The following is a 115343-nucleotide window of genomic DNA, read 5'->3' as shown; positions in this document are numbered from 1 at the left end:
ATACGTCCATATAGTGGCGGAATGATGGCACCACCAGAGATGGCCATAATCAATAATGCAGAGGCCGTTTTAGTATGCTTCCCTAAACCATCTAAGGTTAATGGCCAAATAGCTGGCCAAACCAATGCGTTTGCAATACCTAATGCTGCAACAAATAATACCGATGTAAACCCTGAGGTTGATAAAATTAGACCAGTGAAAATAATCCCTAATATCGCACTAACAACAAGTGCTGTTTTTTGCTTGATGTATTTGGGAATTAAAAACACGCCCAAAGCGTAGGTTCCTACCATAGCCATTAGCGTATAGGTTGTAAAGAATTTAGCTTCAGTAGCAGGAATCCCTAAGGATATGCCATAAGCAATAATTGTATCTCCAGCAATAACCTCGGCGCCAACATAGACAAACAATGCTAGGACCCCCAACCATAAATGTGGAAATTGAAATATGGTTTTCTTGGTCATTACCCCTCCTGCTATTTGCTCATCATGTGTTGCTTCAACATGAGGCAAAGGTGCTTTTCTAATAAAAAAAGCAAATATAAATAAGGTTATAGCCATGACAATATAAGGGGCATGCACGCTGTCAGCCATCGTATCTAAAAGCACCGTTTTCTCTTCAATAGAAACGCTTCCTAATTTTTCATTGACTTCATCGATCCCTGATAATAAAATGGCACCAAAAATTATAGAGCCCAAGGCTCCAGCTACCTTGTTTGCAATGCCCATCATCGCCATTCGTTTGGCACCACTTTCGATGGGCCCTAATATGGTAATGTAAGGGTTGGCCGCGGTTTGACAAATGGTCATTCCAATTCCTTGAATAAAAATGGCCACTAGAAATAGCCAGTAAGTACGGGCATCAGCTGCAGGAATAAATACCAACGCACCAACAGCCATAATACCCAAACCTAGTGATATTCCGTTTTTATATCCTATTTTATTTATGATGTATGACGCAGGCAATGCCATAACGACAAAAGATATGTATGAAGCTGTAGCTACAAAATAAGATTGGGCTTGCGTCAGTTCATTTATGGTTTTCATGAAGGGAATCAATGCTCCATTGATCCATGTGACAAAACCGAAAATAGCAAAGAGTCCTCCAATTATGGCAATTGGGACAAGATTGTTTTTGGATGTATTACTCATAAGGATAGGTTTTCGGTTAGTAATATTGATTATCGGCTATTGGTTATGTAAGCGCATCTTTTAATTCTTAATGACTGTAATTAGAGATTTGAAATATCCGAGACTAAACTCCCAATTTTTCACTCATACTCTGCAACAGTTTAAATTGGTTCTTGGCCCTATCTAAATTATGTTCGGGATATTTTGTTTTGTATTAGACATCCCCGTTTAGAAAATCAGTTAAAAATCGTAAACCGATGATAAAAATCATCGTTTTAGCTCCCAAAGGCAAATACTTAAGTTCTACCGGGCTCAATGACGTTTCCATTTTCTTTAAAAAACCTTTGGTAAAGGCATTGAAATAGTCAACATTGAACTCTACAAGATCTAAATTGGTATCGTCCTCAGCCGCTGTATTGCAAATCGTACGAATGGCATCTCCAAAATCATAATGCACAATTCCTGACATAACGGTATCTGTATCTATTAAACAAAGCCCTATATCGTGCTTGTGGAACAATACATTGGATATTTTAGTGTCGTTATGGGTGACGCGCACCTTAATATCTCCAGATTTCTTCAGATTTTGTAAAATATTCACCTCATCTCTTGCATTTTCTACAAATTCTATATGAGGCTTTGCGGTTTCAAGACATTCTTTGCTACCAAGTTTATTGGTGAAGATTCAAAAGCTTCTAAACCACATCCCAAAATATCAGAATCTTGTCCAATAACTAAGTCATTTTGCTTTTTTAATTCAAATAATTGCACCCCACGGCTTATCCATTTATTTTCATTGATAATTGCGGGTAAAACTAATCAAATCCCTCATGATAACTTATTCCAGAAAGCTCCCATCTCTTTTCGAGTTTTATAAGAGCTTGAATAAAATTTTCGTAATTCTTATTGGCTTTCATTGTCCAGCCTACCTCAGCATAAGCTGCTATTCTAGGATAAACTTGATTTTCCATTTGTTTTACCTCTGGAATCCATTCACTCCACATTTGACAGCCAAGTCCTAATATTTTATCATGATATTCGTCCTCCAAACCTTCTGGTATAGGATCAAAAGAGTACGATTTAGATAAGGGGATAGACTTGTAATCATAATCCAAATAGGTCATAGAGTGTAAAGAATTTACGACATCATGTCCATTTGTAACGGCTTTATTGATGAGATCGAGACTTCCTTTCCAAAAATGAATAATAGCTGTTTCAGATAATTTCTCAGTAACGTTCATATTGGAACCTTCGTCCCATTCATGAACTTGATCACCAAGTATTTCATTCCAGCCCATCATACGATGTCCATGAGATTCCATAAAATTGGATATTTGATTGGTAAAGAATATTTGGAGGTCGGCGGGAGATTTCAGTCCCTCCTTTTTGATTTTGTTTTGTATTTCTTTAGAGTTCTCCCAAGTTTCAAACCTTACTTCATCTCCGCCTATATGAACAATTTTACTTGGAAAGAGTTCAAATACTTCGGTGAGTACATCTTTGAGGAATTCATATACTTTATCATCTGCAATATTGAAAGAGTCGTCCAGTTTACCAAATGTCACAGAAACCTCTTTTGTTGTCCCTAAAACTCCAAGCCATGGATATGATGCAATTGCAGCTGTTGCATGACCTGGCATTTCAATTTCAGGTATAATTTGAATATGTCTTTCTTGAGCATATTGGATAATCTCCTTAATTTGCGCTTGTGTATAAAAGCCTTCGTGTGGCGCACCAATACGCTCTGGGCTATTTCTACTGGATTGGGTATCAGATCTATGACTTCCAACTTCAGTGAGTTTGGGATATTTTTTTATTTCTATTCGCCAACCTTGATCATCAGTGAGGTGCCAATGAAAGACATTCATTTTGATTAGCGCCATTTGATCCAATAGATCTTTAACGGCATCAACACCTTTAAAATGGCGTGATTCGTCAAGCATAAAAGCTCTCCAAGGAAAACGAGGTTTGTCTTTTAGTTCTACACCGCGAATCTCTACGGTTTTATTTGAATATGCTTTGGTTTCAAAATCACTCGGCAACAATTGTCTGAATGATTGAATCCCATAAAACAAACCCGTATCTGTAGCGGCTTCAATCAGGATGTTTGTAGCGACTGATTTTAATCGATAACCTTCTTTACCCAATTCTGTCTCCAAATCTGGATTTAATATTAATTCGATTCCTTGCCCTTTTTGTTTGAGTTTGGGTTTTGTATGAAACCCCTTTTCAAGAATAGACGACAGAAATTGTGCAGAATTTGCAGTGCTCTTATGAGATATTATGGCAGTTTTAGGGGTTAACGTAAAGGATTCGTTTCCCAAAGTTACCTCCATGGGTTGAGGTATAATTCTAATTTGTGCATGTAATGCAGTAACAAAAAAAATCAGTAATACAATCGTAAATTTTAGTTTTTAAATACTATTCATATTTTTAAATTTATTATATTTTTTTAACTTTTATTTTTCATCTGGAATGGAAAAAACTATTTTGCCATTCTTTATAGTTTTAATGATTTTCAAATTATCGTTTTCTCTTTCAAAAACCACAAGATCTGCTGGCTGGCCAACTTTCAGATCATTGGTCACTTTACCGAAAATTGCTTCCGTTGGTTTTATGGAAGCCATATTCCAAGCTTCAGGTAATGGTAAAATATTCTTTCTAATCAATTGGTTAACGCACCAAAGTAACGACTGAGCTGACCCAGCAAGCATACTAGGGCGTTCTTTCATAAACAATCTGCCTGTGGCATCCAATTCAACATTGCCACCAATGTGCCCTGAATAAGACCCAGTAGGCAGCTCTGCATACGATGTGGCATCACTAACCAAGAGACTTTTGTTTGGTTTGGTTCTCAAGAAGATCTTTAATAACGCATCTGGCAAATGAAAACCATCGGCAATAAGCGTTGACCAAAGATTATCGGAGGCTAATTGTTCCCATACATAGTTTGAATGGCGCGGGAGCATGGCATGCGAGGCATTCCCTAAATGCGTGGACATACTAGCGCCGGCAGCAATAGCTTGATTTATTTGTTCAGGATTTGCCGCTGTATGACCAATAGAAACAATAACCCCAGAATCTGTACAACGTTTTATAAAATCAATGGATTCTGGCCATTCTGGTGATAACGTGATAATTCGTAACCTGCCACCTGCTACTCTTTGCCATTTTGAGAATAAGTCCCAATCTGGTGCTTTTATAAATTCTCTAGGATGGGCGCCTCTAGGGCCGTCCTCGGGAGATAAAAAAGGGCCCTCAAGATGTATGCCACCGATGGCGGTATTTATTTCCGTATTGCTTTCGCATGCTGACGCTATCAATTTTATCAAAGATTCAGTAGCGGTGTCACTATTTGTAATAATAGTTGGAAAATAACTGGTAATTCCCTTTTCAAAAAGGATATGGGTTAATGCCTCCACATCAGAAACGCTCAATCCTTTGGTATTAAAATCAATGCCTTTAAAACCATTAATTTGCAGATCGACTAAGCCAGGTGCAATATAGGAGTTTGTGGGTAGTAGCTTTGGACATTCTGATATTTGAATTATGCTACCTTCAGCAATTTCAAGACGAATAGGTTGATCTGTTCTGTAATCTAAAGCTTCAAGTACCATGGTTTAATCATTAAATTTTTTCGATAAGTTTAAATGTAATTCGGTTACTTTTTCAGGCACCGGTTTCTTGTTGAACAATCCAATGACGATAAAAAGAATCAAGGACGCCATAATTGGAGCACCCATTTCAAAAGCGAGTGATTTTTGTTCAACCATTTTTAAGATCATAAAAACCACTAGACCTCCAATAATAGAGCCTATCGCCGCTATGCTTCCGCTCTTTTTGAATATAGGAAGAAGTCCAAGAATCATAGGAATTGAAATAGGCCCAAGCAAAGCAGCAAACCAAGTCACAATTAAACCAAAGATTCCTCCAAACTTGCTGGCATTTAAGCCGACAATAATAGTGACAAGTGTAAAGCAAAATGTTGTTATTCTCGCAAGTTTAAGTCCCTCCTTTTGTGTTAAATTACGGAACTTGGGGAATAGTTTAGGCAAAATATCTCGACAAATAACTGACGAAATGGTATTAGAATCCGATGCGGTCATGGAAAGGGTATTCGCAAACATGGACGCCAGAACGAGACCAAGCAGACCGGCGGGTAAAAATTTTCTAGCCATCATACCATAAGAAAGTGTGGGATCGGAGAGACTATCAAAAAAAAGAGGCGCAGCGAACATAGGAAAAAGTAGTATCAAAGGCCAAATTAGATATAGGATTGATGATAAAATACCTGCTTTTTTAGCTACTTTTGGAGAAGACGACGAAATAAACCGTGTGGCTAAATTCCATGTGCCACCACTATAGCTAAAGAAATTGATAACTAACATAGTGAACGCAAAAGCGATGGTATAGGGATCGTTAAAAAAACTAGAATTGCCCTCAGGGAGTTTGTCCCACATTGTAAATATGCCTTCAACCCCATCATCCATATTCATAATAATGATGACGAACATCGTTATCCCAGCGAGCAGTTGAACAATAAACTGCGCAAAATCATTCCAAACATCAGCCCACAAACCTCCAATGGTAATGTATACCAATGACACGATACCAGCCAATAGAATTCCAAAAGTAATAGAGGTGCCACTGAACACATTTAATAAAACCGCTATTGCAGCAAGCTTTCCTCCCGTATCAAATACCTTGATGATAGATCCAGACCATGCAATAAGTTGTTGCGTTTGTAGGTTGTATCTCACAAGTAGATATTCAGTAGGTGATTGAATGTTTGCAAATTTTCTTAACCGTGCCCATCTTGGCGCAATGTAAAATGCAGCCAATAACGTGGCAATAGATACCGTGAACGCCCACCAAACATATAATGTAAATCCATGAGTGTAAGCAATCCCGGCATAGGCAACAAAAACGGCACCACTATATCCAGAAACATGATGGGAAATTCCTGAGAGCCACCATGGCAACTTACCTCCAGCGGTGTAAAAGTCTGCTGAGTTTTTAACACGTGAATATGCCCATAAACCAATGGATAAAAGCATTATGAAATAAAGTGATAAAACTATCCAATCGAACAATTGCATTGAAATATAGGTTTTAAAATTATGGATTCTCTAAAAGTTTCAGATGATTTCTGACTAATAGAGTACAGAAAATGAATTCATATTTCTTTTACATACATCATACTCATAATTAAAAAAAATGGAATTAGAAAATCATGTGATATTAAATAATAAGCAATACGCCTGCTGGATTTCATAATGCTCTTAACAAATCTAATTTATTTTTATTTTCTATGCAAACGTTTGCATCCAACATTTCACAAGAATAGGCATATATTGCTATATTTTTTATAATTTCGCCATGTTATTTTTTTTCCCCTTCAAAAAAGTATACTTTAACAGCTACTGACGACAAAACTATAAGAATGCATTTATTAAAAACAGCATAGGTTTATGTGCCAACGTTTGTATTATTTCATATGAAAAATCGGAGAATTACATTAAAGGATTTAGCACAAGACTTAAATCTATCTGCTTCTACAATTTCAAGGGCATTAGATAACCATCCTGCCATTAGTGTATCTACTAAAAAAAATAGTTCAGAAAAAGGCAGAAGAGTTAGGATTTATTCCCAATTCCATCGCTTCCAGTTTTAGAACTAAAAAGAACAAAATCCCTAGGCATTATTGTTCCTAGGATTGATATTCACTTTCATTCCCTCGTTATTAGTGGTATTGAAGATTTTGCATATAAAAACGGGTATAATGTGACTATTTTTCAATCAAAAGACTCCCTAAAAAGAGAAAAAGAGATAGTCAAAATACTCCAAAACAGAATGGTAGACGGTATCATTGCCTGTTTGAGTATTGAAACCAAAAAGTGTGATCATTTTAAGAAATTTGAAAAATTGGGAGTTCCCTTAGTTTTTTATGATCGTGTGCCAACTGATTTTGATGCCAATAAAATAATTATCAATGATTTTGAATCTGCCTTTACAGCAACCGAACACCTTATCGCTTCAGGCTGTAAAAAGATAGGACATGTGGCAGGTAGCCAAGAAACAAATATATTCAAATTGCGTTTGGAAGGTTTTAAAGCAGCACTCGTGAAACACGATCTACCTATACAGGAGGATTTCATTTTACACACAAAAAACCTTGGTTATGACGAGGGTGTTAATTGCGCAAATAGGTTTTTGGAACTTCCAGAATTACCTGATGGTGTTTTTTGTGCTAATGACTATACCGCAGTGAGTCTTATCCAGGTTTTTAGAAAGGCCGATATAAAAATCCCACAGCAGGTAGCGATTGCGGGATTTAGTAATTATCCGATATCCAAGATTATTGAGCCTCATTTAACGACCATTAATGACTGTGCTTTCCAAATGGGAGAGTCATCCGCCAAACTGCTCATCCGTCAAATTGAAGATAAGGATGATTTTGTAAATTCAGAAACCATCACTATAAGAACTGAGCTCATAGTTCGAGAATCAACAAGAAGGGATTAACAGGTAAACTGTTTTTATTAGTTTATTTTAATTTTGCTAATCGATCGTGTAAAACACGTATTTGCTGTACTCTCAATTCATTTTGTTGGTTCAATTCAGAATCGTAAAGGAAACCCTTGTTAAGTTCAGAGAACCTTTCTCCCAATACCTTAGCATCTTCCAATATTGTAGTTAATTTGCTAAGTAACTCAGGTGTTCGTGACGTTGTAAAATCAACCGAATTATATTTTGATTCCACCTCCTTAAATTCTAAGTAATGCCTTCTTAAGTCGGCCATCAATTTAAAATGGTCAAATTCCTTTTTGTTTTTTGTTGGATTTACCAAAACTAATTGACTTCTAATCTTGCCGTAGTCATTTAGCATAGATTGTATACTGGGACTTTTAGTAGGTACACCATTTGAGATGAGTTCGGGTGGGGCATATAGAAATTCATACAAGGTATGAGCCTCATCGCTTTTTAATCCAAACCGTCTTTTACCATAGTCTAAAATAAAAGCTTTAGGATTTATAGGATCTTTGGAAGCCAAGGCCTCAGCGTAACTTGCAACTAAAATACGAAAGCCAGATAGTGGATAAGTATTTCTAATTTGTACCATATCAATGACATCATAGCCTACATCCCACATAAAACCGTACAAACCAGTGGTAGACCATGAGGTCATGACCATACCTTCATAATTGGCTTCGCGGGCATAAGGAATAAATTCCTTTTGATTTTTGAAATGCGTAGACCAGTCCGTAACATACCAGTTGTCTGGGTGACTTCTTATTGACGGTGCTCCCCAAAAAGAAAACCCCAATTCTTGAAGCTTAGAAACATCTCCAAAATGATTAACTTTCCAACCGTAGTTCCAATCTACAAAAATGGTTTCTTCAGGCAATTCTGCTGCTGCTTCTGGATATTTTAGAATGATGTCGGCCCACATGACAGGTTTCTTTCCTAAACCAATGACGATCTCAGCAATCATTTTCATGTGATCAACAAATAATTTTGATTTTCCTTCTTTCTCAACTTTCGCTTTACATTTCTCATCATGTCCTAATAAATAGGTTTCGTCACCTCCAATATGGATATAATTGGAATTGTGCATTGCCGCCAAATCCGTAAACAAATCAGTAAAAAGTGCCTTGTTTTCCAAAACCTCCATAGGACACAATTGTGATATATCTTTCCTGTCCTCTTTTAAATTACTATACCTGGGATTCCGCAAAATGTATTCTACATGACCCAAGGTTTGTTGAAGCGGAATGACTTTGATATCTAATTTTTCGCAGTGATCAATAAAATCTTTCACTTCTTCGCGAGAATAGGAGTATTTATTGGAAATCGTAGCGTGCTTTTCAAAAGGATAGGTTCCTTCCCATTCCATTACAAGAGTGTTCATTCCAAAACCTGCAAGCTCAGTAGCAAATGCTTTAAGAGCATTAGGAGTCATCACTTGGATCCGTAAATCCAAATGGAATCCTTTCACTTTAAAATCATGGTTCTCTGTATTTACTCGATTTTGCGCCGAAACATCATCAGTGTCAATGAGAACGAGACTTGCAAAAATTAAAAACTTAAAAATATATTTATAATCCATCTTATTGTTTCGTTCAAAACATGGCCATTAAAGATGCCAATTAAACTTTTTAATAATTATTAAATTGATGATGCCAACGGACCTTATACGTTTTCAAATCTCATAGCTTCTTTATAAGCATCTTTATCGAAAAAAAAGTTACAGTTGGGGTGTTTGGTCAGTATAGAGGCTGGACAAGCTGTGCTTATAGGCTCCAATAGTGCGTTCTTAACAGCATTGCTTTTTTTTATGCCAATCACGACACAAAACAAGTTTTTTCCTTTTAAAAGTGTTGGGATAGTCAATGTGATTGCTTTCTCAGGCACTTCCTTTATAGAATCGAAACATCCATCATTTACCTGTTGCAAGCGACACTCCTCGTCCAACTCGACCACTTTAATGATTTTTGGATCATTGAAATCTGCTACTGGTGGATCATTAAAAGCGATATGACCATTTTCCCCAATTCCTAAACATACAATATCTATGGGCTCATCCGTTAACAGCTTTGCATACCTTTCAATTTCAGTTGAAAGACCATTATCAACCCGGATTGTGTTTTTGTGTTTAATAGACACTTTCGAAAACAATGCATTCTCAAGATATGATGAAAACAACTCTGGAGCATTAGGTTTTAAACCTATATATTCATCCATATTAAATGCTATTATTCTATTCCAATCTATAAGAGTTGACTTCGTTAAATAATCGAGCATTGAATCTTGTGAAGGCGCTGCAGCAAAGATTATCCTTACAGTATCTTGAGTCTTTTGCAAATTTTCAATACAAGTTTCCACAGCTTTTCCTGCGGCAGTTCCAGTTGTTATTCTATCAGGAAAAACATTGATATTTCGGTTAAGATTTGGCATTATTTATAGTTTTTATATTTTTAAGCTTCTTTATTTGTTTCAATAGGAAATTTGGGAAATAATAAAATTTTACTATTTCACAAATTTCAAGTTCTAAATTATCTTTATGCTTTACAGTATTTCAACCCGCTCGATAATCATTTCTGCAGGCTGTGAATTCGTGGGACTTTGACCTCTAAATAACCATAAATTTATTTTTAGACGTTCATCGTTTAGTGGCGGAATATCACTCCCTGTATAAGTCCAAGAATTGATTATGGCATCATTCTCTGGATTTAAAGTATGACCTTCATAGCTTCCAAATTCAATTTCGTTGACTTTCCAATCAAAAAAATGAGTGGAAAGAGTGGAATTTAAATCCATATCATAACGGTACTTGTTCCCTAATTTAGCTGCTGGTTGTATTGCAAATTGAGAGTTCTGATTGGTAGTGTTGGACCATCGTGAAAATTCAATATCAATTTCTTCATTATCATTTTTATAAGTAAAAAGACCGCCAACAACATTTTCATCCAATTCATCAATCCTACTTGCAAGATAAAACACATATTTTTTATGACCTTGAGAATGTTTCAGAGTCACTCCTGCACAATACCAATATCCGTTGCGCTGAACGATTTTTAAATGCAACCTACCTTTATCATCTACCCAGACATTATCAGCAGAATCTGAGAACAAATTCGGACCAGGTCCTTGTTTCTTATCCTCTGAAGTTCTCACAATCCATTCGTAGCCAGAGAATTTGATAATTCTGGTGGTGAATGTTGGAGGATCATTATTATCACCTTCTGATGTCGAACAAGACGTCAATATGGCAATAGATATCCAAAATATAATTTTAATGATAGGTTTTATTATAAATGACATTTATCTCAAATTATTGTATGGTTACTACTATATCAAAGTTGTCTAAATTAGCACCTGCTTTGTCTTCAGCAGAAACCACAATTTTATCCGAGGATCCTGAACCATTGTTAATATAAAGCAAGTTCATCACATCAACGTCTTCTTGCGTAAAGGAGTCACCAACTTTTAAAATACTGGCACCGCTGACCAACCATCCAAATTGTGGCGCTTCTTTTATTATAAATTTTACATCACCGGCTGGTGAACCCGACACCAGAAGAATATCATTACTAAACACATAAGCCTCTCCACTTGATAAAGAAAATCCCGTGTTTTTGTCAATGTTCAACACAGTATCTCCTGAGGCAAATCTTGCAATCAGCATCGGTGGATTGAATCCTCCAGTGTTTTCCTTTGAATGAAATTCATCGGTTTCGTCTCTACCAGCTTCTTGATCTATCATAAGAGAAATACGTCCATTGTAATCTAAGCTCTTATAATAATCCGTCATATCAAATTCAAAAGTGCTTATCTTTCTTGAAATGATGCTAGATACTGGTGGAGTTGTTGGAAGGGTAGCATTATCAAAAGTTAAGCCTAGCTCCGTCCATAAGGTATCCTTTACATTATAAACATCTAAGTCAATTCCTTTTGCTGCAGTAAATTTTACCGCAATTTCAAGTTTTAGATCTACTATAACACCTTCTTTGGTAAAATCATTCAAGTCGTACATTAAAAAAGATTTCCTGTCATATCCTCCATTACCAGTTACATTTTTCAGTTTCAGAAGTGGATCTGCGCCAAAATTTTGTGCAGATCTACTACCACCATTAACGTAAGTATCAGCTATTGGAAAAATAGTATCTCTTACAACCGTTGGATCGGGTCCATCTGAACCTGAAGAAAGTGCAGAAAAATAAACGATGGACGAAACCACATGGATTACACCATTCAAAGCTTTGAGATTTGAGGTAACGATTTCCCATTGTTTACTTGTACCTTCATTGACCAAACCAGTAAAATTACTTCTATGCGACAAAAATAAAGTCTGCCCGTTTTGACTGGTGTAGGCTATGGGGTTATTACTTTCCATCAAGTCGGGGTCATCAAAAGAAACGTAAGCGTTCACAACATGATATTTAAGGGCATTACGCAAAATTGGTACTGGCACTTCTGACAAACTTTGATAAGCGTTATTTTGAAGGTATTCCTTAAAAGCCTCATTGGTAGGAGCTATAAATGTTTTACCTGTACTAACATCATATAAATCCTGAGTATTTGTCAGTTTTATAGCTTCCTGCATTAGATTTAATGAGTCATGTGTTTGAATATACTGCCATGCAGTAACACCCAAAGGTTTATTTGAATTGGATTCTTTATATGAAAATCCATCTTGGATTTCACAACCGAAGAAGAAACTCATAGCGATTGTAAAAAAAATTCCAATTTTCGTGTATGAGGTTAATTTATAATTTTTCATTTTTTTTGGATTTATTTTCTTAAAACACATTTTATTTGTAAAAGTCATTTTGCTGTAAGCTAGGATTTCTATTTAAAGCATCTTCATGTATAGGCCAAACAAAATTGTCTTCATCACTCAAACCATTAATGGGACCCATAACAGAAATAGCTCTTCCGGTTCTTACCAAATCAAACCAACGATGTCCTTCAAAAGACAACTCAATAAGTCGTTCATGTAAAATAGCTGATTCTACGCTGCCATATAAGGCAGTGGCTTGTGTTTCGTCCAATTCAGGAATTTCAGCTCTTTTTCTAATTAAATTTAATAATTTAAGCGCCTCGCTATTGTTGTCCAATTTATTATGCGCTTCTGCTTTTAAAAGAATGATGTCTGCTAAACGCAAAAGAACAATATTATTGGCCGAGGGATCTGGACTTTCATCACTAAAACCTTCACCGAAAAATTTCCAAATCTTTTTTGGCGTAGCGTTTGTTGTATCATAAATCAAATTCTTTCTTAAATCTCCGTCTTCGAAAGCTCCTTTAAATGACTCACTTGGGAAATAATCACTGTCGGAACCTAAAGCATAAAGGACTCTCAATGCATTGGTTTGCGTTTCATTATAACCCACTTCAAAAATACTTTCATTAGAATAACCAGAAGTAAATATTTTAGACCAATCATTCATGGATACTAACGAATATTGACTATTATCCAGAACTTTTTCGGCTGATTCAATAGCTTCATTATATTGTTTTCTCCACATATATACATGTGTCAGCAAAGCATTGGCCCCACCTTTGGTGAATAATATTCTCGTTTTATCGCCTGAGAAGTTGTCCTTACAATTTTCGGAAGCAAAAATTAAATCTTCCACTATTTGATCCAACACGTTCTCTTTATCCGTTTTCGCAATAAAAAATTCCTGGTCTACACTTTCATAAGGCTCAGTAATTAAAGGCACGTCTCCCCAAACCCTTACCGCATAAAAATAGGATAGTGCTCTAAGGGCTCTAGCTTGTGCTATGAGTTGAAGACTGAATTCGTTTTCATTTTCATAAACGCTGGGAATGTACTTAATAGCATAGTTCGCCCGGCTCACAGTTTCGTAAATATTGTTCCAACGTGCTGAACTTATAGATTGCGTGAGGTTATTTTGTATTAAGGCCAAAGGATCACCAGCATGATTAGTAGCAACAGCATCCGCTCTCCCCTCCCCCCAATAGGCAAAATTGACACGAAACGTCGATTGTAGCGCGTCATAGATACCATAGACCCCTGCTTGGGCATCACTTGAGGTTTTATAAAATCCTTGACCAGAAAAACTGCTCACGGGATCTTTATCCAATATACTATCTGAACAGGAAAACGCAATAAAGGCTAGTACTCCTGTAATGATTATTTTATAATTTGTTAAGTGTCTCATGTTGTTTCTATTTAAAATCCAATATTCAATCCAAGCATTACAGTGCGGCTCTGTGGGTAAGAACCTTCATCTATTCCCTCTCTTAATCCGCTATATGAATTAACATCGGGATCAAACCCCGTATAATGTGTCCATGTCAACACATTGAGAGCTGATGCATAGACTTCTAATTTTCTCATGCCCAAATTATCAACCATGGCATCAGGAAAACGATATCTAATATTTATATTTTTCAATTTGATGTAAGAACCATCTTCTACCCAACGACTTTGGACTCTACTATCTGAACGTAATGGGTCATCACTAACTGGTTTAGGAAAGTTTGTAACATCACCTTGTTCTCTCCATCTGTCTAAGGCGTCTGTAGAAAGATTGTTATATCTGACCACCGAATTTCTCTGGTGATTAATTTCGCTGTAAATATCATTACCGTAAGAGAATTGAAGGAAAACACCTAAACTAAGACCTTTGTAAGAAAAGGTATTGTTTAAACCTCCGAAAAAGTCAGGAGTGGCATCTCCAATAATCTGCCTATCATTTTCATCGATAATATTATCACCATTCACATCGTCCCAAATAGGATCACCACCTTTAAATTGTTGTCCTAATGCCCCATTGGTCACTTGGTTAACATTGTCTTCATCACGAGAGTAGACACCGTTAAATTTGTAGCCATAAAATGTTCCTATTGGCAGGCCTTCTTTTAAAATGTGAAAGTTTCCATTTTGAATAAAGCCATTGGTCAATAAGTTTTCTGGAAGGTCTTTAATCATATTACTATTAGAACTGATGTTGAAATTCGTCTCCCATTTTAAGTCGCCCACTAGATTTTGTGATGTAATAGCAAGTTCAATACCTTTATTCTCGATACTACCGATATTTTGGGTAACAAAAGAAAACCCTGTTGTTCTTGGTATAGGGACGTTATATAAAAGATCTTCTGTTACTTTTAAATAAGCATCTGCGGTAAGGGTGACTCTGTTTTTCCATAAAGAAATATCTAAACCAGCATTATACTGAGTCGTCGTTTCCCAAGTTAAGCCGGAGTTTGGCATCACTGAGGGAGCCGCACCTGAAAAATCCAAATAATTTGCACCTACAGCAAATTCTCCTTGTGATGTGTAATTGCCTATAGCCTCATTACCCGTTTGACCTGCGCTTAATCGTAACTTTGCGTCATTTACAACATTTAAGTTTTCAAAAAACGATTCATCTGAAAATCGCCATGCAATCGCTGCAGATGGAAAATATCCAAAGCGTTTGTCTTTACCGAATCTGGAAGATCCATCCGCTCGTAAATTGGCTTCAAATAAATATTTTCCTTTGTAATCATAAGAAACCCTGCCAAAATAAGAAAGCAATGAATGCTCAGTGGTAATATTCACCTCTTGATTGGAAATGGTTCCCGCCCCATTTAAAGTGGTAATATTATCACTCGAAAAGAACATCCCGTCTAAACCAACTCTTTCGTATTTCCAATCCTGAAAACTAAAACCTGCAAGCGCAGATAAATTGTGAGATCCTCCAAGTTGTTTATTAAAAGTTAAAAAGGTTTCATTCCCCCATGTTAAGTTGTTTAGTGCCCGTACGGAACCTGAATTATAACCTTCACGATAGTCTAATGTAGAAGGAATAAATTCGTCTTCCTTAATAGAAATGTAATCCAAATTCAAATTACTCCTTAATTTAAGACTTTCTAAGATTTTATATTCAACATATTGATTGCCAATTACTCGATTGCTCTTGTTCAAGTGTGTTGCCAATTCCGCAAGACCTATAGGATTTCTTCTTCCAAATTGGTAACCATTATAGGAACCATCAGGTAAATACGCTGCAAAAATTGGTGGACGCACCAACAACTCACGAATCACACTTAAATTACCTGTACCAGCTGCGTTAATTCTATTATTAACACCGTTGGTATAAGAAATACTTTGTCCGAAAGTAATTTTATCCGAAACCTTAAAATCGACGTTTAATCTTGTTGTGACCCTTTTGTAATTTGAATTTAAGATAACCCCGTCCTGATTCAAAAACGAAGAACTCCAAGCATATTTCAAATCTTCAGTTCCACCACGTACCGAAAGATCTATTTTGTATTGTGGTGCTATTCTCAATAATTCCTTTTGCCAATCAACATCACCATTGTTTTTAGGATTTAAGGAATCTAAGATAATTCCATTTGGCGTCACAGGATTGTCCATATTTCTATAGGAGTCGAGGATAACCTGTCTATATTGACTGGCGTTCAAAACGCTAAGTCTTCTAGGAATCTCACTGACACCTGATGATAAATTTAAATCAACCTGAGCCTTCCCTGAAATACCTCTTTTTGTTGTAATAAGAACAACGCCATTAGCTGCACGCGAACCGTATATAGCTGTTGATGCAGCATCTTTCAAGATTTCAATGGATTGGATATCTCCTGGATTAATATCGGCCAAAGGATTAAGTCCAAAATTCTCACTTCCGTTTAAGGAGGACAAGGAGGTTGATTCTATTGCAACACCATCAACGACATACAATGGCGAGTTTCCCGAATTTAAAGACGAATTCCCTCTTACTTTGATGCTCATGCCTCCACCTGGCGCACCAGAGTTAGAGGTCACCTGGACACCTGCAGCACGTCCTTGCAAAATGGATATAGGATCCTGTAAATTTGATTTATCAATATCCTCACTGCCCACTGAAACTATTGCACCTGTTAAGTTTCTTTTCTTTTTCGTACCATAACCAACAATGACCAATTCATCGAGCTGATCAACGGAAGGTGTTAGGACCACATTAATTTCAGTAGTGTTGCCTATTCTAATTTCTTGGTCTGTAAACCCCATATATGAAAACATTAAAATATTTTCCGGAGTCACATTCTTAATGGTATAATCACCATTAAGATCAGAAGATACGCCATTGACAGTTCCTTTAACAATGACGTTAACCCCAAATAAGGGTTTTCCAGTAGATTCATCTGTTATTTTTCCCGAAACCGTTAGATCTTGAGCATACCCATTGGAAAAAGCGCAACACACGAGGAATAAAACGCCTAAGACTGCACGTTTTTTTAATTCTCGTTTGCATCGCGACAGAGGATATGAGTGAATAATTTTTTCCATAAAATCGAGTGATTAGAGTGTTTGTATACTCAAATATAGTAAAATATATTTTTAATGCAAACGTTTGCATAAAAAATGTTATCAAATTGTTAAAGTCATTATATATACAAATCCCTGTTGTTGACCACTATTTTTACGATTTTAGTTTCTCAAAATCGTTTTATTTTGCAAGAAGTGTAATTGTTGAGAATTAAAATTTTTCAACGATGGCGCTACAGGACCACTTTATAAAATGAAAATTATCGATAAATATAAAATATGGAGACGACGTATATCCAATTAAAAAAAATAGAGATTATTTTGCGAACTATGGAATGGATATTATTTAGATAACTTTTACGAAAGATCACTCTTTCTTTTACACAGTTGAAAGTCTGTTTTAAAATAAAACCGCAGCTAGTGAAGTTGTATTATCGTCTCTTAGTCTTCTTGGCTTTGAAATTAATCAAAATCCATTGGATATTCCTACACCATAACTTTAATCAAATTAAACTGCGTATAAAGAAAGACCACAAATATTATTGAGCGGACACTTATATTATATACAACTTAAAATAAATAAATGCTAAAGTTTTTTTTGAGATCTACGGATTAAATATAAGATTAGAGTTTGTGCTCCTGATTGGATTAAAGATTGCTTACGATATATTTAAACATGAGTTACGTTCTACAAAATGAAGTTGAAAAGGAATGTGTGTAATTACTCCAAACTTTTACAACCCCCGAGTTCCAGATCCCTTAATTTAGCGATGCCACAGAATCTTCCAATATAAGAATGTCCAGGATTTGTCTCCTTAGTATGGTCATCCAACATTTTATGACCATGATCAGGACTAATTGGGATATTGAAATTGGTTTTTCGTGCAGCCTGTCTTCTTTACACACTTTTGAATGAGAACTCCATGATAATTTACAAACCTATAAAGGCATACTGTTCACAAAAAAAAGTTTTCAAATTTATTAAAACAAGAGGCCTATTTTATTTTTAAATCATAATGAACAACGGGCTATGACCCTATACTTGTAAAGAAATCAGTTGATTATAATTTTTATTCGTTTAATTACTCCTCCTTTTAGAAGTTCAATAAAATAAAAACCTGAATTAATATTAATGAATATATGGTCATTTAAAAAGTTTTTAGTTGTGAACACAACTCTGCCATTAACATCAATTATTTTTATAGCATCTAGTTTGATCTCTTTGTTAAATTTTAGAATATTATTATGAACTGGATTTAATATTTTGAGATTATCAATTTCAGATGTAGCTATACTCAAAGTTGCACAGGTGTCTGAAAGGGAATTTTCATTTTCAATAATACCTTTAGGTGTTAGGTCTTTTCCAGAAAAACCAATATAATAACTAGGATATTTTTCAGCTCTAAAGATGGAATTGGAATTTGGTGAAACGGCATCAAATTGATTAAATGTATTTTTTCCTGACGGATTTTTATAAGTCCATAAATGCTCGCCCGTTTTTGTTATTTCTGAAACTTGTCCTAGAGAAGTCTCACAAATTATAAAGTTACCATTTGGAAGACTGTGAGTTCCAGATTTTTTTGTTTCGTAAATTGTTCTTCCTAATATGGAACCAGTCCAAGACCAATCAAAATCTAATGGTTTAAACTTATTATTCACTTTGGTATACGTATTGCTCGAAATCTCTGGATCTAGTAAGTGAACTGAGCTATAAGATCTAATCCCGTCACCTCCATTGTTAAAAACGGATATTTTCCCTTCATCCAGATATCCTGATTCTACCCATTTTGCATCATGTTGTAAAAACAGCTTTTGGTCTTTAACTCCTCCTTGTCTGTAAACCATAGGATTACCCCATCGCCATAAAATATCTCCTCCACGATTTGAATTACCCCCAGTGTGACCAGAAGCTTCAGCAAGTGTAGTGCTATGGTCAATAATATAAATTTCATTTAAATGTCTTGCAGAAATAATAATCTGGTCAAGACTTGAATTATAATCAATGCCATTTACATGAGTATAACCTCTATCGAAATTCTCAAAATATGGATCTACATAATTGATATCAATAAGTTCAGGGTGATTTTCAACACTACCAAAATTTGATTTTGTATCATCATAATCTTGGATTAGGTGATCTATAAATTTCCATTCCCAAACAATTTCCGCATCATTTGTTCCAATTGGTTTTAACTCAACTATTTTATCAAGGTCAATAGTGCCCCCAACTTTAAGAGGATCTTTGCCATTGGCAATGATTTCTGAATTAGAATAACTGTCTCTAACTATACATAAAATATTTCCATTAGGAAGCGGTTCAATATCATGATGTTGGTTTAATCCATTTGAACGCATCTCATAGCTCCATAACACATTATTATCCCAGTCTCTAATTTCTAAAGCCTTTTTACCTGCGCGAAGTAATGTTCCATTTTCTAAAAGATAGCAGGTGGCTCCCGGTAACTCTGTAAACGTCCATTCATTAACTTTTTCACCACAGTTATTAATTAAATATACACTTTGGTTTACTTCAGGAGTAAAAAGGGTGTAGCCCTCAGTAACCTGATTATCTGAAAAAAGTAAACCAACGGTCGGGGATTGTGATCTTACAAAAGATACAGTTAAAAGGATAATAAATGTTATTTTTTTCATCATGACAATTTTTTTAAAACAAAATTAAAGCTGTGTTAATATAAACTTTTACGAATTCCCATTTCAAGCCCTCTCAATTCGGCAAGCCCGCGTAATCTGCCAATACACGAGTAACCAGGATTTGTCTCCTTAGTTAAATCATCTAGCATTTTATGGCCATGGTCTGGACGCATTGGAATATTAAAGTTGGTTTGTCCTTCTGACTTTCTTCTTTTTTGTTCGATAATGATCGCCTTTAAAACCGCAAACATGTCCGTATTGCCATCAAGATGGTTTGCTTCATGGAAATTCCCATTTGCATCGCTTTGAACATTTCGTAAGTGTAAAAAATGGATACGTTCTCCAAGTTCTTCAATCATTGCTGGTAAATCATTGTCTGACCTGACACCAAACGACCCTGTACAAAACGTTAATCCATTATGAATACTTTTTACGGCGTCAAATATATACAGTACATCTGCCTTGGTACTAACCACTCGCGGCAAACCTAAAATGGGATAAGGAGGATCATCAGGATGGATGCACATAAACACATTAGCTTGTTCAGCAGTTGGAATGATGTGTTCTAAGAAATGAACCAAATTTCCTCTTAATTGATCCGCGCCAATATTGTCATAAGTATTTAGGGCCAAATTGAATTGGATAATAGAATAGCCTTCTTCGGCACCTGGCAAACCTGCTATAATATTGTTGATGAGTTGTTCTTGTGCTTCAATGCTCATTTCGGAAAATCGAGTTCTGGAAAGTGCGATGATTTCTTCAGAGTAGCGTTTTTCAGTATGAGGTCTTTTCAATAAAAACAATTCAAATACAGCGAAATCGATAGCGTCAAATCGCAATGCCGTTGAACCGTCTTCCAATTCGAAATCCAAATTGGTACGCGTCCAATCTAATATGGGCATGAAATTATAACAGACCACATGAATTCCACATTCACTCAGATTAATAAGCGTCTGCTGGTAATTTTTAATGTGATTTTTATAGTTCCCAGTTCTTGTTTTAATGGCTTCATGAACAGGAACGCTTTCTACTACTGACCATCTTAAACCGGCATCTTCAATATCTGTTTTTCTTTTTTCTATTTCAGAAATCGGCCAAACCTCTCCATTTGGGATGTGATGTAAGGCGGTCACGATACCTGTTGCTCCAGTCATTTTGATATCTGATAACGACACTGAATCTTTTGGACCGTACCATCTAAATGTTTCTTCTAATTTCATAACTTCTAAACTCCTGAATAAGCGCTAAATCCACCATCTACATGTACCACAATTCCTGTAATAAACTTTGATGTGTCCGAGCACATCCACAAGACAGTACTCAACAATTCTTCAGCTTCACCAAAGCGTTTCATCGGGGTATTAGAGATGATGGTTTGCCCTCTTGCCGTCAACGTTCCGTCTGAGTTCAATAATAAATCTCTGTTTTGTTTCCCTATAAAAAACCCAGGGGCTATGGCATTAACTCTCAAATTAGTCGATAACTTTTGTGCCATTTCAACCGCGAGCCATTTGGTGAAATTCTCAACCGCAGCCTTCGAAGCAGAATAACCTACCACTCGTGTAAGTACTTGTTGTGCAGCAAGAGATGAGATGTTTATAATACAGCCTTGTTCTTGTTTTGAGATTTCTTTTCCAAAAATTAAGCATGGTAGTACTGTCCCTTTCAAATTGAGATCGGTGACGGTGTCAAAGGCGTCCATCTCCATTTCAAAAAAATCTTCATCAGGTTGAATCGTGGCCCCTTTCACATTTCCACCTGCCGCATTGATTAAAATGTCAATTCTTCCAAAGGCTTCGATGATTTTTCCTTTTGCATTTTCTAAAGACGTTTTATTGAGCACATCTGCAGAAATTCCCAAAGCAATGCCTCCATTCCCTTGGATTTCTTTGACTTTAGTTGTAATGGTATCTTGGGTTCTTCCCAAAATAACCACCTTTACTCCTTCCAAGGCTAGTCCTTTTGATATGGCAGCACCAATGACTCCTGAGCCACCTGTAATCACGGCGACCTTATCTTTATAATTATTTTTTGTCATAAAAACAATATAGTAAATATTGATTTTAAATCTTTGTCATTAACAATAAGTTAAAAAAAGTTTTTCTCAATCAATGACTTTTTTTAAAATTCAATAGATGAAGTGATTTAAACTTTATTTGAAAACTAAGAGAGGGTTTTGGATATTCGTGTTGCGATACATAAATAACTAAATCGCAACCTCATAAGTATTCAATACTCGACAAATATACGATAGAAATGGAAATTCTCCCATATATTCCCAAGACAAAAAGAGACTTTTGGCCTTTCCAAGAAATAATAAATATGATTCTATATCAACTCAAGACAGGCGTTTAATGGAAATATACTCCAATTAAGACGTTCATTAATTCTTTAACATTGAGTTGGTAGTCGGTTTATTTTCATTTCAGGAAATGGCGCCTTTCTTTGCGTGGTTGGTTTGTTTGACAAAACTCCTATAAAGGTACAAAGGAGAATTCGACCTGTCCAGTATCAATTTCGAAAGTAGCCAAACACAAGCGATGTGGAGCGGTCAGAAGGCTGAGTGCCAAGGGCGTGAAAAACGTAAAACTACCAAGGCATTATACCTTTCGGAAATATAGGGAAAAACCCTTGCCATATCTAGACTTTGGCTAGCAACGACGATGACCTACACGATGTTGAAATGCAGTTTGAAGTGGTAACGGCGACCCTATAAAAGGCGGACATATCTGTGGATGACCTGTTCCTGAATACGATGCCGGTTTCGACTCTAGGGAATTTATGGAAAATTGTGCCATATAAGGAAGTTAATGCCAGCATCTGCTTCAACAAACTCCACTAAAATGCCGATAGGAAAAATATTTTGACCAAGAATTATGTGCTTCTAGATATGCCATAGAACAAACCAATGCTTGGAGGGACAGTTTCCGTTCCTTATTAGACCGGTTTGATACATCAACAAAGCGTTGGAAAGGGCTTATTTACTTGGCTTAGCACTCAAAAAGCTTAAGAAGAAACTAAAACCAAAAGTTTAAACCAATTCAAAAACCTCACTAAACAGTGGTTTGGTTATCAAAATAGTAATTGTATGGGAAATCCGCTGTTTACGTATAACTCTCATTTAAAAAAACTTCTTAAAGGATTGCATCGAATAGTTGATGAATGAGACAAAAAACCGAAGATTAAGCTCCGGCTTTCTAATGTTAAAATAGGGATTCAACATTCTAAAATGCACATTAACTTAATCCTTAATCATTTTATGTGACTATCTTTTTTGATTGTGGCTTCGAAGATAACCATATCCCCACTACAGTAATTCACGAGTATAGTTTCATATTAATCAAGAGTTGAAAATATTGCAGCATCTATGTCTTTTATAATTATAAATTAAAACTTTAATGGCATCTATCTTGTCATAAAAAAATAGTTTGTTTGAGTTAGTTTTGTTTGTTATGACCTTCCTTTTGAAAGATCATACTTTTCTAAATAGGAGTGGAAATTAGAACAAATGATTTTATTTTGTCAGACCTCTATAATACTAAATGCATAATAAATTGTAATTAGGTTAAAATCCTCGAAGAATCTCTCACAATCAATTCAGCTGTTAATATTTGCTTGTTTAAACTTTGTTTTAAATAAGTTTTTTCTACTAAAGCAAGAAATGTTTCTGCTGCCAATCTTCCAATTTTATCACTGTGTTGGTTGATAGTTGATAGACTAGGTGTTACTATACCTGTAAAAGGTTCATTGCCAAAACCTACAATTGCCATGCTATCTGGTATTGCGATATTGTTTTCTTGGAGAACTTGCAAAGCTCCTAACGCGGCATAATCGCCTGCCACATAAACTGCATCAGGGGGATTGTTTAGAGCTAATAATTGCAACATCTTCTCTCGACCGTCTTCAAGTGTCAAACTACTTTCTAAAAGTAATTCGCCATCAGATGGCAAATTGTATTTTTTTATGGCATCAATATAACCCCGAATACGATTATTAAAAATTCTGCTACGACTGAAACCACCAATATGACCAATTCGCTTTTTTCCTTGAGAAACTAAGTGTGCAATTATTAAATGACTACAGTCGTAATCATTAATCCCGATATAATCTACATTTAAGTCGTTCTCTCCTCTGTCAAATAGAATCAGGGGAATTTCTTTTGATTTTATTTTCTCAAAATACGATAAATCTGTTGTTTCGTTAGCCATAGAAGCTATAATACCATCTACCTGAGTAAATAACAAAGTATCTATATTAGCACATTCTCTTTTGTACGATTCATTTGATTGGGTGATGATAATCTGATAACCTTTTTTATTTAAAACCTCTTCTATATTTTCAATGACAGAAGAAAAAAAATTACTATTTGTTCTAGGGACAATGACACCAACTAAATTACTTTTTCCTTTACGTAAAGCACTCGCCAAGTGATTAGGTTGATAGTTTAATTCTTCAGCCACTTTTTTTACCGCTTGCTTAGTTTTATCGCTAATCCTTGAATTCCCTTGCATAGCCTTAGATACTGCAGCTGTCGAAATATTTAACACATTCGCAATATCTTTTAGTGTGGGTTTTTTATTAGCCAATTTTTTCTATATTTGTTTAATCGATTAACCAAACTTACTGAATTATTAAATAGAATCAAAACCTATTTAAATTGTTAGTAGGTTACATTTTTGGATGGAAAATCAATTAATTAAGAAATTTATAGGTTAAAGCTAGTCTTAATGATGAAAAAAGTTATCACATTCGGAGAATTATTACTTCGATTGGCTCCAAAAGAATACTTAAGATTTTCACAAGCTAGCAGTTTTGATCTGGTTTATGGTGGAGGAGAATCTAACGTCGCAGTTTCCTTAGCAAACTACGGTGTTTCTGTGGATTTTGTAACCCGTCTACCAAAAAATTATATTGGTGAATGTGCAATGATGGAAATGCGTAAACACGGTGTTGGCGTAGATAAAATAGTATGGGGAGGTGAACGTTTAGGTATTTATTACCTCGAAGTTGGATCTGGTGCACGGGGAAGCAATGTAGTTTATGACAGGGCAAACAGCTCCATGGCAACCATAAAAAGAGGCACCATCAATTGGAAAGAAGTTTTGCAGGATGCCACTTGGTTCCATTGGAGCGGTATCACACCTGCCATTTCAGAATCTGCGGCACAAGAATGTTTAGAAGCGATAAAGGCAGCTCACGAGCTGCGAATCACCATTTCGACTGATCTTAATTATAGGTCGAAACTTTGGCAATACGGGAAGACACCCAAAGACATCATGCCTGAATTACTCCAGTACAGCAATATTATACTTGGCGATCTTGACACGGCTTTTTTTATGCTAGGAAAAAATAAAGTCCACCCAGACTATCAGGATGAAAAATCATTGCCTGTGTTGTACGATGCTTTGTTTCAGTCGTGTCCTAATTTAATTACGGCAGCCACTACTTTGCGGTATTCCATTGGTGCATCACATCAACAAATAGGAGGTGTTTTATATGATGGAAAAAGTATTTTTACTGCAGATGTTAAAAATGTGACGCCAGTTGTGGATAGAGTTGGTAGCGGTGATGCATTTATGGCAGGCTTAATTTATGGGTTGATCCACAATGTTGATGACCAACAAAGGGCGTTGAATTTAGCAGTTGCTGCATGTTGTTTAAAACATACGATCAAAGGTGATGCCAACTTGGTAACATTAGAAGAATTGGAAAAACTAATTGGTGGTGATGCCTCAGGAAGCATTGTACGATAAATAGAAATAGACATGGCACAATTTACACGAATAGAAGTGGCACAAGCCATGAAGGACACTGGCATGGTACCCTTGTTCTTTAGTACGGATATAGAACTGAGTAAGAATATATTAAGGGCTTGCTATGATGGTGGTGCCAGAATAATGGAGTTTACGGCAAGAGGCGATTTTGCCCATGAAGTTTTTGGTGAATTAACCAAATATGCCATAAAGGATTTACCAGGTATGATAATGGGCGTTGGTTCTGTAACTGATGCCGCAGCTGCTTCATTATATATAGCACTAGGTGCGAATTTTATTGTTACGCCAGTTCTGCGAGAAGATATTGCTATGATTTGTAACCGTCGAAAATTATTGTGGTCCCCTGGCTGCGGTACGTTAGCAGAGATTGCTAAAGCGGAAGAATTGGGATGCGAAATTATAAAGTTATTTCCTGCAGAGATCTATGGCCCTCAATTTGTGAAAGGCATAAAAGGACCACAGCCATGGACAAGTATTATGCCCACGGGTGGAGTTTTACCAACCGAAGAGAATTTATCAAGCTGGTTTTCTGCAGGGGTTACTTGTGTAGGAATGGGGTCTCAGTTAATTTCAAAAGAAATTCTTGCTACCAAAAACTTTGCAAAGTTAAAATCAGATGTAGCAGCAATCTTACACATTATTAAATCTTTGAGAGCTTAAAAGTTGAGATACATGCTCAATACTCACTTTTGGTTCTGTTTTAGGCTCAAGACATGTTTTTCATGATAATAGTTAAGATTTCGGATCCAATGTCATTTGGCCAACTCGATCTTTTAAAACCGTGATAATCTGGTTCTCGGTAAATTTAATAATTGCCATTTTTACAATTTGAGTTTAAAGGTCGTAAATTCAAATTTATATGCTTACTAGACTTATTTCTGAAGGATCGATTTTAAAATTTAAATGTTGTCTTTAAGTGATATTCTAGATGTTGTCTTAAGTGATATTCTAGAAATCTCAACTTGAGATTTCTGAAAAAATTCGTAGATAATTGCAATAAGTTAATTGTTGACACCTAGCGGTTATTAAAAATAATTAATCAATTACTAAGAGGTGCGTAATTAGGTGAGTTAATTACTAAATAAAATTTATAATTAAATGATGATCAACACTATTTTAAGTCTCGGTTAGTTCCTCTTTCTTCTCAACCAATTCAAGAAGGGAGCAGGGAAATTCAGAAAGTTATTTATAGGAAGCATTGTATAATTTTTACCAATCAGAAAACTCATCCAAACTTAATTATTAAAAATCCACAACCTTATCTAAAGCATCATCAACTTCATCTTCCATGAAATTTGATTGGTAAATAATCGTCGTGGTAACCGAGGAGTGCCTGTAAAGCTTCTGCAACATATGAATCGGAATTTTACTGCCGGAAATATTCCCAAAGCTGTGACGAGCGATGTGCATGCTTAAGTTTTTGGTAATCCTCAACTCGAGAGCTATGTTCTTTAAATGCCTGTTACTTGTTCTTGTAACTATTTTAATCCTTGTTCTAAGTGTCTTAGCGTGATTTGGATCGACCATCCTTAATTCTTCGAACACAAAATCATCTTGCGCCAAAACTCTATAGTGTTCTAGGATTGGCTTGGCTTTCTCCGGAATTTTCAGAGAAACAAGTTTTTGATTTTTCCCCATTCGATAACGAAGTCGATTATCAATAAAATCCGACCATTTGAGTTGTATGACATCCCCAATTCTTATACCTGCAAAATAGAAACTTATAAGCCATATATTTAACGCATGCTGTTGAGAAGGTGTTAGATTAATCGCATTTTCAAGTAACTTAACTTCTTCAATCGTTAGGCCAATTTTTTGAGACTCCAAAAGTTTTATTGTATAACCGCCCCTACCAAATGGATAATAATTACGTTCTGCCCAATTCTCACCAATTGCGATATTGTAAATTGTTCTAATGTCAATCATGTAATTAACTATGGTACGGTGTGCCAATCCTCTATTGTTCTTCAAATAAGCTTCGAGACGTTTCAACAGATCAACAGTTATCTCATTAAAATGTAGTTTTTCAGATTTCGAAAATGTTTTAAACTTATCCATTCTACTTTTAACAACATCACGTTGATGGTATTGACCTCGCTCCTCTAATCGTCTCAATTGAATTCTAACGGCACTAAAAAAATCAAATCGCTCTTTTTTAACAATGTTAGTTTTGATGGCGGACACAGATTGATATTCTCGTTCAGACTCCGCTTTGAGTAGACGTTTATTGGCTTCGCTAAGTTTAGTGAAAATTAAGAAATGGCATCAGGATGAGATTTTCTGACGAGACCTTTTTGTTGATTCCATTCCATTTTATCTATATATTGCCCAGTAAATATGTAGGAAGTTTTCCTGTCTTTAGTAATTCTTATCGCAATTGGGTACAACATTCGACCATTTGGTTTGTTTCTAAGTACTGTTTGAATTGATGCCATAACCTGATTTTTAGACAATTAAGTTACGACTTTTTAGGTACAACATAGGTACAACAAATAGCCATTTTACTTGATGTTAGATGATAGTATCTAACATTATATTTAATTTAACTAATTAATTATCAGGGTATTTATAGAAATTTGGTTTGTAATATTGAATTTTCATAACCCGGAGGTCAGGGGATCGTGCCCCCTTCTCGCTACTAGGTAGACAAAGGAAAAGTCAAGATTTGAAATCTTGACTTTTCCTTTGCTAAAATATAGCTAAACATTAACGTTTTGAACAGATTGAAATACTCTTCCAGATACGTAGGGTCTTGTCTTCGTATTCTTAATAAACAAATTTTGTTGGATTTTCAAATATCTCCGGAAAAATTTGTATCGCAAAATCACTTGTCAAATTAGTTAGAGTTCCGTTTGTTTTGTCACTTTCATAAAGTTGACGATAACAATGACATCGTAAAATTTGTAATTCACATACTTTTGTTCGGATAATATTCTTTCTGCCAATGGAATAAAGCCATAAAGTATTTGATTTTTTTTCAGAAATCTTATGTTTTACTCCCGCTAATTATTTTTAAAACAGGTAATTGTATTTTTTTTATCTTTGTACGTCAACACGTTATGTTTAAAAACATTGGTGTGATGTTCATAATTATCCTTCTATATGTGGATTAATGGATTGAGAACCTCATAAATAAAAAGCAAAATTTATGAACCCATAAACGGCAGCCCTTTAGTAATTACTTTTGGTAAATTACTCCTTAAAAAAACAGATTTAAAAATAAAAAACAAATGAAAAATCAATTCCCTTTTCTAATTCTTCTAGTGTGCTTGATAACCATGGTTTCTTGCAAGGAAGCTGCAGAAAAAAATACCGAGTCCGTTGATGAAAAAGTTGAACAGTTTGAGAAAAAAGACAAAGACCTAGGTACTTGGCTTCAAGATTTGGCGGGTACAACCCCCCATACCGGTGAAGCACTTATAGCCAAATTGCCCAAGGAGCTGATTGGAATGCCTTTGAGAAGTACTGGCAGCCCTAGTGTGCAAACCATAGCGGGCACATACAGCTTAGATGAAGACCCAAATAATGAAAGTACTTCAATATCAATAACCGTTATAGATGGAGCCGGTACTAATGGTTTTCAGCATGTTAATGCGGTTTATAAATTAATTAATCAAAAAGTAGATTACAAAAGCGAAGAAGGTTGGTCCAAAACGTATGAACATAAAGGAAACCAACTACTCATTAAAGAACAAGCTATTAAGGATATACAGCGTTCTGAATTGGAATACATCAAAGATAATCGTTACCACATCACGCTTTCCGGGCGCAGATTAAAGAGCGATGTATTACTTAATGCTATGGATGATTTAGAAAAGATAAGGTTTTAATTAAAATGAAAATTAAACTGCTATGAAAGTGAATTTTAAAAGGCTCCCTTTTACTCTTTCTGTTTGCGGCTTGTAAGGTTGAAAGTGAACACAAAAAAAACATCAGAAGATTCGCCAAAAAATTATAAATAAGTATCAAAAGTTGTAACAAAAAAACTTTAAAATGAAATACCGCTCAACGCACCAGACTGGAAGACACCTTCCACTATACTATCAATAATTTGGAGCGGGTTCAAGTGCAAGTAAATTCAGAAATTAATCAAGCAATAGGCACTTTTGGAGAGGGTTTAATCAAATTAAACAATACATCTTCAGTCAGTTTTGAAGAACAATTAATTAGAACCTAAAAAAAGTACATCTCCTATGCGGTGATGATAAGCATTGCATGGCTTATGTATGGCTAATAAAATTCACCTGCTTTTAGAATTCAAATTAAATCTGGGAATACCTAAATGAGGTATCTCTATCCACAAACAAAAGCAGGAAAATTAATTTATATTTGCTCCCTATTTCCATTTCGCTATTTTGGAATTTCAAAATATCGTTCAATTATGATTTTAAGATGCCCATAAATCCATAATCCTATTTTAAAACTCCTAAGGAAATGTTAGATTTCCTGCTGTTAATCACCGATTTGAAAACATTACTAAAAATAATCAAACCACTGGCGCTACTCCTAGCGTGTAATTTTTGTTTTATATCCATTGCGCTATCACAAGAGAAACCTATACTCCAAGAATTGGAAAAAACTCTTGATTCTTCTCACATATACGATCAAAACAAACGCCATACTGTAAACCTTCTTAAAAAAGAGCTTTCAGAAGTTGACCCACAACGTTTGCAAGAGAAATTTGATTTGTACAACCGATTGTTCGATCAGTACAAAGTATTTAAGAGTGATTCGGCGTATTTCTATAGTTTAAAAACAAAAGAAATCGCCACCCAACTCAATGATTCTTCCTTAATTAGTAAGGCATATCTCAATTTGGCAGATATCGCCATCTCAGTGGGCATGTATAAAGAAGCTTTGGACTACCTTCAAAGCATCCACATAGACACCGTTAGAGATGTTGATAAACCTATGTATTATGGTTTGTATGGAAGAGGCTATAGTGATATGGCAGAATATAGTGGACTGCCAGATCTCAGCCAGAAATACAATGAATACGCACGTTCTTACAGAGAAAAGATCTTGAAGCTGACAGAGAAAGGCAGTTTTTTCAACAGTTTTATGGTGGCTTACAATCAGTTCAGTGATGATGAGTTGGATTTAGCTACCAAAAACTTAAAATCCCTTTTGAACAAAAATTTAGATTTAGGGGAAGAGGCATTGGCAAATTTTGTTCTGGGGCAAATTTACCAAAGAAAAAATCAGTTAGATCTAGCGGAATATCATTATGCCAGTGCCGCTATTGCAGATGTAAAAAACTCCACTAAAGAATCATTGGCAATTATAAAGCTTTCAGAATTACTGTTCAAAGACAAAAAACTTGAAATGGCTTCTTCCCTAATACAGAAGGCTTATGAGGATGCCAAATTTTATGGAGCACAGCAAAGAAAACTTCAAGTAGGCGCAATATTACCATTAATTGAAGAGGAGATTGTCAAGAACATTGAAATGGAGCGTAAGCGCCTCTATTGGCAATACATCAGTGTGGTTGTTTTTTCAATACTCATGATTCTTTTTTCATCAATAATTTTTATTCAGTATAAAAAGCTGCAAAAAGCGCGAGGTGCCATTTCAAAAGCCCATGCCAAATTAAAAGAAACACATACACAACTTCTTATTGTAAACAATCAATTGAAAACGCGTAACATTGAGATTGAAACCGTAAACAATCGGCTTTCTGAATCCAATAAAATTAAGGAAGATTATTTGGGCTTTTTCTTTACGGAGTATGACAATATATTTGAGAAGTTCAATGATCTCACTGCTGAAATTGAAGTAAATCTTTCATTGGAAGAGTATCAAAAAGCAAGCTATCAATTATCTAGATATGATTTGAAGAAAGAAAAGCAGAAATTGCTTCATAATTTTGACACTGCTTTTATAGGTTTATTTCCGAATTTTATAAATGAGTTCAACAGTCTTATGAAACCTGAAAACCAAATAAAACTCAAAAATGGACAGCTCCTCAACAAGGAGCTACGAATTTTTGCGTTGATCAGATTGGGCATCAAACACAATGATAAGATTGCTCAAATTTTAGGATATTCCGTCAACTCCATCTATGCTTATAAATCTAAAATTAGAAATATGTCTAAAGTGGAGAATGAACTTTTCGACCAAAATTTAATTGACAATACCACAATTAAAGTCTAATACTATTTCCATATTCCTAAATTTCGCCTAATTATATTGACTTACCGCGATTAAATATCTATATAAAATTCTATTCAAAAATATAGTTACTTAAATGACTATCAAATGAATAACCAAATTATAACCTATAGGAGTCTTCTATTTATCTATATGAAATCCTAAATCGGTTTTTTGGCTATGGTTTTTTTGTTCCTTTGAGTTAATTGGTATGTCTTTAATGGTACTCGTTGTACCTATTATTAAATTAATTCTCGATATGAACAAAAAAAATTAATAAGTAACCAACTTAAAAAGTGTTGTTACATTTTCATTTTCCTTTTCTTGACTCCATTGCTAATGGTTTCTCAAGAAATTAAATTGGCAGGTAAAGTGTTGGATGAATTGAACGTACCCTTAATTGGCGCAACAGTTTTAGAGCTTGGGTCCAGCAATGGTACGACCACCAACTTTGACGGTGAATTTGAAATAACAGTTGCCAGTTTAAAATCGAAATTGGAAATTAGTTATGTTGGATACATCTCACAAACCGTTAATGCTACAAAAAGCGCTATTACGGTTCAAATGCAGCCAGATATAGCTGCTCTAAATGAGATTGTTATTATTGGTTATGGCGCCTCGAAACAAAGGGATTTGACTGGGTCAGTGTCTTCCGTTTCATTAGATGATATTGGTGACCAGCCTTCATCTAATATTGGTGACGCTATACAAGGAAGAGCCGCGGGCGTTACTGTCATCACCTCAGGCCAACCAGGAAACAACCCGACCTTTAGAATTAGAGGTACTGGAACTATTGGCAACAACGACCCTCTCATTGTGGTTGATGGCATGCCATTAAATGGGGGCTTAAACCAGGTGAACATGAATGACGTTGCCTCCATCCAAGTTTTAAAGGATGCTTCTGCAACTGCCATTTATGGTGCCAGAGGCTCCAATGGGGTTATTATTATCAGTACCAAACGAGGGAAAAAAGGAAAAGGAACTATTGATATTGATATCTTTACAAGCTTTCAACAAGCCACCAATGTTATTGATGTTTTAAATGCAGAACAGTTCGCTAGCTTAAGCAATGAAATGCTTGTCAATGGAGGCTTTACCCCTAATCCTAATTTCTCTAATCCCTCTACCCTGGGCGCAGGAACCGACTGGTTGGATCCATTCTTCACTACTGGTAGACAAAGTAATGTGACGCTATCCTATGCTCAAGGCAGTGACAAATCTAATCTGTTTACCTCTTTAAATGTGTTTGATCAAGATGGTATCATCATCAATTCAGAATATACCCGCTATATTTTACAATTTAATTCGGATACAGAAATTAATGACCATGTCAAATTTGGGAACAGCTTAAAATTAAATTATGACCTCAAGAAAAATGGGGACAACAACATTCAAAATGCCATTTTATCCTTACCAACACAACCGCTCTTTCGCGAAAATGGCAATTATTCAGGTCCAATCGGGCAGCCAATATATTCTGGAGATATAGAAAATCCGATAGGAAAATCAAACATTGTTGAAAACACCATTAAGGGATACAATCTTCAAGGCAACGTTTATGGAGAATTAGGATTTTTGAAATATTTTAAATTCAAAACCTTATTGGGTATCGAAGCAAACTTTTTTGACACTAGAACATGGGCACCATCCTATAGCTGGGATTCAGATGTGGCACCAAATGCTTATTTATCTGAATCTGCAAATAAAAGCTTGACGTTGGTTTGGGACAACACGTTGACCTTCAATAAAGAGTTTGACAACGGCAGCTCTATAACCGCTTTATTGGGAACCAGTGCACAAGAAAATCAATTTAAATTTATCAGTGGATCTGTTCAAGGCTTTCCAAGTGAAAGTACTCAAACCTTAAACAACGGACTCTTGCAACCTACGATTAATGGCAGCGGATCAGAATGGTCTATATTCTCCTTTTTTGCAAGAGGCCAGTTTGATTATAAAAATAAATATTACCTAACGGCAACAGTCAGACGCGATGGGTCTTCCCGATTTGGAAACGGCAATAAATATGGAACGTTCCCTTCGGCTTCCGCTGCTTGGAGAATTTCCGAAGAAGATTTCCTTCAACAATCAAAAACCTTTAACGATCTGAAATTGAGAGTTGGTTACGGGATAACAGGGAATCAAAACATCGGCAATTATTCCTTTGCTTCTGCATACAATACCAACTTATATAATTTTAATGGTGTTTTTGTGACGGCTGCTGTTCCAACCGTCCTGCCCAATTCCAATGTAAAATGGGAGTCCCAAAAACAATTCAATATTGGTGTGGATGCTACCCTATTCAATAACCTCATGGAGGTCACTGTGGATGGGTACGTCAAAAACACAGAAGACATGTTGGTGCCTCAAACGGTTCCTGCCACTTCAGGATATTCTGATATTTATGTGCCCTTTATTAATGCTGGTAAAATCAGGAATACAGGTATTGAGTTTGTACTCACAACACACAATATAAATAAAGATAAGTTTAAGTGGTCAACAGATGCTGTTTTTGCATATAACAAAAACGAAGTCATAGACATCAATAGCGATACCCCTTTAACTACTGGAAGTCTTGGTTTGAACTATACTTTAGGAAGAATCCAACCAGGGCAGCCTATAAATGTGTTTTATGGATTTGTACAGGATGGGATTTTTCAAACTCAAGAAGAAGTCAACACTCATGCGGTACAAGTTCCTGGTAATAATCCGGCTACCAGCACTTCACCTGGAGATATCAGATTTAAGGATTTAAATAGTGATGGCGTCATCAATGATGATGACCGTACGTTTATAGGTAATCCAAATCCAAAAATCTCCTACTCGTTAAATAACACCTTCACCGTTGGCGATTTTGATTTGAGCATTTTCTTTCAAGGCGTTTATGGCAATGATATTTTTAACGCCAACAGACTTTATACCGAAAACATGTCAGTCACGACCAACCAGTCCACAGCCGTAATCGATCGTTGGCGAGGGGCTGGAACAAGTAATTCTATGCCAAGAGCTGTTTTTGGAGATCCAAACAATAACAACAGACAATCAACACGGTATATTGAAGACGGGTCTTACTTGCGACTCAAAAATGTGAATCTATCCTATACGCTTTCTGCAGAAAAATTTAAGAATATCCTCTTTAACTCTGTAAAAATTTACGTGTCTGGACAAAATTTATTCACCATCTCTGACTATTCAGGATTTGATCCAGAGGTTGGACCAAACGGAATTGACAATAATATCTATCCAATAACTAGAACCTTCACTTTAGGGGCAACTTTAGGATTTTAAAAAGAAGAATTATGAAAAACCCAATATATTTTATAGCTGCAATGGCAATGCTTTTTTTAAGCAGTTGTAGCGAAGAATTCTTAGATAAGCAACCTTTGGATACCATCAATACAGAGAATTATCCAAAAACAGCAGAAGAATTGATCACTGTCGTTAACGGGGCTTACCAACCTTTGCAATGGCCAAAATTATACAATTTAAGAATGTGGACTTCTGATATCATGGCAGGCAATAGTATTGTTGGCGCTGGTGGCGGAACAGACGGTATTGAAACCCAAAACATGTCAAATTTTATAGTGCAGCCCGATAATGCCGGCGTGCTAGATTTATGGAGAGGTCCTTGGCCAGGCATATTGATGACCAACATCGTGTTGGAAACTGCACCCACCCTTGACATTAATGAAGATTTAAAAAACCGTTCAATGGGTGAAGCTTATTTTTTAAGAGCACACTATTATTTTATACTGGCTCGCTATTTTGGAGATGTGCCTCTTATTACAACACCATTAAGTTCAGACGATAATTTATTCCCATCAAGAACCTCAGTGAATGAAGTTTATGATTTAATAATTAGTGATTTAACAAATGCCACACAGTTATTACCTCCAAATTCATCCTATAGCCAACAAAATATTGGCAGGGCTTCTAAAGGTGCTGCCTATGGGATGTTGGCAAAAGTACACCTCACATTGGGCAATTATCAGGAAGCTGTCAATATGATCACCCAAGTTGAAGGGCTTGGATATGCATTGAATGCCAATTACTTTGACAATTTTAATATTCAAAATGAAAATTCGCAAGAATCCATTTTTGAAGTTCAATATGCTTCTGATGGTGGTTTTAGTTTTTGGGACAATGAAAATCAGTCTTCTTGGACAAGTCCATTTATGGGACCAAGAGGTTCCAATTTTGTTGGTGGAGGTTTTGGGTGGAATCAGCCTACTCAAGAATTCATTAATCAGTATGAACCAGATGACGTCAGAAAAGATGTGACTGTATTGTACGAAGGCGGTCCAAATTTTGACGGTCTTGCTTATGAAGCATCCTATTCTTATACTGGATATAACGTCCGCAAGTTTTTAGTCCCAATAAGCGTCATTCCTAGTTTCGATAACAGCCCGATGAATTTCCCAGTGTTACGTTACGCCGATGTTCTCTTGATGAAAGCTGAGGCACTCAACGAACTTGGACAAACCAATGAGGCCGAAGATTATCTTAATATGGTTAGAAATAGAGCTGGGCTAAGTGACGTTCAAAGAGGTTTGAGCCAAGTTGATTTTAGAGACGCCGTGCTTAAGGAACGTCGATTGGAATTGGCTTTTGAAGGCCAAAGATGGTTTGATTTAATTCGTGTCAACAATGGCCAATATGGTCTTGATTTTCTGCATTCCATTGGTAAAAATAATGCGACACAAAAGCACCTTTTGTTTCCGGTGCCTCAAATTGAAATCGATAGAAATCCTAATCTGACTCAAAATACAGGTTATTAATTACTAAATTATATGATGATGAAAACACATAAAAAAATGTAAATTTATTGCCGTGATTTTTATGTCGGTGATTTTTTCAGCATTTTTTTCCTGCGATGATGAGCTGACTAATGATGCTTTTGATCAAGAGGATACATTAGCGCTTACCATCTCTAATGATGATCTTGTTTTAGAGGAATTGTTTTTTACCAACACAATAAATTTCGACTGGACCACAGGAACAAACCAAGATACAGGAGCAGCTATAAAATATACTTTGGAAATGGACATGGCTTCAGGCGATTTTTCAACGCCTATGGCCACTTTATTCTCGGGTGTCCAGTCTACTTACAGGTATGAAATGACCTACGGCGATTTGAACAATATGCTCTTGGATAATGGATTGAATCCAAATGAATCGTATCAGTTGTCCATGAAAGTTACCGCTACTATTGCCGATGCTTCTGTTGCGCAACAAACAGCAATGACAAATTTTGCAGTAACCACGTTCAAACCCATAACCTCACGTTTGTTTATGGTAGGCGATGCCACACCAAATGGATGGGACATTAGCAATGCCACTGAACTGGTCTCCTCTACAAATACGAGAGGTGTATTTATTTATGAAGGCGATTTAACGCCTGGCAATTTTAAGTTTGCTGTTAATCAGGATGGATGTTTCTGCCAAGATTTTTATACAAAAGACGCTGCCGATGGCACAAGCATGGTTTATAACCAAGGTGGCAGTGGGGATGATTTGCAATGGACGATTGACCAAGAGTTGGGACCTGATGAAGATTATAGAATCACTGCCGATTTGCTAAACTTGACCATCACTATAGAAATTGTCGAATCAGTTGTTGATACGCCCCCATTCAGCACGCTTTGGATTGTGGGAGACGCAACTGAAAGTGGCTGGAACATTGATGCGCCGGCAGCATTTAATCAAGATGGGGAGAATCCGTTTTTATTCAATTATGAAGGCCAATTCAATCCGGGGAATTTCAAGATTTTTGCGGGTCCTCTAGGCGATTTTTGCGGCGAATGGTACAGACCCTTTACAAATAACGAGTTGATGGTTAATGGACCAGTCAATCAAAATTCAGGATGTGATTCTGATACTAACTGGCTGGTAACAGAGCAGACGAAAGGAAGATATAAAGTTGTTTTGGACACTGAAAACAATACCGTTTCATTTAATAAAATCGCTTTATACATTATTGGTGATGGCGGTCCAAATGGTTGGAATATTAGCACCCCTACCCCAATGACCTACACAAACGGCGAATATGTTTATACAGGTCCATTAGGAGCTAACAATCCAACCGGGGAATTCAAAATATCAAAATTCAAGGGCGATTGGTGCAACGGAGATTGGATAAATCCTGCCACAAATGGACAATCCATAAACAACACCAATTTTATGTATACTTATGCCTGTGATGGTCCTGATAATAAATGGAAACTTCAAACTGGTCAAGCCGGAAACTATGTCATTCGAATTAATTTAGAAACCGAGCAAATGACCATTACACCCCAATAATAAATAGTTTAAAACACATAAAAATGAAGAATTTTAAATTAAAATATGTTCAACCCTTCAAGATTATTTTTGTGGTGCTTTTGATGGTGTCATGTGATAGTGATGATGCGGCAATAGATTCCAATACAGAAATTCAAAGTCCTTCATTATCGTATAATGAGGTTCTTAATCTATCAAAAGATAAAGCAAAATATAATGCTGGAGAAGACGTTAACTTCAAGGTCAATGCTGTACACCCCAATACAATAATTAGATATAAACATCTAGGAGAAACCATCCTCGAAGAGCCATTAACAAGTACTTCTTGGAGCTGGACACCGCCTATGGATGACTTTAAGGGTTATATGGTAGAATTGGTAAAAAATACCAATGGCGATGAAACCGTTTTGGGCACCGTAGGTATTGATGTCTCATCAGACTGGACCAAATTTCCACGATATGGTTTTCTCTCAAACTTTGGAAATATTTCTGACGCTGAAAGAAATTCAGTATTGGAGAACTTAAAAAATTTCCATATCAACGGACTCCAATTTTACGATTGGCATTACAAACATCACATGCCACTACCGATAGATACCAATGGGAATGCTGAAAATTCATGGGTTGACTTATTCAATAGAGAAGTGAAACTTGAAACCGTAGACGGTTATATCAACAAAGGTCATGAACTGAATATGGCTTCCATGTTCTACAACCTGATGTTCGGAGCTTGGCACCCAGAGGAAGGCGATGGGTTCTCTGACGAATGGCTCCTCTACAACGACCAACTTCATAATAATATAAACGCTCATGATTTAGGGGATTTTGGAGATATTTTAGTCACTAACCCAGCAAATCAAGAATGGCAGAATTATATTTTTAGCAAGACAAAAAATGTGTACCAAAACCTAAATTTTGACGGTTGGCATTTAGACCAGTTGGGAAATCGGGGCAATGTTTATGAATATGGCGGGTATCAAGTGAACTTGCCTAACGCCTATCAGGATTTTATGATGGCAGTAACCGAAGCTTTCCCTAATAAGAAACATGTCTTAAATGCCGTTGAACAATATGGTCAAAATAAAATCCTCTCTACACCTGTAAATTTTGCATATAGCGAAGTGTGGGATAGAGTTCAATATGCTGATTTGGTAGAAGTGATTATGGAAAACAATCAAATGTCAAATAATCAATTGAACACGGTTTTAGCAGCTTATATGAATTATGAGTCATCAGAAGGTAGTTTTAACACGCCTAGTGTACTATTAACAGACGCCGTCATATTTGCTTTTGGTGGTGCTCATTTGGAGCTTGGAGAGCACATGCTTTCACGGGAATATTTTCCTTACAACAATCTTTCAATGGATGCTGAACTTAAAAATAGATTGATGGAATACTATGATTTTATGGTAGCTTATGAAAATCTATTAAGAGATGGTGGGAGTTTTACATTACCCAATGTGTCTTCAAGTGATTTAGGGGTGAACAATTGGCCACCCGTATTCGGAAATGCATCAGTAGTCTCTAAAAAAGTTGAAGGCCGAGAGGTATTTCAAATGTTGAATTTCAACGGTGTTTCCACATTGAGCTGGAGGGACAATGCAAAAACACAAACCAAGCCCAACGCGTCCCAAGATTTTGAAATCACCATTGCCTCAACGATGCCGGTTTCCAAAGTATGGTTTGCCTCACCAGATTATAAAGGCGGCGCCTCCCAAGAATTAGAATTCGAAAACAACCAAGGTCAAATTACAGTCAAGGTTCCTTATTTAGAATATTGGAGCATGCTTGTGTTTGAAAACTAAAATTATAGCCATGAATACATTTTTAAAATATTTATCAATCGCTGTTGTTTTCATGTGTTTTGCATGCAGTAATGACGACATTGACATCATAGAATACCCGCAACCTACCGTAGATTTTTCAAATGACGCTATAGAAGGGAATTCACAATTGGTGAGCTTTACCAATTTAAGTAAAAATGCGACAAGCTTTCAGTGGGATTTTGGTGATGGTAGCGAGAATTCCTATGAGAAACACCCAAGTCATCTTTACAATCCAGGAGGTGTTTATATGGTGACCTTAACAGGTTTTAATGGCGATAAGGAAACGGTGGTGTCAAAAGAGATTATGGTTGCAGGAATTCCTGTTGCCAATTTCTCCTATACTACCGACGTCACTGTATTGTATCAACTAAATTTTGAAAATTTAAGCCAGAATGCCGATAGCTTTCAGTGGGATTTTGGTGATGGTGCAGGCACTTCAACAGTAGAAAACCCAACCTATGCTTACGCAACAGCTGGGACATACACCGTGACATTGGTGGTTCAGGGTGCTGGAGGGACTGATTCCACTTCCATGGATGTTACTATTACAGCTCCCCAACCCAACTATGACGCACTTTACATTGTAGGAGACGCCTCCCCTAGCGGCTGGAATATTGGTTCTCCGCAAGCATTCACTCAAAGTGATACCGATGCCTTTGAATTTACTTACCAGGCCACTTTGACCCCTGGTGAATTTAAAATATCAACTTTTCAAGGGGATTGGTGTGATGGCGATTGGCTTAACCCTCCAAATAATGGTGATGATTTGTCAGGAAATGGGTTCATTACAACGTCTGGCTGTGAGGGTCCAGATAATAAATGGAAAGTAACTTCAGGTAATGAAGGAACGTATGTAATCACTGTTAATTTATCTGCCGAAACCATAGTTTTTGAATTGCAATAAGTAAGTAATCGAATATCCGTAAATCAATCATAACAAATTGATCATGTTAAATAAATGACCGAATAAGCTTTTGCCCCGACCCTAAAGGGTGACTTATTCTAAACCTATTTATTTAATTGAGAATTTTTGCTCCCTTTAGGGCTAGGACAAACAAAAAATCGGGTTGCCAAACGAGATATTTAATTCTTATGATTAAAAGAGAACATAAAAAGTAAATACGTATGCACACATAAGCAGGTTATTCATCAGGTAAAAAAGCTCCTAACAACAACATTATTTTTTCAATTTAAATCGTAAAACAACTAAAATCATTTATTATGAAAAAAACTACTATTACATTTTTAGTGCTATTTTTTACTGGGCTATTGGCAGTCAATGCTCAAAATTATTTAGGAATCGTTGGTGATGCCACACCTATAGGGTATACCCCGACAGGACTAGCGATGGAGCAAGATTCAGGGAACTCTGACATATTCACCTATGAGGGCGTACTCAAACCAGGTCGTTTTAAATTTCATTTGGTAGAGGCCGACTGGTGTGTTGGCGAATGGTTAAATGCAGCAGTTGCAGACCAAGATTTAACGTCTAATAACTATATCAAAACAACGGGTTGTGACGGACCAGATAACCAATGGTTAGTGTCTACAGCTGGCAGTTACTCAATTGTTGTTGATTTAGGACTTAAAACAATTTCAATTTCAACATTGCCATATTATCCAAATGTATATTTAGTCGGCGATGCGACTCCCAATGGATGGAATATTGATAATGCTACAGCCATGACGGTAGATAGTAGCAATCCCGCCGTGTTTACTTGGACCGGCCCTTTAGTTACCGGTGAGTTTAAAATTTCAACTGCAAAAAGCTTTGGTAATGGATGGGATTGGATCCATCCGGTAGCTCAAGGTCAAGACCTGACGTTGGAAACCTATGAAATTTTAGCAGCTGGCAGTGGTAGTGACCACAAATGGGTTATTAGCAATTCTGATCAGTACACCTTTACATTGGATTTACAGAAGGCTACATTGAAAATTCAGCAGGGAACTTTAAGTCTAGATAAATTTAATTCAGTTAAAATGTATCCAAATCCAGTTTCCAAATTTATAAATCTTGACTTAAAAAATATTGGTGAAGCCAAGGTTGTAATTTTTGACACTAAAGGTTCTAAATTATACGAAAAGGATCTCAACGTAACCTCCAATTATTTAGACCTGTCAAACCTGAATGTTGAAGGTCTATTGTTTCTTCAAATTACAAGTGAAACCTATTCTGAAACTTTTAAAATTATTAAAAAATAGACATCACTATGAATAAAATATACAGCCTTATTCTCATGTTTTTTGTATTCAGTTTTAGTTGGTCCCAAGATCAATTAAAGGTAATTGACGCCCTAACTCATAAGAATAAGGTTGTATTTACATTTGAGAATAATGCGAAAATAGCACTCGAATTTTTAGACTCAAAAAACATTAAATTTTGGTTTTCGCCTAGCGGAGAGTTTGTTCGAAATAATGAATCATTTGCAGTAATCAATGACGTTTTTGATAAAAATTATACGATCAATGTCAACGAATCCTCATCAGTATATGAGGTTTTTACTGCCGATTTACGTGTGATGGTTCATAAGTCGCCATTCAAAATTCAAATCTTTAATAAATATCAAAGGCTGATACTTGGAGATACTGATGAGCAGCCTTATGTGGTGGATGGCACAGACATAAAAACCAGCAAAGTATTGCGGCAGGATGAGCATTTTTTTGGCTTGGGCGAAAAAACTGGAACCTTGGACCGAAGAGGCAAATCATATACCATGTGGAATAGTGACAAGCCGTGTTATTCAGAAAAAGAAGACCCATTGTATAAGAGTATTCCTTTTTTTATGAGTAGTTATAATTACGGGATTTTCTTTGATAACACCTATAAGACGCAGTTCGATTTTGGTAAAGAATCAACGGATTCTTTTTCGTTTTCATCACCTGACGGCCCTTTCATTTACTATTTCTTTTACGGTAAAGATTACAAAGAAATCATTAAAAGCTATACCAAATTAAATGGAAAACCAATTATGCCTCCTAAATGGGCCTTTGGATGGTCACAAAGTCGTGGGCTATTAACCAATGAAACACTTACAAGAGATATTGCTCAAGAATATAGAAAGCGAAACATCCCATGTGACATTATCTATCAAGATATAGGTTGGGTTGAAGGCCTCCAGAATTTTGAATGGGCAAAAGAAAAATATCAAAACCCCAAAAAGATGCTTTCAGACCTGGCGGATAACGGATTTAAAGTCATCGTTTCGCAGGACCCCGTTGTGTCTCAAGCTACCACCAAACAGTGGGAAGAAGCAGATGCAAAAGGTTTTTTTGCCACAGATATCAGAACAGGAAAATCCTACGACATGCCTTGGCCATGGGGCGGAAATGCTGGCGTTGTCGATTTTACAAATCCAAAAACTGCCGCTTGGTGGGGCCATTTGCAACAAATTCCTATCAATGATGGTGTCAGGGGATTTTGGACAGATATGGGGGAACCTGCCTGGAGCAATGAAGAAAGTACAGATAGGTTAAATATGAAACATCATTTGGGGATGCATGATGAAATTCATAATGTTTATGGACTCACTTGGGACAAAGTGGTGACCGAGCAATTTGAAAAACACAACCCAAATCAGCGTGTTTTTCAAATGACACGTGCTGCCTATGCTGGCGTTCAACGGTATGCCTTTGGGTGGTCTGGTGACAGCGGAAATGGCGAAGATGTGACTGATGGTTGGACAAATCTGGCAAATCAAATCCCTTTAGGTCTGTCCGCAGGTTTGGGATTGATTCCGTTTTGGACAACAGATATTTCTGGGTATTGTGGCGAAATTACAGACTATCCTGAATTTGCTGAACTCTATGTGAGATGGCTGCAATTCGGAATTTTCAATCCATTGAGTCGCGCCCATCATGAAGGGAATAATGCGGTAGAACCTTGGCTCTTCGGTAAGCAAGCTGAAAAAATAGCGAAGTCATCCATAGAATTAAAATACCAATTACAGCCCTACCTGTATTCCTATGCGCGTGAATCTTATGACACCGGGATTCCAATAATGAGAGCTTTAGTTTTGGAATATCCAAAAGATGAAAACACCTTCAACATCGATGACCAATTCATGTTTGGAGAACACTTATTGATAGCGCCAGTAGTCGAAGAAGGAGCAAAAACCCGAAGCGTTTACCTTCCAAAAGGCGAATGGATTGATTATAATAACCCAGCGACGACATACAATGGAGGCACAACAATCAAGTACCCAGTCACTTTGGAAACGATTCCAATGTTTGTGAAAGCGGGTTCAATCATTCCAAAATCACCAATTGTGCCTTACACAGGTGCGCTTAAGAATGCGCCTGTTATTTTAGAAATTTTCCCGTCTGACAACATGAATTCTTTTGAGCTTTATGAGGATGACGGCGAAACCAACAACTACAAGAATGACGAATTTGCCCTTACTAAATTTGAGGCTGAAAACGCTCCAACCTTTTTAAAAGTTGACATCAACGCCCCACAACAGAAAGCGTTTAAAACGGAAATTAGAAATTATCTCTTAAAAATACATACCACTTCAATTCCAAAAAGGGTTGAAATAAATAACAATCAGATAAAACCAGTGTCATCAACTAAAATCTCCGAAAATCTAAACACAAGCTTTGCGCAATCAAGTTATTTCTTTGATGAGAAAAATCAACTGTTGATGATTAGATTGCCAGACACTAAATTAAAAACCGAAATCACAATTTTCAATAAATAGATCCACAAAATGACAAAACAAATTTTAAGCATCCTCACGCTGTCTCTTTTTATTAGTATTCAAGCAATTGCGCAACAAATTGTTTCGCCTGACAAAAGCATCCAACTGAACTTCTCATTAAATGAGGAAGGCGTTCCAACCTATCAAATGTCTTTTAAGGACAAAGAGGTCATTAAAACCAGTCGTCTGGGTTTTCAGATTAAAGAGGATGACCAAGATTTAAAAAATGGCTTTACCGTTGTGAATTCAGAAAACTCAACTTTCGATGAGACTTGGAAACCAGTTTGGGGAGAAGAAAGCGAAATCAGAAACCATTATAATGAATTGTTGGTAAGTCTCATACAAGAACCATCGCAACGCATTATGAACATCAGATTCAGAGTGTTTAATGATGGCGTGGGTTTTAGATACGAGTTTCCTGAACAACCTAACCTGGGACATTTTGTGATTGAAAAGGAATTGACCCAATTCGCAATGACCAATGACCATACTGCTTTTTGGATTCCTGGGGATTATGATACCCAGGAATATGATTATATCGAATCGCGACTATCAGAAATACGCGACTTGATGACCAATTCAATTACTTCCAATCTATCCCAAACCTCATTTTCACCAACAGGGATTCAAACCTCGTTGCTATTAAAAACAGATGATGGCTTATATATTAATTTACATGAAGCCGCATTGATTGATTATTCAACAATGCATCTTGAACTGGATGATAAAAATTTCGTGTTCAATGCTTGGTTGACTCCAGATGTTCAAGGGAGTGGTCCTTATATGATGGCTCCAGCAAGAACACCATGGCGAACCATCATCGTTAGTGATGATGCTACAGATATTTTGGCATCAAGAATGACCTATAACCTAAACGAACCCTCTAAAATTGAAGATACCTCTTGGATTAAACCCATGAAATACGTTGGGGTTTGGTGGGAAATGATTACAGGAAAAAGTTCTTGGGCCTATACAGACGATTTGAAAGCGGTCAAATTGGGCGTCACCGATTACACAAAAACCAAACCGAATGGGAAACACGGCGCCAACACCAAACATGTAAAAGAGTTGATTGATTTTGCCTCCGAACATGGATTTGACGGCGTTTTAGTGGAAGGATGGAATGAAGGATGGGAAGATTGGTTTGGACACTCCAAAGATTATGTCTTCGATTTTGTAACACCCTATCCGGACTTTGATTTGGAAGGTATTGAGACCTACGCCAAAAACAAAGGGGTGGAAATGATTATGCATCATGAAACCTCATCATCTGTAAGAAACTATGAACGGCATTTGGACCAAGCGTATCAGTTTATGAAAGACCATGGTTACAATGCTGTAAAAAGCGGGTACGTTGGCGATATCCTTCCAAGAGGAGAAAATCATTACAGCCAATGGATGGTAAACCATTACCAATATGCAGTTGAAAAAGCAGCAGATTATAAAATTATGGTCAATGCCCACGAGGCAGTTAGACCAACGGGAATAGCGAGAACTTATCCCAATCTCATTGCTAATGAATCCGCACGTGGTACAGAATATCAGGCTTTTGGAGGCTCAAAAGCAAATCATGTCACGGTTTTGCCTTTCACGAGACTGATTGGAGGCCCAATGGACTATACCCCAGGGATTTTTGAGATGGATTTGAGTAAATTAAATCCTGATAACAATTCCCATGTCAACAGTACCATTGCCAATCAATTGGCGCTTTATGTAACAATGTATAGTCCATTGCAAATGGCGGCAGATTTGCCAGAAAATTACAATCGCTTTCTTGATGCCTTTCAATTTATTAAAGATGTTGGCCTTGACTGGGAAAAGAGTGTGTATTTAGAAGCTGAACCAGGCAGTTATATCACCATTGCCCGTAAAGAAAAAGGAACCAATGATTGGTTTGTTGGGAATGTAAACGGTAAAAAAGATCGCGTTTCAGAAATTAGTTTAGACTTTTTGGATAAGGGCAAAAAATATATTGCTACCATTTACTCAGATGGAAAGGATGCTAATTACAAAACGAATCCGCAATCGTATAACGTTAAAAAAATGACTGTTTCTTCCACCTCTAAACTAAAGTTAAAAAGTGTTGAAGGCGGCGGTTATGCCATAAGTATTATGGAAGTGAAATAGATGTTGTATCTATTGGCAGATACCAATAATAGCTATCCCAACCAGTTAACATTTAATCTGCGAAAGATATAAGAAGGGTAGCGTTTAGTGCCAAAATAAAAAGCCATCGAGGGAGATTGAGCAGTTCTAAACCGCTTTCTTCTACGATGGCTTTAATTCTAAATGATCTTAATTTTGAACCTTATTTCAATCCTTAATCACCAATGTCTTCCCGCTTAGCAAAGTATTCAATTGATAATTTCTTATGTATAAGTGATTGCGGATAATCAAAAAGTTTACCTCACAATTATAGACATTTCCACTCGCCTTGCATGTTGTTCTGAAGATGTTTCGTCTTCGCCCCTAAAAGCGGTAATGAGTCTACTTTTATCAATTTGATTATTGATAAAAGCTTGTTCCACAGCTAAAGCTCTTCTCATAGAAAGCTGCTTATTATAACTGGATTTTCCCACCGGACTTGCCCATCCTTCCAACAAAACTTTTGCTTCAGGATATTTGATCAAGATCTGGGTTAAATCACGAATGTATGGCATATATTCGGCTCGCAAGGTTTCTGAATTATTGTCGAAATAGACTTGCTGTTTAAAATAAGTCTTGTCTTTTGATGACTCATTCGTTTGCGCCATTTTATCCGAAGTTGACATTTTTGATTCTATACTATCGAGCTGCCGTCTCACATCATTTAGCCTTCCATTCATAGTATTCAAACTATCCGCAAACGAATTATCGTCTTTATAATTCATTTCATTAGCGTCAACATTCTTTAAAGAATCAATTTGACCTTGTAACTCTTTTATTTTAGCATTGTTAGAAGGAATGATAGTTGCCGTGCTTCTATCATTTGAAGGATAAAATGGATTAGGGTTAGCAGTGCTAGGGATAATTATGGTTGAGTTATCCCTCCCCGAAGACGGTGATGCATTATTGCCGTTACTAAGGTTGTCAATCCTTTGGTTCAAGTACCTCAACTCTGAAAGAATTTGCTGATTTGATATATTTTCATTTCCCCCAGTTCTCATCTCTGACCGCTCTTGGTATTTCAACCTTAGCTCAGCCATATCTTGTTTCTGTTGTCTATTTTCTCTTTCTTTAAGTTGCTCACGTCTTGCATCTGCAATGGTGCTTAAAAAAGATTTGAGTTCAGATTTTGTCATTACAATAGTACTTTTTTCAGCAGTCTTTTCGCTTTGCGCGAAAAGACTAACTGAAAATAACATACCTATAGTAACTACAATTGTTTTTAATTGATTTGTTGTGTTTACCTGTAACATCTTATTGAAAATTTAATTTATAACCCACAGATATTCTATGGATATCTATAAAGTTGTGAGCAGTATAATCTGCAAATAACTTACCTCCTAATAGATTAAAAGATGTACCTAAAACTAAATTGGGACTAAAAGAACTTTCTCCTACAGCATCATTATAGCCAAGTCCCAGTCCAACATAAGGTTGTAAAATAATACCCGCGTTCACATCAAAAGGAATCACCACGTTTGCATTTATTCCGAATCCAGTATTTTTACCTGGAGCCAAGTAGATGTCTGGCATAAATTTAAATGGCGAATTGGTAAAGGCATAGTTACCTCTTATACCAATGATCATAGAAACCTCATCTGCAAAAACAGCACCCGTAAAAATTGACATTCCTTCGTTGACTACCCAACCAGTGGCAACACCTTCATTTGCATTATCAGATTGGAAAACAGTATTTCCATTTTGATCGGTTATTACTGTAGTTTCTGATGGCTGATTCATCGGCGGTGCAGTTGTGGCTTGTTGGCCCGGTGCAATAACCACAGTCTTATCTTGGTTTTGATTTTGATTTTGGAGATTATCACCCAAGTTATTTATTCTGTCTGTATTTCGTTCGATTTTTTTATCGAGCTCGTTTAATTTGTCCAGAATTTTTTGGGATGCATCTTGTTGACGCAGAGGTGTAAGATTTTGTTGGTATGATCCTGTATTGATCTCCAGCAATAAGCGCTCTAAACGATCCATACGATCTTCAACCGTTTGTGGTTTGCGTGATTCTTCATCAACACCTTGAATGACTTTTTCAATCAGGTCTTCCAGTTCTTTTGGTGTCATTACAACTTTAGATTCTTTTACTTTTTCTTTAGATTTAGATGTCGTTTGCATTTCTTGAGATCCGTCCTTTTTACGCTCTAAATCTTTTTTCTCCTCAATAATTGCAACTGCTTTTTTGGTATCATTATTTTTATAGGCATCAGATAATTCAGATTCCAACTCATCAATACGGTCCTGATATTCCTGTGTTCTATCCTCTACCCTCTCATCTATTCTATCTTGTAAAATTTCATCGGTATTATCGGCTCTTTTTCCTAACTGAAAACGAACCCCAACGGTGTACATTGTATGTTCTTTTAGCTCAGAGGGCGCAATTGTATTTTCCAAATCATCGTTTGCACGGTCTGAAGTGAATAGCATATTGGCATCGCCAAATACTTCAACATTTCTGCCAAGTGGTATATTTAAACCTAAACCACCTTTTGCAAAATAACCTGAAGAAGCACCATTGATGCCATCCTTTCCAATATAACTACCTTCATACACATTTAAATAGCCTCCGCCCAAGTTAATGTAAGGTACAAGCCCACGGGAAACATTTAATTTGGCAATAAATTCACCGCCGTACATGGCCATATCGTCCCAGTCAGTAGAGATCTCTTCATTTCTAGTCGCTTGGTAATAAAAACCTCTTACACCAACATATTGATTCAAATCAAAACCGACCCTTCCACCAAGAAAATAAGAATCTGCCAAGTTGGTATCATTATCAAAATTGACGTAAGAACCAGCAGGTTCAACAATTAGCTTGAAGCCACCTAAACCGCCCGAAAACTTATTGTAGTAGGCTCTGTCCAAATCACTAAACTCTTCAGGACTACGGCCTCCCAAGTAAAGTTGCAATCCGGCCAATACCGACCAATTGTACATGCGACTGTTGTCATTGTTATTCAACCAATCCTCAATATCGCTTTGATCTTGTCCTTCTTGGAATAACACAGACGCAGGATCCATATTAAAGATTGTATTTTTTGCTTCCAAATTAAGAAATAGCCTATTGCCCAGTTTAATTTGCGTGCCTAGACCAACGTTAGCGTAAATCTGTTCTGATTTCTGCTCGTTGGTGGGGGCATCTATTGCAGCAATATCAACAGTAAGCTTTTGCACCCCAGCTCCCAATGTGATATAGGGAACAAAGGTACCACGTGTTGGAATGTTAGCCTTAAATTCACCGCCAATGCGTTCTATGTCCACATTTCTGGAGTCGAAATTACTTACAAAGTCATCTGAGAAAAAATCAAAACCATCGACCGTATTTTTTAGGTCGGCTGATTTTTCATAAACCCCTCTAAGTTCAATGGCTTCACCAAATCCGAAACCAACTCGGCCTCCATACATTACACCGTCTTCTATAGCGGTGTTATTATCAAACCAGTTGTAACTTACAGTGGGCTGTAAAGTTACCGTTACGTCTTTTAGTTGCGCGTTTGCGTTAGCTCCTAAAAAAGCCAAAGCACAAAAAGTAATTATTTTCTTCATGTCATTCTGTTTTTTTATTATGTTAATTTCGACTCCCCTACGATTTTTAATTCCATATCTAATAATCCATATCTAATAAAAGGAGTTAGTATGTTAATGCAATCATTTAAAATCCAATCCAAATTAAGACTTACATTTAATATTAAAAATGACCCAGGTCAGTTAGGCATTGGAGTAAAGCACCGTAACTTAAAAAAAAGCAAAAGAATACTTTATGCCTATGATGCCGTTTATTAACGACAAAAATAGGTGGATCGAGGTGAGACTATTAATTCATAACGTAAGAATATGGACTCTAAAGATATTAGCCAATATCATTTTTGGTGTTATGGCTAACGCGCCTAAACTGTGAGTATAGGATAGTCCATAGCTTTTGGCTCAGCACTAATGAGGTTGCCAATTACAAAAGCACTCAATATAGAAATCCTCTTGGGTTTATAAATGTAAGTCTAAGTATCGAAAAGTTGCCAAGGGGGTCGTAGTTTAGAGGTTGCGGATATATGTGATCTTTACAATCATTAAAGATCGAAAATCTTTATGGTCAGATTTAAACTATATAACCTTACGTTTGATGTTTGGGATTTATAATTTATATTCGGTGAACCTAGTTGCCACTTAAGGCACCCAAGTGCAGAAATATGCCAACAAGAGTTAAAATAGCTATGTTGCAATTAAATGGACATTGGGAAAATTAAAAGCATTTGCCAAACAAAGCAATTATCCTGAACACTACCTTTATAAGTGCGGACTTTTAGCAATTGCACTAACATTAACCAATTAAGATGCTCTGGTCGCATAAATGCCGATGACCTGCTCTGGGCCTATACTGAAAAATCGCTGCAAATTTTCCAGTATAGTTTTGTACTTTTATTGCCTCGGGCTTAAACACGCACCGACCCATGCATTCACGTTGGCAATACACTAGAAAAGTGCTGAACGAACTCTCCCTAATTAGAAGAACGAACGGCACAAAAAAAATGTTAAGTCGCATTAAAAACCACAGGTATGATCATAAGAAATTATTGGAAGGAAGAATGGAAGCCGATTGAATTTGATGATAAAATTGCTGAAAACGAAAAGTTCAAAATCTCAAATTACGGTCGAATTATAAACTGCAAAGGAGAAAAAGAGTTTTTGATAACGGAATCGTTTATCAATGGCTACCAAAATTTACCTCTAAAACAAAAACGGAATGGAAAATCTACCAGTAGATACGTTCACAAACTTGTGGCTGAACATTTCCTAGAACAAAATGACGGAGTTTTTGTGATCCACCTTAATTACAAAAAAACAGACAACCGTGTCGAAAATCTGAAATGGTCCACTAAAAGGGAAAAGGAAATACACCAATTCCGTAATCCAACATATGTTAATAGACCCCTCAAAAGGACGAACGCAAAACTTACAGAAAGCAAAGTCAGGCTGCTCAAACGAAAAATAAATGACCCTAATAGAAGAACACGACTTAAAATGATTGCGAAACAATTTGGGATTTCTGAGATGCAGCTTTATCGGATAAAAACTGGCGAAAACTGGGGAACAGTAACCGAATAAATTTTCCTTAGATAACACCATAAAAGTGGCATTCAACCATAGGGAGCGCAATATATCAGACAACGCCAAGACCATCACCTTATAGCCGATGTGAAGTTTGAGTTTGATCACTATTAAGCCCTATAATGATCATATCAGGTGCAATCCACCCTAAGTTTTAAGATATGATCGTACCAAAATAACCCTATTAATATGTCAAAAACGTCCACTAGTTACTATAAGCGCAAAAAGTATAGGGCTTTGTATAAGCTCGAGTCCGGACTTGAAATTCCAATGTTCCTGCTTTCACTCGGTTGGCTATACCTGCTTATTATAGATTTGGTACGAGGGTTGGGCGCTATCGAGAGGACCATTTTTTACATTATCTGGGGCGTTTTTATATTGGAATATCTTTTGAAACTTTATCTGGCAGCAAGCAAATGGTCCTATATCAAACAAAACTGGATTACGCTAGTCGCATTAATAATCCCCGCCTTCAGAGTGTTTCGGTTATTGAACGCCATCCGCATTTTGAGATCGGCCAGTTTCATTTCATCCACAAACGTTGTCCGCTCCTTAACCTCTGGAAGAAGATTTTTAACAGCCTTAAAAAAAGCGAAAGGTCCGCAACCAGAGCCTGAAATGAATATCGGGATCTTGATTGAATATAGTAGAAAGGAAATAAAAGAAGACTTGAGACTGTTTGCTGAACAGTTGATATCAGATGTGCAAACTCCCTTACAGGACGCTACAGGCATCCCGTGGAGTTTCGACATCACTGACCCGTCACAGTTGGCCACTGACAAAGCTAGAAGGCCTTCTGACTTTCTGGATGACACCAGCTTGCGAATGGCCGAAGGCCCGTATGACATGATGTTGGTTATTACAGATGTAGCCTTGGCAACTGTAAAAAACCGAGTGGATGCCGGCTTCCTATCCAGCGTGGCCCGTATTGCAATGATCTCCACACGAAAGCTGGTGACCACAGGGAGAAAACAGCCGATGCTTTCATTGAATGATGCATCAGTAAGGTTTAATGCCGCTGCGCTATTGTTGCACCTGGTTGGAGATATTGTGGGACTTAGCCACACAAATAAAGGCCATTCTAAAGTCATGTCCCCATATGAATTTTTATCAGATCGTAAAGCGGTGCCTATTTTTACACAGGCAGAAAAAGACCAGTTGCAAAAAGAAAAACAGCAATTGCCTGAACGGGAGTTGCGGGGCGGCAGTGGGTTGGAGAGTTTCATGTTTCACCTATTAATGGCTTTTCGCCATCCCAAACAACTTCTCAGGCCTTTGTTAAGAAATAAGGCGATTTTACTGCCTCTATCGCTTCCAAAGCTGGTCACCGCAGCCGTCAGTCCTTCATTTATCTTATTATTTACTGCAGAGATCTGGGATGTTGGGATCAATATGCCCAATTCTGTGGCCATCCTGTTTGCCATCATGAGCATTATGGGGGCCAGTTTTTATCTTGTTACCATCCAGTCTCTTTTTTTACCACGGAAAGAAAAAAGAATATTGACTGAGCATCTTGCCGTAGCAAATACAACTATTTATCTCAGCATATTTTTAGCGTGTATTGGACTTTACTTAATGGTTGGACTGCTTATGTTGTTTATGGAACTCTATGTGTTTCCTTCAGACTTGATCCAAACTTGGCCCACCCTAAACAAGCAGGCCGTTAATTTGACCGATTTGATACGCCTTGCGTCCTTTATTAGTACCGTGGGTGTCACTACTGGTGCGTTGGCCGGAGGGTTTGAAAGCCGTGCGGTCATCAGGGAACTGTCACTTTTTAGAAGACTAAAATAAAACTACTGAAGTAGCCTCTGGTGGTTGCGCTAAGCTGTATGATTAAATAAGAGTAAAGGTTTTATAAACTCATTTTTTACTACTAAATGTATCAATGTCTTCAATATCTTCTGGTAGTATTGAGGTTATGAGATTCCCATTTTCATATTTGAAAATACTCAAAGCTCCTGATCGCTCATAATACGCATGTTGTACTACTGACAGATCCCTGATACCAGATTGTCTCAAAAGCATCAGCACATCTTCATTATCTATATCGGCAGCTGGAAAGTTTTCTTTGAGCAGTTTCCCGTTTTCGACCAATTTGGTAGTGGGTAGATGAGTTAATTTCCTGACGCTTTCATATTTTATCTGTAAATCGACCACTAATTTTTGAAATGCAGCAACCAGACTTATCACCGTAAGGGCGACAGCGAGAGGAATTGTAGGATAAAACATCGCATCACCAACAGCACTTCCCATTGCCACAATCAATAAAATATCTGCGCTGCCCAAGTTACCTACTGCTCGCTTACCTATCCACTTAATTAATAGCATAGTATAACTCATGATTATGACAACACGACATATAATTTCTACGTAAATCATGAGACTGAAATCCCCAAATAATATTCTAAGAAAATCAAAGCTGTATTCATTTCCTTCAATCATAACTTTATGGTTTTAAATTATTAGTATTTGAGCAGTTAGGGTTTGGTGCAATTTAAAATTTCTGTATTCTGTACCTACTGAAGCTATTACTAAATATGTCAAAGATGCATTCGGATAATAAGACTAGATAGGGGTTGTGGAGCGTTTATAACTTAAAACAAAAATGCCACTAATAAACAGGTCAGCAAAAAAGGAGATTTCGAATTAAAATTATAGTATTTAACCATGAGGTATAGATGTAATAAGTAGAAAATTTAACTCTAAAGCTATTTAGAAGTCATCCTTATTTGTAGTATGTGAATTGTCAAATTGTTTAAAACAATCCTGAGTTCAGGTTCGCTTGTCTTTACTGCACACCTATTTTATCATAAAGTAAAAGATAACCCATCATACCCACATAAACGCTGAAAAATTAATCACGTTATTCAAAATATGAAACAACTATTTCAAATCATCACGATAAACTTTTGGTGCTGAACAGAAAAAAAAAAGGCTTCACTTTGTTAAAGCCAATTATAGGAGAAAAGGTTTAGAGGATTTCACCATTAGTCAACCAACGCTTAATTAACAGGTCATTATTGGAAATATCAACAATATGGAAGGTATTGAATTTCTTAAAAACGTTAGATTTCTCAATAGGTTCTATACAGACTTCTGCATTTGGATAAAGATAGTTGGAATGAATTAAAAAAAGTTCACCTTCTTTTTTTAGAAGAAAACCAACGTGACCCTCATCAAAGCCAATAAATGAAATTCCTTCTTGGGTAATCTTGTTGATTTCTTCAAGAATTGTTGTAGCGTCGTTAGCGGTAATGGTATTTACTACCGCGCCACAACTGATCATTTTTGCTTCGTCTATAGGAGATTTTTGAGCTAATTTATATCTATTTAGCCTTAGCCCCATATCTCTTAATGTGGTGGAAACGAAATACCCACAAGCTATTTTTCCAATCTTTGGAACAGCAGTGTGGCCGCTAAAACTCCATTCTGTACCGTACCAATGTGGTATCAAACGATTTACAAGATGGTTGGAAAAGGCAGCTTTTACATCCTCCAAAGTAGCCTGGTTCAAACTTAGCGCTAAATTCAGTTCTGTACGGAGTGTTTTACTGGCAACTTTTTCCGTATCATAAGACAAGAGTGATCCAGAGTTTTCATAGTTGTAAAGTACATTTCCGTCAACGGTAGTAGTATCTTCTACAGAATTCAAATTTTCGAATTCCGAAAACACAGCAGTTGTAATCGTTGCCGAGGAAGAAATAGGTTCTAACGGATAACAAATACCCACTAATAAGCTGAAAAAATTAACGGCTCTTAACATTTTGATAAATTTGGTATCACAAATATGCCCAATACAAATGAGTAATTGAAATTAAACTTAGTTAAGTTTTAAAAAAATATCAACATTTGGGCGGCTAACCCATTACATTTCAAATTTTTAGATTTACGCCCCACCACACCGCATAATCAGATGGCAACAATGGTCTATTACTCTGGTAGCCTTGGTCGGCCATTTTAAGACCAATAATTTTATCATCGGCATCCCTTACATAGCTTAAGAAAATAAAAGAATGTCCAAAGGGATCAATCTTTGGATCAGAGATTCCTCTGACGACCGCTCGGTAATCGTTTTTATCGCGCCATACTTGCATAGGAGCTCCGGGCCTCAATTGACCGCTCCATATTTTTTTTCCGTTTAATAGGTCGCCCATTCCTGCACTGGCAATTGCACCGGCATTGCCTCTTCCCCTAAACTTTCTGGGTAGCGTACGCCAGCCCCTATGGGTGCCAGAGGTAGAAGCATACAAATTGTCAAAAACTTCTTTTGGAGTGTAATATTTTGTTGCCATGCTTTCAGGAAGATCCCGATAAATTGAATGGCCGTGCATTTGCTGATAGGCGTTTAAAATTCGTGTTTTACTGACGGTAAGGCAGTGTCCCCCAGGCTCTTTATTACTGCTGTACATATAATTTTTTACTATTTGCTGTGCTACAGGAAATGCAGGCTTGAGATCTTCTTCGGTATGTATATGGGGTGTGGTAAGCTTCTGTACAGGTTGTGCCGTCATCGGTATAGCAATGGTTTTTGTAGCACGAACAGGAATTTCACTTTGAGTTACCGTTACCGTGTTAGCCACTTCATCTGTGTAAACTACGCTTCCTTGATCTACATCTTTTGTTGAACTACAACTTGAATACATACTAATAAGGCATAATGCGCAAAGCCAATAGGAAAAATAAGCGGTTTGTTTGGTCGTTTTAATTGGGTTTTTCATAGCGTATAATTAATATTTTTTGAGGCATTACTGTAATTTGACAAATTATAACTTACACACGTTTAACTTTCCTATTAGAACGATCACTCGAAATACTAAGTCTTTTATGTCATCTATCACAATTTCATTTTTTTTGGGGCCATCTAACAAAACAACCTTCCCGAGTTTTTTATAACAATAGTCGTCGTTTAAATAAATGTGAAAGTAGTAAGTTTTTTAAAACTTAGATTTTGTCGTAAAAAAATTCTCGTTTTACATATTTCTCAACATTTTATAGGAACTAAAATCAATAATGGCCTATCACAGAAAGTGCTGTACTCCCAATAATGTTTATGGCAATCCCCTCCTATCATAAATAAAGTTTCAAATGCCTTTCAACGCATAATCGTGAGATTAAGGAAAAGCAAGTGCCACAAACAAATTTCATACCATAACAGTGGCATGGTCTAAATAAAAGCCTATGAACCTTAACTAGCGGGTTTTTTTTAACAGCCTGAAGGTTTTTGGAATTCGTGCACTTAAGGTCACAATTTGTGCCCATTTTTAAAAGGTACCAGTCCATACTTGACAATCCCGACGCTTCAGGAGTTTTAAAATTTTTTGGAGGTATGATTAAGCGAGATGCATCAAAGTGCCCTGTTTTGAATTCGTGAGAGACCAATCCATTCCTTAGGCACCTCTACCAATACATTAATTGATAATAACGTATATTGGGGATAAATAAAATAAGCTACCAATTAACAAAACCTAAAATTCAATGGACATAATTAAAATATATATTGACTATATCGCCACCATAATGGAGGCGATTGGCGTCTTGACAATTTTTATTGGTTCCATATTCGTCATGGGTAGATTTATCTTTCAAATGAAAAGTAAAAACCCTATTACTTATAAAGAACTACGCCAAGCGGTTGGCAAATCCATTCTTCTTGGCTTGGAAATATTGATCGCAGCAGATATAATTGCTACTGTGGTTACAGAACCCACCTTGTTATCAGTGTCAATTTTAGGTTTAATTGTTTTAATAAGAACATTTTTAAGTCTCTCTCTTCAAGTTGAGCTAGAAGGAAAATTTCCTTGGCAAAAATTTAAAATAAAGAATCAAAAGGACAATCAGTGAAATGATAGACATCTGTAGGTTTTATAGTCTGGTTCCATATAAATGTAATTTGTATTATTTAATGGGCACTCATTCCCTCCATTTGAGTTCAAACTATATAATAGTTTTATTATTTTAAACTTATGAAATGAGCAACAGATTCAAAAAACCAAACAATCGGTCATTGTAAAATTTAAGTTATGGAAAAAACCAGAAAGATACTTTACATCATACTTTGTTTTATTGCAGGAATTTTGGCAATAGGTTCAATACTTTCAATTTTTAGAGATACCGAAAGTCGCTATTTGAAAATGCTCGATTTTATGAGAATTCAATTTTTCATAACTTCTGTCCTTAGCTTAGTTTTGCTCATAATAGTGACTAAAAAATGGTTTTGGTACGGCTATTTGGTCTTGAGTGGACTGTTGATTGGATTGATCGTAAACGGTTCGTATTTAATTAATTATACCCCGCTAGTTTCTGTAGAAGTATCTGCAGCAAAAGACACTTTTGCTTCTGGTAGTCAGTTGCGACTCTTATTGATCAATGTAAAAATGTCAAACAATCAGGCACAACCGTTAATCAACCTCATTGAACTCAAAAAACCTGATTTGATCTTGGGCATGGAAGTCAATGAGTGGTGGTCTAAACAGTTCGAATCTTTTAAAGATGAGTATCCTTATTCAATAAAGGCCATCAATGATGTCACCTATGGAATGGTACTTTACAGTAAGTTTCCGTTGGAATCGTCGGATGTTAGTTATTTGAACAATAGAAAAGTTCCTTCTTTTGAAAGTACCGTTAGTCTTCCCAATGGTCAGAAAATCAGCTTCCATGCCTTGCACCCTGTTCCACCGACACATTTTGAAGATTTACCCGATAATGAAGGTCAGCAGGAAAGTGCCATGAAAATATTAGGTGACAAGGTTTCAGGTAGAACATACCCTACTATAGTTGCTGGCGATATGAATGACGTGGTTTGGTCCCATGTTGATGCATTGACATTAACTGAGAACCTACTTTATGATGTTAGGGTTGGAAGAGGATTCTATAACAGTTTTAATGCAAATAATATTTTTATGCGATGGCCTCTGGACCACGTTTTCGTGACCAAAGAATTCCGCTTAAAAGCTTTAGAGCGCTTATCAAAAATAGGCTCTGATCACTTCCCAATGTTCGTGACATTGGTACTTCAAGAATAAACTGAATAGCAGATTACCCATTTTGTAATCAGCGAGCGTGCAACCCAGTGCGAAAATTTTTCAATAACCCCATGGCATAAAGTGCACTAACCTTCACTGATGTTCAAAAATATCATTTTTGGATCCTCGTTATGACCTTACTTTTATTACCACCCTCAAATAAAGTAAACATAGTAATGTTCTACGCAGTGGATTTCTATTCCATTTTACGGCTTTCGGTGCCCATTATTTTATCCCAAAACGTAAAATATAACCCATAGTTGGTATTGAATTCTTTATGATGGAAATGGTGGTGGGTGGCGTCTATCCATAGTTTTCCGAAGGCACTGTTTCTGAAATAAACAGGATAGATTTCAATATCCAAATGATTGATTACACTGCTTAGGGACATAAAAAATAGATAAATAAGAAGCACATAGATGTTGACGGGTATTACCACTAAGATGATTGGCAGGATGAAGGCCTCCAAAACACTTTCCCACGGATGGAATGAAAATGCAGTCCATGGGGTGGGACTTAAACTTTGATGGTGGACCTTATGCACCACTTTATAAATTTTGGGTATATGCATGGCTCGATGCAGCCAATAATAATAGGTTTCGTGTACTAACAACACTAATACCAAACTTATTGGTAAATACCAATAACCAAATTTTAAAGGGTCCAAGTAAATGCCCGTTAGGTTGTTCGCCCAAAGCCAATAGGTTACTGCGCCAAACAACGCAAATATGCCTGAAGAGATGATGCTCCAATATATTTCCTTTCTTATCTGTCCTGTTTTTGCCGGTCTTCGGCTCAAAATCTTTTTATCTTTTGTACTAGTATTGAATCTTAAGTAATACGCATAAAACACTCCCGCTATCGCAAAATAACGTATGAGCAGAATTGTGAAAAAAATTAAAATAGAACCAAAAAAATCTTCCATGGTTTACTGACTGAACTTAGTGTATGAAATTTAAAGTTATGAAAACATTCTGAACCTTAATGGCATTCAACTTTTTAAATACTAGTTTGTTTGTGATCATAGGGTCATTAATAAACCTGCAAAGGCTGTTTATATGTGATAATAAACGCAAACAACTTTTTAAAACAAAAGTTGCATTTGAGGCGGAATTGACAGATTGGCCTTTTTAAAAATTTGAATTAATGTCTTTTAATGCAACTAGTTGTTCCCATTTATTTGTTTCTCAACATCTTTTAATAACGTTTAATATTTGGAGGCTGCCACCCTGCCCTAATGTTTCTTAGTGTTAGCAACATGTACAGCTTCTAATTACTGCAACAACTGTCCCCCTTCGAGCATCGTTTCATTTGATCCTCAATATTCTAAATTTAATAACCCGACAGGTCTGAAAAATGTTCAGATCATAAAATAATGGACCCAATAAAAAACATATCCGATTTTTACTTTACTCGTTGGTTCTCTTTTTTTAAACCTCAACTCAGAATTGATACTATCTGAAAACTTGGTAAATATTGACAAAAGGTAGTTAACCCACTTCCATTTTTTGGAGTATTTTTTTTCGTGATTAGGTTAAGTAAATAAAATTGAAGACATTAAATTTAGTCACATTTTAAAATGCAAAAGGCTCAGTAAAATCTGAACAGCAGATATTAATACATTCCCCACAAAACCATGTTGACATCCCATCAATTTTAAGGAAGCCTTTGGCCTAGGTAAAACAACAAGTTTCTTGAAACAGCGCAAATAATAGCATCTTATAACATTCAAGATGCTAAGTCAAACATAACCTAGAGGATGAGTATAAAAAAAATATTTGACTTTATATTTGAGTGCGTCAAACTCAATTTGCCGCTACTTTTGATCTTTTTCAACATGAGCTTAAGAAAATTTGAAAGGTTGTGAAAATTAATTCTTCATAACTTTTTAACTTGGTATATCGCATTTAAATTCTAAACCCATTTGATATGATTGTCAACAAATCTGTAATAGGCCTACACATCATCTTTCACGAAGCGCATGGCCTGTTGGCAGGTAAAATAGCCAATGAAATTGCAGCAGAATACCGCCCCATCCATTGGTTTGAAACACTTGTTGCGGTTTGCGAACACGATGACCGACAGTTAAATTTTGACGAGAAGGATTATCTATCTGACATAGGCGTTCCTTTGGATTTTACTGAGGAACGGTCTTCTGTAAAAGATGTAATTACCAGAATGCAACGCATTTTAAAATCTGCAGCAAACAAATCTCTATGGGTCAAGCTGCTCATCTCTTATCATTTGGAGTTTATCTACAGCGATCTAAAAGCAGAAAGTAAGCGTATAGCCTCATTTTTTGCTGATGAAGACCGCGCGCGACAACTCATTTTAAAAGAGTTCAAAATATCAGATAAGAAAGCCAGATCCTACTATGAAGTGATGCGCTTTTGCGACCGGTTGTCGCTCGTTTTATGCAAGGATGAAGCGCCCGCTGCCGAACGATTACTTGAAATAAATACGTCTATTAATGGAGAAACATTTTTTATCAAAAAAGCCAAAAATGGAGAATTGATCATTACCCCTTGGATTTTCAGTAACACTGAATTTGAAGTATCTGTAGAGGAGCGGATATTACGGAAAACCCAATTTACATCGGCCACTCAGTTTCAAACCATTTTAATGGAATCAAAACCACAACCTAAAAAATGGGTGCTTAAAAAAGCAACTGATTGATGCTGGATTGTTTCCAATCAACATTTTTGAATTTTGGGATTGTGGGGTGAATCAAAGGTTATTCAGATAAGACAGTGCATGAACTTATAAACTATTGGACCGTCATTATTTTCGTATCCTTTTATGAAATGCAACTGCCGTGTGGAGCCTTAAGGCACAGCACAATATAATTCATCATAATAGGACTACATGATTAAAGAACCTACAAGCTTACGTGCCAAGGTTAGTAGACTTGGCCGGAGTTACACCTGTCCAAATAAGGAAGACCACATATAAAAATGTGGTCTTCCTGTTGAATTTGAAAAGAATTCTTGTTACGCCTTATTTTTATTTTTTGAAATCCTTGTCAACATCAACCTTGGTCTCACGCACGGTATCAGAAATAGTTTTTTCGTGTTGCTTAACGTCTTTATTAACTTCAATTTCTTCAACAACTCGTGCATTTTTTTCAACGACAGCCTTTTCAGCGTGTTCCGTCATTGCAATGGTTTTCTCTTGAAAAGCATCTTTGTCAGATACATCTTTATTGACAGGTTTTCTGGTCACATAAACTCTTTCATCTCGCAAACGGATATCTTCCTTTACAGGCTTTTCAACGATGCGGCTTTTAATACGAACGCCTCCCGTGTCAACTGTGCGTTTGCCAACATTGAGTTCCTCCTTCACCACATCAATGGTATCGTCATTGTGTGAACCCGTTTCGTTTCTCCTAGAATTCTGCCGTGTTGTGTCCTTCATCTTTCGGTCATAATCGTCAACATCTAAGGCACCACAGGAGTCCAAGATTGAAGCAGCTGCTTTTGCATGCTTTTCATCTGCGGCATAAACCGTAACTACGTTGGTACGCGCACCTACTCTGCTATGACGTTCACGGTCGTCATCATCATCGCCAAAGAGCCAGTCCCAAAATCCGGAAGTGTTTTCCTCTTCATCGTAATCATAGTCCGTATCTTTATAATCTCCCTGGGTCTTATAAGGAGATAAGTCAACTTGATTCTTGTCAAAACCATCATTGTTTAGTTTTCTTAAAGCCTCTTGTGCTTCATCTTTCTTATTAAAAAATCCTACTATTGTGTAATTCATAATATATTGTATTTATTTATTGATATCTATTCCAAACTATTTGGAATTTCGGTAATTATTTTTCTTTGGTTGCACATCTTTTTTGTCAATGGTGACACTTTCACTGCGCAATGCCGTTTCAATGTGTTCTAGTGTTTCAATTTGCTCTTTGGTAATATGTATTTCCTTAACAAGCATTATTTTTTTTGTAATTACGGCAACCTCTTCTATAATTGGAATAATGGTTACATTACCCGTCTCTCTAATCTTGGGGATTTCAGTAACCTCTTTATTGACCGGTATATGTTCAATTTTAACATGATCATGTAAAAGCGGTACATCGTGCCTGACTATTTCCGTATTCACCGTTTTATGAATGGTGATTTTTCTTTTTTCCACAACTTCTTTCGAGAGGTCCATTTTTTCTTCATGAATGGAAATGATTGCTTTCTCGTCTTTTTTGTTCGTATTGCTTTTTTCTTCCATTGTATTGCTTTATCGGAAAATTATTGGAGCTTAATCTGCCAGTAATCATATAATGTAATTTATTATATATATAGATCATTTTTGGTTGCTAATAATTTAATTTTTACCCCATTAAAAAAAATTTCTACTATTAGAAGAATTTCGGATGTTGTCATGAGTCGAAAAATAAGATATGTTTAACGAAGAATTTATACCGTTACCAATTGACGTCATTTTAACACTCATTATTTGTTATCAAGAGCATATGTTGACCTATTCTTAACGAAAAATAGAAGTTTCATCCAAATTCTTGATACACGACGGCAAGTTGTTTTTGTTTTATATAAAAACTTTATCTTTCAGGATTAAAATTGGTTTGATACTAGTATTCTTTTCAAAATGAAATACAAACACGAGGTATTAAAATATGGCGGGATCGCTTTAGTCATCGGTAGTTTAAGTACCATAGTGGCAGATGTTGTAGGCATCATGGTGGTTGAAGACCACAATCCTGTACGGCAGACCATTAGCCAACTGGCACATGGCAAATATGCCTATATACAAGATATTGGTCTTACTGTTTTTGGAATAGGAATATTACTTGGTGGTATGGCGCTTTATGTGTGGAGGTCCAATTCTACCATGCTGAAATTGGGAGCTTTTCTTTTGGGTATTATGGGCATATGTATAGTGGTGCTTGCTGAATTTAATCAATTTGCCGGAACACCAGGAACAACAATTCATATAGTTCTGTCAGTCGTTATAGGACTTCTCTATTTGAGTAGTACAATTCTCATTGGCATAGCGTTCAAGAAAATCAATACCAATTGGTACTATGGAAGCATTGGTATTGGCATTTCATTTCTGATGGCCTGTTCTGGTTTTTTGATCATTTCTGAAGCTTATGAAGGCGCTTATGAACGCGGCGTCGTTTTGATTGTATTGATATGGTTTTGCGCTATGGCCTATCAAATGATGACACATCAACACGAATCGAATCCATCCAAATAGTGAAGGAAAGTCTCTCTAGCGAATGATTACTTCAAACCATAGTCATGCAACTTTTTTTTAGATTAGTTCCACTAAAAAACCCGAATTAGAAAATTCGGGTTTGTAACATTATGTTTAGTTGTAAAATTAATGTTGCTCAAATGCAGCATTATCATAAAACTGATCGTATTTTGGATAGTTCTTAGCTTCATCACTTCGCACATAGGAGTCTAAAATGATGACTTCATAGTCTCGATCAATTGGAGCGCCCTTTTTTATCCGTTTCGTTTCAGCAAAGGTGTCATGATTGATGTTGTCTGTAGATACAATTTTGTTGTCCAGATTGAGGTGAGCCAACCCAATTGGGAGGATCAAGTGGTTTTCACCATCTTCATTCAGAAAACCATGAACGCCACCTTTTTCTCTAATATTGTAAGGTTTATGATTGGCCTCAATAATGGATGGATCAACTTCAATATCTAAATACACCACGCGCTCAGTATTTTTGTTGACGAGCATATTGTCGACTTCCCCTACAACTCTTCCGTCTTTATCTTTTACTTCCCAACCACGCACATCTTTGTCGCTGTCGGCAACCTCGTAGTCTGAGAGTTCTTCGAGATAGAATATATTTTTTTCTTTATCTGTGTCCATAATTTAATTGTTTTTCATGTTTGTTAATAGATCTCCTGCCTTTTCAAAGAAATTCTTCACCGCTGCCTTTTGCTCGAGCGTTTGTGTTGCTGGTTGAATATTGGTTACTGAGTTTTGAAGTTCGGTACTGCTTTCCTCCAAATCGGGAAATTTTTCATTCTGTATTTTGTCCAAGGCTTGTACAATAATATTTCCTGCATTATTGATTTTATCTGCATGATCCACATCATAGGTGTCCTTTGTAACAAAATCTGAATTTTCACGCGCCGTTTCCAATTCGGCTGTTATGTCAACACTTAACGTGTTTGCCACAGCTTCTGTAGCGTCAATCAGTTTGTTTAGCGCAGTATGCGTATATTGATGCTCAAGGCCCATTTCAGGTTCCTTAGCGATAAACATTTGGTATCCTGAAATTGCAGACACTGCCGTTTCAGAGAATGGATTTGAAGTTTCGTAATCTGAATTACTAACGTCATCAGTTACCATTTCTACATCGTTTGTTACGTCATCTGCATCTACATCATCATCTCCATAAAGGAATATGAAATACAAGATTGCCAAAACTGCCAAAATTCCTACAATCCAAGGCCATATTGGTGTCTTTTTTTTAATTTCTATCTCTGCCATAATTTATTGTTTTAAGTTAATTGTTTGTGTTTAAGTTTGTGTTTGGAAAAAAATGGTTCCGAAAAAAAATATATCCAGAACCATTTTTCAACCAACCAAAAAATTTATTTTGAATAGATAACTTTATAGTCTCCTATCTCATCTTTTATATCAGAAGCATTTCCAATATATCTATGTTGTCTGTTAAATAGCCTATCAGGTCTTTCTCCCACCACATAATATCTCACGTCAAGTTCAGGTGCATTTATTGTCACTTGATCAGAAACACGCATATTTTTATCGCCAATACTTTTTCCAGTCGATCTAAGTTCAGAAATGACAATCAATTTTTTTCCAGTCGCCCAAATCTCCTTGATTTCTATTGTTGATTCTTCACCCGTAACTTCGGCTTCCACCATCAGCGTGCGTTCTTCTTTTTCTCCTTCATTTGGCATATCAATATCCAAATAAGGGACTTCAACTTCTTCTTCTTCCATGACCACGACCACTTTTGGAACCTCAACAGTATCTGTCCTGGTACCCACATTGACTTCTGCCCAATCCACATCGTATTCCGGCAACTCGCCAGCCTCAGCATCAACATCAACGTCCACTTCTGGTAGTTCTCCCTTATCCGTTTTATTAAAGTCACAACTCATCAAAAGGCTAAAAGCCAATACTGGTATCATCATTTTTTTAATCGTACTCATAGTTTTAAATTTTAAAGTTTATATGTCATGCCCATCGAAACACTGTTTCTTTAACAGTTCACGTTGTAACAAACCAACACGGTTTGAAATCATAACTCTTTAAAGTTATAGAATGAAGATGCAAAACACGTGCTTAAATGTCATTTATATTGACGCTAATACTTTAGCAACGTGTTCATTATTGCGAAACAGTAGGATATTTTTTAAATACATTGTCAACAGACTCTGAAACTTCCTGGGAGGCGTTTTGCTGGTATATGTCGAAATTTTTCGCAGTTCCGGTCCATAAAATATTTTTCGTTTCACGATCCACAACATTTATGACCATTCCGGCATTGGTATGGGTGCGTAAGTTGACATCATAATCTACAATGTTATTGTAAGAATTATACCCGCTATAATAGTAAGAGTCATAATATCTATTTACTGGTAATGCAGAAGACGTATACGGGTAGTAGGCGTTGTTATATTCCCTATCTACTACAACGTTGGTCTCCTTATCATAATTGGTGTTGACAATGACCAATAAATCAGGATTATCTCTGTCTAAGGTATAGCCCGCATTTTGCATATTGCGATTTATGGCCTGCACGATATTTTTACCCACATCTTCTGATTGTTGTACAGTTTCAGGCGCTTCAGCATTGCTGTTAGGCAGGTAGGCATAGGTTTTATAGTTACTCAAATCTTTTTGAGTGCTTGTTGATGATGTAATTTTTGGACCGCAACTGTAAACCAATACAAGTGATAATACAGCCATTACATGAATAGATAATTTTTTCATAATGCTAATTTTAAAGTTAATATTACTGCAAGGTATCATCAAAAACGCTGAGCTGATGATCCAAAAAAAAGAATTTTTGCCGTAAAAATAAAAGGATGTGTATGAAGCTTGGTGGACATACCCTTAGTAATCAACTATATAATACAGGTGAGAAGTTGTCCAATACCAAAACGTATTAGACTAACAACTAAACGTCAAATGCTATGAAAAAAAACAAAGTAAAATTTAATAGACTTATCTAAAACACGTTTATTTTGGACACATTTCTTATTAGCATCAAAAAATTTTGGCATCGGGTCTGATTTTAATTTGCATAAGTCTTAATTTGGGACAAAACCTTAAATTATGAAGGTACAAGCATATTTGGCATTTAGAGGTAATTGCCAGCAAGCACTTGAATATTATAGTGAGATCTTGAACGCCGACATCATAAACCGTCAAACTTACTATGATAATGATACCAATGTCCCGTCATCCTTTGGCCATAAACTGCAACATGCAGAATTGAAAGGACGGCACTTACTGTTAATGGCCTATGATATATCTGCAAACACTCCCCTAAAACCCGGGAACCAAATTCATATGAGCGCTGAACTTAATGATATGGAAGAGGCAGCACATGTTTTCAGTGAACTTTCAAGTGGCGGGCAAGTACACCATACCTTCATGGAATGGGAATGGGGCTATTTTGGAAGATGTACGGACAAATTTGGTATCAATTGGATGGTGAAGTGTAACCATCAACTTTCAATTCCCAGTAATTATATAATGTAACACCATAAAAATCATAAAACTATGCAAGTAATATTTGAATATGACGATGTAGAAGGCAGCCAACCATTAGAAGAATTTGCCAAAGAAAAGTTGGAGCAACTGGTTGAAAAATATGACATGGTCATAAGAGCGGATGTATTTTTTAAGTTGGAAAACACCACTTCAGACGAGACCGGAAAAATATGTAATATCAGATTGAGCCTCCCAGGACCAAGATTGTTTGCTGAGGCAAGTCATGACAATTTTAGGGATGCCATTTCAGAATCTATCAACGATTTGGAACGTCAATTGAGAAAGCGCAAGGGCAAATTAAAAGATTATTAATCAGGGTTGTAAATCCACAACACACACATGAAAACGACACTACTTTTAAAAGCGGCCTCTGCACTTGTGCGAAATAGAAAAGCCAAAATTATATTTGTTGGTTTGCAATTTGGATTTTTGACCTATCAATTGCTAAAGGGTAAAAAGAAGAAAAAGCAAAATCCTCAAATTGAGACCTAGCATTAATTTGAGAACTAGCAGCAATTAAAAAATTCATCTAGAGCGCTCTGGAATAACCCCGTGAATTTTCAACATTACATTAGCTTCATAATAAAATTATTGGTGAGGTAAATTTGAACATACAATAATTTTCAATACATATAGGTTAGACTGTGAATATAGCATTATTGGTATTAGGGATAGGGATTCAAGTCTTGGTTTTGGTTGATATTTTTAAAACCATTATCTATATCAATGGCGCTGGTTTTTTGACCAACTTTGTCTCAAAAACTATTTGGAGCTTATTTTATAAGCTTTCAAAAGGCAATGGCAGAAGCAAATTGCTGGATCTGTGCGGCCCCATGATTTTGCTGTTCTTTCTATTTATGTGGATTTCTCTGATTTGGCTGGGTTATAGTCTCATTTATATGTCAGATAGCGCTTCAGTCATGAACACTGAAACTGATACCCAAGCTACGGTTATCGGTAAAATTTATTTTGTAGGGTATACACTGACATCTCTGGGCAATGGTGATTATAGGGCAGGAAGTGAAGTTTGGCAAATTGTGTCTAACATCATGGGATTAAATTCTATGATATTTATAAGTTTGGGCATTTCGTATCTATTACCCGTACTGCAATCGGTAATTGACAAAAGAACTTTGGCCGTGCAGATTACTATGTTAGGCTCTACGCCACAAGCTATAATCGAAAACGGCTATGATGGCAAAGATTTCAGTCCGCTTTATCAGCGCTTTACAAATTTAGAGAGTATCTTAGTAAAGCACGGTGAAAGACATTTGGCCTATCCCATCTTACATTATTTCCATTCAAATGATAGAAGGTACGCACTCCCGCTCAAATTAGCTACATTAGATGAAGTTGTGCTGATTCAAAAATTATATAATATTGACGATTCATCAAAAAATTTTCATTGGGAAATTTTAGGAGCTACATTGAATAATTTTTACGAACGTCTTGATTCAAACTTCGTTATTGAAGCTGATGAAGTTCCTCCGTTTGATTACAAAGATAAACTGCCCAAAGAATTTGCCCACAAAGTATTGTCCAAACCTCAATTTGAATTGAAGAATGTTGAAGAACGTAGAAAAAAAATTCGAGGGTATGTAAGAAATGATGGGTGGACTTGGGATGACGTTATCAGATCACCTGAATAAGTTTCTTATTATAGAACGTCCACTGAAAATTTTGATCTTATCATTGAAGGCTTATGGATGGATTTATCTAGATAATTAAGATTGTTCAGTTAAAAATCCATTTCCGTCAGTAATAATATAATGAATGGGCTTAAAAGTTCCGCCATTAGAATCTTCGGCAGAGCAGGCTGTCAGACCAACTATCAAGTCCATTTCTGCCTTAAATCTGACCAGGTCCCCTGGTTTGCTTGTAGGTGGTAAGACGCTTAGCTTTCCTTTTTCATCAAATTTTACATTCATAAAAATGTTGAAGGCCGTAGGAATATCATCCAACTCAATGCCATATGACATTAAATTACGATGTAAATTTTCAAGACAACTCGGGTGATAGGTCGGATTGTCATACATAATTTGAAAAGTTTCTGGGCTGCAAGGCGCCAAAAGAAAATCATTGCGTCCATTGGTGTCATCTCGTATCTCCATCATTTTATTGGACCGATTGCTCCACAAGAAATTGCCTTTAGTGAGCAAGATGCTTTCTTCAAAGTCCATAGTTTTACCAGACGATATGCGTTCTTTTAAATCTTCTTTATTGAACAGCACCATATCACTTACTTGTTGGCCCATAGGATCAATTACGGTAAGCACATCACCTTTCTTTAATTCAAAAGCGGCTCCAGATTGGGGCGCTATAATATGTATCGCATTCATATCTTCTCTTTTTTAGGATGAAACGGGCACTTCCAATCACTGTCTACTGCCCTTCCACTGTATTGTTTTGCTTCGGTATCTTTACCAAAGTCGCGAAGTACTGGATTTATAGAGCCCTGCAATTTTTTATCGCGTCGTCTAATTCTTTTTTTTACGGTTTGGTAAGTCCCCATTTCCCTTAATTTTTCAAACTGCCAATGTAAATTGAACACAACGGTGCAATAGGGTGCGCTTCTTGCCATTCGAGAACTTTTTGGGTGTAAGCCCACAATATAAAAGGCTCGGCCCTTTAAACTAAAACTAAAATTTGAGCTGTTGGGATCAGCACTTACACGAGGATCCCAGGTTTCTGTATCATTATTGTGTAAGCTCTGTAAAAATTGCCATAGGTGCTGCCCAAAGGCCTTTTCTGTTTTAAAGTGATCATTTTTAAAGCAAAATAACAGCGACTCAAAATCATTGGAGTCAAAATCATACTGGTCTAAATAGGCTTCTATATCATTAAGGATGGAAGGGATATTCTCTTTGGATGTGATGGAATCATAAATTTTGAGATGGTACTTCTCTAAAGCAAAAACAGTATTGGCCATGATGCATGGATGTTTCTGCTTGATTATAAAGTTCCTGTAATCTGTTTCTATCGTATTAGCATCTATTGATTTCATAACAGTATCTATGAATATTTTAGTTTATCGTCGTACATCTTTTAAAATCCAGTCCTCAATAGCCTCATCATTGTCTTTGTGTATAACCACCAAAGTACCAGTAGTTTCAAAAATGACCGCCTTTACTTCTGATAATTTTATAACATTAGCTTCTCGCAATTTAGCCCGGACGTCGCCTTCCGTAATCCTAACGGCCTTCATGTTTTCTCTAAGCATTACAGGCCCGTCCATCACTAAGGTTGGGGTATTATCAATCAGTTTCCTGAACCACTTATAGCGCCGAAAATAGGCTGCAAATAACTGTAGTGCATAAATAAACAAGAGTCCGGCAGCACCCTCCAATAAGCTTACGGTTTCTGAGAGGACTGTAGTTGCCATGATGGATCCCACTGCTATGGTCATCGCAAAATCAAAACTTGACATTTTTGAAAAACTTCGCTTTCCGAAAATTCGAGTATAGAAAATAACTGCCATATAAATTCCAACAGAGGTAAGCATAATGAGAAAGAAATCCTTCCAGCTTAAGTCAAAAAGTTTTTCTGAAACCGAATCCCAAAATATTGTAAAATCCATAGCGAGTAAGTTTATTAATACATCCAACTTAGATCCTATCTAAAATGGAAAAGAAATTAGAAGGTATGAGAATGTATTTAGACCGTAAAATTAAGACGTTCAACAAGCTAGTGTTACTTCAATACCTAATTAAATGAACTCAATAAGCATAATGGCGCATAGCGTTTAAAAATTACGCACAAACCGAGAAGATTTGATGCCATAAAGTGTGGTTACAGAATTTATGGGATCAAAAAACCGTTTTATAAAATATGCATTTAATGATACTCACTAAATCAACACTAAATCTTACTAAAAAGTTACAAACCGCTACCTAAGATTAATTCTACAGAACATGAGAGAATTCAGTGTTTGCCAATGTTTTGGAGATTATAAAACAAGCCATGATTGAGAGTTCCACTGAGTGTTTTTATGAATGAGTTGGAGCTACTTCCTAGGTGTTTATAAAACAGCTAACAATAAGTGATTAAAAGTAAATACGCACTACGGCATTAGTAGTCAGCCCTAATGAAAACCTTGAAAATTGATCTACCCTATCATCCTCATTGATTTTAAAATAGTTATTAATGGTATTTTCCCTGTTGGAAATATTCCAAACGGAAGCTCCAATTTCTGAATTAAAAGAGTCACTTATTCTAAACTTATAAATGGCAGAAGCATCTAGTCTCAAGTAATCCTGTATTCTGTTATTGTTTGCTCTATCAAAATTTATAACGTCGTTCATCACTTCATTTTCAGATACGGGAATTGAAGTAGGCTTACCCGTCCTATAATTGACTCCTGCCGATATGTCCCAATCTTTATTGCTGTAAGTACTGCCCAAAGTGATGGAATGGGTAATATCAAAATTATTAGGAAATTCTATTTCCTTAAGCGTTGCAAAAGTATAAGCGTTATTGAGGTAAGAATAACTTAACCAACTACTGATCTTGTTCAGCTTCTTCCTGAATAACAACTCAAAACCATAGGCATCATAATTGCCCTTTTCTTTCTCAAATTCATACTTTGTAGTAAAACTTTGGCTTTGGGTTGTTATACCATCCACAGTTTTGTAGTATGCATGAACATCCAATAGCCATCCATCATTTTTGTATATCAACCCCATAGATGCCTGTTTGCTTTCTATAATAGGGATACTATCATTATCCGTTAGCTGCCATCGTCTTTTTTCAATTCCCAAAAAATCATTTTGAAAATTAACAATCTGAGAGGTGTTTTGGTGTTTAAATTCTCCAAGCACTTCAAGTTCAAGATGATCTCCTATAGCTTTCCGAACACTTAATCGAGGTTCAAGTATCAGTTTCTCAAACTTAGTAATATAATTGGCACGCACGCCTGCCCGCACTGAAAAATCTCTATTGGCATTTGTATACCAGGCTTGAGTGAAAGCGCCGTGTTCCCTAACAATTTCCTCATCACGTCTCACATATCTTGGCAAATCAATATCATTAAGGTTGATGACTTCTGTTTCAATAAAACTATAACCGAGTTTAAATTGCCATAGGTCTTGACTATATACATTTTCAAATTTGATATTCGTTTCTGAAACACTGTTTTTTTGAAGAAAAAGTTGCATTGCCAAAACATCTGCATTCTGTGCCTGTAATTTATAATCACTGTTGTAAATGTTAAGCGTGGAAGAAAGTCTGTCGTTCCATTGTCTTTTATAATCAAACCCGACAGCCATACTATTTTGCGCTACATTACTTTGTCTGATCCTCAAAATACTATCCTCAGCAACGGTTTCATTAAAACTCAACTCGTTGCTTATAAGTATAAAGTTAAGCCTCAAAAAATCTTTGTCTGTAGGATTGTATAACCATCTTAAGGAGGTATCATAGAAGTTGAATTCTTGATTTGAACTGGTTACTTCCGCAACGTTTTCCTGAGCTTCAGTATCCTGTGTCACTCTATCAAAATACACGTCATAAGTGGGCGTTCTTACAAGTTCATCCAAAGACTTTCTTGAGGCCACTTGCAACGACGACTTTTTGCCGATGGGAATGTTTGAAAACAATTCAGCATTTAAAAAATTCAGACCAAAAATTCCTCCAAATTTTGAATCTATCTTTTGTTCAGTTTGCATGTTAATGGTGCCTGAAACCCCGTCTGTTAGCGCCACATCAGTGCCGTTATTTATAACTGTGGCCACCTGTGTCATATGAGGATTAAAACTGGAAATGAGGCCAAAAAAATGTCCAGTTTGGTACATTTTAATACCGTCCCAAAGCATCAGGTTTTGGTCGTTGGTGCCCCCTCTGATATTTATATTGGACACTGTTTCATCAACACTTAAGATGCTTGGCAAAGCTTGAACGGTTTGAAGCACATCAGATTCAATTAAACCAGGGAGAAGGGTAAATTTGCTATAGTCGATTGAAGTACTCCAATCTTTGTTCTTATCAATCCCCTTTACCAAATAGCCCTCAATTAAAACTGCATTGATCAACTCCTGCTGTTCCAACATATTTATTGGGTCACACTGTCCTGAATTGAAAAATTTTACTTGACGTTCAATAGTTTTAAATCCAATATACCTTATAGTCAAAAGTTCTTTGGAAGATTTTAACACGAGCTCAAAATAGCCATTTTCATCGCTCACCGCATATGCAGAGGTACCGGTAATTGTTGCTCCTAAAAGGGGTTGCTGTGCGCTTGCATCGATTATATACCCGCAAACTTTTATAGGATTGGAAATTGTGATAATTGCAGCACTTACTTGGTCAAAAACAAAATTGGTCTGTTTTTCAAGAAGGCTGATTTTAGCAGATAAGTCTAAATTATCTGCTGGTGGATAGACTTTAATATCAGTTAGAAAATTACTCTCATAATTAAAACTGACTTGATGTAAGGTAGAAATGGTGCCCAATACTTCCGTAATTGGAAGTTTCTGGTCTTTTTTCTTGTCCTTGAAATGAAAAGTATGATAGTAGACATATTAAAATAGATAGGGAATACTTACTTTTTATTGACATTAGTTATGATAACCTCTTTAGTGTTTATAATTTTAAAGGTTAAATTAACGGGTTGTGTAATTGATTTCAAAGCATTTTCAAGATTATTATGTTCAAAGGCACCAGTAAAGTTTAGTTTAATGTCAGAATCATAGCTGACTGAAACATGATATTGTTTTTCCAACTCGTTAAATACATCAGCTACAGGCACATTTTCAAAAACACTCAAGCCCTTGACCCAAGATGGTTCAGCAACTACAATGGCAATTTTTTTAGAACTGCCTGCTGTTACTACAAATTCTGTACCCGCTGGTAATTCAACTTCCTGATTCCCATAAGAAACCTGCACTAATCCTTCATAACAGGACACCTTAAACATCCCATCTCTTGAAAGCACGTTAAATTCAGTTCCTAAAACACTTACAATACCTTGGTCAGTGACAACATTAAAACGCTTTCCTTTTTCAACATCAAAATAAGCCTCACCTGTAAGTTTTAGGCTTCGGTTTTCATCCCAATCGGCTGCATTATATTCTAAATGAGATGACTGATTCAGATTGACTTTTGAATGATCTGGCAGGGTGATCATTTCTTTTTGAGCCAATGTGGTTGTAAAGGATTCCATACTATTCTTATCCATAAAATAATAGATGGCAATACCGATAACAAAAATAGCGGCTATTTTTGAAGCAGTACCTATCCAGTTGATGGAACGCACTTTATTTTTGCTTTCCAATAGCGGTTCCAAAGCGCTAAACGATGCAACTTTAGCCTGTTCATCGCCTCTAAATCGTTGCGCTTCTTGAATAATTTCTTCAAACAGGTGAGCGTCCTCCAAAGCTTTAAAGGACTGTTCCTCTGCTTCAGATAATTCATTACTCAACCACTTTTTAACTAAATATTCTTCTTCCATGATATGCTGTTATATTATTAAAACAACTGAAAATCAAATTGTCCCAAAACTATTTTCAATTAAGTTCTTCCAATTGATTTTTCAGCTTTTTAAATGCTCCATATATTCTATGTTCAGCTACCTTTTTTGTTATACCCAAAATTTCAGCTACTTCTTTATGCGTTTTACCATCTACCTTATTGAGTAAAAAAGCGACTCTTTCCTCCTCCTCCAATTGCGATAGAACGCGCTCAAACCGTTCCAGAAATTCTTTTTTTCGCAAAATAAATTCGGGAGATTCATTGTCGTAATCTTGTGGCTTTACTTGCTGATATTTAAAAACCACTTTTTGATGTTTCACTTCATTTAGCATCATATTGTTGGCGGTAGTGTACAAATAAGACTTTACACTTTCTGGGGTAACTTTAGAGCAGTTCTCCCAAAGCTTTATAAAAGCTTCTTGCACCTTGTCGGTTGGGTTTAATAAATCACCGTATTTATAAAGAAGGATATTCCCTAAACTTTGAGCATATGTATCATACAATTTTGAAAAGCGGAATTTATCACAGATGTCGTGATGCAATGATTTTGGCATGTATGGAGCTTTAATATTTCAAAAAAGAAAGATATATAAAAAAAAGATGATTTTTCTTGGGACATTGTTTAATTGAGTTGTTTTAATTATATAATCCCTTAAAACCTCAATGTCATGAACTCAAATTTAAACCAAGTATTATGCGCGTTGAAATTAAAATCAGATAACTTTCAACCAAATATAAATGAGATTGTGAACCAAGTGAAATTGAAAGAAATTGACTATCATCGCACAAAAGTGATATCTCTTTCTCAGGCTGTATTAAAAAACCCGAATAACAGGTTTCGTCAAGGGGAATTGAAATCGTCATTAGAGCGTTTGGAATACCTTTATACCGCTTGATTGATCCTCTGAATTATTTCAGCGCCTCTTTTTGAAAAATATGAGGGTGTTGTGAGATAAATAAAATATAAATTGACACAGCTTTTTGTGTTGATTGAAATAAAATGAGCATTTTTGAGTCTCTAAAAACTGGCGTAGAACATAAGGTTTAAAACTAGTTAGCCTGTTACGAATAAAGAACTCAAAACCAAACTAACCACCTGTATTGAAAGCAACGCTTATGAAACCCCAAATCAATAAAAGAAACATCCTTTTAGGCCTTACATTTTTAGTCTTGGTATTTTCATGTAGAACAGAAGACGATTTAAGTATAGATCCAGATACAGCTATAACTTTAAAAGCAAACTCAACGGTGGCCAATTTAATGGCGCGGGTTGCAACGCTTGACGGTTCTGAAGATAATATTATAGATAAGGCCAGTTGTTTAAAAGTGCAATTGCCCGTAACCGTAACAGTTAATGGACTAGTTCGTGACATAAACGACAAAGACGATTATGGAGATATTAAAAACATCATTGATTTGTCAAATAGTGACGTAGATACTATTGTTATTTCTTACCCTATCACAGTAATATTTACTGATTTCACCACTATGGTGGTCAACTCTGATTCTGAATTGACAACACTTTCCCTCAATTGTGCTGGAGAAAATGAGGAAGATGATGACATTGAATGTTTAGATTTCATATATCCCGTTACAATCTCCTTTTTTAATGAAAAAACAGAAGCGATCAATTCCATCCCTATCAACAATGATAAGGAAATGTATAATTTTATTGAAGATTTAAATACGTACGCCGCAGCCACGATCAATTTTCCAGTGACCATACTTTTTGCAGATGGCAACACGCAAACCACTGCAAATGTTGATGAATTGGAAGCTACAATTGCACAGGCAGATAACACTTGTGATGAAGATGATGATATTGACTTTAATGATGATTGTGATTCTTGCTCTACAAATGAGCTCCAGACTCTTTTGGTTAGCTGCGATGAATGGGAGATAGAAAGGTTAAAGCGAAATAATAACTATCTTATAGAAAAAGAGGATGACTATGAGATTGAATTCTTTAATGATGGCACCTTAAAGGTAGTTCATGAAACAAATACATATAATGGAACTTGGGTAACCTCAGGATCGGGAGCTAACATTACCTTAGTACTTAATATCACTGGATTACCAGAAATGAACGACAGTTGGAACTTGCAAAAAATAGATAAGAAGAAAGAACATATTGAATTCAGATCAGGAACGGCACAATTGCATTTTAAGGGTGATTGCTAAGGAAGAAGACTGATCATTCCTAATAATTTTTTTTTGATTGTTGGCTTGCCAATTTAGTTCTAGATTTTGAATTACTGCAAGAATGAAGCAGAGAATAAGTTAAACGAAATTACTGTAGGTAATCAAACAGTTATACCTGTCCATAACATAGCTCTCATCAATTCTGATTCTGTATGCATTAGTGACCATTCGATTTTACCTGAAGTCACAAATGTGCTGAAATAAAAATGGTTCAAGATTTCTAAACCAACTAAACCACTATGGACTTCAAGTCCATAGGTTTTTTTAAATAGACTGAAGGTCTGTTGAATTAGTGAAATAAATAGTATCTCATTGCGTGCGTTATTAGATAACGACGGTTTCGTGAAAATTTGTGAAATTGGTGGGAAAACATTTTTAGAAGCTAAAGCTAAATGCACTAAAGTACATAGTTTTGATTCCATTTGAGACCAATAAAGAACAGAATTCACAAACACGTGCTACTCCCTTTTAGTTACATACTACTTTTCGCATAAAAAGCTAACTGATTTTTTCACGTCCTATTATCCCAATCCAGTTGGCATGCCTATCTCCTTATGATTTTAGCCAGAGGCAGCTTCTCTTTAGCACCTTTGCCTTCTGGTCTTTCCTTATGTTATACGTCGGCTTTTCTAAACATCTTCTCTCATTGCACAAAGATACACGTACAGCTAAAAGAGACATCAAATAGGTATTGCTTCAATATTTGATGGAATAGAGCAACTAATTGAAAATCAAGTGGTGTATCTTGAAAAAAATTTAAAAACCATAAAATTATGAAAACACCTTACACACCTTATGACACGGTAACCGACAAAATCTCCAGAATATCATGGGGCGCGATCATTGCGGGCGCTTTGACTGCTTTGGCCGTTGTTACCATGCTCAACTTGTTGGGTCTTGGCATTGGCTTGTCTACTATTGACCCTATGTCAGCAAACGATACTTTTAAAGGACTTGGCACCGGAACGTTAATTTGGTTGGCGCTCTCCAATCTTGCTGCTTTATTTGTAGGCGGGATGGTTGCAGGACGCATGTCAGGCTTTCCTTCACAAAAGGATGGAGGCCTCCACGGGTTTTTAGCCTGGGCCCTATACGCTGTAATTTCATTTCTAATGATAACCTCTGCTGTTGGTTCTATGGTCAACGGCGTATCCAGCACAATATCAGGTGTGTTTGGAGGTTCTCAAAACGAAACCGTTAAGGTAATACTTGACAAAGCGAACCAAAAAGGGGAAGACCAAACCTCACTGTCTTATGACGCTATCAAAAGAAACATTATTCAGTTGGTCAAAAAAGGCGAAAAATATAATGTGCTTCCTGACGATGCTTCTGAGAATACAACGGAAGTGATGAATGAAGCTAAACAAGATGCCACAACGGCCTTTAATGATTTAAACTTAGACCAGAACATCGATGCATTTTTTAATGATCTTTCCTTTGATCTAGACGATAATGGCGATTTGGATATCAGCGTTGATGGCGATAAAGATTTTCTTAATAAAGAAGACATCAAAAACTACCTGACTGAAAACACTGGGCTTACTGAATCTGAAATTGATGGAATGATCAACAAGTGGGACAAAAAAATTGAGACCGCTGCTGATAAAGCTGAAATGTACTATGCCCAGGCAAAACAGAAAGCAATAAAGTATAGCGACAAGGCTGCTGATGCTGCAGCTACGGCAAGTATTATTGCATTTGTAATGTTCCTTTTGGGTGCCTTAGCTGCATGTTTTGGAGGGGCAACAGGTTCTCCAGTGCGCACCATTGGCGAAGAGGAAAGAGAACATGACGTTCACTAAAATCTTTTTAACTCAAGATACCTTTAGAATTTTCAAGTATTAAGGACTGTAACTTATAAATGCATTACAAAGGTTGCAAAGCACTTAATCAAATATCATTATTTTACTAATATTTAAAACATATAAATTATGTCACTAATAACAATTATACTAAATATTCTTTTACCACCATTGGCCGTTTTTACAAAGCACGGCTTGGGCGGCACCTTCCTAATCAGTGTGATCCTTACCTTAATTGGATGGATTCCTGGGGTAATTCATGCCTTTATTGTGAATGACTAGGACATTACGACACGTTTGACTTCTCACTATTTTAGAAGTTGTTCGTTAGTGAATAGTATTTAAAGACGCTCAATGAGCGTCTTTTTTTTGTTTTATTAGTTGGAATATTTTAGTTTTTTTAAGGATGCTTTTCAATGGGAAAATTTTTAGACTTGATTTGAAAGTATCCCTATTGGTTTTGATGGTTTGGATTGTAATAGGGTCATTTTACTGTAGATAAAAACCCAGTTAATAAAGTTGAAAATTTTGCTTACTCTATGAAGATGACAGATTTGATCATATCAAAAGTCTTTAAAAATCCGCAGTCAGGTGGCACCCATTCAATGTCTTAAATAGAAATCTGCCGCTCGAAAAAGTTGAATCCAATTTATCCCATAAAAATACTTTAAGGTTCTCAACTTTATCCTGCAACATTTATTATTGCATTAAATTAAAGGAGATTTTAATTCCTTCTATGATCATCCCTGTTCCTATTATCGCAATAATTAATCCCATAATTTTCCCAATTACAGAAATCACATTGTAACCCACTAGTTTAACAATGTACTTGCTCAATCTAAACGTGATATAAGTCAATAAACTCATAGACCCAAAAATAGCGATCACCAAAAATATTTGTAAAGTTTGCGCATTGGATACAAAATTCATCGCCGTCACAATCGTGCCTGGACCAGCCAAAATAGGAATGGCTAATGGCGAGACCGCAATATTTTCATCAATATGTACATCTTTAATGTTTTTTATATTGGATTTTTTTGATTGCAACATGTCAAAACCAATGTATAAGATTAGGATGCCTCCTGTAATTTTAAATGCAGGGATACTGATATTGAACAATTCAAAAATATATTTGCCCAGTAAGACAAACACGGTTACAATGATAAACGCAATAATATTTGCTCTTTTATTAATGTCTCTTTTTGTTCTTTCGTCCGCACCTTGGGTTAGGGATAAAAAAACAGTCATGTTTGATATGGGATTGGTTATCGCAAAAAAGCCCGTAAATACGGTAATTGAAAAGGTAAGTAAGTTATCCATTGGATGCTAAATTTTAATCGTGTAAGAACTTGAATTACGCCTTTATTTCCAAAGTTATTTTGAATTATTTATCAGAATTTATGGTGTCCTAAAACGTAGAGCCCATATCAAGGCCAATACATTCTTTTTTTGATGGCATTCTTAATTTATATAATTTCAATCGTGCTATAGCCAGAACCCATTTTTTCCAATCGTATTTGCGTAGAAATCCGATCTTTCAAAGCCTCCACATGTGAAATGACCCCAATAGATTTATCACCTTCATTTTGCATTTTCTCCAATATAGTGATGGCCTGATTTAAGGTTTCAGGATCTAAAGTGCCAAAGCCTTCATCGATAAAAATGGATTCGATTTTGACGTTTTTAGCGGCCAAGTCAGATAAGGCAAAAGCCATCGCCAAACTCACCATAAACGTTTCGCCGCCAGACAGGGTGTTTATCGATCTTCTGGCATCTCCCTGATGGCAATCAAACACTTTTAAACTGTCGTTTTTATCAGCTTCATCTGCCGTAGGAATATCAAGAATGTACCGATCACTCAATTCTTTTAATCTTAAATTGGTGTAGCCAATCAACTGTTCAAGAGTAAGATCCTGAACAAAGTTTGAAAATCGTTTCCCGTTGGCATCACCTATCAATCCATTCATGGTTTTCCACAACGATTCTTCTTTTTTTAAGGCTTTTAATGTAGTCAGCAGCGCTTCTTGCTTTTCTTTAGCCTTTTTATCGGCATCCAGTTTGGCTTTAATAGTTCCGATTTTTTCACTCAAACTACCAAATTCCTCATCCAGTTTTTGGTATTTAGATTCCAGTGCAGCGATAGGTTCAGCGGTGGTCACCAGTTTTTTGAAGTGTTCAATCTCCTTAAGGGCGTTCTCTTTTTCGATTTTTAATCGCTCTTGTTTTAATTGTAGCGCATTCCTTTTTTGACGGATGGCTTCTGCTTTTACTTCCGGGAGTATAAATGCTTTTAAATGTGATACGGTTTCAATATTCTCGCTTTTGAGAATCTCAAGCAATTGTTTTTCAATCGCATTTCGTTCTTTCGAAATGTCCTCAAGTCGTACTATTAAAGTTGAAACCAATTTACTGGCATGGCCTATATTTTGAATATTTGCAGACCATTTGGAGTTCAAGGTTTGAACTTTTCTATCGATATCATCGCCATCATACAGTTGTTTCCTTTCCGCTTCTTTTTTCATTTTCAAATCGGAGCTTATAATCCACTGTTCGGTTGTTTGATTTAAGTTCACTAGTAATTTTCTTAATTCAAACGCTTTTTTTATCTGTTCAATACCTTGCAATTCACTGGATACCATTTTTTCTAAAGCAGTAATAGCATCAGTATCTTGCACCGTTTTAACTTGAAGGGAATTACAAAGTTTTTCAATTTCTTTAAGCTGTGGTTTGATAGTCTCACTAATCGCATTGATATCCCGACTTAAAACAGTACTTTTTTTCTGTTCGTTATCCAGGTTGGTTTGCGTTGAAACTTTCAAATCGCGTTTGGCGGTCAGCAATTCTTTTTTAGACTTCAAAGCGTCTTCCTTTAAGTCAAAAAATGGATTGTTTGCAGCAAAAGGATGGTCTAGCGCGCCACAAAGCGGACATGCTTTGCCATCAACCAAGACACTTCGATGCGCCTCCAAACTTTGATGTTTTTTGCGATCCTCCTCTTCTTTGGTGAGTTTAGTAAGGTCTATTTCCAATGCTTTGAGTTCTTCTTCCAATGTCTTTAGAAGTGCAGCATACTTTTCAACCAGCTGTTTACTGACTATCAACTCGGCATCTTTTAAGCCTTTGGTTTTCATTTCTGAATTGTACTGGGTAAACACAATTTTTAAATCACTTATCAGAGATGATTTTGTCTTTGCATGTGCTTCCTTTTCAACCAATTCCTCGTCATTCTCAATTGTGGTTGTTTTCAGGAATTTCTCGATTCTGTCCTCAACGGGTTGAATCGTCTTTATAAAAACCTCAGGCTCCTGGTCAAACCGAATTCTTTCTGAATCCCTGTTTATATCCAGAAGCATCTTTTTGATGTGCTCTTCATGAAGTTTTGCTGCGGTAATTGCCAGCGTTTCCTGCTCCTTCAAATTACTTACGGCTTTGCGTAGGTTTTCTAAACTGTCAGTATAACTTTCAGGTTCTGCTTTCCTTCCTAAAAGCCCGGCAGCTTCTCCTAGTAAGATATCTTTATCTTTTAAAACTCGGGTTTCATTTGTTTTCTGACGGGTAAATTCTTCTGTGGTTTCTTTGAGTTCCTTATCCTTTTGTTCAAAATCAGAAATCAGTTTTGCATGACCCACATATTTTGAATGCTTTTCTAAAACGCCTACCTCCTCTTTGAAGTTTTCAATAGCTATCGATAATTCCTTTTGCGAGCTTTCGTTCGTATTTAAAATATTATGATGTTTCCTAATCCCCTTCTGATGTTCAATCTCTACTTTTAAAGAATCAAGTTCTTTCTTTTGGGTAATTTTGGCTTTGGTTAATGTGGCTTCCTGAGCAATGAAATCCTTCTTTGCTTCCTCTGGGAGGAGTTCAATTTCGCCCAGCCTTATCTCCTGCGCTTTGGTAATTTCTGTTGCATTTTTAAACTTCTTAAATACCGCTATCCCAATGGCTCTATAGTCTTTCGCGCCCGTAATATCCTCCAATAATTGATTGCGTTTATCCCGTGGCGATTTTAACAATTTACTAAATTCTCCTTGCGACAGGACCATCGCTTTTACAAACTGATCATAGCTAAGCCCTATCAGTTCTTCATTTTTAGTGGGCACTGAAGATTTGCCACTTTCAATAATGTCGCCTGTAGCAACATCAATAATCTCCTGCTTCCGATCATTGAGGTTGTTGTTGCGATTCCGTTCTATAGACCAATGCGATCGGTATGATTTTCCGTTGACGATATACTCCACTTCCGCGTAACAATCCCTTGCATTCCGTGTCATAATGCCACCTTCGCCATCAATAACAGATTTGCTGATGGCTCCTATTCTGGGCACTTTGTTGTATAAGGCCAAAGTAATAACATCCAGCAAGGTCGATTTTCCAGATCCCGTGGGTCCGGTAATAGCAAAAAGTCCGCTTTCAGCCAAAGGTCCTGATAAAAAATCAATATGATGCTCTCCGCGAAGCGAGTGGATATTTTTAAAACTGATTTTACTGATTTTCATAACTTAAAGATTGAGTTCTTCTAAAATTTGACGAAAGGCATTTTTTAACTCATCGGTATGTTCTTGGTGTCCATCAAGCTCCAGTCGTTTTTCGAACATTTGCATAGGCGTCACATCAGCCACGCTTATTCCTGGTTGAAACGCTTCAGAAGCGCCTCGTACTTTATTTATAAAATTTAATTTCGATTTTATGATTTTGAGTTCAGGGTTGTCATGAGTGTCTAATAGTTCTTCCAAATCCTGACGAATTTGGACATTTTCGTCTGGCTCATTCACTATAATTTCTGCTAATGAAATGAGCTGGCTGCTCAGAGAATACTTTTGTAATTGTGTTTTGACCTCTTCAAGAGTGCCTTGAAACGCTACTAAATTTCGAAACTTAGGAATGGGAACGATGTCAACATCGACATGTTTACCAGTAACTGAAATAATGTTGACTTGTTTGACCTCTTCTTTTTCACTAAAACTCAAACAAACGGGAGAGCCGGAATAATGGACGTTCTTTAAAGTTGAAACGGCATACGGTTTATGGATATGACCTAACGCCACATAATCAGGTTCTTCTCCAAAAATAGTACCTTTAACACTGGCCTGATTACCAATCTGAATATCTCTCATACTCTCAGATACATGGGCTCCCTGAACATATAAATGACCCATCACTATAAAACAAAGGCCTTGGCAATGCTGAGTATAATGGGTATTAATGGCCGAAAAATAAGCTTTAATGCCTTCCCTTATTTGCTCTATTTTATCGTTATATGATTCTCCGGCCACTGACTTTCTAATATCCTTATCCCTTAAAAAAGGCACGCCGGCAATAACCACCTGCTCCTCTCCTTTACGATAATTATAAAATAAATCGCTGATGTTTTCTGGTGCACCACCAACCACATCAATATTCAAAAAGCCGAGAATTTCTTTAGGGGCATTTAAAACAGAGGCCGAATCATGGTTCCCGCCAGTAATGATGATTTTACAATCTGTCCCAATCATCCGTTTTAAAAAATTGTAATACTGCTTTAACGAGGCTTGTGACGGATTTGCTTGATCAAAAACATCTCCTGAAACCAACAATACATCAATGTGTTCTTCTTTAATTTTTGCCAAGAGCCAATCAAAGAACAATTCTAAATCTGGCGATAAATCAATTTTATGCAACTGTTTGCCAATGTGCCAGTCTGAAGTGTGGAGTATTTTCATATCTAAAGAATCCGTGGAGTTATAATATGCTGAATGTCATGAAAAAAAAACGAGAGTTGTTATTAACACCCTTTATTTTATTAAAGCCTAAACTTAAGAATTAAATGTGTTTTTTGCAGTGGAAAGTTTAAAATAAAAGATTAGGAGTATCCAACATTTTGTGAGGCTTGTATGTGTCACAATTATTGCGATGAGCTAGAAAATCCTTGGGTACCATCAAAAATTTAAAGTGCAGCAGTAGATAGGTTCGGACATTTTTCTTCTTCCGATATTTCGTAACAGATCAAAATTCTTAAGAAGAACACAATTTTAAAGAAACACTACATTTTTTGTTCTACTTTTAAAATAAAAACGGCAATGTACCATAGAAAAAAACACGGGAAAGGGTTTACTTACCAAGATAAGAATGGTAGGACTATTACAGACAAAGACATCCGTAAATGGATCCAATCCCTTGTTATTCCCCCAGCTTGGACAGATGTGGAAATTGATGAAAATAGAAAAGCCGACTTGTTGGTGACTGGTCGTGACGATAAAGACCGAAAACAATACATCTACCATTCCAATTATACGGAAAAACAAAATTCCAAAAAATTTGATCGGATTATCAGTTTTGCCGATCAATTGGAACATATGCGTCGTGTTACGGGTCAACATTTACGGAAGCGAACCTTGAATCGGGAGAAAGTGATGGCCACCATGCTCCGATTGCTGGAATCGGCCTTTTTCAGACCGGGGAGTGAAACCTATTCCAAAGAAAATGCCACCTATGGCCTCACCACGTTACGGCACAAACATCTTACTATTGAAGGAGACGAAATGATTTTTAGCTATAATGGCAAGTCAGGTCAGGAACAAGAAAAGCATGTCGTAGATAAAAAATTAGCCAAAATTGTTCAGGAAATTGATGATATGCCAGGCTATGAAATTTTTAAATATCTTGATGAAGACAATAACATCATTGACGTAAAAAGCGATGATCTCAATACGTATATCCGCGAAGTGATGGGCGAAGAGTTTTCAGCAAAAGATTTTAGAACCTGGGCAGGAACTATGATAGCCGCAATTGCTTTGGACGAGTTGGGCATTGTCGTGGAAAAGGATCAAAATTTGTTGGATAAAAATATAAAGGAAGCTGTTAATCGGGTTTCAGAACGATTGGGCAACACGCCATCGGTGGCAAGAAGTTCTTATATCGATCCGCGTATTATTGACGATTATACCCAAGGACGAACGCTGCAATACTTCGAAAAAGAAATAAACAAGTTGCTCAAAAAAGCCGAAAGTCTTTCTAAAGAAGAAATTGGCGTGTTGTGTATGCTTCGTAATCGTTTAAAAAAGAAATAACCACACATCACTTTTGGGTAAAAACCGAAGCCTTAATTGCAGCGCTTAGCTATTGATTATTCAATACTAGCCGCAGCCATTCCAACAGTTTTTTCAGTTCGCGCCCTAAAACTTCTTATTTTTGCTCATATGATTTTTATTTATTTGCAAACGATACCTACGGGCAAAAAAGGCGTTATTCCGTATAGACTGACCTTGAAAAACGATGACAGTTTAGAAACCGCCACGTTTACTTTCAGACCTGAAAGCGTCATTCCCAAAAAGACTTATGAGCAACACCATCTTGACAGATTGGAACTGTTGGCTGCTCCCCCATTTTGCGATAGTGCCGATGAATTGATTGAAATTTTTCAGAATAACCCCTTGGTGTTTTCAGATGCCAAACAATTTCAACTTCTCAAATCTCAATTCAGGACTATTGGCTATAATTTTAATCTCAATCCAAAATATTTGTTTTACGGTGTCGCTAAAGATAAACCGAATGCTATCGACGCTTATATACAACGTCATGGCAATGATGTCATGCACGGTTTGGTATACGCTGAAGCCTATGTGGAGCTGATGCGCATTTACCACAATGAAAGTTTTGAGCTCCAGCAAGTTGCTGCGCCAACCTCTTCTTTATCCGCCAATTTTGAGCTGTCAACATACAAAATGGCACCCGGAGTTTACTATTTTCTTAATGAATCTAAAGAGGTGATTTACGTGGGAAAAGCTAAAAACATTAGGAAGCGTTTACAAAGTCATTTCTCCAAACAAACCAAAGCCAGCACCATTGATTACCCAAAAGTCAAGAGTATCAATGTGGAATATTCAGGGAATGATATTCTAGCCCAGCTTATAGAATCGGCTAATATAAAAGTGCTGAAACCCATTTATAATACCCAACAGGTGGCAGATCCTGCGCCTTATATTATTAATAAAAGCAAAACGGCCAAGGGTATTTCTAAATTACAGATCACCCGCAAGGATATTAAGGATAATATGCCTGAACGATATTTCAACAGATTATCGGTAAAACAATCGCTTGATAACTTCTGTTCTGACTATGATTTGTGCAGAAAACACTGCGGCCTGGAAAACGTCAAAGGCCCTTGCAGTAATTACACCGTTAAAAATAACCCTTGTGTCTGTGCCGGCGACGAATCTATTGCCCATTACAACAAACGTTTTGAGCTTGCCTTTTATAATTTTGGAAATAGGAAAGCGCGTAAAATCTACAAGCTCAAAGGCAGAAACAAAACTGAAGATGCCTTTATCTACCTCGTCAATGGCATTTATGAAGGCTACGGATTTATTGATAAAGACGTCACCATTTCTAATGTAAATGATATTTTAGGTCATTTAATTGTACAGAGCACTAATTATGATACCTCGAGGATTGTGAGTGGGTTGGATAAAAGTATCTCTCCTGAGCATGTTTTAGATTTGAGTGGGGTTTGATGAGTCTATCACTTACATAACAGGCCAATTAAGAATCTTATCATTGTGAAAACCTTTGCTATCTCTTCATGGGTTGACGTTAAGCATTAACCCTTTATATGGTTTTGATAAATATAACAAACTGTATGGTTGAATGTTTTATTTTCTTACATTGCTAATTAAAAAAAAGTAACTTGTACTCTTGTGCCACTATTATGTTTTGTGACGGGTACTAATGGTGCTGGGATATAGAAGTTGCGGTTAATTTGAGACAAAAATCTAGTATTAAAAAATAGAAAAAAAAGATTTTAATAATAATTTTAATTGCTGTTAATAGTCATTTTATATCTGCACAAAACAACGAGGTAAACACATATTATTTGACAATAGATTTAAACATGGGAAACTATTTCGGAGTTGACTACGCTTTAAATTATGTTTATAAAAATAAATATTCTCTAATAGTTGGCTTTACAGGGAATGTTAGAGAACCCAAATCACAACCTGACAATTATAGCGGAGGACTAAATGAAATATTTAGTATTACAATCAAAAACCCATATGACCATTTTTTAAATTATAAAATCGATTTCGGTAGAATCTACAAGCTAAATAAAAGAGTTACTATAAGAGCAAATATTTCATTTGGAGTTGGTTACACCATAATAAAAGAACCAGGAAATTGGCAATTTGTTGATAGTGAAGCTGGGATTAATCTTGCAGAAAATTATACTTATACCTATCGTGAATACAATACATTAAGTTTAATAATAAATCCAAAGATAGAATTTCCAATAACAAAATATTTCGGATTATCTGGTTCACCGATGATTCAATTAAATAAAGACAGAACATATTACGGTATAGGACTTGGGATAATGCTAGGTAAATTGGGATAATAAACTAACCATAACACCTATAAGCCATTGGACAGTGCCAATTTAGAACCCCCGAAGCGTCGGGGCTTGGGAATTATCAAGCGGAGTTTTGTACTTTTATTTGCTCGCGTGTGAGGCACGCAAATGCTCATACAAGAAAAACGTTGCCCACACATATGAGAAAACTGCTAACTACAATATTTACAATTTTGGTTTTGACTTCAATTTTCTGGAATTGTAAGACAAAAATAAAAGCAGAGACACCTATTCGAGAATTGATCCCGACCTGCCTGAAGAAACGTTTATGCATCAATTAAATTGGTTTCTCAACAATAAGTTGATTAGCGAAAAGGAATACTATAAAAAGAAAGAAGACTATAAAATAGCTAAACTGACCAATCAGTAAAACGACAAAAATTAATATGAAAATACGGTATCAAAAAAAGCAGTTAAGAATTACATTGATCTTTGGAACACTGTGGTTCATTTTCGGTATCATTCAAATATTCCTATTAAGCTCTGATGAGGGTGATTGGATCAATTATTTGTGGATGGTACTTTCGTTGGCTTACTTCGGCATGTATGCTTACCAACATTATAATCAATATCTTACTTTAGAAAACGGATTTATAAAAAAGGGTAGCCCCTTTGCGAAGAAAATAAATCTGACTGAAATTAGGCAAATCAAACACTTTGCGGGAGACTATATCTTAAAGACTGACAACAGTCAACTAGAAATTAACATAGCACTCATTGACCCCGCTTCGTTGTCAGAATTGAATATGGAATTAAAAAAATTAGACGTTGAATGGGTCTAAGAACAATCAGCATCAATAGTGAAGAATGATTCATTTTTTTTTACTGCAGAACTGCATCTAATTCTTTGGTCTATCTAAAATAAGTGCAATTCCATCATCGTGACCTACTCTTTGTATCTCCTAGTCATTCAAAAATTTAATATAAATTTTACGGAAGCGTCAATTTTTTTGAGTCGTCAAAATTCAAAACCTTCTATTTGAACTAAAACTTAGTGTATTTGGGTCAACCATTCCATCATGAACTTCCTAATTTAGTGAAAATTAGAAATCATGAACGTACAAGCTTACCTCGCCTTTAATGGCAACTGTCAAGAAGCACTCAGTTTTTATGCAGATCTTTTCAATGCCCAAATAAAGAACCGTCAAACTTACGAAGATAAAAAAATAGATGTGCCATCGTCTTACCGACAAAAATTGCAACATGCTGAGCTGAAAGGCAAAGGAGTAGATTTCATGGCCTATGACGCTTCTCCAGACACACCAATAAACCATGGAAATCAAATCCACATGAGTGTTGATATAAATAATGTGGAAGAAGCAAAAAATCTCTTTGAGAAATTATCACAAAAAGGTCAGGTACACCATAATTTTAGAGAAAGAGAATGGGGTTATTTTGGCAGATGTACGGACAGATTCGGAATCAATTGGATGGTCAATTGTGATAACTAACTTATGTAAAACAACAAAACTTCCAAACCATATAAATTTCAAAAATTTAAAAGATATGAAACCCTCATTTTTACTAGGTACAGCGTCGGTACTATTAAAAAATAGAAAGCGCAAATTATATTAGTCGGGCTCCAATTTGGTTTTTTGGTCTATAAATTAATGCAAGACAAGGACAAAAAATCTTACAAAAAAAATAGAGCGATTGAAATAAATAAATCCGAGTTCAAATATCATGTCATAAATGCGCATCTTCATGAGCTGTTTTTATGTTTGGTATTTGACCTCTAATTGCTTTGTGAATTTATTCGATTTTACGTGTATTTACGGAGCACTCCATTCTTCACTTCAAATTTTCATCATAATTGATTCCTTAGAATTCTCCAAAATCAAACTTGAATGAAAGTTATCGCCATAGGCGTATCTGTTCTATCCTCACAAATTTTCCAATAACAGTAGATCTTGCCTTCGGTTAAACATTCATGATCCTGATTCAAAAAAGGATACACCATTCACCGTGATAATCCTAAAAATATAAATTACTTTCGCCTCATAGCAGATCCCTACAAAACAACAATTACTATTTCTGATGATGAAAATCCTACTGAGCAAAATGGATGATATCGATGCCATTTTTAAAATTTATGACGACGCCACTGCCTATCAAAAAACCGTCACTGACAAACATTGGCGCGGATTTGAAAGAACACTTGTGGAAAAAGAAATCAATGAAAATCGCCATTATAAAATCATGGAGGAGGATGAAATTGGAGGTACCTTCCTTATCGCCTATAACAATCCCGTAATTTGGGAAGATATGGGTGCTGACAATGCCATTTATCTTCATCGTATTGCTATAAAATCAAGTTTTAGAGGCCGTGCCTACACTAAAAAAATTGTTACATGGGCCATCGATTTGGCAAATGACAACAAAAAGTCTTATGTGAGATTGGACACGCATAGCGGAAATGAAAAAATAAATACCTATTATAAAAACTGTGGATTCACCTATAAAGGGATTCGTAGCATTGACTGGAACAAAGAGTTACCTGAGCATTATAAAGACGGTCCTTTTAGCATCTTTGAACTTGCAATTATATCTTAGCTCACACCTTTACACTACAATGAAGGCACATCCTGTGGACAACATCTTTGAATGGTGCAATAATAAAAGCTGAACGACTTATAAGCGTTTACTGATTATTGCTTTCTGACTTCCAATTTCGACGACATCATCTGTTTGCTATAGCAATTGGATGACCGACTATTACAAAAATCAAACGCTGAAACATTGTAAGAGACGTCTCAGCAGTTCCCCATTTTTATTTTATTTAGAATCTGAAGTCTCTAAACTTAAGAAAAAAATAGACTAAAAAAAATAAATAGTCACCGAAATAGTTCACTTGTCGGATTTTTTGGTACTTTTATCAGATTATTTGTAACCCCAATACTAATTTTCAACCCTTAGTGATTAAAATGAACGGCCTATTTAAGTTTTGTATACTACTGTTTTTTTGCTTTAGTTTTTACACTGGTGTTTCGCAAGAAAGTCTTCAAAGACATACTGTAAGCGATGGTGAAACGATAGCTTCAATAGCAAAAACATACAAGGTTTCGACCGATGAGCTTCAGAAAGCCAATGTGGGCCTCCTCAGTGGTATTAAGGTAAATGACGTATTAATCATACCTCAAAATGGTGCTAAATCTGACGGTAAAACAACCTATACCGTTAAAAGAGGTGACACAAAATTTAGTTTGGCCAGATCTTTTGGGTTGACTATCAAAGCGCTTGAATCATTAAATCCACAAATTGTCCCAACACTTCTAGAAGGTCAAATTTTGAATTATGCTAATGAAAACCATATTAAGAAATTACCTGTAAAGTTAGAAAGCTACGTGGTGACTAAAGCGGATACTAAATTTGGAATTGCCAAAAAATTCAACACTACGATTGCTGAACTGGAACGTGTCAATCCGTATATCGTTAAGATGCTCCTTGTGGGACAGACCATTCAAATACCATCCGATAACTTTAATAGCACTACAAGCGCAAGTAACAACGCAAATGAGACTGTAAAGACAGCTGTTGTTAAAAACACTGTTATTGCCAAAAAAGAACCAACAGAAAAATACGTTGCACCCGTTGAAAAAGCCATTGAAACCCTACCACCTGCTGCCAACAGCAATGTGAACACCTCAGTGACATACACTAATTTGGCAGCGTCACTTAACACTTCAAAGCAAAAAAAACTTTTATTTTTTCTTCCTTTTTCACAAAGTGAATACCAATCTTATAAGATAGACGACAACTTTGATAGGGTTTCTGACAAATTCAAAAAATCCCATTTGGAATTTTACAGAGGCGCCAACCTCGCCATTGATTCTATCAAGAAGCTCAAGCTCAATATAGAAGTTGATATCTTGGAAGCAAAAAATAAAATCAAAAAACCGGAAATTGAGAGCTTGGCAAAACTACAGCAAATCTCTACTTATGATGCAGTTATTCTACCTTATTACGACGCTGTTGATGAAGAGCTTGCCGCACTAATTGAACCTGATAATATTCCTGTTATAACGGCTTCACTTTTAGCAAACCAAAACCCTAGCAGTAATTTATACAGTGCGTTGCCAGCTGCCAATCTACAACGCAAAAAAATATTGGATTATTTACGTTCCAAAAAAGGCAATATAATTATCATTAGCGATGTCGATCGAGACCAAAGTAGAGCCGCTATAGCTGAACATGCACCAAACGCCACTATTATTGACCTTGACACAAATGGCACCTTCAGTAAGGACGAACTGATAGGAAAGCTGAAAAAAAATCAAGTTAACTTTGTCATTCTCGACAGTGAAAGAAACAGTGTGTTCATTAGTTCAACCAACATTCTTTTGAGCGAGTTATCAAATTATGACATTCAAATTGCTATTATGGAATCTAACCTGATTCCTGATAAAAGTGATGTTTCCGTAAAGAGATATCAGATCTTGAGGTTGCTCTTTCCGTCCTTTGTGCCTGCTCAAACGCCCTCAGACACGAATAACTTTACAGCAGCCTATCTTAAAAAATATGACAGGATACCCACAGAGAATGTCCTATTAGGATTTGATATTACTATGGACACCTTATTAAGAATGGCTCAAGAAGGAAGTTTTCAAAATTCCGCAGAAAACCAAGTAACCGCATACACCTATTTAAAATTTGATTATGAAAAGAATGCCAAGGGAGGATATGGCAATCATGGAATTTATATATTGCACTACGACTCAGGTTACGCTATTAAAGAAATTAACTGAGTTATGGAATGCTAAACCAGTATCTAATCGACGGCATGCTCCATTGAATTTATGAAAAAAACACTACTTAACAAACTGCTTACTAAATACATAATTACACTCTTTTCTGTAATGGGTGTGATTTTTACTTCAGCAGGACAATGTCCTATTGTGGTTGCCCCTATCCAAACCTTTTGTGATGTTGAAACACCAACAATAGCAAACCTTAGCGCCACAAATAATGGCGGTGGCGTGATTTGGTATGCCGATGCAACATCAACAACCCCACTTTCTAATAGTATTGGACTTGTTAATGGTGAAGATTATTATGCTGATGACGCTTCAGGTACTTGTGGATCAAGGCAACGTGTGGATGTTACTATTTATGGTCCTCCTATTGTCTTAGGCTATCAGGGCGTTTGTGTTGATGATGTCTCTGAAGCCACTATTTCAGATTTGTTTGCCAACGGAAATGATGTCAGATGGTACACTACATCTACTGGCGGCACTGCTTTGGCAGGAACGACTATTTTATCAGACAATACTTATTATTATGCAGACCAATCCAATCCATTTACAGGGTGTAGAACTTCAAGAATATCTGTTGAAGTTCTGGTGGGAGTAGCTCTTATGCCAACCGGAAGTCCTCTGCAAGTTTTTTGTTCAGACACTCAATATACCGTAGCAGATCTGGTAGCTAGTGGCGATAACGAATGGTATCTCACCAACACATCTCCCAATGCTTTAGACCCGTCAACACCTTTGGTTGATGGACAAAGTTATTTCGCTACAACTCTTGATCCGCCTTGTAAAAGTGCCGCACGTTTGGAAGTAACAGTAGTATTCGAAGAACCAAATAATGCTGGCAGCAATGGTGAAATAGAAATCTGCCAACTAGGTGTGACGGGCTCCGGAAGCATTAATTTATTTGAAGCCCTACTCGGTACGCCAGTTACTACAGGTACATGGTCTGGACCAGTACCAATTTCTAACGGCAACACGGGCACGGTAAATATGACTTCTTTGACCGAAGCTAATAGTCCATATGTGTTTACTTACAGGGTTAGTTCTAAGGCCTGCGCACCCAGTACCTCAACTGTAACTGTTTTTGTTATTAAGGGTTCAAACCCTGGTATGGATGGTACACTAGCCTTATGCAGCAATAGTACTGAACAAGATCTTTTTGACAGTCTGAAAGGTGACCCTGAACCCGGTGGTATCTGGTCTCCTGCTCTGGCAAGTGGCACTGGTGTTTTTAATCCTGACCTAGATTTAGCTGGCGAGTATACTTACACCGTTCAAGGCGTGCCTCCTTGTGGGGACGCTACGGCTAAGATAACTGTAATTGTTAATCCTGAAGCGCAACCAGGTACCAATAGTACTCTGACGCTTTGTGAAAATAGTGCACCTATAAATTTATTCGACAACTTGGGTGGCAATCCTGATTCTGGGGGCTCTTGGACACCTGCGCTAAATGGTGGCGCTAATATTTTTGACCCATCAAAAGACCTTGCTGGCAAGTACATTTATACGGTTAAAGGAATAGCACCTTGTGGAGATGCCTCTGCTGAGGTAACCGTGGTTATAGCTCCTGTACCAAATGCAGGATCAGATGGACGTTTGGCAATTTGCAGCAATGAAGCACCACAAAATCTATTTGTAAGCCTTGGTGTAGCTGACGGAGGTGGCACTTGGTCCCCTCAATTGGTAAGTGGCACTGGTTTTTTTGACCCAACCAAGGATGCTGCTGGTAGCTATACCTACAGCGTAACCACAGATTGTGGGACAGACTCTGCCAATGTGATCGTGTCCATTATTCCACAACCTAATATTACTGGGCTAACCCTTAGCGCCAATTCCATTTGTCTCGACGAAGCAGTAGACATCAATTTATCTGGTGCAACGCAACTTGCCAACGGGAATTACAGTCTTAACTATTCACTTTCAGGTGCCAATACCTTAGAGCAAACGGTAGCCGTAACTATTACTGATGGAAGCACAACTATCATCTTGCCTGCTTCACAATTGACCACTAGTGGAACAACAACGTTTACCATTCTAAATCTTTTAAACCCAGTAACAAATTGTGGCACAGCATCTGGTATACTGCCTATGGTGCAATTTAGCGTAGAAGACGCCCAAACGCCACAATTGGTGACTGGTGGCGCTTCATTTTGTGAAAATGATGATCCTACCCTTGCCAACTTGACAAGCAACCTTATAGGAGGATTTATTATCACCTGGTATGACGCACTAGAAAATGGGACCGCCTATGGTGGAGACACTCTTTTAGTAGACGGCACCACCTATTACGCTTCAAACACGACCACAAATAATTGTGGTATCGCCATCCGTTTGGCAGTAACTGTCAACATTGAACTTTGCGAGCCTTTAAAAATTGTTATTCCTGATGGCTTTAGTCCTAATGGGGATAATATCAATGATACTTTTTTTATCAAAAACCTTAGAGAACTCTACCCTAATTTTAAATTGCAAATTTATAATAGGTATGGTAATGTACTTTACAAAGGTGACAACACCAGGAATGATTGGGATGGCACCTCAAATCAAGGACGCAAAATTGGAAATGGCATTTTGCCGGTAGGGGTTTATTATTATATATTGGAATTTCATGACGGGGACACTAAAACGATACAAGGTAGCGTCTATCTTAATAGGTAATCTGAATAAATGTATCTATGGGAATTAGAATTTTAAAATATACGCTTCACAGTTTTCTCCTCCTGATAGGACTATCAAGCGTGGCACAACAAGATCCGCAATACACGCAGTATATGTATAATATGAGTGTGATCAATCCTGCCTATGCCACTGAAGGAGATCTAATCAATGTGGGAGCTTTGTACCGCTCACAATGGGTGGGTACTGTGGGTGCACCAAATACTGGGTCTCTTTTTGTACATGTGCCTTTACAAGAAAAAATACAGGTGGGACTCTCTGTTATTAACGATCAAATTGGCAATGTGGTCAATGAAACCAATGTATATGCAGATTTTGCCTATATTCTACCGGTAGGAACCAACACAAAACTCTCTTTGGGTGTCAAAGCCGGAGCTACCTTTTTCAATACCAACTTTAACGGATTTGTTTATTCTGATGATTTGCCAGATCCGGCATTCGCCAATAACCTGAGTAAAACATTTCCAAATATTGGCGCTGGTGCTTATCTTTTTGGAACAAATTATTATGTAGGCTTCTCTGCACCCAATTTATTAAATTCAAAACACCTTGAGAATGATAGCGGTATTGTTGCCAATGGTGTTGAAGACCTTCACTTTTTTCTTACGGCAGGGTATGTATTTGACATCAATGAGCAGTTGAAGTTGAAACCTGCATTTATGACCAAATCGGTGGCTGGAGCGCCATTATCAATTGATTTAACCGCGAATGTCCTGATCAACAACGTGCTTGAGGTTGGTGCTGGTTATCGGTTTGATGATGCCATTACGGGTCTTGCCAATTTTAGGGTCAGCCCCTCCATGCGCATTGGCTATGCTTATGATTATACGTTATCCAATCTGGGCCAATTCAATTCAGGATCTCATGAAATCATGATTTTATTTGATATAGACACACTAGGAAAACCAAAAGGATATGATAAATCGCCAAGATTTTTCTAAAATAACAACCATGAAAAACGTTTGCCTACTTCTATTTTTACTTGTTGCGCAATGGTCAGTCCATGCGCAAAGACCGAGCTTGAAAAAGGCCAACAAACTCTTTGCACAAAAATCTTATGTAGAGGCGGCAGAAATCTACCGAGAGCTTGGTCAAAGTCAGGAAGTACTACAAAAACTAGCCGATTCATACTATTACAATTCCGAAATGAAATTGGCCAGAACACCTTATGCCGGATTATTTACTAGCTATAAAGACAGTTTGCAACCCGAGGTCTATTATCGCTATGCCCAAACCTTGAAAGGCGTGAAGGATTATGAAAACGCCGATAAAATTATGGGCGAATATTTGGGATATGTTGTAAACACCGAGAAATTTTTGACCAATCTTGATATGATCGTGCCATACCACTATACCATCCAACAGATGAACGAAAGTTCTCGTACTGGCGATTTTGGTATCTCCTATTTTGGTAATAAAGTGGTGTTCGCATCGTTCAGAAATTCCAAAAACCCAACCTATAGCTGGAACAATCAACCGTATTTAGACCTTTATGAAGCTGAGGTTTCTCAAGACAAGAAACTGATCAATATCAAACCCTTTTCAGACGCAATCAATACCAAAACCCATGAGAGTAACGCCACATTTACAACAGATGGCAAAACCATGTATTTCTCTCGTACAAATGACAAACGCGTGCTGATTGGAGAAGAATTGGTGGCAACGGTTAAGCTCTTTAAGGCTCAACTGGTAGACACGTTGTGGACTAATATTGAAGAATTGCCTTTTAGCAGCGACTTCTACTCCACACAACACCCAGTGCTGAACAGAGACAATTCAAAACTGTATTTTTCGAGTGATATGCCCGGGAGTTTTGGTTCTTTTGATATTTTTTATGTGGATCTCACCACTAGTTATGAAGGTTATGTAGAGCAAAGCTATAGTGATCCTGTTCATCTTGATAAAACCATAAACACCATCCACAGAGAGCAATTTCCATTTTTGGATAGGGAAAACACGCTTTATTTTGCTTCAGATGGACATCAAAGTATGGGCGGATTGGATATTTTTATGAGCAAGGTTTATAATGGTGTCTATTCCAAACCTCTTAATTTGGGCGGAACAATTAATTCAGAAGGGGATGATTTTGGTTTTATCCTCAGCCAAAGAGACGACACCGGCTATTTTGCATCCAACCGTACGGGCTACGACAATTTGTATGCCTATACACGCAAGGATAACGAACGCCAGTTTACTGTAGAAGGCAATGTTATTGATAAAAACTCCAAAAACTTACTTGCCGGAACAACTGTGACGTTGTTTGATGAAAATGAGACACTTATAGGCCAAATGGTGGTAGGCGAAGATGCGCAATATGTTTTTAATACTGAGCCCAACAAAACATATATTATTGAAGCTGATCGGGATTTTTATATCTCATCCTCAGAAACCTTGACCACTAATGATGATGGCAATATTACCTTTAATATTGAATTGTCCATTGAATCTTATGATGATGCCGAAGACATTGTAGTTACTAAAGATGATGGCTATACGTATATCGAATTGGAAAATATCTATTTTGAATTCAGTAAATGGGAAATTAAGCCAGAGGCCGCAAGAACGTTGGACGTGCTGGTTTACTTACTGAACAAATATCCACGTATGGAAATCCAATTGGCTGCACATACTGATAATAGAGCCTCTGACTTGCACAACCTGCATCTGTCACATCAAAGAGCCGCCGCTACCCTAGAGTATTTGGTAGAAAACGGCATTGAAAGAAGTAGACTGCGTTCTAAAGGCTACGGTGAACGCGTGCCTCTTGTAAAGTGTGATGGAGATTGTAGTGACGAAGAACATGCCATCAACAGACGTTGTGAGTTTATGATCCTGAAATAATGGTGTACTCTTAAAGCATGTTTTTGGTAACATGCCCTAAACTGAAAAACATAAAACAGACACATTGAATTATAAATAAGCAAATAGCAACTTTTAACCGCTTGTTCTAACCAACCAAGTGCAATCGTCTACTCTTTTATTAGAGTAGGCGATTTGTTTTATTGCCGGTTTTGAATCCTCACTTATCAGCATAACTGTTGTGTTTTAGGTGATCTTGGGAGAATTGAGAAAATTATTTATGTAATTGGTTTCTTTATACTCACACTAAATTAGTTTCCCAACAAAGATACCAAGGTGTTCAGATCAACAGATTGCTGCGCTCCTGAAGCCATATTTTTAAGCGTAAATGTTTCTGATGCCAGTTCAGATTCGCCCACTAAAACAACGTTCGGAATATTGCGTTTATTGGCATAATTGAACTGCTTGATTGTTTTCTTGTGATCAGGAAACAGCTCAGCATTAATACCGTGATTTCTAAGTTCCTTAATAGCTTTCATACTCGCCATTGCTTCTGCTTCTCCAAAATTAATGAATAGCGCTTTTACAGTATTGGTGATGGTTTCAGGAAATAAGCTCAAGGCTTCCAAGACCAAATAAATACGATCGAGTCCAAAACTAATGCCCACACCACTCACGTCTTTCAATCCAAAAATTCCGGTCAAATCATCATAACGGCCGCCACCACCAATTGATCCCATAGAGACACCTTCAGGCGCAGACACTTCAAAAATAGCACCTGTGTAATAGTTGAGTCCGCGTGCCAAGGTGACATCCAATTGCAGGTTTGCAGTGTGTAATTTCAATTCTGAAATGGCCTTGTCAATAAACTCCAATTCTTGAATGCCTTTTTTGCCCTCTTCAGAAGTGGAAAGAATTGTTTTTAATTGTGCAATCTGCGACTCAAAAGTTCCTGACAGAGTAAACAACGGCTGCAACTTATCAATTCCAGACTGGGAAATACCTTTCTCCAACATTTCTTCCTTGACCTTCTCCTCTCCTATTTTATCCAATTTATCGAGTGCTACGGTAAAGTCGATCAACTTATCTTGAGCGCCAATCACTTCAGCAATCCCTGACAAAATTTTACGATTATTAATTTTTATAGTGACACCTTCCAATTTTAAGGCTGTAAATACGGCATCGTATAATTGGACAAATTCCACTTCTTGCCATAACGATTGAGAGCCCACCACATCAGCATCACATTGGAAAAATTCTCTAAAGCGTCCTTTCTGAGGACGGTCGGCCCTCCACACGGGTTGGATTTGGTACCGTTTAAAAGGGAATTCTATCTCATTTTGGTGTTGCACGACATATCTGGCGAAGGGAACGGTGAGGTCGTAGCGGAGGGCTTTTTCTGAAATGGAGCCTGTTATTTTATGAGAGTCTTTTGCGTCATAAGCCTGTTGATCGGCTTTATTTAAAAAATCTCCAGAATTCAAAATCTTAAAGATCAAACGGTCTCCTTCATCGCCATATTTGCCCATTAAGGTTTCTGAATTTTCAAAACTAGGGGTTTCTATAGGTTGGAACCCAAAACGCTCAAAATTCTGACGTATGGTATTAAAAATATAATTGCGTTTTGCAACTTCTTCCGGATTGAAATCTCTCGTGCCTTTTGGGATGCTTGGTTTTTGTGCCATGTTTACTTCCCGCGAAAGCGGGAATCTTTTTAAAATTAGTTTTACTCTTGCAAAAATATTATAATTCTAGAAATTTCAGCCTAAAAGTTGGTGTCTTCTTGCTAGGTTCAATTTCATTTTGCAAGGTTAAAGCTATTTCGCAGAGTTACCCAGAGAAAAAGGAGAGTTACAGAGTTTCAAGACGTGTTTTAAAATAATTGGATAGTTATTTCAAATTTATAGTAACTTTATTGACCGTTTGTAGTCTTATAGCTATCGACCTTAACAAGAACAACTAGCCTTTATGTTTTCATTATTCAGAGAGAATATTAGAATTGCCTTCAATTCCATCCGCACCCAACTGTTACGTACCATTTTGACCGTTTTAATTATTGCCATTGGTATCACGGCTTTAGTGGGAATTTTAAGTGCAGTTTCGGCTTTGGAGAATACAATTTCAAGCGATTTTTCTTCAATGGGGGCCAACACCTTCAATATTCAGCGATATGAATTTACAACCCAACGTCAAAGTGGGAAGGAAGTTCAAAAAATCAATCCGATTATTAGTTATAGAGATGTCAAAGATTTTGAGGATACCTATAAATTCCCATTCACCAAAGTGTCAGTGTCTTTTGTAGGCACACAAACCGCTGAAGTTAAGTATGAAAATACAAAAACAGATCCTGAAGTGACTGTTTTGGGAGTCAATGAAAATTTTATCCAAAACTCCGGACTTGAAATTAGTGAAGGCCGTGAGTTCAACGTTTTTGATATTGACAATAGCTCCACATTATGTGTGATTGGGAGCGATTTGGCAAAGTCTATCTTGAGCGATGTCAATCCTATTGGGCAAACCATAAGTGTGAGAGGTGCAAAATTTAAGGTGATTGGTGTTTTGAAATCGAAGGGTTCCACCTTTGGAAACAATCAGGATTTGCGTGTGATGATCCCCATTCAAAAAGCGAGAACGCTATTTACGAGTCCGAATATCAACTATAGTTTGAGCGTTAAAACCGATAAAAAAGACATGTTGGAAGGTGCACAGGATGATGCTATTTTAACCTTCAGAAATGTGAGAGCATTGAATCCCGTTGAAGATAATGATTTTGGGCTAGAACGCAGTGACGATTTAATTAACCGTATTGGCTCCATCACAGGTTATCTTTATGTTGCTGCTTGGGTAATTAGTATGATCACCATTTTAGGTTCTTCAATTGCGCTTATGAACATCTTGTTTGTTTCCGTTACTGAACGTACACGAGAGATTGGTGTGCGGAAAGCTTTGGGTGCAAAAAAGAAAACTATAGCCACACAATTTTTTATGGAAGCCATAATTATTGGCCAATTGGGTGGCATTTTAGGAATTATGTTAGGGGTTCTTATTGGGTACGCCGTTTCAGCTGCGGCCGACTTTCAATTCTCAACACCTTGGCTCGCTATGTTCAGCGCGTTTACCATCGCTTTTATTGTAGCTGTTGTTGCTGGGTTGCTTCCGGCAATAAAAGCCGCTAAATTGGATCCTATAGAGTCTTTGAGGTATGAGTAGATGTTAGATCGTTATGTTTCTTGTTTCTTGTTTCTTGTTTCTTGTTTCTAGCCTCTAACTTCTAGCGTCTAACTTCCAACTTCCAGCTTCCAGCTTCCAGCTTCCAGCTTCCAGCTTCTAACTAAAAAAACTACTTCACCACCAACTTTTCAAAATACATGTATAAATCGCCTTTGGTGATCACGCCGCCTTGCTGGATGAGTTTAAATTTATCCAACGCTTTATCTTCCGAATATACTTTGTTGGCGGTCAAAAATTCGACATCATCAGATAGGAGATTATCTCTCAACCATTCAAAACCTTCGCTAGTGGTTAGGTCAGCGGTATCTCTATTTAATTTTACAGCAATCAATTGCATGTCCTTCTCTTTTAGATGGAAGAGGTGCATCTGTTGTGGAGAAATATGCTCTAAATAAATCACCTTGCTTAAAACACCCTCCCAAACCAAATCGCTGAAGACATCCAATTCTTCTTCTGCCACTTCGGGTTTATTGGTCTTAATATCCGTCCACTCCTCTGCAGTAATGGATTGAGTAGCTAAAAAGTTAATAAATTCCTGATGTAATTCCTCAAATTGTTCTTTGGTAAGTCGTGTGTATTTCATATTAGCTTTGATAAATAAAAAATGCGCTCCTTTTTACAAGAGCGCAAATTTATAAATTTAAATTCAAAAACTAGAATATATAGCGCAATCCAAATTGTGCTTGCCATCTCGATGCCAAACTAGAATCATAACTGTATGTTTTCGTTAAGTTGGGATTAAAGGTATAGGTTGGGATATTGGTATTTGGGTCAACACTAACACCAATAGGCTGTACACTATTTGGCAGTTGAATCAATCCCCAATCGGAATTTAATAAGTTACCCACATTTAATACATCGACACTTAACTGAAGCGTATTCGTTTTACCTGCGATGTTAAAATTGAAATCTTGGAGCACTTTCAAATCCCAACGACTTCTCCAAGGTGCAATTGCAGCATAGCGCTCAGCATACTGACCTCGTCGCCCGTTCAAATAGTCATCTTGAGCAATATAAGCGTCAAAAGCCTCTCGCTCGGCTTGTCCACCTGAAAACTGTTGTTGACCGATTTCGGCCGATGTTGGAACGTAAATTAAATCATTAAGATTTGATCCATCTCCATTAATGTCTCCTCCATAGGTATAATTATAACGTCCACCTTGCGCATATTCAAAAAATGTAGAAATGGTTGTTCCGTATTTTCCCTTTCCATAAGTCCATTTTTTACTCGCAACTCCTATGAATCTATGTTTATCTCCATATTTTGAAAAACCTAAAACATCATCATTGACATTTCCCAAAGCAGGATTGCCGGCGAAGGCATCACTTGTAATTTCAGCTTCGATTGAGTTGACATCTTTTGCATTTAGAAAACTATAGGCCAACATGGTATATAATCCGTTGTCGAATGATTTCTGTGCTTTGGCAGAAACATTCCAAATTCTCCCCTTATCCGTATTGGTAAATACATAAGCATTATTGATAATATCACTCGGAGCATAAATTGGTCTGTCATCCACGCCATTTAAGCTTGCCGATGGTGGCAGTAACCCCAATTCTGAACATGTGCACCATTGGTGTCTCTAGTATAAGACACATCACCTGTCAAAATAATGCCATTTTCTAATTTATAATCTGTTCCAATGTTTGTTCTCCATACCTGTGGAAATTTATAGTCAGGGTCAACGGCTTGCAAGAAAAATACATCTGGATTCGCTATTTGATTCCCTAGCCAAACAAAAGGAAAACGTCCCGTAAACAAACCAGAACCACCGCGCACCTGGAATGTTTTATCGCCTTTAACATCGTAATTAAATCCTAATCTTGGCGATATGAGCCATTGGTTTGATGGCAATTGGGTATTATCGATCAATACTCTTTCTCCCGTATTTGGGTTATAATATTCGATATCTGGAACTACAAATCCTCGATCTATTACTTCTTGCGCCTTTTCAGCGGAATCAAAATATAGTGGTTTATCAAAACGAACGCCATAGGTTAATTTGAATTTTTCATTCACGTTCCATTCATCTTGTGCATAGAAAGACATTTGGCCAACATTGGTTTCCGACAAGGTAAATCCGCCAGCAACTCCTTCTCCATTGGCAGTTAAAGAGTTGTGCGCTGCATTAGCGGCATCAAACAAATCCTGTAACTGACCGGAGTCGACCAAATTTTGAAAATCAGACATGGTTGTCGTTGGAAAAAAGACTCCTCGAGCTCCGTATGCGCCTAAATTGAATGAGTTGTCAAATTGAAATTTTTCAAAAGATAATCCGATGGTAAATGTATGATCCCCTTTAAAAAAATTGAGATTATCAGAAAATTGCAACACTTTTTGATCTAATTTATTATTGATAGAAAATGGCTCATGACCAGCAATAATATAATTGGACCCATCTTTTGTAATGGTAATTGTTGGTGCCGGTGTTGATAATGGATTTCTAAAATCATCAAAATGAGTGTAACCAATTTGGAATTTATTACTGGCCTCGTCTGATAAGGTCGAATTCAATTCCAATTGTACAGACCGGATGTTATTATTGATTTCATATCCTGAATTTTGAAATTGAAGCGTATTGACGCTTGGCCCTCTAAAACCAAGCGCTGATGGATGTGCTGGTTTTTCCTTGGAAGCATTCAGGTAGTTATATATAACTGCCAATCGATTAGTTTCGTTGATATTCCAGTCTAGTTTAAAAATACCCTTGTTTGATTTTGCACCATAAGTAAAACCTTCATAGGCTCCTGGATTATAACCAATGTCCAAAAGTGCGTTTTGAACCGTAATCAAATCTTGTTCAAGTACTCGAGATTCATTCACAGCGCCACTTCCTGTGTTTGGTATAAAACCGTTAGTTCCCAAATCAGTGCGTTCGTCTTTTTCGAAATTTGCAAAGAAGAACAGTTTGTTCTTTATGATAGGACCGCCGATACTGAAACCATATTGGTTCTGTTCCAATTTTGGTTTCACAACATCTTCTCCACTCACTTTACCTCCCGTTAGATCTTCGTTTCTGAAAAATCCGTAAACTGTGCCGTGAAATTCATTGGTTCCACTTTTCGTGACCGCATTAACGGCAGCTCCGGTAAATCCAGACTGAGTAACATCGTAAGGTGCGGTGGACACTGTTATTTGCTCTATGGCATCGAGTGAAATTGGTTGTGAGTCTGTTTGTCCACCTGGGGTTGCTGCATCTAGTCCAAATGGATTTGTAAAGATTGCACCATCAAGTGAAAAATTATTATATTGGTCATTCCTACCGCCAAAAGAACCATTACTTGCTGTTGGTTCAAGTCTTGTAAAGTCTGAAGCAGATCGTGAAATGGTTGGCAATCTTGTAAGCTCTCTTCTGCCAACATTTGTTTCTGCACCAGTTCTATCTGCACCAAATGTACCAGTAGAACTTGTTCCTGTTAAGACTACAGCATCTAATTGCTGACTATCTGGCACCATTGCAAAATCTATCTCCTCAGTTTTTCCCAATGTCAGATAAATTTCATTGAATATTTGCTCTTTATAGCCAACATAGCTCAATGTTATTTTGTAGGGGCCGCCTACTCTTAGGTTAAGTAAATTAAACCTTCCATCAAAATTAGTTGCAGATCCATAAACAGTTCCTGTGGGTGTATGGATGGCAACAACATTTACTCCAGGCAAAGGTTGTTGGGTCTCATCAAGAATTAAACCTTTAATGTTTGAGGTTGTTACTTGTGCAAAAGCCACAATGGTGCAAAACATTAAAATTAAAGTCGATAGTAATTTTTTCATAGTTTGTGTTGGTTTGGTCAGTCCTTGGTAAAATTAAAATAAAAAAGGCTACTCAAACGAGTAGCCCTTTTTATTTATTAACTTAAAAATGTTAATTATTTAACTTAAAAAATCTGATTATGCTTCAGCAATAACTTCAAAAGTCATATTCACGGTAACGTCTCTATGAAGTCTGATAATAGCGTCATATTGACCTAAACGTTTGATATTACCACCTGTAATGGCGATGTACCTTTTATCAACTGAAACACCTTCTTTGTCCAACGCGTTAGCCAAATCAATATTGGTAATAGAACCAAAGATCTTGTCTCCTGCAGTTGCACCGGCACCAGCTTTAGAAGTTAATTTAATTTCCAATGCTTTGATTGCATCCGCTTGTTTTTGAGCTTCTGCAATTACTTGTTTTTCTTTAAACGCACGTTGCTTCAAGTTTTCAGCCAATACTTTTTTAGCTGAAACTGTCGCCATGACCGCTTGTTTTTGAGGAATTAAAAAATTTCTACCATAACCGTTCTTAACCGTTACAACATCGTCTTTAAATCCTAAATTTTCAACGTCTTGTTTTAATATAAGTTCCATAGTTATGTTTTTATTATTTTAATAAATCTGCTACATAAGGCATCAACGCAAGGTGACGCGCTCTTTTTACTGCAACAGATACCTTTCTTTGGTATTTTAATGATGTTCCTGTTAAACGTCTTGGTAGCAATTTACCTTGTTCGTTTACAAAACCTAATAACCAATCAGCGTCTTTGTAATCAACATACTTGATGCCAGATTTCTTGAAACGACAATACTTTTTAGTTTTGCTTGTGTCAATATTCAATGGTGTCAAATATCTGATCTCACCATCTTTTTTTCCTTTAGCTTGTTGTTCTATTGATGACATAATTACGCTTTTTGTTTGATTTTAGTTCTTCTTCTTTCAGCCCAAGAAATGGCATGTTTGTCCAATTTCACGGTTAAATAACGCATAAAACGCTCGTCACGTCTAAACTCTACTTCTAATGGATTGATAACCTGACCATCAACAGTGTACTCAAATAAGTGGTAAAAGCCACTTTTTTTGTTTTGAATTGGATAGGCTAATTTTTTTAAGCCCCAATCTTCTTTGGATACCATCTTCGCTCCTCTAGAAACAAGAAAATCTTCGTATTTCTCTACTGTTTCCTTTATCTGGGTTTCAGATAAAACGGGATTTAAGATGAAAACAGTTTCATAATGATTCATATAATTGTATTTAATAATTAAAAATGGCTGCAAAAATAACCATTATTTGTTGTATTGACAACTAATTTATTAGTAATTTTATTCAATACTTCTACTGAACAAAAATAATGTTAAATTAAACGGTTTACCGATGTTTTTTGGTTTTTATCCGAATTTTTTGTACTATTGTCGATATCTTAACCTAAATAAACCAAATGTTATGACTTTAAACTGTGTAGTTGTTGATGACTCTGCGATACAAAGGTTGTCGATTGTAAAGTTAATTGAAAATCATTCATCGCTTAACCTTATTGCAGAATATAGTAGTGCATTAGAGACCAAAAACGGCTTAAACACCCATAAGGTGGATCTTATCTTTTTAGATATTGAAATGCCTGTACTCAATGGTTTTGAGCTACTTGACGTCCTCAACAACAAACCCCAAATTATTTTTGTTACTGGTAAAACGGAATATGCGTTTAAAGCCTTTAATTATGATGCCACAGATTATTTGCAAAAACCAATCACCAGAGAGCGTTTTAACGTTGCTGTTGAAAAAGCCGTGGAACAGCACAAATTGAAACTAGATTTCAACGAAACTGATGGCGAGCATATTTTTGTCAAAAGCAACCTTAAAAAACGTAAAGTTTATATTAAGGACATCAAATGGATTGAAGCCCTTGGTGATTATGTGAAATTGGTCACTGAAGAGAACAGCCTGGTGGTACTATCAACCATGAAAGCTTTTGAACAGGAACTTCCTGAAGGCAAATTTTTGAGAATTCACAAATCTTATATTGTCAATTTAGACAAGGTAGACCGTTTCAACAGCAAAAATGTTGAAGTTGGTGCTTATGAAATTCCACTGAGTAGAAATAAAAAATCTGAACTTGTGGATGCCTTGAACAATATTTAATGAGTCAATCACGACGTTTGTAACCGAAGTTCAATTTTGACTTTTTGAAACACAAAGGAGACCCCTCTCCAAAAGCGGGATTGGTTCGACAACGAGATTTTCAAACAATTTTCTACACGGTCACCTCGAAAATACAGAAGAGATCCCGCCCGAAAGCGGGATTAGTTCGATTACGAAATTTGAAAACAAATTTCTATACGCAAACCCAGAAAATACAGAAGAGACCCCGCCCAAAAGCGGGATTAGTTCGATTACGAAATTTAAAAACAAATTTCTATACGCAAACCTAGAAAATACAGAAGAGATCCCGCCCGAAAGCGGGATTAGTTCGATTACGAAATTTGAAAACAAATTTCTATCTCACTAATAATTATCGACATTAAGTATAACCCTGACCGACCTAAATTCTGTAATACTTAAGAAGCTATTGTTAACTTTAACGATGGCTTTTTTAGTTTTTAGCAAGGATTGCTGCTGCGGAATTTTGACCAGAATATTTTTGTGAAATTGATTTCTTATTCGTGACACTGGCGGGAATTCAGGTCCCAAAATATTGCTTTTAAACACTTGTTTCAATGCCGTGGCATACCACTCTGCTCCGATATTCACCTTATTAAAATCTTTGTGTTTCAATGTGATTTTTATCAGCCTGTAAATTGGTGGATAGTTAAAATTATGGCGCTCATCCATTTGCTCTTTATACATATCAGTATAATTATTGGTGGAGACCTGCTGCAAAATGCGATGGTGCGGGTTGTAGGTTTGAATCAGCACCTTCCCACGTTCATCTGTCCGTCCTGCCCTGCCTGATACTTGCAGCATGAGTTGAAAACTGCGTTCATGCGCTCTAAAATCGGGGAAGTTGAGCATGTTATCAGCATTCATAATGCCCACTAATTTTACATTTCTAAAATCGAGTCCTTTGGTGAGCATCTGGGTACCTACCAAAATATCAATTTCCTTTTGTTCAAAAGAGGTGATAATTTTATCATATCCAAATTTGCCACGTGTGGTGTCTAAATCCATACGCGCCACTTTATGCTCAGGAAAAAGCGCCTGTGCCTCTTCCTGCACCTGTTCCGTGCCAAAGCCTTTATTGTCGAGTTCCACACTGCCACAGGCCATGCAGTTTTTGAGCATGACGGTATGGTAGCCGCAATAATGACAGCGCAATTCATTTTTATATTGGTGGTAGGTTAAACTCACATCGCAATTTGGGCACTGCGGCGCATGACCACAAGTGGTACATTCTACAATTGGCGAAAAGCCACGTCTGTTTTGAAAAAGAATAATTTGATGTCCTTCCTTGAGCGCTTCGGTCATTTCTTCAATCAATCGGTCGCTAAAATGACCGTTCATACGTTTGCGCTTGTGTTTATCCTGAATATCAACCAATTCTATCTCTGGCATCAACACATCATTGAATCTGTGCGTGATTTCCACCAAGCCATATTTTCCCAGTTGCACATTATGGTAACTTTCCAAACTTGGTGTAGCTGAGCCTAAAAGGGTTTTGCTATTAAATAACGATGCCAAAACAATAGAAGCATCCCGAGCATGGTAGCGCGGTGCGGGATCAAACTGCTTAAAAGACGTTTCATGCTCTTCATCAACAATTACCAATCCTAAGTCGTGGTATGGCAAAAAAATGGAAGAGCGAGCGCCCAATACGATCTGCGCCTTAGGTTGATTTTGTAACACATTATGCCAAAGTTCAAAACGCTCGTGTGCCGAATATTTAGAATGGTAAACAGATACCTTTCCGCCAAAATAGGTTTCCAATCTACTGACCAGTTGAGTGGTCAAGGCTATTTCTGGTAGCAAATACAACACTTGCTTACCCGTAGCAATGACTTCTTCAATAAGCTTGACATACACCTCTGTTTTTCCTGAAGAAGTCACACCATGAAGTAAGGTGATATTGTGCTTTTCAAAGGTCAGTTTGATTTCTTCAAGCGCTTTCTCTTGATACGTATTTAAGGTTTTGGACGCTTCATTGGCATCTCCAGAATACCCGACGCGGTCTTCCTGAAAATGATATTCCTCTAAAATTTTCTTATCGATTAGTGTCTTAATAATTGATGCAGACGCTTCACTGGCATCTGAAAGGTCTGAAACTTTTACAGGTTTTTTAGTTTGTGCAGAAATTGAAAACAAAGTCATGACCACATCCCTTTGCTTGGGTGCTCGGCTCAATTCTTCTAACAAATCCTTCAACTTTTGCTGATCAGAGTATTGTGAATTTAGCTTGACATGCCGCACCACTTTCGGCTTGTACTTTTCATAAACCTCTTCCTGAAGCACAATCGCCTCCTTATCCAAAAGGGAATTGATGACAGGAAATACATTTTTTTTATCCAGAATATTTATCAAATCCTGAATTTTCAATGACGATTGGTGGTGCAAGGCTTCATATACCAAAAACTCCTCATCCTTCAAATCTTCATCATTGATGATTTTATCCGTGTTTTTTGAGATGATCGTTTCACTTTCAAGCAGAAAAGAATTAGGTAGTGCAGCCCGGAGCACATCGCCTAAAGTACACATGTAATACTCGGCAATCCATTGCCAATGCTTCAACTGATTTGGTGTTGTGATGGGAGCATCATCTAATATTTGATGGATCTCCTTGGCCTCATAGGCCATCGGTTTTTGCTGATGGATATTAAAAACTAGGGCGGTATAGATCTTGCTTTTCCCAAACGGAACAGCCACACGCATGCCTGCCTTTAAAAATTCTGATTCAGCAGCGGTGATGCTATAAGTGAATAATTTTTCAAGCGGAATTGGAAGTATGACGTCAATAAAGTGTTGCATCTGATACATTAAGATTGGTTTTGATCCTCTTGTTTTTGACTGTTGTAACGCTTTAATAGTCTTATGGTGGCATTCAGCTCAAAACCCAACAATAAAATATTGGAGTTCAACCATAAGTAAAATAATAGAATCAATAGGGCTCCAATTGAACCGTAGAGCTCATTATAGGTCGAAAAATAAGTGACATAAATACCAAAAAGATATGAAAAAACAATGATCAAAATGGTGGTCAATAAGGCCCCTGCCGAAAAGAACCTGGAATGCTTACCTTCCTTTGTTCCGAAATAATATAAGGTTGCTGTGGCCATATAAACCATCAGTACAAAAAACACATATTTTGCTATGGCTACCATAAACAGGCCTTCCTCATAGGTTTCATAGCCTTGTTTATCCATATAATACAGCACCCGCTGAATGACATAAATCTGAAAATAACCCATAACGGCAATGGTTATGATCAATAAAAAAACCAAAATAAGCGCCACAAACATCGAGTAGAGATACTGTTTAACAACGCTACGTGTCAGTTGCTGATGGTACGAACTTTCAAAACCAGAAAAAAGTGCACTAATGCCATTGGCCATTAAAAAAATAGACAATAGAAATACGGTTGAAATCAAGCCGCCATTATTGCCTTTGTAAATATCCTGAAAGATGTTTTCAAAAAAGAAATCGGATGTTTGCGGTGGCAATACAGAGTTCAAGAATCCTTTAAACTCATACTCAAATCCCGCTACCGGTATATGAGGAATCAAGATAATAATAAACAATAAAAATGGAAAGATTGCCGTAAAGAAACTAAAGGCAATAGCACTGGCCCTGCTGGTTACAGCACCCTTAATAACACCTTTGCCATAGAGTCTCAAAAAATAATAAAGGGTCAACCCCTCCAAAGCAGGCAACTCTATTTTTTTAAGAAGTTTGATGAGATTTCTTACAACGGGAATTTTATCGAGTTTATCCTCAATTTCATCTTCAATATTTGCATCTGGCTTATCAGTCATTTAAACTGCTTTTAAACTTAAGTCCATATTGTATACAGAATGTGTAAGCGCACCAGATGAGATATAATCCACACCACATAAGGCGTACGCACGCGCTGTCTCTTCGTTGATACCACCAGATGACTCCGTAAGACACTGATGGCCTATCAAGGCTACTGCTTTTTTAGTATCTTCATAATTAAAATTGTCAATAAGGATCCTGTAAACACCATCGGTTTTAAGGATTTCCTTGATCTCCTCTAGATTTCTAGCCTCCACGATAATTTTTAAATCTAAGTTCTTTGCCTTCAGATAGTCTTTGGTTTTTGTAATGGCCTTAGTAATCCCGCCAGCAAAATCGATATGATTATCTTTGAGCATGATCATATCATACAACGCGAACCTATGGTTCTCTCCACCTCCAATTTTTACGGCCCATTTTTCTAGAGCTCGTATCCCAGGAGTAGTTTTTCTCGTATCCAAAATTTTTGTGCCGGTACCTTCCAGCAAATCCACAAAGGTTTTCGTTTTAGTGGCAATAGCGCTCATCCGTTGCATGGCGTTTAGAACCAAACGTTCAGCCTTCAAAATAGATTGGGATGGACCTTCCACATAAAATACAATATCCCCATACTTCACCTCTGCGCCATCTTCAATCAAGGTTTCTACTTTTAAATCTTCGTCAATGTGCTGAAATACCCGTTTTGCAAAAGCTACCCCCGCGATGATGCCTTTATCTTTCACCAATAGCTTGGCCTTACCCTGAGCGGAACTAGGGATGCACGCCAAAGAGCTATGATCGCCATCACCCACATCTTCCCTGATGGCATTGGTAATGATACCTTCTATTTCATTATCAAATTGTTGCTGCGAAATCATTATTTGGGATATTTTAGGTAAAAATACTAATTGATAATGGAAATACTCAAATTCCAAATCGCAAATTCCATATCACTACAAATTTGTAATTTTACGTCATGCAAATAAAACTTCTTGCCATTGGCAAAACAGACCATCAGCAATTGCAAATGCTAATTGACGATTATCAGAAACGTTTGGGATTTTACATCAAATTTGATTTTGAGATCATCCCAGACTTGAAAAAAGTCAAAAATTTAAGTGAAGAGCGACAGAAACAAAAGGAAGGAGAACTGATCTTGGCGAAGCTCAATAATACAGACGTCCTTATTCTCTTAGATGAAAACGGGCAACACTATGATTCTGTAGGATTTTCTGAATACCTACAAAAACATATGAACTCAGGTATCAAACAATTGGTTTTTGTTATTGGAGGACCTTACGGATTTTCGCAAGACGTCTACGATAAAGCAAATGGGAAAATAGCATTATCTAAAATGACATTTTCCCATCAAATGATCCGTTTGTTCATGATTGAACAATTGTATCGTGCTTTTACTATTTTAAGGAATGAACCTTACCACCATCGGTAGTTTTGGGTTTCAAGTTTAGATTTTAGGTTTCTGGTTTCATTTGAATTCTGAACTTCCGCCAACAGTCATCGATCATCTGTCCCTAGTTCCTAATACGTCTTATATGTCTCTTTTCTCTTTTTGAGCTGAATTACTAAGTCACTAATTGTTTCATTTACGGACATTTCAAAATTTTTCTCGTCAGAGGTTGCAAATATTTGGGGTCCTGGCAAGCTCAATTTGATGTTACAAATTTTACCTTTTTCAGGCTCATTGCCTTCTTCTTTAAAAAAAACGTCGGCGTTGATCAACCAATCATATTTTTCGGCCATTTTATGTAATCTTTCAGTGGTATGTTCAGCAAGTGAATCACTATAATCTAAGTTTACAAATTGAATGTTAATTGTCATGAGTATTATTTTTAAGTTATAAGACTAAAATACGGGTTTAAAAAGGAACTCCTGACGACATAAATCATAAAATAATTATAAAAAGCAGTCTCACCAAAATACAATCAATAATCATATACAAACAGTGATTGGATGGTATCTTCAATAGTATATTTTGGCACCCACTTCATATCTTCTTTAAACAAAGAAACATCCATTCCAAACTTAGAATTTTGATCAGAGGCTGTCCTGATTATCCGAGACGTGTTATTTGGATAGCTTTCATGTCCTATTTTCAAAACACTCTCCGCAAACTCGATGAGTGTGAAGGTGGCATCTGCTCCCAGATTGTAGACGGGCTTCCAAACATTTGATGGTGTTTTCAAAAGCGCCAACAAACCCAAAACGGCATCTCTCACATCCATTCGTTCAAACTGTTGATTACCTCCCGTAATTTGCAAATCTTTTCCTTCCTTTACCTGTTTAATTAACTTGGACACTAAATCTACATCTACAAATCCTTTGGCTCCTCCGGCAATACCCGCTAGTCTTATTGAAGTGGTATGGATATGTTTGTGTTGGTGAGACAGTTCTCTCAACAATAATTCACTACTATATTTTGCCAAAGCATATGGAGAATTTGGTGCTATAGGCATATCCTCTTTCCAAGGTGGTAAATTGAGTTGCCCATATACACTTTGCGATGATATGTTAATGATGGAAGATACCTGGTTTTCCACGGCCCTTCTAAAAAGTTTTGAAGTAAACGCGAGACTTTCGGCAAGATCGTCCAAGGGTTTATGTGGTCTTGCAAACCCTAAATGCAATAATATGGAAATGCCACCTAAAGCTAAGGTGCCCATCTTTAAATCTTCATGATCAAATATCGTGACTGTTGTAGGAAGCAACTCTTGTGCTCTTTGCTTGTCATGAGTAAGCGCACAAATATTTATGTGCCACTGTTTATCTTCTATGATTCGGTCTATTAAATTTCGACCAAGAAAACCGGTGGCACCAGTAATCAAAAGTGTTTTTTCCTTTTTAAAATCTGTCTCGTTGATTTTTTTATACAAGGTTGCTACCTGAGAATTCCTGGTGATATCGACAGCTATGTTGGTCGTTTGCCTGAGTCCGAAATGGGTACCGTTCACTTTCATTGGCTGGATCTGATGTCCATAACCCAGCCATTCTTTTATGCACGCCTCAACTTCATTAAATCCCAAACTAGCACGCAGTCCGGTGATTCCCGTGAATCTGGCGTTCATCTCAAAAATTCTGAGACCTTTATCGGTCATACGCCCCTGGATGTTGAGAGGCCCTTTTAAACCCAATGCTACAAAGGTTGGAATCAATTTGTCAATGTCATCCCAGATAGATGGATTGGTATAGGGCAAAATTTCAACGGGCACGCCTTGCTTCAATCGGTTGAAGGTGGCCATCTTTCCAAGGATTTCTCCTGTTCTACCTACCACCAAATGGATAGACAACTCAGAGACTTGTGGATTGATGTTTTTTGCTATCAGGCTGTTAAACTTCTCGATATTCACATCATTTTTACGAGGCACAGCAAGTTCCTGAAAAATATGTTGAGACGTTAATTCCTGAAGATCTTCTAGCGTATTGATGATTTTAATACCTACAGATCCTGAGCCGTTCCTTGGTTTAGCGATAACTGGCAACGCTACCTCTTTACTTTCTAGCGCAATTAACAATGACCCCACGTTATAGTAACTTGTAACAAATATATCGGCCAGTTTACCAAACTCAACATTAGCCAAAACTTTGTCTCTTACTATGTCGAGAAATTTCTCTTCAGAAACAATGACCTTAATATTAGAATTTTCAAAATCTGCGATATGCTTTGAAAACAGGTGCACTTCATCATCGGTTCCTGGTATAATGATATCAATGGCATGGTCAACACACAGTTGAATTATTAATGCAATATAATTTGGTGTGACTAACTTTGGAGTTTGAATCTGATAATCGCAACAATATAAACCATACGCTAGCGGATTTGAATCAAATCCGTACAGAACTAAAGGTAAGTCGGAGAGTTTACAAGAGTTGATTATGGATTGGCCAATTCCACTTCCTGCACATGATACGGCTAAGTTTATTTTTTTCATATTTACAAATCGAGGTATTAGATTGTAAAACAACCATAAAAATTCGGCATTATAACGTCAATATTTAAGTCCTTAATAAATTAGTATTTA

Annotated in this window: 90 protein-coding genes and 2 pseudogenes (1 of these 92 running past the window's edge); 41 read left to right on the top strand and 51 right to left on the bottom strand. The window is 36.7% G+C overall.

The features are described from left to right. From A9996_RS07030 to A9996_RS07010, 5 genes are all read right to left on the bottom strand, one after another. Nucleotides 1–1151, bottom strand: the 5' portion of a protein-coding gene (locus A9996_RS07030; RefSeq protein ID WP_066432638.1) for a sugar MFS transporter. Its footprint begins 160 nt before the window's first position; only the first 1151 of its 1311 coding nucleotides appear in the window; it begins with the start codon at nucleotides 1149–1151; its stop codon lies beyond the left edge, outside the window. A gap of 193 nt (nucleotides 1152–1344) precedes the next feature. Then, the gene (locus A9996_RS07025; protein WP_066432634.1) at nucleotides 1345–1731 is read right to left on the bottom strand and encodes a phosphotransferase; all 387 of its coding nucleotides are present in this window, start codon (nucleotides 1729–1731) and stop codon (nucleotides 1345–1347) included. Nucleotides 1732–1945: 214 nt separating this feature from the next. After that, the gene (locus A9996_RS07020; protein ID WP_282955923.1) at nucleotides 1946–3478 is read right to left on the bottom strand and encodes a beta-N-acetylhexosaminidase; all 1533 of its coding nucleotides are present in this window, start codon (nucleotides 3476–3478) and stop codon (nucleotides 1946–1948) included. Between the two features lie 111 nt (nucleotides 3479–3589). Continuing rightward, on the bottom strand, nucleotides 3590–4747 hold the full coding sequence (locus tag A9996_RS07015) for an N-acetylglucosamine-6-phosphate deacetylase (protein ID WP_066432629.1): 1158 nt from the start codon (nucleotides 4745–4747) through the stop codon (nucleotides 3590–3592). Nucleotides 4748–4750: 3 nt separating this feature from the next. Further along, a complete protein-coding gene (locus tag A9996_RS07010; RefSeq protein WP_066432628.1) occupies nucleotides 4751–6229 on the bottom strand; it encodes a sodium:solute symporter family protein in 1479 nt (492 codons plus the stop codon). Nucleotides 6230–6627: 398 nt separating this feature from the next. Between A9996_RS07010 and A9996_RS21035 the strand changes: the two genes are divergently transcribed. After that, nucleotides 6628–6804, top strand: coding sequence for a winged helix-turn-helix transcriptional regulator (locus A9996_RS21035; RefSeq protein WP_211272636.1), 177 nt, complete (start codon nucleotides 6628–6630; stop codon nucleotides 6802–6804). Next, nucleotides 6783–7655: a LacI family DNA-binding transcriptional regulator gene (locus tag A9996_RS07005; RefSeq protein ID WP_211272639.1), complete on the top strand. Its 873-nt coding sequence runs from the start codon at nucleotides 6783–6785 to the stop codon at nucleotides 7653–7655. The genes A9996_RS21035 and A9996_RS07005 overlap by 22 nt, the downstream gene beginning before the upstream one ends. A 22-nt stretch (nucleotides 7656–7677) precedes the next feature. Here A9996_RS07005 and A9996_RS07000 read toward each other — a convergent pair whose 3' ends face one another. The 11 genes and pseudogenes from A9996_RS07000 to A9996_RS06955 all read right to left on the bottom strand — a co-directional run bounded on the left by A9996_RS07000 (nucleotide 7678) and on the right by A9996_RS06955 (nucleotide 24152). Continuing rightward, on the bottom strand, nucleotides 7678–9240 hold the full coding sequence (locus tag A9996_RS07000) for a family 20 glycosylhydrolase (protein ID WP_083993878.1): 1563 nt from the start codon (nucleotides 9238–9240) through the stop codon (nucleotides 7678–7680). Between the two features lie 83 nt (nucleotides 9241–9323). Next, nucleotides 9324–10088, bottom strand: coding sequence for a 6-phosphogluconolactonase (locus tag A9996_RS06995; RefSeq protein ID WP_066432626.1), 765 nt, complete (start codon nucleotides 10086–10088; stop codon nucleotides 9324–9326). Between the two features lie 111 nt (nucleotides 10089–10199). Further along, entirely contained in the window at nucleotides 10200–10955 is a 756-nt protein-coding gene (locus tag A9996_RS06990; protein ID WP_066432625.1) for a glycoside hydrolase family 16 protein, read from the bottom strand. Between the two features lie 10 nt (nucleotides 10956–10965). After that, nucleotides 10966–12462, bottom strand: coding sequence for a CBM96 family carbohydrate-binding protein (locus A9996_RS06985; protein ID WP_211272635.1), 1497 nt, complete (start codon nucleotides 12460–12462; stop codon nucleotides 10966–10968). Beyond that, nucleotides 12446–13822 (bottom strand): RagB/SusD family nutrient uptake outer membrane protein, encoded by a 1377-nt coding sequence (locus A9996_RS06980; RefSeq protein ID WP_066432623.1) that lies wholly within the window; start codon nucleotides 13820–13822, stop codon nucleotides 12446–12448. The genes A9996_RS06985 and A9996_RS06980 overlap by 17 nt, the downstream gene beginning before the upstream one ends. 11 nt (nucleotides 13823–13833) lie before the next feature. After that, nucleotides 13834–16935 (bottom strand): SusC/RagA family TonB-linked outer membrane protein, encoded by a 3102-nt coding sequence (locus tag A9996_RS06975; RefSeq protein ID WP_066432621.1) that lies wholly within the window; start codon nucleotides 16933–16935, stop codon nucleotides 13834–13836. 700 nt (nucleotides 16936–17635) lie between these two features. Then, nucleotides 17636–17791: pseudogene (locus A9996_RS19845) on the bottom strand (mannonate dehydratase); the annotation flags it as partial. Nucleotides 17792–17967: 176 nt separating this feature from the next. After that, entirely contained in the window at nucleotides 17968–19569 is a 1602-nt protein-coding gene (locus A9996_RS06970; protein ID WP_066432619.1) for an aryl-sulfate sulfotransferase, read from the bottom strand. Between the two features lie 32 nt (nucleotides 19570–19601). Next, nucleotides 19602–20786 carry a mannonate dehydratase gene (gene uxuA, locus A9996_RS06965; protein ID WP_066432617.1) on the bottom strand — a complete coding sequence of 395 codons (1185 nt, stop codon included), beginning with the start codon at nucleotides 20784–20786 and terminating at the stop codon, nucleotides 19602–19604. A 5-nt stretch (nucleotides 20787–20791) separates the two neighbouring features. After that, nucleotides 20792–21604 carry an SDR family oxidoreductase gene (locus tag A9996_RS06960; protein ID WP_066432615.1) on the bottom strand — a complete coding sequence of 271 codons (813 nt, stop codon included), beginning with the start codon at nucleotides 21602–21604 and terminating at the stop codon, nucleotides 20792–20794. A gap of 1522 nt (nucleotides 21605–23126) precedes the next feature. After that, nucleotides 23127–24152, bottom strand: a complete 1026-nt coding sequence (locus A9996_RS06955; protein WP_066432613.1) for a LacI family DNA-binding transcriptional regulator — start codon at nucleotides 24150–24152, stop codon at nucleotides 23127–23129. Nucleotides 24153–24296: 144 nt separating this feature from the next. On the opposite strand from A9996_RS06955, the gene A9996_RS06950 reads away from it, so the two are divergent. Both A9996_RS06950 and A9996_RS06945 read left to right on the top strand, forming a co-directional pair. Next, the gene (locus A9996_RS06950) at nucleotides 24297–25319 is read left to right on the top strand and encodes a sugar kinase (RefSeq protein WP_066432661.1); all 1023 of its coding nucleotides are present in this window, start codon (nucleotides 24297–24299) and stop codon (nucleotides 25317–25319) included. A gap of 12 nt (nucleotides 25320–25331) precedes the next feature. After that, on the top strand, nucleotides 25332–26000 hold the full coding sequence (locus A9996_RS06945; RefSeq protein WP_066432611.1) for a bifunctional 4-hydroxy-2-oxoglutarate aldolase/2-dehydro-3-deoxy-phosphogluconate aldolase: 669 nt from the start codon (nucleotides 25332–25334) through the stop codon (nucleotides 25998–26000). Nucleotides 26001–26582: 582 nt separating this feature from the next. On the opposite strand, the gene A9996_RS06940 is transcribed toward A9996_RS06945, so the two are convergent. Both A9996_RS06940 and A9996_RS20485 read right to left on the bottom strand, forming a co-directional pair. Beyond that, nucleotides 26583–27524 carry a tyrosine-type recombinase/integrase gene (locus tag A9996_RS06940; RefSeq protein ID WP_245905240.1) on the bottom strand — a complete coding sequence of 314 codons (942 nt, stop codon included), beginning with the start codon at nucleotides 27522–27524 and terminating at the stop codon, nucleotides 26583–26585. A 68-nt stretch (nucleotides 27525–27592) separates the two neighbouring features. Continuing rightward, nucleotides 27593–27775 carry an Arm DNA-binding domain-containing protein gene (locus A9996_RS20485; RefSeq protein ID WP_245905241.1) on the bottom strand — a complete coding sequence of 61 codons (183 nt, stop codon included), beginning with the start codon at nucleotides 27773–27775 and terminating at the stop codon, nucleotides 27593–27595. Between the two features lie 795 nt (nucleotides 27776–28570). Between A9996_RS20485 and A9996_RS06935 the strand changes: the two genes are divergently transcribed. The 10 genes from A9996_RS06935 (at nucleotide 28571) to A9996_RS06890 (ending at nucleotide 46416) form a co-directional block, all read left to right on the top strand. Then, nucleotides 28571–29170 (top strand): hypothetical protein, encoded by a 600-nt coding sequence (locus tag A9996_RS06935; protein WP_146608899.1) that lies wholly within the window; start codon nucleotides 28571–28573, stop codon nucleotides 29168–29170. Nucleotides 29171–29774: 604 nt separating this feature from the next. Beyond that, a complete protein-coding gene (locus A9996_RS06930; protein WP_066432607.1) occupies nucleotides 29775–31493 on the top strand; it encodes a DUF6377 domain-containing protein in 1719 nt (572 codons plus the stop codon). A gap of 336 nt (nucleotides 31494–31829) precedes the next feature. Then, on the top strand, nucleotides 31830–34775 hold the full coding sequence (locus A9996_RS06925) for a SusC/RagA family TonB-linked outer membrane protein (protein WP_083993877.1): 2946 nt from the start codon (nucleotides 31830–31832) through the stop codon (nucleotides 34773–34775). 11 nt (nucleotides 34776–34786) lie between these two features. Beyond that, the gene (locus A9996_RS06920) at nucleotides 34787–36265 is read left to right on the top strand and encodes a RagB/SusD family nutrient uptake outer membrane protein (protein ID WP_066432602.1); all 1479 of its coding nucleotides are present in this window, start codon (nucleotides 34787–34789) and stop codon (nucleotides 36263–36265) included. 61 nt (nucleotides 36266–36326) lie between these two features. Further along, complete coding sequence (locus A9996_RS06915) at nucleotides 36327–37787, top strand: SusE domain-containing protein (RefSeq protein ID WP_066432601.1); 1461 nt, start codon at nucleotides 36327–36329, stop codon at nucleotides 37785–37787. Nucleotides 37788–37810: 23 nt separating this feature from the next. After that, complete coding sequence (locus tag A9996_RS06910) at nucleotides 37811–39571, top strand: glycoside hydrolase family 66 protein (protein WP_066432599.1); 1761 nt, start codon at nucleotides 37811–37813, stop codon at nucleotides 39569–39571. A gap of 10 nt (nucleotides 39572–39581) precedes the next feature. Then, on the top strand, nucleotides 39582–40496 hold the full coding sequence (locus A9996_RS06905; protein ID WP_066432598.1) for a PKD domain-containing protein: 915 nt from the start codon (nucleotides 39582–39584) through the stop codon (nucleotides 40494–40496). A gap of 317 nt (nucleotides 40497–40813) precedes the next feature. Then, nucleotides 40814–41794 carry a T9SS type A sorting domain-containing protein gene (locus A9996_RS06900; RefSeq protein WP_066432596.1) on the top strand — a complete coding sequence of 327 codons (981 nt, stop codon included), beginning with the start codon at nucleotides 40814–40816 and terminating at the stop codon, nucleotides 41792–41794. Between the two features lie 8 nt (nucleotides 41795–41802). Continuing rightward, a complete protein-coding gene (locus A9996_RS06895; RefSeq protein WP_066432594.1) occupies nucleotides 41803–44289 on the top strand; it encodes a glycoside hydrolase family 31 protein in 2487 nt (828 codons plus the stop codon). A 9-nt stretch (nucleotides 44290–44298) separates the two neighbouring features. Next, nucleotides 44299–46416 carry a glycoside hydrolase family 97 protein gene (locus tag A9996_RS06890; RefSeq protein ID WP_066432589.1) on the top strand — a complete coding sequence of 706 codons (2118 nt, stop codon included), beginning with the start codon at nucleotides 44299–44301 and terminating at the stop codon, nucleotides 46414–46416. 275 nt (nucleotides 46417–46691) lie between these two features. Here the strand turns inward: A9996_RS06890 and A9996_RS06885 are convergent, their stop codons facing one another. Next, nucleotides 46692–47687 (bottom strand): OmpA family protein, encoded by a 996-nt coding sequence (locus A9996_RS06885; protein ID WP_066432587.1) that lies wholly within the window; start codon nucleotides 47685–47687, stop codon nucleotides 46692–46694. Between the two features lies 1 nt (nucleotide 47688). After that, nucleotides 47689–49986: an outer membrane beta-barrel protein gene (locus tag A9996_RS06880; RefSeq protein ID WP_111625702.1), complete on the bottom strand. Its 2298-nt coding sequence runs from the start codon at nucleotides 49984–49986 to the stop codon at nucleotides 47689–47691. Between the two features lie 1008 nt (nucleotides 49987–50994). Between A9996_RS06880 and A9996_RS06875 the strand changes: the two genes are divergently transcribed. Next, complete coding sequence (locus tag A9996_RS06875; RefSeq protein WP_066432659.1) at nucleotides 50995–51540, top strand: NUMOD4 domain-containing protein; 546 nt, start codon at nucleotides 50995–50997, stop codon at nucleotides 51538–51540. Nucleotides 51541–51780: 240 nt separating this feature from the next. After that, the gene (locus tag A9996_RS06870) at nucleotides 51781–53337 is read left to right on the top strand and encodes an ion transporter (protein WP_146608900.1); all 1557 of its coding nucleotides are present in this window, start codon (nucleotides 51781–51783) and stop codon (nucleotides 53335–53337) included. 69 nt (nucleotides 53338–53406) lie between these two features. Here A9996_RS06870 and A9996_RS06865 read toward each other — a convergent pair whose 3' ends face one another. The 3 genes from A9996_RS06865 to A9996_RS06855 all read right to left on the bottom strand — a co-directional run bounded on the left by A9996_RS06865 (nucleotide 53407) and on the right by A9996_RS06855 (nucleotide 56264). Then, the gene (locus tag A9996_RS06865) at nucleotides 53407–53874 is read right to left on the bottom strand and encodes a DUF421 domain-containing protein (protein ID WP_169817242.1); all 468 of its coding nucleotides are present in this window, start codon (nucleotides 53872–53874) and stop codon (nucleotides 53407–53409) included. A gap of 643 nt (nucleotides 53875–54517) precedes the next feature. Next, the gene (locus A9996_RS06860) at nucleotides 54518–55309 is read right to left on the bottom strand and encodes a hypothetical protein (RefSeq protein ID WP_066432581.1); all 792 of its coding nucleotides are present in this window, start codon (nucleotides 55307–55309) and stop codon (nucleotides 54518–54520) included. Between the two features lie 109 nt (nucleotides 55310–55418). Continuing rightward, nucleotides 55419–56264, bottom strand: coding sequence for a hypothetical protein (locus tag A9996_RS06855; protein WP_146608901.1), 846 nt, complete (start codon nucleotides 56262–56264; stop codon nucleotides 55419–55421). Nucleotides 56265–57021: 757 nt separating this feature from the next. Between A9996_RS06855 and A9996_RS06850 the strand changes: the two genes are divergently transcribed. Together A9996_RS06850 and A9996_RS06845 are read left to right on the top strand one after the other, a co-directional pair. After that, nucleotides 57022–57387: a DUF1622 domain-containing protein gene (locus A9996_RS06850; RefSeq protein ID WP_066432577.1), complete on the top strand. Its 366-nt coding sequence runs from the start codon at nucleotides 57022–57024 to the stop codon at nucleotides 57385–57387. A 179-nt stretch (nucleotides 57388–57566) separates the two neighbouring features. After that, the gene (locus A9996_RS06845) at nucleotides 57567–58568 is read left to right on the top strand and encodes an endonuclease/exonuclease/phosphatase family protein (protein WP_066432575.1); all 1002 of its coding nucleotides are present in this window, start codon (nucleotides 57567–57569) and stop codon (nucleotides 58566–58568) included. Nucleotides 58569–58764: 196 nt separating this feature from the next. Here A9996_RS06845 and A9996_RS06840 read toward each other — a convergent pair whose 3' ends face one another. Next, nucleotides 58765–59493 (bottom strand): sterol desaturase family protein, encoded by a 729-nt coding sequence (locus A9996_RS06840; protein ID WP_066432574.1) that lies wholly within the window; start codon nucleotides 59491–59493, stop codon nucleotides 58765–58767. A 1004-nt stretch (nucleotides 59494–60497) separates the two neighbouring features. Between A9996_RS06840 and A9996_RS06835 the strand changes: the two genes are divergently transcribed. Next, nucleotides 60498–61244 (top strand): DUF3891 family protein, encoded by a 747-nt coding sequence (locus tag A9996_RS06835; RefSeq protein WP_066432572.1) that lies wholly within the window; start codon nucleotides 60498–60500, stop codon nucleotides 61242–61244. A gap of 327 nt (nucleotides 61245–61571) precedes the next feature. Here the strand turns inward: A9996_RS06835 and A9996_RS06830 are convergent, their stop codons facing one another. Both A9996_RS06830 and A9996_RS06825 read right to left on the bottom strand, forming a co-directional pair. Next, nucleotides 61572–62327: a YsnF/AvaK domain-containing protein gene (locus A9996_RS06830; protein ID WP_066432569.1), complete on the bottom strand. Its 756-nt coding sequence runs from the start codon at nucleotides 62325–62327 to the stop codon at nucleotides 61572–61574. A gap of 36 nt (nucleotides 62328–62363) precedes the next feature. After that, on the bottom strand, nucleotides 62364–62792 hold the full coding sequence (locus A9996_RS06825; protein WP_066432567.1) for a YsnF/AvaK domain-containing protein: 429 nt from the start codon (nucleotides 62790–62792) through the stop codon (nucleotides 62364–62366). A gap of 378 nt (nucleotides 62793–63170) precedes the next feature. On the opposite strand from A9996_RS06825, the gene A9996_RS06820 reads away from it, so the two are divergent. After that, complete coding sequence (locus tag A9996_RS06820; protein WP_066432565.1) at nucleotides 63171–63782, top strand: DUF998 domain-containing protein; 612 nt, start codon at nucleotides 63171–63173, stop codon at nucleotides 63780–63782. A 126-nt stretch (nucleotides 63783–63908) separates the two neighbouring features. On the opposite strand, the gene A9996_RS06815 is transcribed toward A9996_RS06820, so the two are convergent. The 4 genes from A9996_RS06815 to A9996_RS06800 all read right to left on the bottom strand — a co-directional run bounded on the left by A9996_RS06815 (nucleotide 63909) and on the right by A9996_RS06800 (nucleotide 66515). Continuing rightward, complete coding sequence (locus A9996_RS06815) at nucleotides 63909–64415, bottom strand: PRC-barrel domain-containing protein (protein ID WP_066432564.1); 507 nt, start codon at nucleotides 64413–64415, stop codon at nucleotides 63909–63911. A gap of 3 nt (nucleotides 64416–64418) precedes the next feature. Next, complete coding sequence (locus A9996_RS06810; protein ID WP_066432562.1) at nucleotides 64419–65042, bottom strand: hypothetical protein; 624 nt, start codon at nucleotides 65040–65042, stop codon at nucleotides 64419–64421. 104 nt (nucleotides 65043–65146) lie between these two features. Next, a complete protein-coding gene (locus A9996_RS06805) occupies nucleotides 65147–65731 on the bottom strand; it encodes a hypothetical protein (RefSeq protein ID WP_245905242.1) in 585 nt (194 codons plus the stop codon). Between the two features lie 178 nt (nucleotides 65732–65909). Then, on the bottom strand, nucleotides 65910–66515 hold the full coding sequence (locus tag A9996_RS06800; protein WP_066432560.1) for a DUF4136 domain-containing protein: 606 nt from the start codon (nucleotides 66513–66515) through the stop codon (nucleotides 65910–65912). A 345-nt stretch (nucleotides 66516–66860) separates the two neighbouring features. On the opposite strand from A9996_RS06800, the gene A9996_RS06795 reads away from it, so the two are divergent. The 4 genes from A9996_RS06795 (at nucleotide 66861) to A9996_RS06785 (ending at nucleotide 68950) form a co-directional block, all read left to right on the top strand. Beyond that, the gene (locus A9996_RS06795) at nucleotides 66861–67289 is read left to right on the top strand and encodes a VOC family protein (protein WP_066432559.1); all 429 of its coding nucleotides are present in this window, start codon (nucleotides 66861–66863) and stop codon (nucleotides 67287–67289) included. 21 nt (nucleotides 67290–67310) lie between these two features. Further along, nucleotides 67311–67613, top strand: a complete 303-nt coding sequence (hpf, locus tag A9996_RS06790) for a ribosome hibernation-promoting factor, HPF/YfiA family (protein ID WP_066432557.1) — start codon at nucleotides 67311–67313, stop codon at nucleotides 67611–67613. Between the two features lie 27 nt (nucleotides 67614–67640). Further along, nucleotides 67641–67793, top strand: a complete 153-nt coding sequence (locus tag A9996_RS19840; RefSeq protein ID WP_157487189.1) for a hypothetical protein — start codon at nucleotides 67641–67643, stop codon at nucleotides 67791–67793. A 152-nt stretch (nucleotides 67794–67945) separates the two neighbouring features. Next, nucleotides 67946–68950 carry an ion channel gene (locus A9996_RS06785; protein WP_066432556.1) on the top strand — a complete coding sequence of 335 codons (1005 nt, stop codon included), beginning with the start codon at nucleotides 67946–67948 and terminating at the stop codon, nucleotides 68948–68950. A gap of 75 nt (nucleotides 68951–69025) precedes the next feature. Here the strand turns inward: A9996_RS06785 and A9996_RS06780 are convergent, their stop codons facing one another. From A9996_RS06780 to A9996_RS06755, 6 genes are all read right to left on the bottom strand, one after another. Continuing rightward, complete coding sequence (locus A9996_RS06780; protein WP_066432555.1) at nucleotides 69026–69640, bottom strand: DUF1989 domain-containing protein; 615 nt, start codon at nucleotides 69638–69640, stop codon at nucleotides 69026–69028. After that, a complete protein-coding gene (gene gntA / locus A9996_RS06775; protein ID WP_066432554.1) occupies nucleotides 69637–70305 on the bottom strand; it encodes a guanitoxin biosynthesis heme-dependent pre-guanitoxin N-hydroxylase GntA in 669 nt (222 codons plus the stop codon). The genes A9996_RS06780 and gntA overlap by 4 nt, the downstream gene beginning before the upstream one ends. Nucleotides 70306–70329: 24 nt before the next feature. Further along, the gene (locus A9996_RS06770; protein WP_083993874.1) at nucleotides 70330–70878 is read right to left on the bottom strand and encodes a DUF421 domain-containing protein; all 549 of its coding nucleotides are present in this window, start codon (nucleotides 70876–70878) and stop codon (nucleotides 70330–70332) included. 466 nt (nucleotides 70879–71344) lie between these two features. Then, nucleotides 71345–73747 carry a TonB-dependent receptor gene (locus tag A9996_RS06765; RefSeq protein WP_157487188.1) on the bottom strand — a complete coding sequence of 801 codons (2403 nt, stop codon included), beginning with the start codon at nucleotides 73745–73747 and terminating at the stop codon, nucleotides 71345–71347. 89 nt (nucleotides 73748–73836) lie between these two features. Next, nucleotides 73837–74745, bottom strand: coding sequence for a FecR family protein (locus A9996_RS06760; protein WP_066432551.1), 909 nt, complete (start codon nucleotides 74743–74745; stop codon nucleotides 73837–73839). A 55-nt stretch (nucleotides 74746–74800) separates the two neighbouring features. After that, nucleotides 74801–75319, bottom strand: a complete 519-nt coding sequence (locus A9996_RS06755; RefSeq protein ID WP_066432549.1) for an RNA polymerase sigma factor — start codon at nucleotides 75317–75319, stop codon at nucleotides 74801–74803. A gap of 114 nt (nucleotides 75320–75433) precedes the next feature. Between A9996_RS06755 and A9996_RS06750 the strand changes: the two genes are divergently transcribed. Both A9996_RS06750 and A9996_RS06745 read left to right on the top strand, forming a co-directional pair. Beyond that, nucleotides 75434–75661, top strand: coding sequence for a hypothetical protein (locus A9996_RS06750; RefSeq protein ID WP_066432546.1), 228 nt, complete (start codon nucleotides 75434–75436; stop codon nucleotides 75659–75661). Between the two features lie 220 nt (nucleotides 75662–75881). Next, the gene (locus A9996_RS06745; RefSeq protein ID WP_066432545.1) at nucleotides 75882–76946 is read left to right on the top strand and encodes a hypothetical protein; all 1065 of its coding nucleotides are present in this window, start codon (nucleotides 75882–75884) and stop codon (nucleotides 76944–76946) included. A gap of 122 nt (nucleotides 76947–77068) precedes the next feature. Here the strand turns inward: A9996_RS06745 and A9996_RS06740 are convergent, their stop codons facing one another. Continuing rightward, entirely contained in the window at nucleotides 77069–77389 is a 321-nt protein-coding gene (locus tag A9996_RS06740; protein ID WP_066432542.1) for a hypothetical protein, read from the bottom strand. 351 nt (nucleotides 77390–77740) lie between these two features. Between A9996_RS06740 and A9996_RS06735 the strand changes: the two genes are divergently transcribed. Both A9996_RS06735 and A9996_RS19540 read left to right on the top strand, forming a co-directional pair. After that, a complete protein-coding gene (locus tag A9996_RS06735) occupies nucleotides 77741–78769 on the top strand; it encodes a TIGR04086 family membrane protein (protein WP_066432541.1) in 1029 nt (342 codons plus the stop codon). 129 nt (nucleotides 78770–78898) lie between these two features. Next, nucleotides 78899–79051, top strand: a complete 153-nt coding sequence (locus A9996_RS19540; RefSeq protein WP_083993873.1) for a YqaE/Pmp3 family membrane protein — start codon at nucleotides 78899–78901, stop codon at nucleotides 79049–79051. Between the two features lie 417 nt (nucleotides 79052–79468). Here the strand turns inward: A9996_RS19540 and A9996_RS06730 are convergent, their stop codons facing one another. From A9996_RS06730 to sbcD, 3 genes are all read right to left on the bottom strand, one after another. Then, nucleotides 79469–80089 (bottom strand): MarC family protein, encoded by a 621-nt coding sequence (locus tag A9996_RS06730; protein ID WP_066432538.1) that lies wholly within the window; start codon nucleotides 80087–80089, stop codon nucleotides 79469–79471. Between the two features lie 146 nt (nucleotides 80090–80235). Then, the gene (locus tag A9996_RS06725; RefSeq protein ID WP_066432537.1) at nucleotides 80236–83268 is read right to left on the bottom strand and encodes an AAA family ATPase; all 3033 of its coding nucleotides are present in this window, start codon (nucleotides 83266–83268) and stop codon (nucleotides 80236–80238) included. A 3-nt stretch (nucleotides 83269–83271) separates the two neighbouring features. Continuing rightward, nucleotides 83272–84471: an exonuclease subunit SbcD gene (gene sbcD / locus A9996_RS06720; RefSeq protein WP_066432535.1), complete on the bottom strand. Its 1200-nt coding sequence runs from the start codon at nucleotides 84469–84471 to the stop codon at nucleotides 83272–83274. Between the two features lie 357 nt (nucleotides 84472–84828). Here sbcD and A9996_RS06715 point away from each other — a divergent pair, with 357 nt between their 5' ends. The 10 genes from A9996_RS06715 (at nucleotide 84829) to A9996_RS06670 (ending at nucleotide 98419) form a co-directional block, all read left to right on the top strand. Continuing rightward, nucleotides 84829–85818: a DNA topoisomerase IB gene (locus A9996_RS06715; RefSeq protein WP_066432530.1), complete on the top strand. Its 990-nt coding sequence runs from the start codon at nucleotides 84829–84831 to the stop codon at nucleotides 85816–85818. A gap of 36 nt (nucleotides 85819–85854) precedes the next feature. Next, complete coding sequence (locus A9996_RS06710) at nucleotides 85855–87261, top strand: GIY-YIG nuclease family protein (protein ID WP_245905243.1); 1407 nt, start codon at nucleotides 85855–85857, stop codon at nucleotides 87259–87261. 359 nt (nucleotides 87262–87620) lie between these two features. Next, nucleotides 87621–88139, top strand: coding sequence for a hypothetical protein (locus tag A9996_RS06705; RefSeq protein WP_146608902.1), 519 nt, complete (start codon nucleotides 87621–87623; stop codon nucleotides 88137–88139). A 401-nt stretch (nucleotides 88140–88540) separates the two neighbouring features. Beyond that, complete coding sequence (locus A9996_RS06700) at nucleotides 88541–88936, top strand: hypothetical protein (RefSeq protein WP_066432526.1); 396 nt, start codon at nucleotides 88541–88543, stop codon at nucleotides 88934–88936. 270 nt (nucleotides 88937–89206) lie between these two features. Beyond that, nucleotides 89207–89605, top strand: a complete 399-nt coding sequence (locus A9996_RS06695; protein ID WP_066432524.1) for a VOC family protein — start codon at nucleotides 89207–89209, stop codon at nucleotides 89603–89605. 586 nt (nucleotides 89606–90191) lie between these two features. Beyond that, a complete protein-coding gene (locus A9996_RS06690) occupies nucleotides 90192–90707 on the top strand; it encodes a GNAT family N-acetyltransferase (protein WP_245905244.1) in 516 nt (171 codons plus the stop codon). Between the two features lie 371 nt (nucleotides 90708–91078). After that, a complete protein-coding gene (locus tag A9996_RS06685; protein ID WP_066432517.1) occupies nucleotides 91079–92899 on the top strand; it encodes a LysM peptidoglycan-binding domain-containing protein in 1821 nt (606 codons plus the stop codon). A 51-nt stretch (nucleotides 92900–92950) separates the two neighbouring features. Then, a complete protein-coding gene (locus tag A9996_RS06680; RefSeq protein ID WP_083993871.1) occupies nucleotides 92951–95560 on the top strand; it encodes a T9SS type B sorting domain-containing protein in 2610 nt (869 codons plus the stop codon). Between the two features lie 17 nt (nucleotides 95561–95577). Next, nucleotides 95578–96519 (top strand): PorP/SprF family type IX secretion system membrane protein, encoded by a 942-nt coding sequence (locus A9996_RS06675; protein WP_066432513.1) that lies wholly within the window; start codon nucleotides 95578–95580, stop codon nucleotides 96517–96519. A 10-nt stretch (nucleotides 96520–96529) separates the two neighbouring features. Next, complete coding sequence (locus A9996_RS06670; protein WP_066432652.1) at nucleotides 96530–98419, top strand: OmpA family protein; 1890 nt, start codon at nucleotides 96530–96532, stop codon at nucleotides 98417–98419. Between the two features lie 269 nt (nucleotides 98420–98688). Here A9996_RS06670 and hisS read toward each other — a convergent pair whose 3' ends face one another. Continuing rightward, nucleotides 98689–100062, bottom strand: a complete 1374-nt coding sequence (hisS, locus tag A9996_RS06665; protein ID WP_066432509.1) for a histidine--tRNA ligase — start codon at nucleotides 100060–100062, stop codon at nucleotides 98689–98691. 283 nt (nucleotides 100063–100345) lie between these two features. Here hisS and A9996_RS06660 point away from each other — a divergent pair, with 283 nt between their 5' ends. Further along, a complete protein-coding gene (locus tag A9996_RS06660) occupies nucleotides 100346–101587 on the top strand; it encodes an ABC transporter permease (protein WP_066432507.1) in 1242 nt (413 codons plus the stop codon). Between the two features lie 130 nt (nucleotides 101588–101717). Here A9996_RS06660 and A9996_RS06655 read toward each other — a convergent pair whose 3' ends face one another. The 5 genes and pseudogenes from A9996_RS06655 to rpsF form a co-directional block, all read right to left on the bottom strand. After that, a complete protein-coding gene (locus A9996_RS06655; protein WP_066432505.1) occupies nucleotides 101718–102191 on the bottom strand; it encodes a DUF6495 family protein in 474 nt (157 codons plus the stop codon). Nucleotides 102192–102261: 70 nt separating this feature from the next. Further along, nucleotides 102262–105380: pseudogene (locus tag A9996_RS06650) on the bottom strand (TonB-dependent receptor). Between the two features lie 117 nt (nucleotides 105381–105497). Then, nucleotides 105498–105959, bottom strand: coding sequence for a 50S ribosomal protein L9 (gene rplI / locus A9996_RS06645; protein ID WP_066432503.1), 462 nt, complete (start codon nucleotides 105957–105959; stop codon nucleotides 105498–105500). 13 nt (nucleotides 105960–105972) lie between these two features. Further along, nucleotides 105973–106269, bottom strand: coding sequence for a 30S ribosomal protein S18 (gene rpsR, locus A9996_RS06640; RefSeq protein WP_033961670.1), 297 nt, complete (start codon nucleotides 106267–106269; stop codon nucleotides 105973–105975). A 2-nt stretch (nucleotides 106270–106271) separates the two neighbouring features. After that, nucleotides 106272–106610: a 30S ribosomal protein S6 gene (gene rpsF, locus A9996_RS06635; protein WP_066432502.1), complete on the bottom strand. Its 339-nt coding sequence runs from the start codon at nucleotides 106608–106610 to the stop codon at nucleotides 106272–106274. Nucleotides 106611–106809: 199 nt separating this feature from the next. On the opposite strand from rpsF, the gene A9996_RS06630 reads away from it, so the two are divergent. Beyond that, nucleotides 106810–107505, top strand: a complete 696-nt coding sequence (locus A9996_RS06630) for a LytR/AlgR family response regulator transcription factor (protein ID WP_066432499.1) — start codon at nucleotides 106810–106812, stop codon at nucleotides 107503–107505. Between the two features lie 363 nt (nucleotides 107506–107868). Here the strand turns inward: A9996_RS06630 and priA are convergent, their stop codons facing one another. Genes priA through nadC form a run of 3 tightly spaced genes read right to left on the bottom strand, consistent with a single transcriptional unit; the run spans nucleotide 107869 to nucleotide 112184 of the window. Next, nucleotides 107869–110322: a replication restart helicase PriA gene (priA, locus tag A9996_RS06625; protein ID WP_066432651.1), complete on the bottom strand. Its 2454-nt coding sequence runs from the start codon at nucleotides 110320–110322 to the stop codon at nucleotides 107869–107871. An 8-nt stretch (nucleotides 110323–110330) separates the two neighbouring features. After that, on the bottom strand, nucleotides 110331–111326 hold the full coding sequence (locus A9996_RS06620) for a YihY/virulence factor BrkB family protein (RefSeq protein WP_066432498.1): 996 nt from the start codon (nucleotides 111324–111326) through the stop codon (nucleotides 110331–110333). Beyond that, on the bottom strand, nucleotides 111327–112184 hold the full coding sequence (nadC, locus tag A9996_RS06615) for a carboxylating nicotinate-nucleotide diphosphorylase (protein WP_066432497.1): 858 nt from the start codon (nucleotides 112182–112184) through the stop codon (nucleotides 111327–111329). A 98-nt stretch (nucleotides 112185–112282) separates the two neighbouring features. Between nadC and rlmH the strand changes: the two genes are divergently transcribed. Continuing rightward, nucleotides 112283–112756, top strand: coding sequence for a 23S rRNA (pseudouridine(1915)-N(3))-methyltransferase RlmH (gene rlmH / locus A9996_RS06610; protein WP_066432492.1), 474 nt, complete (start codon nucleotides 112283–112285; stop codon nucleotides 112754–112756). 89 nt (nucleotides 112757–112845) lie between these two features. Here rlmH and A9996_RS06605 read toward each other — a convergent pair whose 3' ends face one another. After that, nucleotides 112846–113145 carry an HPF/RaiA family ribosome-associated protein gene (locus A9996_RS06605; protein ID WP_066432491.1) on the bottom strand — a complete coding sequence of 100 codons (300 nt, stop codon included), beginning with the start codon at nucleotides 113143–113145 and terminating at the stop codon, nucleotides 112846–112848. A gap of 104 nt (nucleotides 113146–113249) precedes the next feature. Next, entirely contained in the window at nucleotides 113250–115253 is a 2004-nt protein-coding gene (locus A9996_RS06600; protein WP_066432489.1) for an NAD-dependent epimerase/dehydratase family protein, read from the bottom strand. Nucleotides 115254–115343: the final 90 nt, after the last annotated feature.

It is taken from the genome of Gelidibacter algens (assembly GCF_001678675.1).
Taxonomy (GTDB): Bacteria; Bacteroidota; Bacteroidia; order Flavobacteriales; family Flavobacteriaceae; genus Gelidibacter; species Gelidibacter algens.
This window is presented reverse-complemented; position numbering and strand designations above follow the sequence as displayed.

What these genes read in the sequence shown, in the direction of transcription:
- A9996_RS06840 (WP_066432574.1), bottom strand. Translation starts at nt 59,493, where the DNA reads ATGGAAGATTTTTTTGGTTCTATTTTAATTTTTTTCACAATTCTGCTC.
- A9996_RS07015 (WP_066432629.1), bottom strand. Translation starts at nt 4,747, where the DNA reads ATGGTACTTGAAGCTTTAGATTACAGAACAGATCAACCTATTCGTCTT.
- A9996_RS06915 (WP_066432601.1), top strand. Translation starts at nt 36,327, where the DNA reads ATGTCGGTGATTTTTTCAGCATTTTTTTCCTGCGATGATGAGCTGACT.
- A9996_RS06725 (WP_066432537.1), bottom strand. Translation starts at nt 83,268, where the DNA reads ATGAAAATCAGTAAAATCAGTTTTAAAAATATCCACTCGCTTCGCGGA.
- A9996_RS06605 (WP_066432491.1), bottom strand. Translation starts at nt 113,145, where the DNA reads ATGACAATTAACATTCAATTTGTAAACTTAGATTATAGTGATTCACTT.
- A9996_RS06745 (WP_066432545.1), top strand. Translation starts at nt 75,882, where the DNA reads ATGAAACCCCAAATCAATAAAAGAAACATCCTTTTAGGCCTTACATTT.
- A9996_RS06830 (WP_066432569.1), bottom strand. Translation starts at nt 62,327, where the DNA reads ATGAATTACACAATAGTAGGATTTTTTAATAAGAAAGATGAAGCACAA.
- A9996_RS07010 (WP_066432628.1), bottom strand. Translation starts at nt 6,229, where the DNA reads ATGCAATTGTTCGATTGGATAGTTTTATCACTTTATTTCATAATGCTT.
- A9996_RS07000 (WP_083993878.1), bottom strand. Translation starts at nt 9,240, where the DNA reads ATGGATTATAAATATATTTTTAAGTTTTTAATTTTTGCAAGTCTCGTT.
- A9996_RS06985 (WP_211272635.1), bottom strand. Translation starts at nt 12,462, where the DNA reads ATGACTTTTACAAATAAAATGTGTTTTAAGAAAATAAATCCAAAAAAA.
- A9996_RS06880 (WP_111625702.1), bottom strand. Translation starts at nt 49,986, where the DNA reads ATGAAGAAAATAATTACTTTTTGTGCTTTGGCTTTTTTAGGAGCTAAC.
- A9996_RS06770 (WP_083993874.1), bottom strand. Translation starts at nt 70,878, where the DNA reads ATGGATTTTACAATATTTTGGGATTCGGTTTCAGAAAAACTTTTTGAC.
- hisS (WP_066432509.1), bottom strand. Translation starts at nt 100,062, where the DNA reads ATGGCACAAAAACCAAGCATCCCAAAAGGCACGAGAGATTTCAATCCG.
- gntA (WP_066432554.1), bottom strand. Translation starts at nt 70,305, where the DNA reads ATGAAATCAATAGATGCTAATACGATAGAAACAGATTACAGGAACTTT.
- A9996_RS06685 (WP_066432517.1), top strand. Translation starts at nt 91,079, where the DNA reads ATGAACGGCCTATTTAAGTTTTGTATACTACTGTTTTTTTGCTTTAGT.
- A9996_RS06855 (WP_146608901.1), bottom strand. Translation starts at nt 56,264, where the DNA reads ATGAAAAACCCAATTAAAACGACCAAACAAACCGCTTATTTTTCCTAT.
- A9996_RS06795 (WP_066432559.1), top strand. Translation starts at nt 66,861, where the DNA reads ATGAAGGTACAAGCATATTTGGCATTTAGAGGTAATTGCCAGCAAGCA.
- A9996_RS06735 (WP_066432541.1), top strand. Translation starts at nt 77,741, where the DNA reads ATGAAAACACCTTACACACCTTATGACACGGTAACCGACAAAATCTCC.
- A9996_RS06690 (WP_245905244.1), top strand. Translation starts at nt 90,192, where the DNA reads ATGATGAAAATCCTACTGAGCAAAATGGATGATATCGATGCCATTTTT.
- A9996_RS06935 (WP_146608899.1), top strand. Translation starts at nt 28,571, where the DNA reads ATGAAAAATCAATTCCCTTTTCTAATTCTTCTAGTGTGCTTGATAACC.
- A9996_RS06835 (WP_066432572.1), top strand. Translation starts at nt 60,498, where the DNA reads ATGATTGTCAACAAATCTGTAATAGGCCTACACATCATCTTTCACGAA.
- A9996_RS06920 (WP_066432602.1), top strand. Translation starts at nt 34,787, where the DNA reads ATGAAAAACCCAATATATTTTATAGCTGCAATGGCAATGCTTTTTTTA.
- A9996_RS06695 (WP_066432524.1), top strand. Translation starts at nt 89,207, where the DNA reads ATGAACGTACAAGCTTACCTCGCCTTTAATGGCAACTGTCAAGAAGCA.
- A9996_RS06975 (WP_066432621.1), bottom strand. Translation starts at nt 16,935, where the DNA reads ATGGAAAAAATTATTCACTCATATCCTCTGTCGCGATGCAAACGAGAA.
- A9996_RS06800 (WP_066432560.1), bottom strand. Translation starts at nt 66,515, where the DNA reads ATGAAAAAATTATCTATTCATGTAATGGCTGTATTATCACTTGTATTG.
- A9996_RS06845 (WP_066432575.1), top strand. Translation starts at nt 57,567, where the DNA reads ATGGAAAAAACCAGAAAGATACTTTACATCATACTTTGTTTTATTGCA.
- A9996_RS19840 (WP_157487189.1), top strand. Translation starts at nt 67,641, where the DNA reads ATGAAAACGACACTACTTTTAAAAGCGGCCTCTGCACTTGTGCGAAAT.
- rpsR (WP_033961670.1), bottom strand. Translation starts at nt 106,269, where the DNA reads ATGTCATCAATAGAACAACAAGCTAAAGGAAAAAAAGATGGTGAGATC.
- A9996_RS06950 (WP_066432661.1), top strand. Translation starts at nt 24,297, where the DNA reads ATGAAAAAAGTTATCACATTCGGAGAATTATTACTTCGATTGGCTCCA.
- priA (WP_066432651.1), bottom strand. Translation starts at nt 110,322, where the DNA reads ATGCAACACTTTATTGACGTCATACTTCCAATTCCGCTTGAAAAATTA.
- A9996_RS21035 (WP_211272636.1), top strand. Translation starts at nt 6,628, where the DNA reads ATGAAAAATCGGAGAATTACATTAAAGGATTTAGCACAAGACTTAAAT.
- A9996_RS06660 (WP_066432507.1), top strand. Translation starts at nt 100,346, where the DNA reads ATGTTTTCATTATTCAGAGAGAATATTAGAATTGCCTTCAATTCCATC.
- A9996_RS06925 (WP_083993877.1), top strand. Translation starts at nt 31,830, where the DNA reads ATGGTTTCTCAAGAAATTAAATTGGCAGGTAAAGTGTTGGATGAATTG.
- A9996_RS06865 (WP_169817242.1), bottom strand. Translation starts at nt 53,874, where the DNA reads ATGCTATTAATTAAGTGGATAGGTAAGCGAGCAGTAGGTAACTTGGGC.
- A9996_RS06850 (WP_066432577.1), top strand. Translation starts at nt 57,022, where the DNA reads ATGGACATAATTAAAATATATATTGACTATATCGCCACCATAATGGAG.
- A9996_RS06715 (WP_066432530.1), top strand. Translation starts at nt 84,829, where the DNA reads ATGTACCATAGAAAAAAACACGGGAAAGGGTTTACTTACCAAGATAAG.
- hpf (WP_066432557.1), top strand. Translation starts at nt 67,311, where the DNA reads ATGCAAGTAATATTTGAATATGACGATGTAGAAGGCAGCCAACCATTA.
- A9996_RS06885 (WP_066432587.1), bottom strand. Translation starts at nt 47,687, where the DNA reads ATGTTACAGGTAAACACAACAAATCAATTAAAAACAATTGTAGTTACT.
- A9996_RS06680 (WP_083993871.1), top strand. Translation starts at nt 92,951, where the DNA reads ATGAAAAAAACACTACTTAACAAACTGCTTACTAAATACATAATTACA.
- A9996_RS06860 (WP_066432581.1), bottom strand. Translation starts at nt 55,309, where the DNA reads ATGTTAAGAGCCGTTAATTTTTTCAGCTTATTAGTGGGTATTTGTTAT.
- A9996_RS06730 (WP_066432538.1), bottom strand. Translation starts at nt 80,089, where the DNA reads ATGGATAACTTACTTACCTTTTCAATTACCGTATTTACGGGCTTTTTT.
- A9996_RS06905 (WP_066432598.1), top strand. Translation starts at nt 39,582, where the DNA reads ATGAATACATTTTTAAAATATTTATCAATCGCTGTTGTTTTCATGTGT.
- A9996_RS06805 (WP_245905242.1), bottom strand. Translation starts at nt 65,731, where the DNA reads ATGAGTACGATTAAAAAAATGATGATACCAGTATTGGCTTTTAGCCTT.
- A9996_RS06990 (WP_066432625.1), bottom strand. Translation starts at nt 10,955, where the DNA reads ATGTCATTTATAATAAAACCTATCATTAAAATTATATTTTGGATATCT.
- A9996_RS06895 (WP_066432594.1), top strand. Translation starts at nt 41,803, where the DNA reads ATGAATAAAATATACAGCCTTATTCTCATGTTTTTTGTATTCAGTTTT.
- sbcD (WP_066432535.1), bottom strand. Translation starts at nt 84,471, where the DNA reads ATGAAAATACTCCACACTTCAGACTGGCACATTGGCAAACAGTTGCAT.
- A9996_RS06980 (WP_066432623.1), bottom strand. Translation starts at nt 13,822, where the DNA reads ATGAGACACTTAACAAATTATAAAATAATCATTACAGGAGTACTAGCC.
- A9996_RS20485 (WP_245905241.1), bottom strand. Translation starts at nt 27,775, where the DNA reads ATGGCATCAATTCAAACAGTACTTAGAAACAAACCAAATGGTCGAATG.
- A9996_RS06670 (WP_066432652.1), top strand. Translation starts at nt 96,530, where the DNA reads ATGAAAAACGTTTGCCTACTTCTATTTTTACTTGTTGCGCAATGGTCA.
- A9996_RS06700 (WP_066432526.1), top strand. Translation starts at nt 88,541, where the DNA reads ATGAAAATACGGTATCAAAAAAAGCAGTTAAGAATTACATTGATCTTT.
- A9996_RS06780 (WP_066432555.1), bottom strand. Translation starts at nt 69,640, where the DNA reads ATGAATGCGATACATATTATAGCGCCCCAATCTGGAGCCGCTTTTGAA.
- A9996_RS06960 (WP_066432615.1), bottom strand. Translation starts at nt 21,604, where the DNA reads ATGACAAAAAATAATTATAAAGATAAGGTCGCCGTGATTACAGGTGGC.
- A9996_RS06655 (WP_066432505.1), bottom strand. Translation starts at nt 102,191, where the DNA reads ATGAAATACACACGACTTACCAAAGAACAATTTGAGGAATTACATCAG.
- A9996_RS06750 (WP_066432546.1), top strand. Translation starts at nt 75,434, where the DNA reads ATGAACTCAAATTTAAACCAAGTATTATGCGCGTTGAAATTAAAATCA.
- rplI (WP_066432503.1), bottom strand. Translation starts at nt 105,959, where the DNA reads ATGGAACTTATATTAAAACAAGACGTTGAAAATTTAGGATTTAAAGAC.
- A9996_RS06755 (WP_066432549.1), bottom strand. Translation starts at nt 75,319, where the DNA reads ATGCCAAAATCATTGCATCACGACATCTGTGATAAATTCCGCTTTTCA.
- A9996_RS06930 (WP_066432607.1), top strand. Translation starts at nt 29,775, where the DNA reads ATGTTAGATTTCCTGCTGTTAATCACCGATTTGAAAACATTACTAAAA.
- A9996_RS06900 (WP_066432596.1), top strand. Translation starts at nt 40,814, where the DNA reads ATGAAAAAAACTACTATTACATTTTTAGTGCTATTTTTTACTGGGCTA.
- nadC (WP_066432497.1), bottom strand. Translation starts at nt 112,184, where the DNA reads ATGATTTCGCAGCAACAATTTGATAATGAAATAGAAGGTATCATTACC.
- A9996_RS19540 (WP_083993873.1), top strand. Translation starts at nt 78,899, where the DNA reads ATGTCACTAATAACAATTATACTAAATATTCTTTTACCACCATTGGCC.
- A9996_RS06815 (WP_066432564.1), bottom strand. Translation starts at nt 64,415, where the DNA reads ATGGACACAGATAAAGAAAAAAATATATTCTATCTCGAAGAACTCTCA.
- A9996_RS06630 (WP_066432499.1), top strand. Translation starts at nt 106,810, where the DNA reads ATGACTTTAAACTGTGTAGTTGTTGATGACTCTGCGATACAAAGGTTG.
- A9996_RS06995 (WP_066432626.1), bottom strand. Translation starts at nt 10,088, where the DNA reads ATGCCAAATCTTAACCGAAATATCAATGTTTTTCCTGATAGAATAACA.
- A9996_RS06890 (WP_066432589.1), top strand. Translation starts at nt 44,299, where the DNA reads ATGACAAAACAAATTTTAAGCATCCTCACGCTGTCTCTTTTTATTAGT.
- uxuA (WP_066432617.1), bottom strand. Translation starts at nt 20,786, where the DNA reads ATGAAATTAGAAGAAACATTTAGATGGTACGGTCCAAAAGATTCAGTG.
- A9996_RS06760 (WP_066432551.1), bottom strand. Translation starts at nt 74,745, where the DNA reads ATGGAAGAAGAATATTTAGTTAAAAAGTGGTTGAGTAATGAATTATCT.
- A9996_RS06675 (WP_066432513.1), top strand. Translation starts at nt 95,578, where the DNA reads ATGGGAATTAGAATTTTAAAATATACGCTTCACAGTTTTCTCCTCCTG.
- A9996_RS06825 (WP_066432567.1), bottom strand. Translation starts at nt 62,792, where the DNA reads ATGGAAGAAAAAAGCAATACGAACAAAAAAGACGAGAAAGCAATCATT.
- A9996_RS06600 (WP_066432489.1), bottom strand. Translation starts at nt 115,253, where the DNA reads ATGAAAAAAATAAACTTAGCCGTATCATGTGCAGGAAGTGGAATTGGC.
- rlmH (WP_066432492.1), top strand. Translation starts at nt 112,283, where the DNA reads ATGCAAATAAAACTTCTTGCCATTGGCAAAACAGACCATCAGCAATTG.
- A9996_RS06740 (WP_066432542.1), bottom strand. Translation starts at nt 77,389, where the DNA reads ATGGAATCAAAACTATGTACTTTAGTGCATTTAGCTTTAGCTTCTAAA.
- A9996_RS06970 (WP_066432619.1), bottom strand. Translation starts at nt 19,569, where the DNA reads ATGATGAAAAAAATAACATTTATTATCCTTTTAACTGTATCTTTTGTA.
- A9996_RS06810 (WP_066432562.1), bottom strand. Translation starts at nt 65,042, where the DNA reads ATGGCAGAGATAGAAATTAAAAAAAAGACACCAATATGGCCTTGGATT.
- A9996_RS06945 (WP_066432611.1), top strand. Translation starts at nt 25,332, where the DNA reads ATGGCACAATTTACACGAATAGAAGTGGCACAAGCCATGAAGGACACT.
- rpsF (WP_066432502.1), bottom strand. Translation starts at nt 106,610, where the DNA reads ATGAATCATTATGAAACTGTTTTCATCTTAAATCCCGTTTTATCTGAA.
- A9996_RS06620 (WP_066432498.1), bottom strand. Translation starts at nt 111,326, where the DNA reads ATGACTGATAAGCCAGATGCAAATATTGAAGATGAAATTGAGGATAAA.
- A9996_RS06820 (WP_066432565.1), top strand. Translation starts at nt 63,171, where the DNA reads ATGAAATACAAACACGAGGTATTAAAATATGGCGGGATCGCTTTAGTC.
- A9996_RS06910 (WP_066432599.1), top strand. Translation starts at nt 37,811, where the DNA reads ATGAAGAATTTTAAATTAAAATATGTTCAACCCTTCAAGATTATTTTT.